Source organism: Burkholderia sp. NRF60-BP8 (assembly GCF_001522585.2).
GTDB lineage: Bacteria > Pseudomonadota > Gammaproteobacteria > Burkholderiales > Burkholderiaceae > Burkholderia.
The window spans coordinates 2,445,312-2,559,128 of record NZ_CP013373.1 but is presented as its reverse complement, the minus strand read 5'-3'; the positions used below and the strand labels follow the sequence as shown (position 1 = coordinate 2,559,128).

105 protein-coding genes (1 of these 105 cut by a window edge) are annotated in these 113,817 nt (G+C 68.3%); 50 read left to right on the top strand and 55 right to left on the bottom strand.

The window, feature by feature from the left end; translation table 11 throughout:
* Positions 1-44: the 3' end of a CopD family protein gene (locus tag WS54_RS25370; protein WP_059499163.1), read on the top strand. Its footprint begins 415 nt before the window's first position; 44 of the gene's 459 nt are visible here — the last part of the coding sequence; its start codon lies off the left edge, out of view; its stop codon occupies positions 42-44.
* Between the two features lie 51 nt (positions 45-95).
* On the opposite strand, the gene WS54_RS25365 is transcribed toward WS54_RS25370, so the two are convergent.
* On the bottom strand, positions 96-980 hold the full coding sequence (locus tag WS54_RS25365; protein WP_034208054.1) for a LysR family transcriptional regulator: 885 nt from the start codon (positions 978-980) through the stop codon (positions 96-98).
* Between the two features lie 111 nt (positions 981-1,091).
* Between WS54_RS25365 and WS54_RS25360 the strand changes: the two genes are divergently transcribed.
* A complete protein-coding gene (locus WS54_RS25360) occupies positions 1,092-1,538 on the top strand; it encodes a multidrug/biocide efflux PACE transporter (protein WP_059781241.1) in 447 nt (148 codons plus the stop codon).
* 46 nt (positions 1,539-1,584) lie between these two features.
* Here WS54_RS25360 and WS54_RS25355 read toward each other — a convergent pair whose 3' ends face one another.
* From WS54_RS25355 to WS54_RS25320, 7 genes are all read right to left on the bottom strand, one after another.
* Positions 1,585-2,793 carry a chromate transporter gene (locus WS54_RS25355; RefSeq protein WP_059781243.1) on the bottom strand — a complete coding sequence of 403 codons (1,209 nt, stop codon included), beginning with the start codon at positions 2,791-2,793 and terminating at the stop codon, positions 1,585-1,587.
* Between the two features lie 206 nt (positions 2,794-2,999).
* Positions 3,000-5,339, bottom strand: coding sequence for a bifunctional diguanylate cyclase/phosphodiesterase (locus tag WS54_RS25350; RefSeq protein ID WP_059781367.1), 2,340 nt, complete (start codon positions 5,337-5,339; stop codon positions 3,000-3,002).
* Between the two features lie 216 nt (positions 5,340-5,555).
* Positions 5,556-6,440 carry a PhzF family phenazine biosynthesis protein gene (locus tag WS54_RS25340; protein WP_059781245.1) on the bottom strand — a complete coding sequence of 295 codons (885 nt, stop codon included), beginning with the start codon at positions 6,438-6,440 and terminating at the stop codon, positions 5,556-5,558.
* 13 nt (positions 6,441-6,453) lie between these two features.
* The gene (locus WS54_RS25335) at positions 6,454-6,912 is read right to left on the bottom strand and encodes a RidA family protein (protein ID WP_034208050.1); all 459 of its coding nucleotides are present in this window, start codon (positions 6,910-6,912) and stop codon (positions 6,454-6,456) included.
* Positions 6,913-6,954: 42 nt separating this feature from the next.
* Entirely contained in the window at positions 6,955-8,136 is a 1,182-nt protein-coding gene (locus WS54_RS25330) for an aminotransferase-like domain-containing protein (protein WP_059781247.1), read from the bottom strand.
* Positions 8,137-8,288: 152 nt separating this feature from the next.
* The gene (locus WS54_RS25325; RefSeq protein WP_059781248.1) at positions 8,289-9,197 is read right to left on the bottom strand and encodes a DMT family transporter; all 909 of its coding nucleotides are present in this window, start codon (positions 9,195-9,197) and stop codon (positions 8,289-8,291) included.
* Between the two features lie 47 nt (positions 9,198-9,244).
* The gene (locus tag WS54_RS25320) at positions 9,245-9,937 is read right to left on the bottom strand and encodes a VOC family protein (RefSeq protein WP_059781249.1); all 693 of its coding nucleotides are present in this window, start codon (positions 9,935-9,937) and stop codon (positions 9,245-9,247) included.
* 229 nt (positions 9,938-10,166) lie between these two features.
* Between WS54_RS25320 and WS54_RS25315 the strand changes: the two genes are divergently transcribed.
* The 4 genes from WS54_RS25315 to WS54_RS25300 all read left to right on the top strand — a co-directional run bounded on the left by WS54_RS25315 (position 10,167) and on the right by WS54_RS25300 (position 14,765).
* Complete coding sequence (locus tag WS54_RS25315; protein ID WP_034208046.1) at positions 10,167-11,627, top strand: aminotransferase-like domain-containing protein; 1,461 nt, start codon at positions 10,167-10,169, stop codon at positions 11,625-11,627.
* Between the two features lie 158 nt (positions 11,628-11,785).
* Positions 11,786-13,684 carry a molecular chaperone HtpG gene (gene htpG / locus WS54_RS25310; RefSeq protein ID WP_059781251.1) on the top strand — a complete coding sequence of 633 codons (1,899 nt, stop codon included), beginning with the start codon at positions 11,786-11,788 and terminating at the stop codon, positions 13,682-13,684.
* A gap of 8 nt (positions 13,685-13,692) precedes the next feature.
* The gene (locus tag WS54_RS25305) at positions 13,693-14,289 is read left to right on the top strand and encodes a chorismate--pyruvate lyase family protein (protein WP_059781369.1); all 597 of its coding nucleotides are present in this window, start codon (positions 13,693-13,695) and stop codon (positions 14,287-14,289) included.
* Positions 14,289-14,765 carry a DNA-deoxyinosine glycosylase gene (locus WS54_RS25300; RefSeq protein WP_059781253.1) on the top strand — a complete coding sequence of 159 codons (477 nt, stop codon included), beginning with the start codon at positions 14,289-14,291 and terminating at the stop codon, positions 14,763-14,765. The genes WS54_RS25305 and WS54_RS25300 overlap by 1 nt, the downstream gene beginning before the upstream one ends.
* A gap of 64 nt (positions 14,766-14,829) precedes the next feature.
* On the opposite strand, the gene WS54_RS25295 is transcribed toward WS54_RS25300, so the two are convergent.
* The 3 genes from WS54_RS25295 to WS54_RS25285 form a co-directional block, all read right to left on the bottom strand.
* A complete protein-coding gene (locus WS54_RS25295) occupies positions 14,830-15,153 on the bottom strand; it encodes a helix-turn-helix domain-containing protein (protein WP_059781255.1) in 324 nt (107 codons plus the stop codon).
* The gene (locus WS54_RS25290) at positions 15,150-15,512 is read right to left on the bottom strand and encodes a type II toxin-antitoxin system RelE/ParE family toxin (RefSeq protein WP_059781257.1); all 363 of its coding nucleotides are present in this window, start codon (positions 15,510-15,512) and stop codon (positions 15,150-15,152) included. Before WS54_RS25290 ends, WS54_RS25295 begins: the two co-directional genes overlap by 4 nt.
* A gap of 315 nt (positions 15,513-15,827) precedes the next feature.
* Positions 15,828-16,082, bottom strand: coding sequence for a hypothetical protein (locus WS54_RS25285; protein ID WP_034208041.1), 255 nt, complete (start codon positions 16,080-16,082; stop codon positions 15,828-15,830).
* 146 nt (positions 16,083-16,228) lie between these two features.
* Here WS54_RS25285 and WS54_RS25280 point away from each other — a divergent pair, with 146 nt between their 5' ends.
* The 3 genes from WS54_RS25280 (at position 16,229) to mctP (ending at position 19,135) form a co-directional block, all read left to right on the top strand.
* The gene (locus tag WS54_RS25280) at positions 16,229-17,146 is read left to right on the top strand and encodes a hypothetical protein (protein ID WP_059781258.1); all 918 of its coding nucleotides are present in this window, start codon (positions 16,229-16,231) and stop codon (positions 17,144-17,146) included.
* 199 nt (positions 17,147-17,345) lie between these two features.
* Positions 17,346-17,588, top strand: coding sequence for a DUF3311 domain-containing protein (locus WS54_RS25275; protein ID WP_059781260.1), 243 nt, complete (start codon positions 17,346-17,348; stop codon positions 17,586-17,588).
* Positions 17,585-19,135, top strand: a complete 1,551-nt coding sequence (mctP, locus tag WS54_RS25270) for a monocarboxylate uptake permease MctP (RefSeq protein ID WP_059499177.1) — start codon at positions 17,585-17,587, stop codon at positions 19,133-19,135. The genes WS54_RS25275 and mctP overlap by 4 nt, the downstream gene beginning before the upstream one ends.
* 92 nt (positions 19,136-19,227) lie before the next feature.
* On the opposite strand, the gene WS54_RS25265 is transcribed toward mctP, so the two are convergent.
* From WS54_RS25265 to WS54_RS25245, 5 genes are all read right to left on the bottom strand, one after another.
* Complete coding sequence (locus WS54_RS25265) at positions 19,228-19,683, bottom strand: VOC family protein (RefSeq protein ID WP_034208039.1); 456 nt, start codon at positions 19,681-19,683, stop codon at positions 19,228-19,230.
* A gap of 240 nt (positions 19,684-19,923) precedes the next feature.
* Complete coding sequence (gene tal / locus WS54_RS25260) at positions 19,924-20,877, bottom strand: transaldolase (RefSeq protein ID WP_059781370.1); 954 nt, start codon at positions 20,875-20,877, stop codon at positions 19,924-19,926.
* Positions 20,878-21,045: 168 nt separating this feature from the next.
* On the bottom strand, positions 21,046-22,257 hold the full coding sequence (locus tag WS54_RS25255; protein ID WP_059781262.1) for a benzoate/H(+) symporter BenE family transporter: 1,212 nt from the start codon (positions 22,255-22,257) through the stop codon (positions 21,046-21,048).
* Between the two features lie 55 nt (positions 22,258-22,312).
* A complete protein-coding gene (locus tag WS54_RS25250) occupies positions 22,313-23,488 on the bottom strand; it encodes a vWA domain-containing protein (protein ID WP_059781264.1) in 1,176 nt (391 codons plus the stop codon).
* A gap of 26 nt (positions 23,489-23,514) precedes the next feature.
* Positions 23,515-24,357: an AAA family ATPase gene (locus WS54_RS25245; RefSeq protein ID WP_034208036.1), complete on the bottom strand. Its 843-nt coding sequence runs from the start codon at positions 24,355-24,357 to the stop codon at positions 23,515-23,517.
* A 246-nt stretch (positions 24,358-24,603) separates the two neighbouring features.
* Here WS54_RS25245 and WS54_RS25240 point away from each other — a divergent pair, with 246 nt between their 5' ends.
* Positions 24,604-24,963, top strand: coding sequence for a c-type cytochrome (locus tag WS54_RS25240; RefSeq protein ID WP_006478192.1), 360 nt, complete (start codon positions 24,604-24,606; stop codon positions 24,961-24,963).
* A 40-nt stretch (positions 24,964-25,003) separates the two neighbouring features.
* The gene (locus tag WS54_RS25235; RefSeq protein ID WP_006490657.1) at positions 25,004-25,363 is read left to right on the top strand and encodes a c-type cytochrome; all 360 of its coding nucleotides are present in this window, start codon (positions 25,004-25,006) and stop codon (positions 25,361-25,363) included.
* Between the two features lie 99 nt (positions 25,364-25,462).
* On the opposite strand, the gene WS54_RS25230 is transcribed toward WS54_RS25235, so the two are convergent.
* Positions 25,463-25,930 (bottom strand): DUF1841 family protein, encoded by a 468-nt coding sequence (locus tag WS54_RS25230; protein WP_373557157.1) that lies wholly within the window; start codon positions 25,928-25,930, stop codon positions 25,463-25,465.
* Positions 25,931-26,116: 186 nt separating this feature from the next.
* Between WS54_RS25230 and WS54_RS25225 the strand changes: the two genes are divergently transcribed.
* A complete protein-coding gene (locus tag WS54_RS25225) occupies positions 26,117-27,046 on the top strand; it encodes a DMT family transporter (RefSeq protein ID WP_059781267.1) in 930 nt (309 codons plus the stop codon).
* Between the two features lie 63 nt (positions 27,047-27,109).
* Here the strand turns inward: WS54_RS25225 and nth are convergent, their stop codons facing one another.
* Together nth and rsxB are read right to left on the bottom strand one after the other, a co-directional pair.
* Entirely contained in the window at positions 27,110-27,754 is a 645-nt protein-coding gene (gene nth / locus WS54_RS25220; RefSeq protein ID WP_059781269.1) for an endonuclease III, read from the bottom strand.
* Positions 27,751-28,644, bottom strand: coding sequence for an electron transport complex subunit RsxB (gene rsxB, locus WS54_RS25215; RefSeq protein WP_442861316.1), 894 nt, complete (start codon positions 28,642-28,644; stop codon positions 27,751-27,753). Before rsxB ends, nth begins: the two co-directional genes overlap by 4 nt.
* Before the next feature lie 252 nt (positions 28,645-28,896).
* Between rsxB and WS54_RS25210 the strand changes: the two genes are divergently transcribed.
* Positions 28,897-29,529: a TetR family transcriptional regulator gene (locus WS54_RS25210; RefSeq protein WP_034208032.1), complete on the top strand. Its 633-nt coding sequence runs from the start codon at positions 28,897-28,899 to the stop codon at positions 29,527-29,529.
* A gap of 105 nt (positions 29,530-29,634) precedes the next feature.
* Here WS54_RS25210 and WS54_RS25205 read toward each other — a convergent pair whose 3' ends face one another.
* On the bottom strand, positions 29,635-31,125 hold the full coding sequence (locus WS54_RS25205) for a polyhydroxyalkanoate depolymerase (RefSeq protein ID WP_059781273.1): 1,491 nt from the start codon (positions 31,123-31,125) through the stop codon (positions 29,635-29,637).
* Positions 31,126-31,339: 214 nt separating this feature from the next.
* Positions 31,340-33,169 (bottom strand): glycoside hydrolase family 15 protein, encoded by a 1,830-nt coding sequence (locus WS54_RS25200; protein WP_034208030.1) that lies wholly within the window; start codon positions 33,167-33,169, stop codon positions 31,340-31,342.
* 166 nt (positions 33,170-33,335) lie between these two features.
* On the opposite strand from WS54_RS25200, the gene WS54_RS25190 reads away from it, so the two are divergent.
* On the top strand, positions 33,336-34,580 hold the full coding sequence (locus WS54_RS25190) for a lactonase family protein (protein ID WP_108041964.1): 1,245 nt from the start codon (positions 33,336-33,338) through the stop codon (positions 34,578-34,580).
* Between the two features lie 96 nt (positions 34,581-34,676).
* Here WS54_RS25190 and WS54_RS25185 read toward each other — a convergent pair whose 3' ends face one another.
* Both WS54_RS25185 and WS54_RS25180 read right to left on the bottom strand, forming a co-directional pair.
* Complete coding sequence (locus tag WS54_RS25185) at positions 34,677-39,191, bottom strand: FtsK/SpoIIIE family DNA translocase (protein ID WP_059781277.1); 4,515 nt, start codon at positions 39,189-39,191, stop codon at positions 34,677-34,679.
* Positions 39,192-39,368: 177 nt separating this feature from the next.
* A complete protein-coding gene (locus WS54_RS25180) occupies positions 39,369-39,914 on the bottom strand; it encodes an META domain-containing protein (RefSeq protein ID WP_059781278.1) in 546 nt (181 codons plus the stop codon).
* Positions 39,915-40,130: 216 nt separating this feature from the next.
* Between WS54_RS25180 and purT the strand changes: the two genes are divergently transcribed.
* From purT to WS54_RS25155, 4 genes are all read left to right on the top strand, one after another.
* Positions 40,131-41,345 (top strand): formate-dependent phosphoribosylglycinamide formyltransferase, encoded by a 1,215-nt coding sequence (gene purT, locus WS54_RS25175; protein ID WP_059781281.1) that lies wholly within the window; start codon positions 40,131-40,133, stop codon positions 41,343-41,345.
* A gap of 18 nt (positions 41,346-41,363) precedes the next feature.
* The gene (locus WS54_RS25170; RefSeq protein ID WP_059781282.1) at positions 41,364-41,549 is read left to right on the top strand and encodes a DUF6726 family protein; all 186 of its coding nucleotides are present in this window, start codon (positions 41,364-41,366) and stop codon (positions 41,547-41,549) included.
* A 94-nt stretch (positions 41,550-41,643) separates the two neighbouring features.
* Complete coding sequence (locus tag WS54_RS25165; RefSeq protein ID WP_059781284.1) at positions 41,644-42,024, top strand: MliC family protein; 381 nt, start codon at positions 41,644-41,646, stop codon at positions 42,022-42,024.
* 386 nt (positions 42,025-42,410) lie between these two features.
* A complete protein-coding gene (locus WS54_RS25155; RefSeq protein WP_034208023.1) occupies positions 42,411-43,958 on the top strand; it encodes a DEAD/DEAH box helicase in 1,548 nt (515 codons plus the stop codon).
* 285 nt (positions 43,959-44,243) lie between these two features.
* On the opposite strand, the gene gluQRS is transcribed toward WS54_RS25155, so the two are convergent.
* Both gluQRS and WS54_RS25145 read right to left on the bottom strand, forming a co-directional pair.
* Positions 44,244-45,140: a tRNA glutamyl-Q(34) synthetase GluQRS gene (gene gluQRS / locus WS54_RS25150; RefSeq protein WP_059781286.1), complete on the bottom strand. Its 897-nt coding sequence runs from the start codon at positions 45,138-45,140 to the stop codon at positions 44,244-44,246.
* Positions 45,141-45,165: 25 nt separating this feature from the next.
* On the bottom strand, positions 45,166-46,020 hold the full coding sequence (locus WS54_RS25145) for a sulfurtransferase (protein WP_059781288.1): 855 nt from the start codon (positions 46,018-46,020) through the stop codon (positions 45,166-45,168).
* A gap of 216 nt (positions 46,021-46,236) precedes the next feature.
* Between WS54_RS25145 and dnaE the strand changes: the two genes are divergently transcribed.
* The 3 genes from dnaE (at position 46,237) to WS54_RS25130 (ending at position 52,500) form a co-directional block, all read left to right on the top strand.
* Positions 46,237-49,770 carry a DNA polymerase III subunit alpha gene (gene dnaE / locus WS54_RS25140; RefSeq protein ID WP_059781290.1) on the top strand — a complete coding sequence of 1,178 codons (3,534 nt, stop codon included), beginning with the start codon at positions 46,237-46,239 and terminating at the stop codon, positions 49,768-49,770.
* 312 nt (positions 49,771-50,082) lie between these two features.
* The gene (locus WS54_RS25135; RefSeq protein WP_059781292.1) at positions 50,083-51,171 is read left to right on the top strand and encodes a glycosyltransferase family 9 protein; all 1,089 of its coding nucleotides are present in this window, start codon (positions 50,083-50,085) and stop codon (positions 51,169-51,171) included.
* Positions 51,172-51,321: 150 nt separating this feature from the next.
* A complete protein-coding gene (locus WS54_RS25130; RefSeq protein WP_059781294.1) occupies positions 51,322-52,500 on the top strand; it encodes a glycosyltransferase family 9 protein in 1,179 nt (392 codons plus the stop codon).
* Between the two features lie 141 nt (positions 52,501-52,641).
* On the opposite strand, the gene WS54_RS25125 is transcribed toward WS54_RS25130, so the two are convergent.
* From WS54_RS25125 to WS54_RS25115, 3 genes are all read right to left on the bottom strand, one after another.
* Positions 52,642-53,922 (bottom strand): O-antigen ligase family protein, encoded by a 1,281-nt coding sequence (locus WS54_RS25125; RefSeq protein WP_034208018.1) that lies wholly within the window; start codon positions 53,920-53,922, stop codon positions 52,642-52,644.
* A gap of 137 nt (positions 53,923-54,059) precedes the next feature.
* A complete protein-coding gene (locus WS54_RS25120; RefSeq protein ID WP_059781295.1) occupies positions 54,060-54,902 on the bottom strand; it encodes a glycosyltransferase family 2 protein in 843 nt (280 codons plus the stop codon).
* 119 nt (positions 54,903-55,021) lie between these two features.
* Positions 55,022-55,774, bottom strand: coding sequence for a glycosyltransferase family 2 protein (locus WS54_RS25115; RefSeq protein WP_034208016.1), 753 nt, complete (start codon positions 55,772-55,774; stop codon positions 55,022-55,024).
* A 225-nt stretch (positions 55,775-55,999) separates the two neighbouring features.
* Between WS54_RS25115 and msbA the strand changes: the two genes are divergently transcribed.
* Together msbA and WS54_RS25105 are read left to right on the top strand one after the other, a co-directional pair.
* Complete coding sequence (gene msbA / locus WS54_RS25110) at positions 56,000-57,751, top strand: lipid A export permease/ATP-binding protein MsbA (RefSeq protein WP_034208015.1); 1,752 nt, start codon at positions 56,000-56,002, stop codon at positions 57,749-57,751.
* Positions 57,752-57,844: 93 nt separating this feature from the next.
* Positions 57,845-58,228, top strand: a complete 384-nt coding sequence (locus tag WS54_RS25105; RefSeq protein ID WP_034208014.1) for an RcnB family protein — start codon at positions 57,845-57,847, stop codon at positions 58,226-58,228.
* 64 nt (positions 58,229-58,292) lie between these two features.
* Here the strand turns inward: WS54_RS25105 and WS54_RS25100 are convergent, their stop codons facing one another.
* The 13 genes from WS54_RS25100 to upp all read right to left on the bottom strand — a co-directional run bounded on the left by WS54_RS25100 (position 58,293) and on the right by upp (position 69,812).
* Positions 58,293-58,859, bottom strand: coding sequence for an FUSC family protein (locus WS54_RS25100; RefSeq protein ID WP_034208013.1), 567 nt, complete (start codon positions 58,857-58,859; stop codon positions 58,293-58,295).
* A 41-nt stretch (positions 58,860-58,900) separates the two neighbouring features.
* On the bottom strand, positions 58,901-60,160 hold the full coding sequence (locus WS54_RS25095) for an MFS transporter (protein WP_059781297.1): 1,260 nt from the start codon (positions 60,158-60,160) through the stop codon (positions 58,901-58,903).
* Positions 60,157-61,122, bottom strand: a complete 966-nt coding sequence (locus WS54_RS25090) for a PRC-barrel domain-containing protein (RefSeq protein WP_059781299.1) — start codon at positions 61,120-61,122, stop codon at positions 60,157-60,159. The genes WS54_RS25095 and WS54_RS25090 overlap by 4 nt, the downstream gene beginning before the upstream one ends.
* Before the next feature lie 387 nt (positions 61,123-61,509).
* Entirely contained in the window at positions 61,510-61,845 is a 336-nt protein-coding gene (locus WS54_RS25085; RefSeq protein WP_059781300.1) for a YggL family protein, read from the bottom strand.
* A 126-nt stretch (positions 61,846-61,971) separates the two neighbouring features.
* Positions 61,972-63,441: a ribonuclease G gene (gene rng, locus WS54_RS25080; protein WP_034208009.1), complete on the bottom strand. Its 1,470-nt coding sequence runs from the start codon at positions 63,439-63,441 to the stop codon at positions 61,972-61,974.
* A gap of 8 nt (positions 63,442-63,449) precedes the next feature.
* Positions 63,450-64,082 carry a Maf family protein gene (locus tag WS54_RS25075; RefSeq protein ID WP_034208008.1) on the bottom strand — a complete coding sequence of 211 codons (633 nt, stop codon included), beginning with the start codon at positions 64,080-64,082 and terminating at the stop codon, positions 63,450-63,452.
* Positions 64,083-64,133: 51 nt separating this feature from the next.
* The gene (gene rlmH / locus WS54_RS25070) at positions 64,134-64,604 is read right to left on the bottom strand and encodes a 23S rRNA (pseudouridine(1915)-N(3))-methyltransferase RlmH (protein WP_059781302.1); all 471 of its coding nucleotides are present in this window, start codon (positions 64,602-64,604) and stop codon (positions 64,134-64,136) included.
* A gap of 18 nt (positions 64,605-64,622) precedes the next feature.
* A complete protein-coding gene (gene rsfS, locus WS54_RS25065) occupies positions 64,623-65,066 on the bottom strand; it encodes a ribosome silencing factor (protein WP_006484266.1) in 444 nt (147 codons plus the stop codon).
* A gap of 4 nt (positions 65,067-65,070) precedes the next feature.
* Positions 65,071-65,796, bottom strand: a complete 726-nt coding sequence (locus WS54_RS25060) for a nicotinate-nucleotide adenylyltransferase (RefSeq protein ID WP_179955227.1) — start codon at positions 65,794-65,796, stop codon at positions 65,071-65,073.
* A 14-nt stretch (positions 65,797-65,810) separates the two neighbouring features.
* Complete coding sequence (hemF, locus tag WS54_RS25055) at positions 65,811-66,734, bottom strand: oxygen-dependent coproporphyrinogen oxidase (protein ID WP_034208006.1); 924 nt, start codon at positions 66,732-66,734, stop codon at positions 65,811-65,813.
* Between the two features lie 118 nt (positions 66,735-66,852).
* Positions 66,853-68,133 carry a phosphoribosylamine--glycine ligase gene (gene purD, locus WS54_RS25050; protein WP_059781304.1) on the bottom strand — a complete coding sequence of 427 codons (1,281 nt, stop codon included), beginning with the start codon at positions 68,131-68,133 and terminating at the stop codon, positions 66,853-66,855.
* A 102-nt stretch (positions 68,134-68,235) separates the two neighbouring features.
* Positions 68,236-68,964, bottom strand: coding sequence for a YebC/PmpR family DNA-binding transcriptional regulator (locus tag WS54_RS25045; RefSeq protein WP_034208004.1), 729 nt, complete (start codon positions 68,962-68,964; stop codon positions 68,236-68,238).
* A gap of 197 nt (positions 68,965-69,161) precedes the next feature.
* Positions 69,162-69,812 carry a uracil phosphoribosyltransferase gene (gene upp, locus WS54_RS25040; RefSeq protein WP_006481871.1) on the bottom strand — a complete coding sequence of 217 codons (651 nt, stop codon included), beginning with the start codon at positions 69,810-69,812 and terminating at the stop codon, positions 69,162-69,164.
* 209 nt (positions 69,813-70,021) lie between these two features.
* Here upp and WS54_RS25035 point away from each other — a divergent pair, with 209 nt between their 5' ends.
* The 16 genes from WS54_RS25035 to WS54_RS24960 all read left to right on the top strand — a co-directional run bounded on the left by WS54_RS25035 (position 70,022) and on the right by WS54_RS24960 (position 87,301).
* A complete protein-coding gene (locus WS54_RS25035) occupies positions 70,022-70,801 on the top strand; it encodes an SDR family oxidoreductase (protein ID WP_034208003.1) in 780 nt (259 codons plus the stop codon).
* 65 nt (positions 70,802-70,866) lie between these two features.
* Positions 70,867-71,259 carry a methylglyoxal synthase gene (locus WS54_RS25030; RefSeq protein ID WP_059781305.1) on the top strand — a complete coding sequence of 131 codons (393 nt, stop codon included), beginning with the start codon at positions 70,867-70,869 and terminating at the stop codon, positions 71,257-71,259.
* Positions 71,260-71,431: 172 nt separating this feature from the next.
* A complete protein-coding gene (locus WS54_RS25025) occupies positions 71,432-72,406 on the top strand; it encodes a quinone oxidoreductase family protein (protein ID WP_059781308.1) in 975 nt (324 codons plus the stop codon).
* Positions 72,407-72,706: 300 nt separating this feature from the next.
* Entirely contained in the window at positions 72,707-72,799 is a 93-nt protein-coding gene (kdpF, locus tag WS54_RS25020) for a K(+)-transporting ATPase subunit F (protein WP_006752209.1), read from the top strand.
* On the top strand, positions 72,796-74,601 hold the full coding sequence (gene kdpA, locus WS54_RS25015; protein ID WP_059781310.1) for a potassium-transporting ATPase subunit KdpA: 1,806 nt from the start codon (positions 72,796-72,798) through the stop codon (positions 74,599-74,601). Before kdpF ends, kdpA begins: the two co-directional genes overlap by 4 nt.
* A 54-nt stretch (positions 74,602-74,655) precedes the next feature.
* The gene (gene kdpB, locus WS54_RS25010; protein ID WP_059781312.1) at positions 74,656-76,740 is read left to right on the top strand and encodes a potassium-transporting ATPase subunit KdpB; all 2,085 of its coding nucleotides are present in this window, start codon (positions 74,656-74,658) and stop codon (positions 76,738-76,740) included.
* A 39-nt stretch (positions 76,741-76,779) separates the two neighbouring features.
* On the top strand, positions 76,780-77,361 hold the full coding sequence (gene kdpC / locus WS54_RS25005; protein WP_059781314.1) for a potassium-transporting ATPase subunit KdpC: 582 nt from the start codon (positions 76,780-76,782) through the stop codon (positions 77,359-77,361).
* 151 nt (positions 77,362-77,512) lie between these two features.
* The gene (locus WS54_RS25000) at positions 77,513-80,356 is read left to right on the top strand and encodes a sensor histidine kinase (protein ID WP_059781316.1); all 2,844 of its coding nucleotides are present in this window, start codon (positions 77,513-77,515) and stop codon (positions 80,354-80,356) included.
* Positions 80,349-81,047, top strand: a complete 699-nt coding sequence (gene kdpE, locus WS54_RS24995) for a two-component system response regulator KdpE (RefSeq protein ID WP_034207996.1) — start codon at positions 80,349-80,351, stop codon at positions 81,045-81,047. Before WS54_RS25000 ends, kdpE begins: the two co-directional genes overlap by 8 nt.
* 151 nt (positions 81,048-81,198) lie before the next feature.
* On the top strand, positions 81,199-81,495 hold the full coding sequence (locus WS54_RS24990) for a putative hemolysin (RefSeq protein ID WP_059781319.1): 297 nt from the start codon (positions 81,199-81,201) through the stop codon (positions 81,493-81,495).
* Between the two features lie 153 nt (positions 81,496-81,648).
* Complete coding sequence (gene sugE, locus WS54_RS24985) at positions 81,649-81,969, top strand: quaternary ammonium compound efflux SMR transporter SugE (protein WP_034208737.1); 321 nt, start codon at positions 81,649-81,651, stop codon at positions 81,967-81,969.
* 199 nt (positions 81,970-82,168) lie between these two features.
* Positions 82,169-82,786, top strand: coding sequence for a DUF4126 domain-containing protein (locus WS54_RS24980; RefSeq protein ID WP_059781321.1), 618 nt, complete (start codon positions 82,169-82,171; stop codon positions 82,784-82,786).
* A complete protein-coding gene (locus WS54_RS24975; protein ID WP_059781323.1) occupies positions 82,783-85,398 on the top strand; it encodes an ABC transporter permease in 2,616 nt (871 codons plus the stop codon). The genes WS54_RS24980 and WS54_RS24975 overlap by 4 nt, the downstream gene beginning before the upstream one ends.
* A 42-nt stretch (positions 85,399-85,440) precedes the next feature.
* Entirely contained in the window at positions 85,441-85,851 is a 411-nt protein-coding gene (locus WS54_RS24970; protein ID WP_034207992.1) for a group II truncated hemoglobin, read from the top strand.
* A 104-nt stretch (positions 85,852-85,955) separates the two neighbouring features.
* Positions 85,956-86,687, top strand: a complete 732-nt coding sequence (locus WS54_RS24965; protein ID WP_059781325.1) for an alanyl-tRNA editing protein — start codon at positions 85,956-85,958, stop codon at positions 86,685-86,687.
* Positions 86,684-87,301 (top strand): DUF924 family protein, encoded by a 618-nt coding sequence (locus WS54_RS24960; RefSeq protein ID WP_034207990.1) that lies wholly within the window; start codon positions 86,684-86,686, stop codon positions 87,299-87,301. The genes WS54_RS24965 and WS54_RS24960 overlap by 4 nt, the downstream gene beginning before the upstream one ends.
* A 145-nt stretch (positions 87,302-87,446) precedes the next feature.
* On the opposite strand, the gene WS54_RS24955 is transcribed toward WS54_RS24960, so the two are convergent.
* The 11 genes from WS54_RS24955 to WS54_RS24905 all read right to left on the bottom strand — a co-directional run bounded on the left by WS54_RS24955 (position 87,447) and on the right by WS54_RS24905 (position 96,933).
* Complete coding sequence (locus WS54_RS24955; protein ID WP_059781327.1) at positions 87,447-89,339, bottom strand: ArnT family glycosyltransferase; 1,893 nt, start codon at positions 89,337-89,339, stop codon at positions 87,447-87,449.
* 226 nt (positions 89,340-89,565) lie between these two features.
* A complete protein-coding gene (locus WS54_RS24950; RefSeq protein ID WP_059781329.1) occupies positions 89,566-90,327 on the bottom strand; it encodes an SDR family oxidoreductase in 762 nt (253 codons plus the stop codon).
* A 22-nt stretch (positions 90,328-90,349) separates the two neighbouring features.
* Complete coding sequence (locus WS54_RS24945) at positions 90,350-90,931, bottom strand: TIGR00730 family Rossman fold protein (RefSeq protein ID WP_059781331.1); 582 nt, start codon at positions 90,929-90,931, stop codon at positions 90,350-90,352.
* Complete coding sequence (locus WS54_RS24940; RefSeq protein WP_034207986.1) at positions 90,928-91,686, bottom strand: TetR/AcrR family transcriptional regulator; 759 nt, start codon at positions 91,684-91,686, stop codon at positions 90,928-90,930. Before WS54_RS24940 ends, WS54_RS24945 begins: the two co-directional genes overlap by 4 nt.
* Positions 91,687-91,877: 191 nt before the next feature.
* The gene (locus tag WS54_RS24935; protein ID WP_034207985.1) at positions 91,878-92,414 is read right to left on the bottom strand and encodes a diacylglycerol kinase; all 537 of its coding nucleotides are present in this window, start codon (positions 92,412-92,414) and stop codon (positions 91,878-91,880) included.
* Positions 92,411-93,445, bottom strand: a complete 1,035-nt coding sequence (locus tag WS54_RS24930; protein ID WP_059781333.1) for a glycosyltransferase family 4 protein — start codon at positions 93,443-93,445, stop codon at positions 92,411-92,413. Before WS54_RS24930 ends, WS54_RS24935 begins: the two co-directional genes overlap by 4 nt.
* A 30-nt stretch (positions 93,446-93,475) precedes the next feature.
* A complete protein-coding gene (locus WS54_RS24925; RefSeq protein ID WP_034207983.1) occupies positions 93,476-94,414 on the bottom strand; it encodes a UDP-2,3-diacylglucosamine diphosphatase in 939 nt (312 codons plus the stop codon).
* 223 nt (positions 94,415-94,637) lie between these two features.
* The gene (locus tag WS54_RS24920) at positions 94,638-95,144 is read right to left on the bottom strand and encodes an RDD family protein (RefSeq protein WP_059781335.1); all 507 of its coding nucleotides are present in this window, start codon (positions 95,142-95,144) and stop codon (positions 94,638-94,640) included.
* Between the two features lie 6 nt (positions 95,145-95,150).
* Complete coding sequence (locus WS54_RS24915) at positions 95,151-95,912, bottom strand: DUF3106 domain-containing protein (RefSeq protein ID WP_059781337.1); 762 nt, start codon at positions 95,910-95,912, stop codon at positions 95,151-95,153.
* A gap of 26 nt (positions 95,913-95,938) precedes the next feature.
* Positions 95,939-96,373 (bottom strand): DUF3619 family protein, encoded by a 435-nt coding sequence (locus tag WS54_RS24910; RefSeq protein WP_034207980.1) that lies wholly within the window; start codon positions 96,371-96,373, stop codon positions 95,939-95,941.
* Positions 96,370-96,933, bottom strand: a complete 564-nt coding sequence (locus tag WS54_RS24905) for an RNA polymerase sigma factor (RefSeq protein WP_059781338.1) — start codon at positions 96,931-96,933, stop codon at positions 96,370-96,372. Before WS54_RS24905 ends, WS54_RS24910 begins: the two co-directional genes overlap by 4 nt.
* Before the next feature lie 355 nt (positions 96,934-97,288).
* Between WS54_RS24905 and WS54_RS24900 the strand changes: the two genes are divergently transcribed.
* The 6 genes from WS54_RS24900 (at position 97,289) to WS54_RS24870 (ending at position 104,301) form a co-directional block, all read left to right on the top strand.
* Positions 97,289-99,052 carry an acetolactate synthase 3 catalytic subunit gene (locus WS54_RS24900; protein ID WP_034207978.1) on the top strand — a complete coding sequence of 588 codons (1,764 nt, stop codon included), beginning with the start codon at positions 97,289-97,291 and terminating at the stop codon, positions 99,050-99,052.
* A gap of 111 nt (positions 99,053-99,163) precedes the next feature.
* Positions 99,164-99,655, top strand: a complete 492-nt coding sequence (ilvN, locus tag WS54_RS24895; protein ID WP_034207977.1) for an acetolactate synthase small subunit — start codon at positions 99,164-99,166, stop codon at positions 99,653-99,655.
* Positions 99,656-99,758: 103 nt separating this feature from the next.
* Positions 99,759-100,775, top strand: coding sequence for a ketol-acid reductoisomerase (ilvC, locus tag WS54_RS24890; protein WP_006478252.1), 1,017 nt, complete (start codon positions 99,759-99,761; stop codon positions 100,773-100,775).
* Positions 100,776-100,902: 127 nt separating this feature from the next.
* Complete coding sequence (locus WS54_RS24885) at positions 100,903-101,547, top strand: phosphatidylserine decarboxylase (protein ID WP_006491035.1); 645 nt, start codon at positions 100,903-100,905, stop codon at positions 101,545-101,547.
* 15 nt (positions 101,548-101,562) lie between these two features.
* Positions 101,563-102,435, top strand: coding sequence for a CDP-diacylglycerol--serine O-phosphatidyltransferase (pssA, locus tag WS54_RS24880; RefSeq protein WP_034207976.1), 873 nt, complete (start codon positions 101,563-101,565; stop codon positions 102,433-102,435).
* 321 nt (positions 102,436-102,756) lie between these two features.
* Positions 102,757-104,301 (top strand): 2-isopropylmalate synthase, encoded by a 1,545-nt coding sequence (locus WS54_RS24870; RefSeq protein WP_034207975.1) that lies wholly within the window; start codon positions 102,757-102,759, stop codon positions 104,299-104,301.
* A 72-nt stretch (positions 104,302-104,373) separates the two neighbouring features.
* Here the strand turns inward: WS54_RS24870 and WS54_RS24865 are convergent, their stop codons facing one another.
* The 3 genes from WS54_RS24865 to WS54_RS24855 all read right to left on the bottom strand — a co-directional run bounded on the left by WS54_RS24865 (position 104,374) and on the right by WS54_RS24855 (position 107,499).
* Positions 104,374-105,924, bottom strand: a complete 1,551-nt coding sequence (locus tag WS54_RS24865) for a SulP family inorganic anion transporter (protein ID WP_059781340.1) — start codon at positions 105,922-105,924, stop codon at positions 104,374-104,376.
* A 41-nt stretch (positions 105,925-105,965) separates the two neighbouring features.
* Complete coding sequence (locus WS54_RS34535; RefSeq protein WP_059781342.1) at positions 105,966-106,604, bottom strand: carbonic anhydrase; 639 nt, start codon at positions 106,602-106,604, stop codon at positions 105,966-105,968.
* 382 nt (positions 106,605-106,986) lie between these two features.
* Positions 106,987-107,499, bottom strand: coding sequence for a hypothetical protein (locus tag WS54_RS24855; protein ID WP_034207972.1), 513 nt, complete (start codon positions 107,497-107,499; stop codon positions 106,987-106,989).
* A gap of 166 nt (positions 107,500-107,665) precedes the next feature.
* Between WS54_RS24855 and WS54_RS24850 the strand changes: the two genes are divergently transcribed.
* From WS54_RS24850 to tpiA, 5 genes are all read left to right on the top strand, one after another.
* Positions 107,666-108,925, top strand: coding sequence for a branched-chain amino acid ABC transporter substrate-binding protein (locus WS54_RS24850; protein ID WP_059781343.1), 1,260 nt, complete (start codon positions 107,666-107,668; stop codon positions 108,923-108,925).
* A 107-nt stretch (positions 108,926-109,032) separates the two neighbouring features.
* A complete protein-coding gene (gene rpsO, locus WS54_RS24845; protein WP_006398792.1) occupies positions 109,033-109,302 on the top strand; it encodes a 30S ribosomal protein S15 in 270 nt (89 codons plus the stop codon).
* A 290-nt stretch (positions 109,303-109,592) separates the two neighbouring features.
* A complete protein-coding gene (gene pnp, locus WS54_RS24835; RefSeq protein ID WP_034207970.1) occupies positions 109,593-111,740 on the top strand; it encodes a polyribonucleotide nucleotidyltransferase in 2,148 nt (715 codons plus the stop codon).
* Positions 111,741-111,888: 148 nt separating this feature from the next.
* Complete coding sequence (locus WS54_RS24830) at positions 111,889-112,908, top strand: NAD(P)H-quinone oxidoreductase (RefSeq protein ID WP_059499240.1); 1,020 nt, start codon at positions 111,889-111,891, stop codon at positions 112,906-112,908.
* Positions 112,909-113,048: 140 nt separating this feature from the next.
* Positions 113,049-113,804: a triose-phosphate isomerase gene (gene tpiA / locus WS54_RS24825; RefSeq protein ID WP_034207968.1), complete on the top strand. Its 756-nt coding sequence runs from the start codon at positions 113,049-113,051 to the stop codon at positions 113,802-113,804.
* Positions 113,805-113,817 lie beyond the last annotated feature (13 nt).

Below are 113,817 nucleotides of genomic sequence, written 5' to 3'. Positions count from 1 at the left end.
GCGTCGTCACGATCGGCGCGGCCGTGCTGTCGCGCGGCTTCTGAGCAGCCGGCGCCCGCCGCGGCCGCAGGCCGCTGGCCTGGCCGCACGCGCCGCTACGCGGCCAGCATCGCGTCGAGCAGCCACGAACCGGCCGGCCCGAGCGGCCGGTTGCGCGACCAGACCGCGTCCACCCGCACGCGGCGCGGCCAGCCGCGCGAGCGTAGCTCGCACAGGCGGTCGCGCGCGAAGTGCTCGACCATCCAGCGCGGCAGTTCCGCCCAACCGAACCCCAGTACGGCCATCTCCAGCAGCATCAGGTAGCTCGGCGCCAGCCAGTGCTGCGTGCCGACGACGATCCGGTCGTCGGTGCCGCGGCCTTCCGCCTTCACGTACGTATTGAGGCGCAGTTCGCGCACGTCGCGCAGCGCCGCGTGCGGCACCTCGGCGTCGCCGTATTCGGCGAGCGCGTGCGTGCGGCCCACGAACAGCCCGATCTCCGATTCCTCCGCCACCGTCGCCGCGCCGATATCGGCCGGGTAAGCCGCGCGCGCGGCCATCAGCCCGAGTTGCGCGCGGCCCTGCTGGATCAGGTCGAGCACGTCGTCGTGCTCGGCGATCTGGCATTCGAGCTCGAGGGCCGGAAAGCGCCGCTCGAGCGCCATCAACGTCTCTTCGTAGCGCTTCGACTGGTACGTATCGGACACGACGAGCGTGAGCCGCGCTTCCTCGCCGTGCGCGAGCCGCGCGGCCGTGCGGTCGATCGCCGCGCTGGCTTCGAGCGCGCGCTGCACCTGCGGCAACAGGGCGCGCCCGGCGTCGGTGAGCGTCGGCGTGCGCGTCGAGCGATCGAACAACTGCACGCCGAGATCGATCTCGAGGTTCGCGATCGCCTCCGATACGGTCGACTGACGCTTGCCGAGCTTGCGTGCGGCGGCCGTAAACGAGCCGAGCAGCGCCGCTTCGGCGAAGGCGAGCAGGGCTTCCGGGGCGTGGTGCATGCAGTGCTCCTGGCATCGATATATCGGTGAAACCGATGATATCAAACTGGATTCGCCCGGTATCGCCGATCAAAATGGCCACCATGGATCAGGTCATGCCTTGGAGGACTCATGAAACAGACGAATAAAACGGTGACAGAACGCCTGCTGCACGCGCTGACGTTCGAACTGGTGGCGATCGCCTTGTGCGCGCCGATCGGCGCGTGGTTGCTCGACATGCCGGTGTCGCACGTCGGCGTGCTGACGGTGATGGTGTCGCTGATCGCGATGGCGTGGAACATGACCTTCAACGCGCTGTTCGACCGCTTCGAGCGGCGGGCCGGGTTGTCGCGCACGCTCGGCATGCGGATCGCGCACGCGGTGACGTTCGAGCTCGGCCTCGTCGCGATGGTGGTGCCGGTTGCCGCGTGGTGGCTGAACGTGAGCCTCGTCGAGGCGCTGCTGCTCGACCTCGGCATCGTGCTGTTCTTCCTGCCTTACACGTTCTGCTTCAACCTCGCCTACGACGCGCTGCGTGCGCGCTGGATGGCACGCCGGGTCGCGGTGCAGGCCGGTTGACGGCGCCGGGCACGCCGGGCGTCGGCGGGTTGGAGGCCGCTGCCGGTCAGTGCGCGGCGGCCCACAGCCACACGCTGCACGCGACGGCGACCGTGCCGTACACGGCATAGACGGGCACCTTGAAGCGCGTGAAGCACAGCGTCGCGAAGGCGCCCGTCAGCCAGTAGACCGGGTCGGCGGGCTCGCGATGCAGGATCTTCACGACGGCGACCACGAGAAAGCCCGTCGTCGCCGCGCGCAGCAGGCGCATCCCGTGCTCGAAGCGCGAATGGCGCTTGAGCCGGAACAGGTGGTTGTGCGCGAACACGACGAGGCATCCCGACGGGATGAACAGCGCGGCAGTGGCGAGCAGCGCGCCGACCCAGCCGTCGGTCAGATAGCCGAGAAACGGCACCACGTTCAGCAACGGCCCCGGCGCGACCGGCGACAGCGCGAACGCCAGCGTGAAGTCGTGATCGGAGATGCCCGTTGCCGGCGAGACGAACAGCGTCTTGAGCACCGGCAGCGCGGAGAAGCCGCCGCCGAACAGCGTCATGCCGGCGCCCGCGAGGCGCGGCCACAGCAGCTCCGCCTGGTAATCGCCGGGCAGCGGCACCGCGAACAGCAGGACGAGCACGCCGAGCAGCACGAGCAGGCCGCGGTCGCGCTTCGACAGCGTGAAATCGACCGCGTCGCGTTGCGGCGGCCCCGTCAGCCAGCCCGCTGCAAACGCGGCGAACAGAATCCCGACGAAAGCGGCCGGACTATGCGCGAAAGCGAGCAGAATCGTCGACAGCGCGGCGATCGATTGTTCGAGCCGCGTGCGCGCGAGCGAGCGCAACTGCTTGACCCACGTCACGCCGATCAACGCCGCGAGCACCATCCCGAAGTGATTGATCAGCATCGGCGCGGCGAGCGAGCGCACGAGCGGCGTCTGATAGAAGATCGCGAACAGCGTCATCAGGATCGAGAACGGCAGCACGCTCGCAATACCGGCGACCCATGCGCCGGCGCGGCCGTGCAGCGTTTGGCCGACCTGCACGGCGACGTTGCAGCCGACGGGGCCGGGGACGAGCCACGCGAGCGCGACGAGATCGCCGAAGACGTGCGGCTCGATCCGCTGCAGCCGCTCGACGTAATGGCGTTCGAGTTGCGCCATCATCGAAAGCCCGCCCCACGAGACGGCCGAAATGCCGGCGACGACCTTGAACAAGGCCCAGAGGGATGCCGGTGCCTCTTCGACACGAGCGGGCGCTTCGACTTCGACGGTTGTCATGATTGTGTAGTTGGCGCAGGGCCGGATCTCTCGCGTATGGCCACGCCGGCGGCCAGCCGACACGTAGGCCCTCCCGATTGTCCGCCGCGCATCATGACACTGCCATGCGCGAAAACGCTAGTTAATGAATTCGACGATCGGATCGGAAAGCGCAACAATTGCGAGGACGCGCCGCGCGTGCCTCGGCGGCGGCAGCGGTGCGGCGCTCAGGCGCCCGTGCTGCCGGTCGCGCGATGCGCGACGACGTTCGGATGATCGCCGCGCACGCCGAAGCGTGCGATCAGCGCGGGAATCGCATCGGCCGGCACCGGGCGCGAGAACAGGAAGCCCTGCGCCTCGATTTCGCCGAGCGTGGACAGCCACGTGATCTGCTCCTCGGTCTCCGTGCCCTCGACGACGACGGTCAGCCCGAGCGAGCGCGCGAGATGCACGATCGACGACACCATCACGCACACGCTGCGATCGGTCGGAATCGCCTGCACGAACGAGCGGTCGACCTTCAGCGTGTCGACGGAGAAGCGATGCAGGTACGACAGCGACGAATAGCCGGTGCCGAAATCGTCGAGCGCGATCCGGATGCCGAGCTTTTTCAGCGCGACGATCTTCTCGGATACGAGTTCCGGATATTCCATCATCGCGGTTTCGGTGATCTCGATCTCGAGCCGGTTCGCGTCGATGCCGGTGTCCTGCAGCGCCTGCGAGATCGTCTCGATCAGGTCGCCGCGCCAGAACTGCACCGGCGAGATGTTGACCGCGAGCGTCAGCGTGTCGTGGCCCTCGTCTCGCCAGCGCGCGATCTGCTCGCACGCGGTGCGGATCACGAAGTCGCCGATCGGCACGATCAGGCCGGTCGATTCGGCGATCGAGACGAACTCGTTCGCGGAGATGACGCCGTGTTCCGGATGATCCCAGCGCGCGAGCGCCTCGAAGCCGGTGATGTAGCGGTGCGTGAGGTCGATCTTCGGCTGGTACGCGAGGAACAGTTGCCCTTCGGCGAGCGCGACGCGCAACTGCTGTTCCCAGCGCATCAGATGGTCGGCACGGTGCGACAGATGCGGCGCATAGAACTGGTAGCAGTTCTTGCCGGCGTCCTTCGCGCTGTACATCGCGAGGTCCGCCTTTTTCAGCAGGTCGATCTCGCTTTCGTTCGCGACGGTGTGCAGCGCGATGCCGATGCTCGCATGCAGCACGAACGAACTGCCGCGTACGTCGAACGGCTCGCTGAACATCCGGATGATCGCTTCCGCGAGCCGCACCGCACGCCGCTCGACGTCGTCGCCCTTCATCACGACGACGAATTCGTCGCCGCCGATGCGGGCGAGCGAGCCTTCGTCGTCGACCGCATCGGCCAGGCGCGACGCGGTCATCTGCAGCACGATGTCGCCGGCGTTGTGGCCGAGCGTGTCGTTGACGGTCTTGAAGTTGTCGAGATCGATGAACAGCAGGCCGAGCCGCGACAGGCTCGCGGGCATCGACACGTCGTTGCGCAGCCCGCGCAGCGTCGCATAGCGGTTCGCGAGGCCGGTGAGCAGGTCGTATTCGGCGAGCTGCGTCATTTCGCGCTCGCGGCCGAGCAGCTTGCCGATCAGGCCCGTCGCGACGCCGAAGAACGCGAGCATCGCGAGCGTGATGAAGCTCGTCATCAGCAGGTAGACGTTGCGCGTGTGGTAGTAGTCCGCGAACTCTTCGGTCTGCGACAGCCCGACCATCACCGCGAGCGGGTAGCCGTCGAGGTGGCGGTACGACACGATGCGCGTCACGCCGTCGATCGGATCGATGATCGTGCCCGTCACGCGCTCCGCGATCGGGTAGACGCCCGACGCCGAAAACGCGCCTGGCGCGTTGCTCACCGAACCCGTGCGCCGCGCGAGCACCGCGCCCGTGTCGGATACGACCGCGATCACGCCTTCCTTGCCGATGGCCGCGTTGTTGTAGAAATCGTTCGTGAAGTAGCTCGGGTCTTCCGACACCACGACGATGCCCGCGAAGCTGCCGTCGGGGTTGTTCAGGCGCCGCGTCATCTGCAGCGTCCAGTGGCTCGACACGCGGCCGAGCACGGGCTTGCTGATGAAGAGGCGGTCGTCGTTGTGCGCGAGATGGACCTTGAAGTGCTCGCGATCGGACAAGTTGATCGGCTGCGGATGGAGCTCGGCGGTGTTCGCGAACAGGATGCCCTTCGCGTTGACGAGCGATACCTGGATCAGCGTGTCGCTCGGCACGACGCCTTTTTCGACGGCGCTCGCGAGATTGAAGCGCGCCGGCGATTTCTCGAATTCGAACTTGACGAAGCGGGTGATCTGGTCGACCTGGTGGATCGCCTTGACCGTATGCTGCTCGAGCGCGGACGACAGGATCGCAGCGGAGGCCGCCGCTTCCTTGTAGGCACTGTCCTTTTCGACGGACAGGCGCGCGATGATCACGGCCCACAGCAGCGCGAGCGCCAGCATCCCGAGCAGCGGGATGGCGAACAGCGCACGCCGGCGCGATTTGCGCGGCGCGCGCAGCGGCCGGTTCGGCGGCGTGTGGTTGGACCGGGCGGAGCTCATCGAAGAGGGCGGCGTCCTGCTCGCGTGCGCCATCCGTCTGGATGGCCGGCTATGGTTCGGATTGTCCCGACGTCTGTTCGTTCGCGGGACGCGCAACCATGGACAGACCTCCGAAACAACGGATTAGGCCCGATATTACTGGCTGGAACGTTTTTGCGATAGTTGGGCAAAGCGTAGGGCGCCGGACGAGCCGGCGCCATCGCACATCGCGAAATGTCAGGCGGGCGACCGGAACGTGCCGTCGACGACCGTGACGACGTGGCCGCCGATCCAGGTCGTGCCGTCTTCGTCGTAGCTGACGAAGATGCGGCCGTCGCGACCGATCGCCGTACCCTGGCGGGCCGTGTACGACGGGCCGGGGCGGCGTTCCTGCCGCGTCAGCAGCCCGGCCAGCGCGGCGTTCGCGCTGCCGGTGACGGGATCCTCGCCGGGCGTGCCGAACTGGCCGCCCGTCATCAGGCAGCGGATCTCGAACGTCGCGGGGCCGCCGTCGGCGTGCGGCGCGTACGCCGCCACGCCGTGTACGCCGTAGCGGTGGGTAAGCGCCGCGAGCGCGGCCGGATCGGGCGACAGGCCGATGCACGCGTCGGCCGACTTCAGCCGCACGACCAGCCACGGCGCGCCGTTGTCCACCGCGCACGGCTCGGCGTCCAGGTCGAGCGCGTCGCTGTGCAGCGCGGCGGCCAGTGCCGGGTAGTCCGAACGGTCGAGCGGCGTGACGCGTGCCGGCGGCGCGGCGAACGCCCAGCCGCCGGCCTGCTCGCGCAGCGCGACCCGGCCGACCCCGCATTGCTGGATCAGCCGGCCCGGCGTGCGCGGCCGCGCACCGCTTTCCAGGAACGCATGCGCGGTGCCGAGCGTCGGGTGGCCGGCGAACGGCAGTTCGCCGCCCGTCGTGAAGATCCGCACGCGATAGTCGGCTTGCGGATCGGTCGGCGTGCAGAGGAACGTCGTTTCCGACAGGTTCGTCCAGCGGGCGATCTCGAGCATGGCGTCGTCGCCGAGCGCATCGGCGTCGAACACCACGGCAAGCGGATTGCCCTTGAACGGCACCGACGTGAACACGTCGACCTGCTTGAAGCGAACGAGACGGGCAGGCATCGCGATGCGCCCGTTACGCGACTTCGGCGATCAGTTCGATCTCGACGCACGCGCCGAGCGGGATCTGCGCGACGCCGAACGCCGAGCGCGCATGCTTGCCCGCATCGCCGAACACTTCGGCGATCAGCTCCGACGCGCCATTCGTCACGATGTGCTGTTCGGTGAAGTCGAGCGTCGAGTTGACGAGGCTCATCAGCTTGACGATGCGCGTGACCTTGTTCAGGTCGCCGGTGTGCGCGTGCAGCGTCGCGAGCAGGTCGATCGCGATCGAGCGGGCGGCCGCCTTGCCGTCTTCCGTTTGCAGATCCGCACCGAGCTTGCCGGCCCAGACCTTGCCGTCCTTCTTCGCGATATGGCCCGACAGGTAGACCGTGTTGCCGCTTTGCGCGCTCATCACGTAGGCGGCGGCCGGTGCGCCGGCGGTCGGGAGCTCGATGCCGAGCGACTTCAGTTTGTCGTAGACGTTAGCCATGCGTTCGATTCCTCGTAGAGAGTCGTGACAGGGAAAAGGGGATCAGAGGCGCTCGCGCAGCAGCTTGCCGAGGCGCGCGACGCCTTCCTCGATCTTCTCGGGCGGCACCGTCACGAACGACAGGCGCAGCGTGTTCTGCTGCGCGTTCTCCGCGAAGAACGGCGCGCCCGGCACGAAGGCGACGTGGTTGTCGACGGCCGCGGCGAGCAGCTTCATGCTGTCGATCTGCGCGGGCAGGTTCACCCAGATGAACATCCCGCCTTCCGGACGGTTCCACGTGACGCCTTCCGGCATGTGGCGCGCGAGCGCGCCGAGCATCGCGTCGCACTGCGCGCTGTACAGCGCGCGGATCGTCGGGATGTGCTCGTCGAGGAAGCCGTCCTTGATCACTTCGTGCGCGATGCGCTGCGTGAGCGTCGGCGTGTGCAGGTCGGTGGCCTGCTTGGCCTGCACGAGCTTGAAGTGGAGCTCTTCGGGCGCAATGATGTAGCCGATCCGCAGGCCCGGCGCGAGCACCTTCGAGAACGTGCCGAGGTGCACGACGTGATCGGGCGCCATCGACAGCATCGTCGGCAGCGGCTCGCCCTGATAGTTCAGCGCGCCGTACGGATCGTCCTCCAGCACCGGGAACGGGCTCGACTGCGCGAACGCGGCGAGCGCGCGGCGGCGCTCGACGGGCAGGCGGCGGCCGGTCGGGTTCTGGAAGTTCGGCTGCGCGTACAGCAGCCGCGCGCCTTGCGTGAGTTCGGGCGTGAGACCTTCCGGCAGCAGGCCCTGCTCGTCGGTGGGCACCTGCACGTAGCGCGGCTCGTACAGCGAGAAGGACTGCAGCGCGCCGAGGTAGGTCGGCGTTTCGACGAGGATCGGGCTGCCCGGGTCGACCAGCGCCTTGCCGAGCAGGTCGAGCGCCTGCTGCGAGCCGGTCGTGATCAGCACCTGCGACACGCGCACGCTGTAGCGTTCGGCGATCCACTCGCGCAGCGGCAGGTAGCCTTCGGTCGCGCTGTACTGGAGCGCGGCGGCAGGCGCGTCGCGCAGCACGCGGTCGGCGGCGGCGCGCATGCGTTCCGCCGGGAACGTCGCGGGGGCGGGCAGGCCGCCGGCGAACGAGATGACCTCGGGGCGCTCCGTGACCTTCAGGATTTCGCGGATCGCAGAGCTCGTCAGCTTGCGGGCGCGTTCGGAAAGCAGCCAGTGCGGCGGATGCAGGTCGCTCGGATTCATAGTCTCCTCGTTCGGGTATCGTGGTCAGTCAAGAAAGGTCGCTCGGGCGGATCGTTTCGACGCTGCCGGGTGGGCGAACGCGAGCGCGATCGAGCCTTCGCGGCTGGGTGGGCAACACCGATCAGGCAAAGCAGCCATTATGGCGTACCTGTTCAGCCGGCGCGAGCGGGATGCGGCGCCGTGGCGACCGCCGAGCGGCGCCCGAGCACCACGGTCGCGATCACGGCGGCGGCGAACAGCCACGTCGACGACGTGACCGTTTCGCCGAACAGCAGTGCGGAAAACGCGATCGTGAAGAAAATCTGCAGCAGTTGCACCTGGCCGACGCGCGCGGTGCCGCCCATCGCGAGCCCCGCGTACCACGCGAAAAAGCCGATGAACTGCGAAAAAAGGGTCACGTAGCCGAACGCGAGCCACGTGCGTAGCGCGAGCGGGCCCGGATGCGCGGCGTGTTGCATCCACGCGAGCCAGCCGACCGGCAGCACGAGGAACGGCGCCGACACGACGAGCGCCCAGCAGATCACCTGCCAGCCGCCGATCTGGCGCGCGAGGCGCGCGCCTTCCGCATAGCCGAGCGCGCCGATGCCGACCGCGACGAGCATCAGCGCGTCGCCGGCCTGCACGGCGCCGCCGCCGTCGCGCAGCGCGAACGCGATCACGAGCGCGCTGCCGGCCACCGCGCTGGCCCAGAACGCCCTGGACGGCCGTTCGTGCGACAGCCATGCCGCGTACAGCGCGACGAACAACGGCTGCAACCCGTTGACCACCGCGCCGTGCGACGCCGGCACCGATTTCATCGCCCACGCCGAGAACACCGGATACGCGACGATCACGCCGGCCGACGTGATCGCGAGGCTCTTCAGTTGCGCGCGCGTCGGCAGCGGCTCGCGGCGCCACCACAGCAGCAGGCCGGCCGGCACGGCGGCGGCGAGCGCGCGGCCGAGCCCGTTGAGCAGCGGATGGAGTTCGGATACGACGATCCGCGTCATCGGCAGCGTCAGGCTGAAAATCATCACGCCGATGAGGCCGAGCAGCATGCCCCGGGTTTCGCGCGAATTCATGTCGTGGGTGTCTCCGTCTTGCAGGGTGATGACGATCGGGCGGGCGTTCAGCGCAGCGTGCGCGGGCCCTGCGGCGTGTCGAATTCGGCGACGAGCGCCGGCGGGCCGTCGGTCGATTCGATGTCGAGCAGGTGAGCGGCGCCGAGCCAGTCGAGCTGCGCGCGGATCGCATCCGCGCGCGGGTGGGCGCCCTTGAGCGCTTTCAGCGCGATGCCGTCGCCGGGCAGCGAATCGGACGGGTGGCGCGGGCTGTCCCACTGGATCAGCGACGGCACGAGGCCGTCGCCTGCGCCTTGCCAGGCGGGGAAGCTGCCGTCGTCGGGCACCGTGAGGCCCCAGCTCAGGTCGCCGCGCCGCATCGCCACGACGGGCGCGATACGGGCCGGATACTGGCGCTGCCACAGCGCAAGCTGGCGCGGGCGGTCGACGCGCGCGACCCAGTGTGCGAGAAACGGACCCTGCGCGAGCCGCGCGTGGAGCGCCGGATCGTCGAGGGCGAACAGCCGCGCGCGCGGCGGCTTCGCGTCGTCGTCCGGCGCGAGCGCGTCGGGGTCGATCGCGATCACTTCGAGGTAGAGCCCGCCCCATGCGCCGAACAGCGCATTGTGGGTCCGCATCAGCGGGTGGCGGCCGCCGCCGGCCGGTTCGATGCCGAGCGCGTCGGCGACGTGGCGCACGCCTTCGTCGAGGGTGCGCGCGGCAATCACGAGGTGGTCGAGTGTCAGGGAGCGAGCTGGCATGAGCGTCGGGCGGGAAGCGAAAGTGTCATGGTAAGCGGGCGAGGCGCCGGGCGGGGGCCGGACCGGCCGGTGCCTGGCCGCGATGCGGGCCGGCAGGCGCGGCGCCACGTGCGGCGGGGCCGAACCGGCGGCCGCACGATCGCCATTCCGGTCAACTGTAATCGTCGCTACCGGCACAGTAACGGTACAATCGGCGCGATAGCCTTCGGTACAGTTGGAGTCGCCGCCCATGTCCACCGTCCCACTCGCCCAGATTCCCGCGCCGCACGACACGGCCACGCTCACGCTCGTCGACCAGCTGGTCCAGTGGGCGCGGCGGCGCATCGACGAACGCGTGTTCCGTCCCGGCATGCGCATGCCGTCGATCCGCAAGCTCGCGCTCGACAAGAGCGTGTCGCGCTTCACCGTCGTCGAGGCCTACGAGCGCCTCGTCGCGCAGGGCTACCTCGATTCGCGGCGCGGCTCCGGCTTCTACGTGCGCGAGCGCACGGCCGCGGGCCCGCAGCCGGCCGACGGCGCCGCGCGCGTGGCCGAGGCCGCGCCCGTGCACAACACGATCGACGTCGTCTGGCTGCTGCGCAACATGCTGCACACCGTCAGCCCGGAGAAGGGCCCGGGCCTCGGCTACCTGCCGGGCCGCTGGCTCGACGGCGAGCTGATCACCGGCGCGCTGCGCGCGCTCGGGCGCCAGTCGGGCGCGCAGATGCTCGGCTTCGGCACCGCGCAGGGCTTCCTGCCGCTGCGCCAGCAACTGCAGACGCGCCTCGCCGAAGTCGAGATCGGCGCGAAACCCGAACAGATCGTGCTGGTTTCCGGCATCACGCAGGCCATCGACCTGATTGCGCGGATCTACGTGCGGCCGGGCGATGCGGTGATCGTCGGCGACCCCGCGTGGTTCCAGATGTTCGGCCGTTTCGCGGCGCAGGGCGCGCAACTCGTCGGGATGCCGTATACGCCCGACGGCCCCGACCTCGATGCGCTCGAAACCCTGGTGCAGATGTGGCGGCCGAAGATGCTCGTGATCAACTCGGTGCTGCAGAACCCGACCGGCACGTCGCTGTCGGCCGCGCAGGCGTTCCGGATTCTGAAGCTCGCGGAGGCCTACGACTTCCTCGTCGTCGAGGACGACGTGTACGGCGACCTGTGCCCGCCGAGCTATCCGGCCACGCGCCTCGCGAGCCTCGACCAGTTGAAGCGGGTGATCTACCTCGGCAGCTACTCGAAGACGCTCGCGGCGAACTTGCGGGTCGGGTACGTGGCCTGCGCGCCAGAGATCGCGAAGGCGGTCACCGACCAGAAGATGCTGGTCGGGATGACGACGCCCGAGCTCAACGAGCGCGTGCTGTACAAGATCCTGACCGAAGGGCATTACCGGCGCCATGTCGAGCGGCTGCGCGCGCGGCTCGACGGCGTGCGCGACAAGACCGCCCGGATGCTCGAGCGCACGGGGCTCGGGCTCTTCACGATGCCGGCGGCCGGGATGTTCCTGTGGGCCGACACGGGCGTCGATTCGGACGCGCTCGCGGCGGTCGCGCACGAGGCCGGCTTCCTGCTGACGCCGGGCAGCCTGTTCTCGCCGCAGCAGTCGCCGTCCACGTGGATGCGCTTCAACGTCGCGAACTGCGGCGATCCGGCGCTGCCGGGGCTGCTGGCGCGCTATATCGATTCGGCGGTACGGCGCGCGTCGTGACGCGGCGCGGCGGGCCGGCTCTTGAAATGCCGCGCACCGTCCCCAGATACGCGCGCAAACCGCCGGCGCCCGGCGGTCGTCCTTCGTGGGGCCGCCGGCATCGCGCGCCGGGCGCCGGCGTCACCCCTGTTCAGTTCAAGTAAGAGGAAACAGTATCCATGGCACACGAAACGATGAGCTTTCAGGCAGAGGTCAAGCAACTCCTCCACCTGATGATCCATTCGCTCTACAGCAACAAGGAAATCTTCCTGCGCGAACTGGTGTCGAATGCGTCCGACGCAGCCGACAAGCTGCGTTTCGAAGCGCTCGCGGACAACGCGCTGTACGAGAACGACCCGAACCTGCGCATCCGCATCGGCTACGACAAGGCCGCGCGCACGATCACGATCGACGACAACGGCATCGGCATGAGCCGCGACGAGGCGATCGCGAACCTCGGCACGATCGCGCGTTCGGGCACCAAGGAATTCTTCACGAAGCTGTCCGGCGACCAGCAGAAGGACGCGGCGCTGATCGGCCAGTTCGGCGTGGGCTTCTACTCTGGTTTCATCGTCGCGGACAAGATCACCGTCGAAACGCGCCGCGCGGGCCTGCCCGCGAACGAAGCCGTGCGCTGGGAAAGCGCCGGCGAGGGCGATTTCACGATCGACGCGATCGAGCGCGCGCAGCGCGGCACGACGATCACGCTGCACCTGCGCGAAGGCGAGGACGACCTGCTGTCGTCGCATCGCCTGAAATCGATCATCCAGAAGTACTCCGACCACATCGCGCTGCCGATCCTGATGAAGAAGGAAGAGTGGGATCAGGAGAAGGGCGAGATGGTCCTGAAGGACGAGGACGAGACCGTCAACCAGGCGAGCGCGCTGTGGACGCGTTCGAAGAGCGACATCACCGACGAGCAGTACACGCAGTTCTACCAGCACATCGCGCACGATCACCAGGATCCGCTCACGTGGACGCACAACCGCGTCGAGGGCCGCAGCGAATACACGCAGTTGCTGTTCGTGCCGGCGCGCGCGCCGTTCGACCTGTGGAACCGCGACTATCGCGGGGGCCTGAAGCTGTACGTGAAGCGCGTGTTCATCATGGACGACGCCGAGCAACTGCTGCCGCAATACCTGCGCTTCGTGAAGGGCGTCGTCGATTCGGTCGACCTGCCGCTGAACGTGTCGCGCGAGATCCTGCAGGAAAGCCGCGACGTGAAGGCGATCCGCGAAGGCGTGACGAAGCGCGCGCTGTCGATGCTCGAGGAACTCGCGAACGCGGAAGACGACGCCGGCAAGGAGAAGTACAAGACGTTCTGGAGCGCATTCGGCCAGGTGCTGAAGGAAGGCGTCGGCGAGGATCACGCGAACCGCGAGCGCATCGCGAAGCTGCTGCGCTTCGCGTCGACGCACGGCGACACCGACGCGCAGGACGTGTCGCTCGCCGACTACGTGTCGCGCATGAAGCCCGAGCAGAGCAAGATCTACTACGTGACCGCCGATACGTGGCAGGCCGCGAAGAACAGCCCGCATCTGGAAGTGTTCCGCAAGAAGGGTGTCGAGGTGCTGTTGCTGACCGACCGCGTCGACGAATGGATGCTGTCGTTCCTGCACGAATTCGACGGCAAGCCGCTCGCGAGCGTGGCCCGCGGCGATCTCGATCTCGGCGAGCTGAACGACGAGGAAAAGAAGGCGCAGGAGCAGGCGGGCGAGGCGATCAAGCCGATCGTCGAGAAGATGAAGGAAGCGCTCGGCGACAAGGTGAAGGAAGTGCGCGTCACGTTCCGCCTGACCGATTCGCCGTCGTGCCTCGTCGCGGACGACAACGACATGAGCGGCTACCTGCAGCGGATGCTGAAGGCGGCCGGCCAGAATGCGCCGGCGATGCAGCCGATCCTCGAGATCAATCCCGAGCACGCGCTCGTGAAGCAGCTGAAGGCCGACAGCGCCGATTTCGGCGACTGGTGCCATCTGCTGTTCGATCAGGCGCTGTTGGCCGAAGGCGGCATGCTCGACGATCCGGCGAGCTTCGTGAAGCGGACCAACGCGCTGCTGCTGTCGCGCGCCGCGTGAACGCGCGCATGCGATTCGACGGCGCTCGGGCCGGCTGGCGCGAGACGCCGCGGCCTGGCTGCACGCTCGACCAGCGCGACTGGCTGACGCGCGGCGGATCGCTGACCGCGCATCTCGCGCGGCTCGGCCGCGTGAACGTGCGCGTGACGCGCGAGGCCGTCGACTCGCCGTGGTTCGACGAGCCGGACGCGCTCGCCAGTTCGCCGCGCGCGCCGATGTGGGTGCGCGAGGTGATTTTGTCGGTCGACGGCACGCCGTACGTCGCCGCGCACAGCATTGCGCCGCTCGCCGCCAGCAAGGGCGTGTGGCAGGCGATGCGGCGGCTGCGCACGCGGCCGCTCGCCGAGCTGCTGTACACCGATCCGCAGGTCGAGCGCTCGGCGCTCGTGAGCCGGCGCGTGATCGCCGGTCATCCGCTGTATGCGCTCGCGAGCCATGCGTTGCAGGGCGTGCGAGCGCCGCATGCGTTTGCCGCGCGCCGCTCGGTGTTCCAGCGTCACGGCAAGCCGTTGATGGTCACCGAGTGCATGCTGCCGGCGCTGTGGCGCCATCTCGCCGAGCACGGCGACGGGCCGCGATCGGGCGGGCAGCACGGAGACGCGTGATGTTGCAAGGCTTTCCGCCGGTCGTCGCGCCGAATACGCACACGATGATTCTCGGCAGCTTTCCGGGCGAGGCGTCGCTCGACGCCGCGCAGTACTACGCGCATCCGCGCAACCAGTTCTGGCGGCTGCTCGGCGCGGTGCTCGGCGAGCCGATGCTGCACGAATTGTCGTACGACGCGCGGCTCGAGCGCGTGCTGTCGCACGGCATCGGCATCTGGGACGTCCTCGATGCGTGCCATCGTCAGGGCAGTCTCGATTCGGCGATCCGGAATGCGAAGCCGAACGACTTCGATTCGCTGCGCGCGCATGCGCCGTTGCTCAAGCGCGTGTGCTTCAACGGCAAGACGGCTGGGCGATTCGCCGACGTGATCGGCCAAGCCGGGTACGAGACACTCGTGCTGCCTTCGTCGAGCCCCGCGAATGCGATGCTGTCGTTCGAGCAGAAGCTCGAGCACTGGCGTCGAATCGTGCTTTGATCGACCGGGCGCTGCCGGCGGCATGTGCGGCCAGCGCATCGGTGCGATCGAAACGACGCTGCCGTCAGGCGGCGAAAACGACTTCGATGTGTCCTGCGGCTTCCGACCGGCGGTCCGGCCCGACGACGATCTGCACGTCGCGTCCGAGCTTGGCGAGACATTCGAGCATCTTTGTCTCGCTCACGCCGCGAAACTGACCGCGCAACATGTTCGACAGCTTCGGCTGAGGGATGCCGAGCAATCGTGCCGCGTGCTGCTGCGTCCATTTGCGCGCCTTGATGATTTCCGCGATCTTCGCGGCGAGCTGGGCCTTCACCCGCATTTCGTCGGCATCGCGCATGCCCAGGTCAGCGTAGACGTTCCCGCTGGCCGGTTCGATTTCGATCATCGCCTTTCTCCTGTTGCGTGTGCTTTGGCCGCTTTCAGACGTTCGCGGACGAGGTCGCTGTCCGGCCTGGGTGTCGCGACGCCGCTCGACGATTTCTTCTGGAAACAGTGCAGCACGTAGACGCTGCCGCCCAGCTTCACCGTGTAGATTGCGCGGTACGTGCCGTTGTCTTCCGATTCCACGATCTCCAGCACGCCTGCCGATCCGAATCCCCTCAAGGGCTTGGCCCGATCGTGCCTGCGTCCCGTCTGCGCCGGATACAGCGCATAACCGAACGTGTCCTGCACGGCTTCGGGCATCGCTTTCAAGTCCTTGCGCGCCGAGCCGAGCCAGTACAGCGGTTTGATGTATGGATCCATCGATTAATTTATCCCTATTTGGGTATAATTTCAAGGGCCGCGGATGCATTCGGCGCGGCCGTTCGAAAGCGGTGTCAGGAGCGATGCAGGCGGGCGATGGTGACCGACGGGCGGTGCCGGTTCGCGCTCAGGTGCCGCCAGCGGGAAACGCGATGTGAACTTCCGGCCAGGAGGCCGCTGCTTCACAGTGTTGCGTCGCGTGGAGAGTCGAGACAATTCAGCCGTTCGACAGAGTGCTGTCGCGGCGTATCGGTGACGAAAGGAGGGCGTTGCGGAGGAACCGCGACCGCATGGGTTGGCGTGTCGCGTCGAAGCTCAATCGTCGTTGCCCCATCGCCAGCGGGGCTTCTCGCCCTTGATCCAGCACACGGCAGTCAGCAGCGCGACCAGCACCACGATGCAGGCACCGTACGCCACCGGCGATCGTTGCGGCGGCACGAGCCACGCGCTCGCGACGATCCCGATCGCGAACAGCAGCAGCACGACCCAGCCCTGCCACGCTACCGGTAACCCCCATCCCCAGCCGTAGCGCTTCGCCGGGAACCAGATTTTCTTGTCGTTCGAGGTCATACGCGCTCCTGTGGATCCACGAGCGCAGCGTAGCGCCGACGGGGTCCGGCGTCACGCGTGATGGGGTGCGCGTCGCAGCCTCCGTCTTCCGCCAATGCTATCCTCTCGTCCGCTCATCCAGCGTCACCCAGCGAGATTCAACCATCATGACCCGACTGATCAAGCGCGCGTCCGCCGAGGCACGCGCGTTCAAGCAACGCAAGCCGTCCGCCTACAACGGCTCCGAAAAGCTCCAGCCGCCGCGCGTGAAGCGCCGCCCGGACATCGACGAACACGACGACGTGCCGGTGCTCGAAGCGCCGCGCAAGCCGCGCTTCGCGCCCGTTACGTTCTCCGAAGAAGGCGGCGTGCGCTTCCTGCACTTCGGCACCGAGTGGGTGCAGGGCGCGATGCGGATCTCGAAGCCGCTGCATATCGAGCTCGAATACGCGCAGCAGATGATGGCGTGGCTGCTGTTCCTCGAAACGCCCGCGCGGATCGTCCAGCTCGGGCTCGGCACCGGCGCGCTGACCAAGTTCGCGCATCGTTTCCTGCCGCACGCGAAGGTCGAGGCCGTCGAGCTGAACCCGGCCGTGATCGTCGCCGCGCGCACGATGTTCGCGCTGCCGCCCGACGACGCGCGCCTCGTCGTGCACGAAGCCGACGCGTGGGACTTCGTCAACGACCCGGCCAACCGCGGCACGACCGGCGCGATTCAGATCGACCTGTACGACGCGACCGCGCGCGGCCCCGTGCTCGACAGCGTCGCGTTCTACCGCGCGGTGCGCGGCTGCCTCGCCGACGCCGGCATCGCGACGATCAACCTGTTCGGCGATCATCCGAGCTTCGTGCGCAACATGAAGCACCTGAACGCGGCGTTCGATCACCGCGTGATCGCGCTGCCCGAAGTGCACGACGGCAACCGGATCGCGATCGCGTTCTCGGGGCCCGAGCTCGACGTGCCGTTCGCGCAGCTCGACGCCCGCGCGAAGCTGATCGAGGACACGCTGAAGCTGCCCGCGCGCAAGTGGGTGAAAGCTTTGAAAGAAACGACGGGCGCACGCGACACCGCGTTCGCGATCTGACGCCGGTTGCATCGGCGGCAGGCCGGTGCAACCGCGCGACAAGGGGCGGATCACCTCGGGTTCGCCCCTGCTTGACCGCGTGCTCGCGGCTCCTATACTGGCGCGAAGCCAGGGGAGCCGTAGCCTACCCGTTTTGCTGCTCCTCTCGGTGCCGTACCCGCTCAACAAGATCGATAACCGGGATAGAAGAGGAGACGTCATGGCTCACGATGCCGACGCCAACCGGGCCGCCAAGCGCTGGCTCTGGCTGCTGGTACTGCCGCTGATCGCGATGGTCTGGGTGCCGTCGTACAGCAAGATCGAACCGCAATGGCTCGGTTTTCCGTTTTTCTACTGGTACCAGTTGCTGTGGGTCTTCATCAGCGCGGTGATTACCGCGTTCGTGTATTTCAAGACCAAGAACGCATGGAAGGCGGGCGGCACGCAAGGAGGTGCGCAATGAATCTCGGCGCGACCTTCGTCTTCGTCCTGCTGTTCATCGGCGTCACGATCATCGGCTTCCTGGCGGCGAACTGGCGGCGCGGCGATCTTGCCCATCTCGACGAATGGGGCCTCGGCGGCCGCCGCTTCGGCACGATCGTCACGTGGTTCCTGCTCGGCGGCGATCTCTACACGGCCTACACGTTCGTCGCGGTGCCCGCGCTGGTGTTCGGCGCCGGCGCGATGGGCTTCTTCGCGCTGCCGTATACGATCCTGATCTATCCGTTCGCGTTCGTCGTGTTCCCGAAGCTGTGGAGCATCGCGAAGCGGCACGGCTACGTGACGGCCGCCGATTTCGTCAACGCACGCTACGGCAGCCGGATGCTCGCGCTGGCGATCGCGGTGACGGGCATCGTCGCGACGATGCCGTACATCGCGCTGCAGCTCGTCGGCATCGAGGTGGTGATCGGCGCGCTCGGCTTCGACACGACCGGCTTCGTCGGCGACTTGCCGCTGATCATCGCGTTCGCGATCCTGGCCGCGTATACGTACACGTCGGGGCTGCGCGCGCCGGCGATGATCGCGATCGTGAAGGACGTGCTGATCTACGTCACGATCGCCGCCGCGATCATCGTGATCCCCGCGAAGCTCGGCGGCTTCGGGCACATCTTCTCAGCGGTGCCGCCCGCGAAGCTGCTGCTGAAGGCGCCCGACGCGACGAGCCTGAACGGCTACAGCGCGTATGCGACGCTCGCGATCGGTTCGGCGCTCGCGCTGTTCCTGTATCCGCACTCGGTCACGGCGATCCTGTCGTCGTCGTCGGGCAACTCGATCCGCCGCAACATGGCGATGCTGCCCGCGTACTCGTTCGTGCTCGGCCTGCTGGCGCTGCTCGGCTACATGGCGCTCGCCTCCGGCGTGAAGGACATGCCGCAGTACGCGCCGTACTTCAAGGCGTTCGGCCCGAACTTCGCGGTGCCCGCGCTGTTCCTCGAGTATTTTCCGTCGTGGTTCGTCGGCGTCGCGTTCGCGGCGATCGGCATCGGTGCGCTGGTGCCGGCGGCGATCATGTCGATCGCGGCCGCGAACCTGTACACGCGCAACATCCACCGCGAGTTCGTGAACCGCAACATGTCGCACGACCAGGAGACGCACGTCGCGAAGCTCGTCTCGCTGATCGTGAAGGTCGGTGCGGTGGCGTTCATCCTCGGGTTGCCGCTGACCTACGCGATCCAGTTGCAACTGCTCGGCGGGATCTGGATCATCCAGACGCTGCCGGCGATCGTGCTCGGCCTGTACACGCGCGTGCTCGACCATCGCGGCTTGCTAGCCGGCTGGGCGGCCGGCATCGTCTGCGGCACGTGGATGGCGATCTCGCTGAAGCTGGCCAGCTCGATCTTCACGATCCACCTGTTCGGCCTCGCGATCCCCGGCTACGCGGCCGTGTGGTCGCTGGTCGTGAACCTGGTGGTGTCGGTGGCGGTGAGCGTGCTGGTGCGCGCGATGGGCATGGCGCATGCGGAAGATCGCACGCGGCCGGAGGATTATCTCGACGTCGTCGAGGGTTGAGACTGCGCCGTGCGCGGCACACGTCCGCGCACGGCGCTTTACTCAAGAGCGAAAACGCCCGCCACCGCAAGGTGGCGGGCGTTTCCTTGGCGTCAGCCCTGCGCGCGTTTCGCGAGCTCCTCGCGCTGCGACGGATCCTCGACGTTGACCATCCAGTGCACGCCGAAACGATCCTTCGCCATCCCGAAGCCGAGCGCCCAGAACGTCTTGCCGAACGGCATCGTCACTTCGCCGCCGTCGGCGAGCGCATTGAACAGCTTCTGGCCTTCGTCGACGGTCGCCGGGTTCAGCGACAGCGAATAGCCGGCATGCGCGGCGCCGGCCGGCTGGCTGCAATCGCCGTCCGAGCACATGATCATCGAGTCGCCGATCGTGAAGCTCGCGTGCATCACCTTGTCGCTCATTTCAGGGGACATCGGGTAATCGGGATTCGGCGGTGCGTCCTTGAAGTGCATCTTGAACATCGTCTTCGCGCCGAGTGCCTTTTCGTAGAACTGCAGGGCTTCGTCGGCACGACCGTAGAACGTCAGGTACGGTTGAACTTGCATCGTTGTCTCCTGGGATGAGCCGTACCGGCGCGTCGGCGCTGGCTTGGCGTCGTGCAAGATTGACTGGGAAAGGGCGCATCGGGAGGCGGCCGCCGCACCCGTGACGTGGATTGTAGTGCGCGCGCTTGACGATGGAATGAAAAATAAAAACGGCCGCGAACATCGCGTTCGCGGCCGTTGCAGCGCACGTACTGACGGCTGTTGTCAGTCTTGCTGACAGCCGCTGACGTGCAGCTCGGCTCAGCGCAGCGCGTCGATCAGCTTCTCGAGCTTGACCGCGTCGGCGGCGAACACGCGGATGCCTTCGGCGAGTTTTTCGGTCGCCATCGCTTCGTCGTTCAGCTGGAAGCGGAACGATGCCTCGTCGATCGCGACGCGCTCGGCCGGCTTGTCCTGCAGCGTGTCCGGGGACAGCTTGCGTGCGACCGGCTCGTTGCTCTCGTGCAGCTTCTGCAGCAAGTCGGGACTGATCGTCAGCAGGTCGCAGCCGGCGAGCTCGACGATCTGGCTCGTCGTGCGGAAGCTCGCGCCCATCACTTCGGTCTTGTAGCCGAACGTCTTGTAGTACGTATAGATGCGGCGCACCGATTGCACGCCCGGATCGTTCGCGCCGCCGTCGCGCGCTTCGTTCCATTCCGCGCCGGCCTGCTTCTTGTACCAGTCGTAGATGCGGCCGACGAACGGCGAGATCAGTTGCGCACCGGCTTCCGCGCACGCAGCCGCCTGCACGAGCGAGAAAAGCAGGGTCATGTTGCACTTGATCCCTTCCTTTTGCAGCACCTCGGCCGCGCGGATGCCTTCCCACGTCGACGCGAGCTTGATCAGGATGCGCTCGCGGCCGACGCCGGCGGCTTCGTACAGCTTGACGAGCTCGCGGCCCTTGTCGATCGAGCGCTGCGTGTCGAACGACAGGCGCGCGTCGACCTCGGTCGACACGCGGCCGGGGATCAGCTTCAGGATTTCGGTGCCGAATGCGATCAGCAGGCGGTCGATGATGAAATCGGTGCTTTCGTTGCGATGATCGCGGACGGTTTTCTCGAGGATCGGCTTGTACGCATCCTTCTGGACGGCCTTCAGGATCAGCGACGGGTTCGTGGTCGCGTCCTGCGGCTTGTATTGCGCAAGCTGCTGGAAGTCGCCCGTGTCGGCGACGACGGTCGTGTACTGCTTCAGCTGGTCGAGTGCGGTAGTCATGGCGATTCGGAAGAAGAGCGCGGGGCGCCGGGTTCTCACGGGCCGCGCGAGCGCGGCGGCGAAGCGAAGCGGCGCCGGGCGCCGCTTCCGATCCATCATTTTAGGCCCGATTCGTGTCCGGCACGTTCTGGCGTGCCGGGCGCGCGCCGCGGCGGGCGGCGAGCCCCGTCACGCGGGGCGCCGCGCGTTCAGGATCACCTGCGTGACGACGCCCGCGACGAGCCCCCAGAACGCCGAGCCGATCGACAGCAGCGTGAGGCCCGACGCGGTCACCATGAACGTGACGAGCGCCGCTTCGCGCTGCTTCACGTCCTGCATCGCGTTCGCGAGCCCGCTCATGATCGAGCCGAACAGCGCGAGCGCCGCGACCGACACGACGAGCGCCTTCGGCAGCGCCGCGAACAGCGCGGCGATCGTCGCGCCGAAGATGCCGGCGATCAGGTAGAACGTGCCGCACCACACGGCGGCCGTGTAGCGCTTCGCATGATCCTCGTGCGCTTCGGGGCCGGTGCAGATCGCGGCCGTGATCGCCGCGAGATTCACGCCGTGCGAGCCGAACGGCGCGAGCAGCAGCGACGCGAGGCCGGTCGTCGCGATCAGCGGCGACGACGGCGTCCGATAGCCGTCCGCGCGCAACACCGCGATGCCCGGCACGTTCTGCGACGCCATCGCGACGACGAACAGCGGAATGCCGATGCTGACGATCGACGCGATCGAGAACGCGGGCATCGTGAACACGGGCTGCGCGAGCGCGATGTGGAAGCGGCTGAAATCGAGCAGCCCGAGGCCGCCGGCCACCGCGGTGCCGACGATCAGCGTCGTGACGATCGCATAGCGCGGCGCAAGCCGCTTCACGATCAGGTAGGTGAAGAACATCGCGAGCACGAGCGCGGTCTGGAACTGCGCGGCGCGGAAGATCTCGATGCCGATCTCGAACAGGATGCCCGCGAGCAGCGCAGCCGCGATGCCGGCCGGAATGCGCTTCATCAGCGTGTCGAACAGCCCGCTCACGCCGACGGCCGTCAGCAGCAGCGCGCAGACGACGAACGCGCCGATCGCCTCGGGGTAGGGCACGCCGGGCAGCGACGCGATCAGCAGTGCGGCGCCGGGCGTCGACCATGCGACGACGACGGGCGCGCGAAAGCGCAGCGACAGGCCGATCGTCGTCAGCGCCATGCCGATCGACAGCGCCCAGATCCACGACGAGATCTGCGCGTCGGTGAGGTGGGCGGCGCGGCCGGCCTGGAACATCAGCACGAGCGAGCTCGTGTAGCCGGTCATCATCGCGACGAAGCCGGCGACGAGCGCGGACACGGACGTATCGGCGAAAAAGCGGCGGCCGCCGGCGCGGCCGGCGCTCGCGGTGGACGAAGGGTTCATGCGCTCTCCGGGGCGGCCGCTCGGACGCGGCCTGTGTATTTGCGGGTGGGTATCGTTACTTGCTGAGTGCGCGCATCGCGGTTTCGAGGCCGGCGAGCGTGAGCGGATACATGCGCTGGCCGAGCACGTCGCGAATGATCGCGATCGACTGCCGGTACTCCCATAGCCGTTCGGGCTCGGGGTTCAGCCATGCGTGATGCGGAAACTGGTCGGCGAGACGGCGCAGCCACACGGCGCCGGCTTCCGGGTTGTTGTATTCGACCGAGCCGCCGGGTTGCAGCACTTCGTACGGGCTCATCGTCGCGTCGCCGACGAAGATCAGCTTGTAGTCGGGCGTGAACTTGTGCAGCACGTCCCACGTCGCGGTGCGTTCCGAGTGGCGGCGGCGGTTGTTTTTCCACAGGTGGTCGTACACGCAGTTGTGGAAGTAGAAGAATTCGAGGTGCTTGAATTCGGCCTTCGCGGCCGAGAACAGCTCTTCGGTGCGCTTGATGTGGTCGTCCATCGAGCCGCCGACGTCGAGCAGCATCAGCACCTTCACGTTGTTGTGGCGCTCGGGCACCATCCGCAGGTCGAGCCAGCCGGCGTTGGCGGCCGTGCTGCGGATCGTGCCGGGCAGGTCGAGCTCCTCGGCCGCGCCTTCGCGCGCGAAGCGGCGCAGCCGCCGCAGCGCGACCTTGATGTTGCGCGTGCCGATCTCGACCGAATCGTCGTAGTCGCGATAGGCGCGCGCTTCCCACACCTTCACCGCGGTGCGGTTGCCGTTCGACGGGCCGCCGATGCGCACGCCTTCCGGGTTGTAGCCGCCGTGCCCGAACGGCGACGTGCCGCCGGTGCCGATCCATTTGTTGCCGCCTTCGTGGCGTTCCTTCTGTTCGTCGAGCAGCGCCTTCAGGCGCTCCATCAGCTTGTCGAGCCCGCCCAGCGCTTCGATCTGCGCTTTTTCCTCCGGCGACAGCTCGCGCTCGAGGCGCTTCTCGAGCCAGTCGAGCGGGATGTCGAACGCCTCGGACGGCAGCGCGGACACGCCGTGGAAATACGCGCCGAACGCCTGGTCGAACTTGTCGAAGTACTGCTCGTCCTTGACGAGCGTCATCCGCGCGAGGAAGTAGAACGCGTCGATCGACGGCGAGATCAGCCCGGCCTTCAGCGATTCGAGCAGCGTCAGGTATTCCTTCACCGAGACGGGCAGCTTGGCTGCGCGCAGCGCGTAGAAGAAATTGAGCAGCATGGCCGGGCCTTCGCGGATGAGGGAGATTACCGGTTGTGCCGGTTCATGTAGACGAGCCGTTCGAGCAGGCTCAGATCCTGCTCGTTCTTCAGCAGCGCACCCGCGAGCGGCGGCACGATCTGTTTCGCGTCCGCGCCGCGCAGCGCGTCGGCCGGAATGTTCTCGGCGAGCAGCAGCTTCAGCCAGTCGAGCAGTTCGGACGTCGACGGCTTCTTCTTCAGGCCCGACACGCCGCGCAATTCGAAGAAACTCTCGAGCGCCGCGCGCAGCAGCTCCTCGCGGATGTCGGGGAAGTGCACCGCGACGATCTTCTGCATCGTCGCCGGGTCCGGAAACTGGATGTAGTGGAAGAAGCAGCGGCGCAGGAACGCGTCGGGCAGCTCCTTCTCGTTGTTCGACGTGATGATGACGAGCGGGCGGTGCTTCGCGCGGACCGTCTCGCGCGTCTCGTACACGTGGAACTCCATCCGGTCGAGCTCGCGCAGCAGGTCGTTCGGGAATTCGATGTCGGCCTTGTCGATCTCGTCGATCAGCAGCACGCTCGGGCGCTCGGCGTCGAACGCCTGCCACAGCACGCCCTTGACGATGTAGTTCGCGATGTCCTTCACGCGCTCGTCGCCGAGCTGCGAGTCGCGCAGCCGCGACACCGCGTCGTATTCGTACAGACCCTGCTGCGCCTTGGTGGTCGACTTGATGTGCCACTGCAGCAGCGGCATGTCGAGCGCGGCGGCGACTTCCTCGGCGAGCATGGTCTTGCCGGTGCCGGGCTCGCCCTTGATCAGCAGCGGGCGTTGCAGCGTCAGCGCGGCGTTGACCGCGAGCTTCAGATCGTCGGTGGCGACGTAGTGCGAGGACCCTTCGAAACGCATGGCGGCGCTCTTCTTTCTCGGGGAAAAAAACCCAGTATAAGTCAGAAGGGCTGTGCGGTTGAGCCGCGCCCGCGTATCGTAGCGGGGCTGTGGCGGGGCGGACCGGGGCGCCTTATGGACGCGTTCCCCGCCGACGCGGTACAATCTGGCCGTTTTTTTTGGCCTGCGTGGCGATCCGATAAGCAAAACGGCGCGGGCCGTTGCCGCTTAGGCGCCAGTTTCCCCTCAAGCTAGGTTACAAGAGCTATGAACAAATTCGTCGGCAAACACGTCGTTGTCGCAGCGCTCGTGGCGCTCGCGGGCAGCGCGCAGGCGGCCGGTGTGGTCGGCAACCCGAAGGACGGGGCGAGCAAGGCCGCCATGTGCATCGGTTGCCACGGCATCCAGGACTACCGCGCGGCGTACCCGGAGGTCTACCGGGTGCCTGTCCTCGGCGGCCAGAACCAGCAATACCTCGAGAACGCGCTGAAGGCCTACCGCAAGAAGGATCGTCACTTCCCGTCGATGAATGCGATCGCCGGTTCGCTGACCGACCAGGACATCGCGGATCTGTCGGCGTACTACGCCGCCCAGAAGGCCGACACGAAGGACAACCCCTACAAGTAAAGCGCGCGCCGCCGATCTCCCCGGCGGGACAGGAGCATTCATGAACAACGCATTCAAGACGGCGGCGGTGGCACTGGCGGCCGGCCTCGCGATCGGTACCGCGCACGCCGCGGACATCTCGAAGGGCAAGGAACTGGTCGAATCGCACAACTGCGCGGCCTGCCACGGCGCGCAACTGAACAAGCCGATCAACGCCGAGTATCCGCGCCTCGCCGGCCAGCACGCCGACTACCTCGTGTGGGCGATGCGCCAGTACCAGATGGGGCTGACGAACCCACTGCTCGGCCGCAACAACGCGATCATGCAGGCGCAGGTACAGAACCTGTCGGTCAGCGACATGAAGGACATCGCGTCCTACATCGAGTCGCTGAAGGAAACCGACCTCGTGTTCAAGAAGTAAGCGCGACGGGCCTCACGGGCTCGCGCAGCAAGAATGCCCCGCCTCGGCGGGGTATTTTTTTGTCCGCGGCCCGGCGCAGGTCGACGTGCTGGTCCGCGCTCAGTCGCGCGACGCGCGGCGCAGGATGCGCTGCAGGTACGCGTCGGTATCGGGCGGCGTGTTCGTGCGCTGCGCTTCCCAGATCGTCTCGCCGAGGCATTCCATGATCGCGTGCTGCGCGTCGTGGGTCGAGTCGAGCTTCGCGGCCAGCTTGTCGTGCGCGGCGCGGATGCCGGGCGGCTGGTCGATCGACAACTGCTCGCTGATCGCCAGGTGCATCGACAGGTGCAGGAACGGGTTCGTGCGGCCTTCTTCGGGCGTGTAGTCGCGCGCGGCCGCGCCGTCGGCGTCGGCCAGTTCGTCGTGGTATTCGGGATGCTCGACGATCCAGTCGGCCGCGATCGCTTCCAGCGGCGTCAGGATTTCGCCCGCGCGCTGCTTGCGCCAGGTCTCGGTGAAAAAGCGACGGACGTCGTCGCGGCTTGGATTGAACATGGTGGGGAAACGTCGTGATTCGGGCGGCGTCATGCCGCGTCGCGCATTGTACGCCGGAGCGGCGCACGGCGCTGGCGGCGGCTCCGGGGCGGCTGGAGTCAGGCGTCGCAGGGCGTTGCGGCCGCCCGCTGCGCAACGGGTAAGCGCGGGCTAGGCTCGCCGCTGCCGCACCGCTACACTCCGACGACTCCGTCCCGACGCTGGTTCGCCCGTTTCATCATGACCGATACCGTTCGCCCTTCGCCCGCCGCCCTGCAGGGCGCGCTCTACGTCGCGTTGTCCGCCGCCGCGTTCGGCGCGATGGCGATTTTCGGCCGCTACGCGTATGCGGCCGGCGTCGACGTGCTCGGGTTGCTGATCGTGCGCTTCGCGATCGGCGGCGCGGTGCTCGCCGCGATCGCGCGGCACCGCCGCGTCGCATGGCCGCGCGGGCGAGCGCTCGCGCCGCTGGTGGCGATGGGCGCGCTCGGCTACGTCGGGCAGTCGTTCTGCTATTTCAGCGCGCTGCAGCACGCGCAGGCGAGCCTCGTCGCGCTGTTGCTGTACCTGTATCCGGCGTTCGTCACGCTGCTGGCCGCGTGGTGGCTCGGCGAGCGCCTGACGCGGGCGAAGGCCGTCGCGCTGGTGTTGTGCGTCGCGGGTTCGGCGCTGATGGTCGGCGGCGGGCACGGCGAGCCGCTCGGGATCGCGCTCGCGCTGGCCGCCGCGGTGATCTATTCGCTGTACATCGTCGGCGGCACCAGGGCGACGCGCGGCGTCGACCCGCTCGCGACCACCGCGATCATCTGCCTGTCGGCCACCGCGACGCTCGTCGCGATCGCCATCGCGCGCACGGCGGCGATCGGCGCGCCGCCGCGCTGGCCCGCGACGGCCGGCGGCTGGGCGTCGATGCTCGCGATCGCGCTCGTGTCGACGGTCGCGGCCATGCTCGCGTTCTTCGCCGGGCTCGAGCGGCTCGGGGCCGCACGCACGTCGATGCTGTCGACGCTCGAACCGGTCGTGACGGTCGCGCTCGCGGCGCTGCTGTTCGGGGAGGCGTTGTCGCCGCTGCAGTGGGCGGGCGGCGTCGCGATTCTGGCGGCCGTGCTGGCGCTCGTGCGCGCGGGCTGCGCGGCCGCCGACGACGCGACGGCGACGTCCAACGCGTAGCCGGGAAGGGGCGGAGCGGGCGTCGCGACGGCGCGTGCGGCGCTCGCCCATGCGGCGTGACGCCTATTCGTTGGGCGGCGGCGTCTTCGGCCGGAACTCGCACAGCGGTTCGATCGCGCAGTGCCAGCATTCGGGCCGCCGCGCCTTGCACACGTAGCGCCCGTGCAGGATCAGCCAGTGATGCGCGTCCTGCAGGAATTCCTTCGGCGTGAACTTTTCGAGCGCGGTTTCGACGGCCCGCACGTCCTTGCCCGGCGCGAGCCCGGTGCGATTCGCGACGCGGAAGATATGCGTGTCGACCGCGATCGTCGGCTGGCCGAACGCGGTGTTCAGCACGACGTTCGCGGTCTTGCGGCCGACGCCCGGCAGGCCTTCGAGCGCTTCGCGATCGGCCGGCACCTCGCCGTCGTAGCGCTCGAGCAGGATCCGGCACGTCGCGACCACGTTCTTCGCCTTGGTGCGATAGAGGCCGATCGTCTTGATGTACTCGGTGACGCCTTCCTCGCCAAGCGCGACGATTTGTCGCGGGGTGTTCGCGACCGGAAACATTTTCCGCATCGCCTTGTTGACCGACACGTCGGTGGCCTGCGCGGACAGCATCACGGCGATCAGCAGTTCGAACGGCGTCGAGTATTCGAGTTCGGTGGTCGGATGCGGATTGAGGCTCTGCAGCGTTTCGTAGATCGCGCGTCGTTTGCTGGCGTTCATGGAGCGTTCTGGTCGGGCGGCGCGGACGGGCCGTCCGGATCGTCGCTATCGGTGTCGTTGTCGTGGTCGCGGCCGCCCGATGCCGCTTCGGCATCGCGCTGCGCCTGCTGCTCGGCGAGTCGCTTGCGGCGGGCCTCGGCCGCGTCGATCTGCGCCTGGACGGCCGCGCTCACGCCTTCGGTGTTCTTCGGCCCGGCGCCTTGCCCGGACAGTTCTTCCTTCTTCTTGCGCGCGCGTTCGAGCGCGGCGGCGATGATCGCGCGTTTCTTCGCTTCGGCGTCGTCGGCGGCCGGCGCATCCGGCTGCGCCGCGGCGGGGCCCGCGGCCGGCTTTGCCGCACTGGCCGCGCGGCGGGCGGCGGCGCGCGCTTCGGCGGCCTCGCGCTCGTGGCGCTGGCGCGCGAGCCGCAGGTCGTGGCGTTCGCGCGCGGCGTCTGCCTGTTCCTGCGACCACGCATCCCAGCCCGTGCGATCGCCGGTCACCGGCAGCATCGCGATGCAGTCGACCGGGCACGGCGGCACGCACAGGTCGCAGCCCGTGCACAGCGACGCGACGATCGTGTGCATCTGCTTCGGTGCGCCGACGATCGCATCGACCGGACACGCCTGCATGCACAGCGTGCAGCCGATGCACAGGTTTTCGTCGATGAACGCGACCGCGCGCGGATGCTCGCTGCCGTTGACGGGGTTCAGCGGAATCACCGGCTTGCCGAGCAGGCTCGCGAGACGCGCGATGCCTTCGGCGCCGCCGGGCGGGCACTGGTTGTAGTTCGCGTCGCCGGCGGCGATCGCCTCGGCGTACGGACGGCAGCCGTTATAGCCGCACTTCGTGCATTGCGTCTGGGGAAGCAGATCTTCGATGCGATCCGCGAGTGTTTTGGAGTCGGTCACGGTGACAACGGGCGCAACGGCGCCGAATGGCTCTCGGCCGCGTCGGGCGCGGCCGGAAAGGTTTGCCAAAGCTCGATTATCGCCGATTTCCCGCATTGCGCTGGACGCCGTCTATGCGCATAATCGAACCGCTTTTTTGCAGGGGCTCAGCAGGAGGGCGGCCGCCCGCGGCGCGCCCGTTCCAGGGCGGCCGGCGCCGAGGCGGTGGGGGTGCCGGTCCGGATCAAGCGGCTCACGTAGCAAAACGCCACCATGAATCAGCCAAAAATCAAAAGAGATCCTGAAGGTACGCGCCGCCGCATCCTGATGGCGGCAGCCGAAGAGTTCGCGAATGGAGGGCTGTTCGGCGCGCGCGTCGATCAGATCGCGCGCCGGGCCGAAACGAACGAGCGCATGCTCTATTACTACTTCGGCAGCAAGGAGCAGCTCTTCACGGCGGTGCTCGAACACGCGTTCTCCGCGCTGACGGAGGCCGAGCGCGTGCTGGATCTCGACGGCGTCGCGCCGGTCGAGGCCGTCACACGGCTCGCGCATTTCGTTTGGGACTACTACCGCGATCATCCGGAGCTGCTCAGGCTCATCAACAACGAGAACCTGCACGAAGCGCGCTATCTGCACAAGTCGACGCGGATCCGCGAGATGATGTCGCCGATCGTCGCGAAGCTCGGCAACGTGCTGATGCGCGGCCAGAAGGCCGGGCTGTTCCGCGGCGACGTCGATCCGCTGCGTTTCTACGTGACGCTGTCGGGGCTCGGCTACTACATCGTCTCGAACCGCTTCACGCTCGCCGCGACGCTCGGCCGCGACTTCACCGACACCGACGAACGCGCGGAGATGGTCCGGATGAGCACCGAGGTGCTGCTCGCGTATCTGCTGCGGCGCTGACGCGACGAACGGACGAACTGACGAGCCGCCCGCTCGCGGCCGCCGCATAAAAAAACGCCGCCGTGCGCAAGCAACGGCGGCGTTTTTGCGTCGGAACGCGATGCGTCAGGCGGCCTTGCGGGCCCGCACGGGTTTTGCGCGCGGGCTGCTCGCCGCGCGTTTGGCGGCGGGCGCGGCCTTCGTGGCGGCCGCCTTGGCGGGCGCGACCGTCACGGCCGGCGTCTTCGCGCGCGCGCGTTTCGCGGCGGTGACGCGCGCTGTCGTTTCCGGCTGCGGCTTGGCGGCCGGCACGACGCCGATCGTGGTCGCGTCCTGCGCATCGGCGGGCAGCTTCGTCGCGCCGTGCTTCGGTTCCGGCGCATGCTCGCGGATGAAGTCGCGCAGTTGCGGATAGATGATCGTGCGCCAGCGGCGGCCCGAGAAGATCCCGTAGTGGCCGCACTTCTCGGCGGTCAGGCTGCGGCGATCGTCTTGCGGGATGCCGGTGCACAGCTCGTGCGCGACGTGCGTCTGGCCGCTGCCCGAGATGTCGTCGAGTTCGCCCTCGATCGTCATCAGCGCGGTGTGCTTGATGTCCTGCGGCCGCACGCGCTCGCCTTCGACGTCCCACGTGCCTTCCGCGAGCCGGAATTCCTGGAACACGACGCGGATCGTCTCAAGGTAATACTCGGCGGCCATGTCGAGCACCGCGTTGTACTCGTCGTAGAAGCGGCGGTGCGCTTCGGCGTCGTCCTCGTCGCCGCGCAGCAGGCTCTGGTAGAAATCCCAGTGCGATTGCGCGTGCCGCTCCGGGTTCATCGCGACGAAGCCCGTGTGCTGCAGGAAGCCCGGATACACCTGGCGGCCTTCGCCCGGATAGTTCGCCGGCACCGTGTGGATCACGTTGTTCTCGAACCACGCGGTCGAGTGCTGCGTCGCGAGCGAATTCACGGAAGTCGGGCTGCGGCGCGCGTCGATCGGGCCGCCCATCATCGTCATCGTGAGCGGCGTGTCCTCGCCGCGGCTCGCCATCAGCGAAATCGCCGCGAGCACCGGCACCGTCGGCTGGCATACCGAGATCACGTGCAGGTTGCGCGCGCCGATGTGACGGATGAATTCCTGGATGTACGCGATGTAGTCGTGCAGGTGGAACGGGCCGGTCTCGACCGGCACCATCCGCGCGTCGATCCAGTCGGTGATGTAGACCTTGTGATCCTGCAGCAGCGTGCGCACCGTGTCGCGCAGCAGCGTCGAGTGGTGGCCCGACAGCGGCGCGCAGACCAGCACGACCGGCTCGTCCTTCAGTTGCGTGACGGCGTCGGCGTCGTCCGAATAGCGCTTGAAGCGCAGCAGCCGGCAGAACGGCTTCTCGATGATCGTCTGCTCGACGATCGGGATGTTGTGGCCGTCCTTGACGATCTGATGGATGTTGAATTCCGGCTTTTCGTAATCCTTGCCGAGTCGATACATCAACTCATAGGCGGCGGCCATCCGCGGCGCGCCGGGGATTAGCGAGAACGGGCTGGACGGATTCGCGAACGACTTCGAGGCGGCCTGGGCCCAGGCCGTGAGCGGGCTCAGCATCGCCCGCTGGAATTCGTGCAGTTGGTAAAGCATGCAGGCTACTCCCGCGTGGGGGGACGGTGCGCAAGGGCGGCGTGGGGCGTCGCGGCGTGCCGTGTGGGTCAGCGGCCGGCCATGTTGCATTGCAGCCGGACAATCTCGTCGATCATATCGGACAACGATCGGTTGTGCAATGCAACATTTCCCGGTTTTTTCATCAAAATTTTGCGATTTGACGATCTATGAACAAGGGCGCGCGCCGCGCCGCTCAGCGCCCGGTCGCGACGGCCGGCGCGGGCTGGCCGGCCGCGCGCGCCATCGCGTCTTCGTGGTGCATCAGGTTCATCGCGGTATGCACGAGCGCCACGTGCGAGAACGCCTGCGGGAAGTTGCCGACGAGCCGCCCGGCCACCGGGTCGTACTCCTCCGCGAGCAGCCCCAGGTCGTTCGACAACGCGAGCAGGCGGCTGAAGAGCCGATGCGCGTCGTCGATCCGGCCGAGCAGCGCATAGCTGTCGACCAGCCAGAAGCTGCATGCGAGAAACGTGCCTTCGCCGGGCGGCAGGCCGTCGTCGTATTCGGTCGTGCGGTAGCGCATCACGAGCCCGTCGTGCAGCAATTCCCGCTCGATCGCGTCGACCGTGCCGACGATGCGCGGGTCTTCCGGCGGCAGGAAGCCGAGCTGCGGCAGCAGCAGCACGCTCGCGTCGAGTTCGTCGCTGCCGTAGCTCTGCGCGAACGCCTGCTTGCCTTCGTGCCACGCGTTGGCGCAGACGTCCGCATGGATCCGCTCGCGCAGCGCGCGCCAGCGGTCGAGCGAGCCGGGCAGCCGGAACATTTCCGCCGACTTGATCGCGCGGTCGAACGCGACCCACGCCATCACTTTCGAGAACGTGAAATGGCGGCGGCCGCCGCGCGTTTCCCAGATGCCTTCGTCGGGCTCCTGCCAGATCTTCTCGAGGTGGTCGAGCAGCGCGCACTGCACGGACCAGACCGTGTCGTCGGCCTGCAGGCCGCCCACGCGCGCGAGGTGCAGCGCGGCCATCACCTCGCCGAACACGTCGAGCTGGAGCTGGTTCGCGGCGCCGTTGCCGACGCGCACCGGCTTCGAATCCTGGTAGCCGGGCAGCCAGTCGAGCTCCATTTCCGGCAGCCGGCGCTCGCCGGCGATCCCGTACATGATCTGGATCTGCTCGGGCGAGCCGGCCATCACGCGGCCGAGCCACGTGCGCCATGCGCGCGCCTCGTCGTAGTAGCCGCCGCGCATCAGCGCAAGCAGCGTGATCGTCGCGTCGCGCAGCCAGCAGTAGCGGTAGTCCCAGTTGCGGTTGCCGCCGATCTTTTCGGGCAGCGACGTGGTCGGCGCGGCGACGATGCCGCCGGTCGGTTCGTACGCGAGCGCCTTCAGCGTGATCAGCGAGCGGCGCACGGCGGCCGCGTAGCGGCCCTGCACCTGGCAGCGGCCCGACCATTCGAGCCAGTAGTTCTCGGTGCGCGCGAGCATCGACAGCGGGTCGCGCGCCGGCGGCAGCCGCATGTGCGACGCCGCGTAGCCGAGCGAGAACGGCACGCGCTCGTCGGCGTTGACCGTGAATTCCGCGAGCGTATGGAGGTTCTTGCCGGTGAGCGGCACCGGCGTACGCAGCACGACGGTATCGGGGCCGGCGATGGCCTTCATGCCGTCCTCGCGGGTCAGTTGCGTGACCCACGGAATCGAGAAACCGTAGTCGAAGCGCAACACGAGCTCCATGCGCATCCTCATCGTGCCGTGGCGGCCGACGACGATCCGCACCAGTTCGGACCAGCCGTTGCCGGGCGGCATGAAGTCGATCACGGTGACGGCGCCGTCGGCGCTTTCGTAATCGGTTTCGAGAATCAGCGTGTCGCCGCGATAGCGGCGGGTCGTGTGCGTGATCGCGGCGTCGGCGGCCGGAGCAAGCAGCCAGCGTCCGTGCTCGGGCGTGCCGAGCAGCGCCGCGAAGCAGGCGCCCGAATCGAAGCGGGGCCAGCACAGCCAGTCGACGGAGCCGTCTTTTGCGATCAGCGCGGCCGTGTGGCCGTCGCCGACGAGGGCGTAGTCTTCGATCAGGGCGGGCATGGGCAGGCGATCCTTGGGTATTCGAGTTCACAATGCGGACGTCGGCGGCCCGGACTTCACGCCCGGGCGTCGCGCCCCGTATACTCGGCCGGGCGGCGGAGCGCATGAACGGCCGGCGTTTCGTCCTATCTCAACACTTGAAGCGACTCGATGCAAGGAGGATTCAATGCCCAACCGTTTACGCGAGCGTGACGCACGCGCTTCGACACGAGGGTTCCCGCTTAGGCTCGCTCACTGGATGAAAGGTTTCGCGATCGTGCTTTCTCTGTCCGCGACCCACGCATTCGCGCAGCAATCGTCCGCCCCGGCCGACGGCGTCTACAACCTGCTCGTCGGCACCTATACGGGCGGCGGCAGCGACGGGATCTACGTTTACCGCTTCGATACGAAGACGGGCAGCGTCGCGCCTGTGTCGTCGGCGAAGACCGAGAATCCGTCGTATCTGTTGCCGAGCCGCGACGGTCGCACCGTGTACGCGGTCAACGAGCTGCCCGGCGACAACGGGCCGGCGACGCAGCGCGGCGGCGTCAGCGCGTTCGGCTTCGACGCGAAGACGGGCGCCCTCACGTTCATCGACCGCGTGTCGTCGGAAGGGAACGATCCTTGCTATCTCGCGCTGTCGCCGGACGGCAAGTACCTCGTCACCGCCAACTACTCGGTGGCGGCCGATCCGGGCGGCAGCTTCGCGGTGTTCCCGATCCGCGACGGCGGCGCCGTCGGCCCGGCCGTGCTGACGGTCCATCACGAAGGCACGGGGCCCGTGAAGGGCCGCCAGGACGGCGCGCACGTGCATTCGACGGTATTTTCGCCGGACGGCCGCTACCTGTTCGTGCAGGATCTCGGCGCGGACAAGATCTACGGCTACCGCTACACGGTGGACGGCAGCCGCGGGCTGATCAGCCCGACCGACACGCGCTATACGCCGGTGAAGGCCGGCTCGGGCCCGCGTCACATGGTGTTCGGCGCCGACGGCCGCTTCGCGTACGTGACGAGCGAGCTCAACGCGTCGGTCGAGGTGTTCGGCTATCACGACGGCAAGCTGACGCCGATCGAGACGGTGCCGATGACGGCCCCGGGCTTCAAGGGCAAGGTCGGCGGCGGCGCGATCCACCTGTCGCCGGACGGGCGCTTCCTGTACGTGAGCAACCGCGGCGACGCGAACGACCTCGTGATCTACGCGGTGAACAAGGCGGACGGCCGGCTGAAGCTCGTCGGCCGCCAGTCGAGCCTCGGCAAGACGCCGCGCGAGTTCCTGATCGATCCGACCGGCAAGTGGCTGATCGTCGGCAACCAGGACAGCGACACGTTCTACGTGTTCAGTCGCGATGTGGAAACGGGGCAGCTCGACGCGAATCCGCAGAAGGTCGCGGTCGGCAAGCCGGTCGATTTCAAGCTGGTGCCGGTGCAGTAAACGAGAAAGGCGCTGCCGAGGCAGCGCCTTTTTTTGCGGACGGCCCGTTGCGCGGCGCGCCCGTCGCGATGAATCGCGGCCGGCGGGCCGCCCGCCTCACTCGGCCGCGGCCGGCACGAGCACCTCGCGGCTGCCGTTGATGCCCATCGCCGACACGAGGCCGGCCGCTTCCATCTGCTCGACGAGGCGTGCCGCACGGTTGTAGCCGATGCGCAACTGACGCTGCACCGACGAGATCGACGCGCGCCGCGTGCGCACGACGAACGCGACGGCTTCGTCGTACAGCGGATCGGCTTCCGCGTCCGGCGCATCGCCGAACAGGTCCTGCGTCGCGCCGTCGGTGGCAGGGCCGTCGAGAATCCCTTCCTCGTACTGCGGCTCGCCGAACTGCTTCAGATACTCGACGATCCGGTGCACTTCCTCGTCGGCGACGAACGCGCCGTGCACGCGCTGCGGATAACCGGTGCCCGGCGGCAGGAACAGCATGTCGCCCATCCCGAGCAGCGACTCCGCGCCCATCTGGTCGAGGATCGTGCGCGAATCGATCTTCGACGACACCTGGAACGCGACGCGCGTCGGAATGTTCGCCTTGATGAGGCCGGTGATCACGTCGACCGACGGCCGCTGGGTCGCGAGGATCAGGTGGATGCCGGCCGCGCGCGCCTTCTGCGCGAGGCGGGCGATCAGCTCCTCGATCTTCTTGCCGGCGACCATCATCAGGTCGGCCAGCTCGTCGATCACGACGACGATCAGCGGCAGCTTCGACAGCGGCTCCGGGTCGTCGGGCGTCAGCGAGAACGGGTTGCCGATCTTCTTTTCCTTCGCTTCCGCGTCGCGGATCTTCTGGTTGAAGCCCGCGAGGTTGCGTACGCCGACGGCCGACATCAGCCGGTAGCGCTTCTCCATTTCGCCGACGCACCAGTTCAGCGCGTTCGCCGCGAGCTTCATGTCGGTGACGACCGGCGCGAGCAGGTGCGGGATGCCTTCGTAGACCGACAGCTCCAGCATCTTCGGGTCGATCATGATGAGCCGCACGTCTTCCGGCGTCGCCTTGTACAGCAGCGACAGGATCATCGCGTTGATCGCGACCGACTTGCCCGAACCCGTCGTGCCTGCCACGAGCATGTGCGGGGCCTTCGCGAGATCGGTGACGACCGGGTGGCCGGTGATGTCCTTGCCCATCGCGATCGTCAGTTGCGACGGCGAATGCTGGTACGGGCGCGATTCGAGGATCTCCGACAGGCGGATCATCTGGCGCTTCGCGTTCGGCAGTTCGAGGCCCATGCAGGTCTTGCCGGGGATCGTCTCGACGACGCGGATCGACGTGAGACCGAGGCCGCGCGACAGGTCCTTCATCAGGCCGACGATCTGGCTGCCGCGCACGCCGAGCGCGGGTTCGATCTCGAAGCGCGTGATCACGGGGCCGGCCGACGCGCCGACCACCGTCACCGGCACCTTGAATTCCTGCAGCCGCTGTTCGATCACCTGCGCGGTTTGCGCGAGGTGTTCCTCGGTGATCGTTTCGACGTCGTCGGAGGCGGGCTCGAGCAGGTCGAGCGTCGGGAGTTCGACGCTGAACGACGCGGGGGCGTGGAATTCGAACGCGTTCGGGCGCGGCGGGCGGGCGGGGGCGACCGGGGCCGGTTCGGCTGCCTCGATGGCTTCGGCGGCTTCGGCGGCCGGTGCGCCGATCGACGGGGTCGCGGGCAATGTCGGCGCGGAAACTGCGGCTGCCGGCGTGGGCGAGAGGTTCGCGGCGGGGAGGGGCGTCGCTTGCGGTGTCGCGGTCGGCGTTGCGCCCGCGTCGTGCGACATCGACCAACTCGCCGACGATGCGGCAGGGGCGGGCTGTGTCGTCAACGTTTGGGCTGCGACTGCGGCGGGGACGAACGCGATCGACGGAGCCTGCGTCGCAGCGGTCGCGCCCATCGACGTCGGCGATCCGGCGTCAGCGGCAGGCGAATCCGCGATCGACTGGATCGGCGTGGCGGCGGCGGCCGTGGTCGTCGACGCGATCGTGCTGAAGGACGGCGACGCCGGCGCAGACACGGTAGGCGACGCGGGCAGGCCGCTTGCCGGCTGCGGAGCGACTGCGCTCGATGAGCCCGATGTCGCGAAAGTCGTGGTACCGGTCGACGGGGTTGCCGTGTCGACCGGAAGCGTCGATGCCGGCGCGTAAGACGGTGTGGCGACAGGCGCGGACGCGAAAGTCGCGGGTGTTGCGGGCGTCGCGGTGGCGGGCGCCGGCGTTGTAGGTGCCTGCGCAGTCGAACCGAACGGCGAACCCGATGCGCCGGCGGCCGATGGCGTCACGGCGGGCGCCTCGGTCGATGCGGGCGTCGAAGCGCGCGAAAGCGAACCGTAGGTCAGGCCCGTCACACCGGCCGGCGACGCCGACGCGGCGGAAGTAGCGGGTGGTGCCGATGCGGCAGGTTGCGATGGCGACGCGGACGCCGTGCCGGTTACGCCGACCGACGAAACTGCGGCGGCGACGGGCGCGATGCTCGATGTGGAGGCGAGTGCGGACGCGTGTGCCGTCGAACCGTCAGCCGTGCCGGCCAGCGGCGACGCAGCGGCGGTCGATGCCGTCGATGTTGCGGCAAACGGCTGAGCCGCCGGTGATTTCGGCAATTCGGCGGAGACGGTCGACGGGGCCGCGGTGGGCTGCACCGTCGAAGGTGTCCAATACGTGGCGGCGGGCGTCGCGCGTGGAGCGACAGCCGGCAACGACGCCGCAGGTTCCGTCTCGATCGGCTTGGCTGCGTCCGGTGCGGGATGCGATACGGCCGGTGCGGGCGTTGCCGCAATCGCCGAAGCGGGCAGGGCGGCGAACGACACGAGGCTGTCGGCCGGCGGCTTCACGTCGGCGTGCGGATCGGCATGCAAGTGGACCGGTGCCGCGCGATCGATTGCAGGCGCCGGTCGTGCGTCGTCCTCGTCGTCGACATCGACGGACGCGGTCGGCTTGCTGGCACCGAGGTCGCGAACCGCTGCATTGCCTGCTTGCGCGAACGCCGAATGAGCGGACTCCGATCCCGTGGCGTGTGCCAGCGGCTCGGCGATCGGGTGTTCGGTCGACACGTCGCGCGCGGAAACCGGCGGGCTGACGACATCGTCCCAAGGCGCGACGTCGAGGGGTGCGTCGAACGACGGCGCAGCGGCCGCATCGTCCACGCGACGGATTTCGTCGTCGGCGCGATGCGCGAACGCGCGATCGTCGATGCCGGTATCCGGTCGCGTGGACGGTGCAGCGTCGTCGAGCGCCGGGGTGGGCGAATCGACACGCGGGGCCTGCGCGATACCGGATTGCACCGGCATGAAGGCGTCGAGCACGATCGGCGCGCCGTCGTCGCGAGCAGGCGCGGCATCGTGTGCGGCCGGGACATCGCCGTCCTGGGCTGCGATGTCCTGCGCCGCGGGGACGAACGCGTTCGACGCGGCCGCGGATGCCGGCGCGGCCACGCTGCCTGCCGTCGCGGCGACGCCGGCCACGGCGGCGGCAGCGGTCGCCGCGCGCGTGGCATCGGCCGATTGCGCGCCGCCCAGCGACGCCCATTGCGCGGTGCTGGCCTCGATCGAACGCAGCGTGTCGTGAACGCTCGGCGCCGGCGTGATCGGCGCGGCCGGCTTCTCGTTCCATGCATAGAGCGGTGCGCGCGCCGGCGCGGGCGGCGCCGGGCGGCGTCGTGCCGCGTCCGACGGGCCGGCGGCCGCCGTGCCCGCGACCGGCCGCACCGGCGGACGCTGCGGCGGCGTACCGGCCGGGCGCGGGGTGACCGTCGCGCGCGGCGCCGTCTGCGTCAGCGCGGCGGTGGCCGGTCGCGCGGCGGTCGGACGCGGCCGGACGGGTTCGAATCCGACCGGAAGCGGGGCGGGCGCGGGGCGCGGCACCTGCGCGTTCGCCGCGGCGCGCGCGAGGCTGGCGGTGCTGCCGGTCGTCGGCGGCGGCATCGCGCTGGCCGGGATCGGCGCGGGCGGCGCCGGCGTGCGCGGCGGGGCGGTCGGCTTCAGCCAGCCCGACGGCGCGACGGGCTCCGCGAGCGGGCGGGGCGGCGTCTTGCTGCGCGGCTTCGGGCGCGCCTGCGGATCGGGTTTCCACACCGTCGGGCGCGAATACCGGCCGTTCTGGCGCGGCGCCATCGAGTTGACGGTGTGCGCGGTGGTCGGCTGCACGACGTCGTCGTCGCGATGCAGCGCGCTGCGCGGCAGGTCGGCGATCCCGCGCGCGTCGTCGTCGCCGCCGTCGCGCGACAGCTTGACGCCGAACGACGTGTCGACCCACGCGGCGAACTGCCGCCAGCCGATGCCGGTCAGCCATGGCAAGCCGGCGAACAACAGCACGACCATCGCGACCGGCGTGCCGATCGGGCCGAGCACGTGGGCGAAGCCGGCCGAGCACGCATGGCCGAGCGCGTTCGTGTCGGGGCCCGACAGCGGGCTCGTCAGCGTGCAGCTTGCGACGAACACCGCGGCGAAGCCGAGCCACAGGCGGATCGAGCCGCGGCCGGCGAGCCCGCCGCCGCCGGGCAGCATCGCCTGCACGAGACGCCAGAAGAGAAGGAGAAACCAGACGGCGGAGATGCCGAACCAGCCGAAGACAACCGTGTGCATGCTTTGAAACAGGAGTGGGGCGGGGCGCACGGGGCGCGACCCGCCGAGTTTAACCGGCCGGCGAACAAGACTCTGACGCGGCGTGATTCCGATTCATGCCGCGCGACGCACGTGGGTGGCACGTGCGCGTGGCGCGCCACGCGAAGGCGGTCGGTCGGCCTTCGCGTGCGCCGTTCATCAGGGGCTCCGCTGCGTGAACGTCAGCGTCGCGCCGGCTTGGGTCACGATCTGCAATTGCTGCGGCGCGCGCATCTGCACGCCGGTTTTCTCGATGTGGGCGAGCGCGTCGAGGTACGCGGATTCGAGCTGGCCGCCGAGCGTGTTCGGGCAGGCCATTCGCGTGCCGGCGAGCGGGCCGAAGCTCAGCAGGCCGTTCTTGATCGCGTAGGTGCCCATGTAGCGGTTGCAGCCCGAGAACCCGCTCGCGCGGCGGATGCCCGAGTCGGTCGACAGCGCGAGCTTGATCGGCTCGCCGTTGTCGCCGTGCGGGATCGCGCGCGGCGTGCCGTCGGCGTTCACCCAGCTGGTGAGCTCCCAGCTCGTGTCGTCGAGCAGCTGGACGGCGGCCGGGTTGTACGGGTCGGGTGCTGGGGCGGCGGAATCGGGATGGGTCGGCATCGCGCAGGCGGCGAGAAGCGTGGCAAGCGTCAACGCGCAAAGCGGCGCGCGCAACGGGCGAAGCAGGCCGGTGCGTGCGCGTGCGGCCGCGGACAGGTGGGACATGAGCCTCGTTCCTCTTCGGATTCTGATCAAGGCGTAAGAGTAACGCACCCGCCCCGCGGCAGGCGAGCCGACACTTCGCGCGCGAAAACGTTCGCGGCCCGCCCGCGGGCCTCGCGCGACCACGCGCGGGCGCGGCCAAACCGCCCAAACCGGCGCGGATGCCCGTGTTAACATCGAAGCCGTTTTCGTCCTCCAACAGAACCAGCGGGAAATCACATGCAGATCGGTCAGCGGCTCGGTACGCCGCTTTCACCCTCGGCCACGCGCGTCATGCTGCTCGGCGCCGGCGAACTCGGCAAGGAAGTCATCATCGCGTTGCAGCGTCTCGGCGTCGAAGTCGTCGCGGTCGATCGCTATCCGGACGCGCCGGGCCACCAGGTCGCGCATCGCGCGCACGTGATCGACATGACGGACCCGGCCGCGCTGCGGGCCGTCGTGGAAGCCGAACGGCCGCACCTGATCGTCCCCGAGATCGAGGCGATCGCCACCGACGCGCTCGCGGCGATCGAGGCGGCCGGCCTCGCCGAGGTGATCCCGACCGCGCGCGCGACGCAGCTCACGATGAATCGCGAAGGGATCCGCCGGCTCGCGGCCGAGGCGCTCGGCCTGCCGACTTCCCCGTATGCGTTCGCGGATTCGTTCGAGGCCTTCGGCGCGGCCGTCGCGAAGATCGGCATGCCGTGCGTCGTGAAGCCGGTGATGTCGTCGTCGGGCAAGGGGCAGTCGGTCGTGAAGACCGACGCCGACGTGAAACCCGCGTGGGACTACGCGATGGCGGGCGGGCGCGTGAACCACGGCCGCGTGATCGTCGAGGGCTTCGTCGATTTCGACTACGAGATCACGCAGCTGACCGTGCGCGCGATCGACCCGGCGACGCTCGACACGCGCACCTATTTCTGCGAACCGGTCGGCCACGTGCAGGTGGCGGGCGACTATGTCGAATCGTGGCAGCCGCAGCCGATGAGCGCGGCGGCGCTCGAGAAATCGCGCGAGATCGCGCACAAGGTGACCGAGGCGCTCGGCGGGCGCGGGCTGTTCGGCGTCGAGCTGTTCGTGCGCGGCGACGACGTATGGTTCTCCGAGGTGAGCCCGCGGCCGCACGATACGGGCCTCGTCACGCTCGCCTCGCAGCGCCAGTCGGAATTCGAGCTGCACGCACGCGCGATTCTCGGCCTGCCGGTCGATCCGGCGCTCGGCACGCCGGCCGCGTCGGCGGTGATCTACGGCGGGCTCGACGAGCGCGGGATCGCGTTCGAAGGCGTGCGCGACGCGCTCGCGGTGCCGGGCGCGGACCTGCGCCTGTTCGGCAAGCCGGAAAGTTTCGCGAAGCGGCGCATGGGCGTCGCGCTGGCGACCGGCGCGACCGTCGACGAAGCCCGCGAACGGGCGAAGCGCGCTGCCGCGGCCGTCCGGCCCGTGTCGGCGCGCTGACGGAACGAGGAGAGGACGATGGCGTCGCGATGGTTGCGTATCGGAAAGCTGGGCGCCGCGCTGGCGCTCGTTGCGGGTCTCGCCGGCTGCGGCGTCGCGGCAGCGCCGTGCCGGGTGGCGTCGGCCGGGCTCAAGATCGTGCCGCTCGTCGGCCATCTCGCCGCGGCGCCGACCGATGCGTGCGCGGACGTGATCGATCCCTGATTCTGGCGATCGGCGCGATTTCCCCGCCGATCCTGCAAACAATAACCGCGCGTCCCGCAAGGGCGCGTTTCCAACGTCTCGTGAGAGGACCTGCATGATTCGCTACACCCTCGCCGCGCTTGCGCTTGCCGGCACCGCCGTTTCGGTCGCGCACGCCGCGCAACTGACCGTCGAGGAGATCGACGCCGACGCGCGCCAGCAAACCCTCTACCAGTGCGCGAACCACAAGCAGCCGGTGCGCGTGTCGTACTGGCTCGCGGGCAACGGCCAGAGCTTCGCGCTCGTGCCGGTGGACGGCAAGCAGATGCTGTTCGTCGATACGGTGTCGGCGTCGGGCGCGCGCTACCAGGCCGGCCGCTATACCTGGTGGACGAAGGGCAAGGAAGCGACGCTGCGCGACGAGATCGCCGACCCGCAGTCGCCGCCGCTGCTGGGCGACTGCGTGCAGGTCGAGAAGAAAAAGAAGAAGGGCTGAGCGGCGGACGCGCGCGCAGCGCGTATTCGCCTGCGTGACCCGTTGCCGGGTTGACGGCCGGGCGCACGGGCGGGCTGGCGGGCATGCCCGTGTGGGATTCCAGGATCGAGCCCCTAATATGGTTCGCTGGCCGATACGGATAGTCCGATCGGCCAATCGCCCGGTCGCGCGGGGCGGACAGGCACGCCGCGCGAGCCGCGGTCGCGGCCGTTCGCGGCGTTGTCACGGACAGATGCGCGCACGGTGCTACAATACGGCCCTTTCCGCCGGCATTCGCGCCGAACGGAGTCCGCACGGCCTGGCGTCCGGCGTTCGCATCGAACCGGTCCCAAGCACCAGAGCGGCGCCGCGCGGCGCGCCGCGGCTCCGTCTATTTCCGAATTGTGATGAGCGCAGGCCCGGCCGGCCTGACGCACGATGTCCCCGCCGCGCCTTTTGAGCGAAACGCCACCATGTCCGATTCTGTCGCCAAGCCCGTCGACGCAACCTTCGACCAATTCGGCCTTGCCGCCGATATCCTGAAAGCCATTGCGGAGCAGGGCTATACGACGCCGACGCCGATTCAGGCTCAGGCCATTCCGGTCGTGCTCGCCGGCCGCGACGTCATGGGCGCCGCGCAAACGGGCACCGGCAAGACCGCGAGCTTCTCGCTGCCGATCATCCAGCGTCTGCTGCCGCAAGCCAATACGAGCGCGTCCCCGGCGCGCCATCCCGTGCGGGCGCTGATTCTCACGCCGACGCGTGAACTCGCCGACCAGGTCGCCGCGAACGTGCACGCGTATGCGAAGCACACGCCGCTGCGCAGCGCGGTGGTGTTCGGCGGCGTCGACATGAACCCGCAATCGGCCGAACTGCGCCGCGGCGTCGAGATCCTGATCGCGACGCCGGGCCGCCTGCTCGACCACGTGCAGCAAAAGACGGCGAACCTCGGCCAGGTGCAGATCCTCGTGCTCGACGAAGCCGACCGGATGCTCGACATGGGCTTCCTGCCCGATCTGCAGCGCATCCTGAACCTGCTGCCGAAGGAGCGTCAGACGCTGCTGTTCTCGGCCACGTTCTCGGGCGAAATCAAGAAGCTCGCGTCGACCTATCTGCGCAACCCGCAGACGATCGAAGTCGCACGCAGCAATTCGACGAACGCGAACGTCACGCAGATCGTCTACGACGTCGCCGAAGGCGACAAGCAGGCGGCCGTCGTGCAATTGCTGCGCGATCGCGGCCTCAAGCAGGTGATCGTGTTCTGCAACAGCAAGATCGGCGCGAGCCGCCTCGCGCGCAATCTCGAGCGCGACGGCGTGGTCGCGTCGGCGATTCACGGCGACAAGACGCAGATCGAGCGGATGCAGGCGCTCGACGCGTTCAAGCGCGGCGAAATCGAGGCGCTGGTCGCGACCGACGTGGCCGCGCGCGGTCTCGACATCGCCGAGCTGCCGGCCGTGATCAACTTCGACCTGCCGTTCAGCGCGGAAGACTACGTGCACCGGATCGGCCGTACCGGTCGCGCCGGGGCGACGGGTGACGCGCTGTCGCTGTGCAGCCCGAACGAGCGCAAGCAGCTCGCCGATATCGAGAAGCTGATCAAGCGTCCGCTCGAAGTGCAGACGCTCAAGCTCGACAAGCCCGCGCGCCAGCGTCACGACGAGCGCGGCGGCGAGCGCAGCAGCGAGCGCGGTGGCGAACGGGGCGGCCGGCGCGAGCGCGACGAGCATCGCGGTGCAGCGGGTCGCCGGTCGGGCAGTTCCGAGCGTGGCGGCCATCATCGCCGGCACGAAGCGCCCGTCGACGATTTCTTCCTGAAACCGTACGAGCCGTCGGCGCCGGCGAAGCAGCCGGACGACACGCAGGCCGCGCAGCAGCCCGAGAAGAAAGGGCCGAAGCGTCAGGTCGCCGCGCTGCTCGGCGGGTTCGGAATGCCGCGCAAACCGTCGGCGTAAGCCGGGCGAAGCGGCAGGGCGGCGCGGGAGCGCTGCCGGACAGGCGGGTACATGCGACGAGCATGTGCCCGTTTTTTCATTGGGCGATGCGATCGGGGCAGGGCGTGGGTGCGCGGGCGATTGCGTGCCGCGCGGGGGCGGATATTTCGATGCGATGCCGTTGCGCATTGCGCAACGACGGTAGCGGACGGAGCGCTCAGGCCTGCGTCACGCTCTCATGCGATCGGATTCGACGCCGACGGATGCACGAGCGTCGTCGGTACGGGCGGGTGCCCTGCGGGCGATTCAACCGGCGCGCGGCCCGAAGCGACGCGCCCACGCATCGGTGGCGGCCGCGTAGAACGCGTCGATCGTTTGGCTCGGCAGATCGCCATCGTTCGACAGTCCGAGATGCGCGGCCGCGGCCCGCAGCGCCGGCAGCGGATCGTTGCGTTCGAGCGCCGTCGCGCCGGTCTGCTTGCTGAGCTTTTCGCCGTTGGCGTCGACGACGACCGGCACGTGCAGGTACGCGGGAGTCGGCACGCCGATGCAGCGCTGCAGATGGATCTGGCGCGCGGTCGAATCGAGCAGGTCGGCGCCGCGCACGACGTGCGTGATGCCGGCGTCGGCATCGTCGACGACGACCGCGAGCTGATACGCCCATTGGCCGTCCGCGCGCTTGAGCACGAAATCGCCGACTTCGGTCGCGAGGTTCTGCGATTGCGTGTGCTGCCAGCGATCGTCGAACGCGATGAGCGCGTCGTCGCCGTCCGGCACGCGCAGCCGCCATGCGCGCGCGGGTTTGCCGTGCAGGCCAGTGCGGCAGGTGCCCGGATACGCGAGCGTCGTGTGGCGTTCGTGGGCGGCGCGCAGCGAATCGGCGATTTCCTTGCGCGTGCAGCCGCACGGATACACGAGCCCCGCCGCGACGAGCCGCTCGAGCGCGGCCGTGTAGGCCGCGTCGCGCGTACTCTGCCAGACGGGCCGCTCGTCGGGCGTCATGCCGAAATGCGCGAGCGTCGCGAGGATGTCGTCGGCCGCGCCGGGCACCGTGCGCGGGCCGTCGAGATCCTCGATGCGCACGAGCCAGGTGCCGCCGTGCGCGCGTGCGTCGAGCCAGCTCGCGAGCGCGCCGACCAGCGAGCCGAAGTGCAGCGGGCCGGTGGGCGATGGCGCGAAGCGGCCGCGATAGCCGTGGTTCATCGGCGGGGCGCGGTGCGACGCGCGGTTACGCGGCGCTGGCCGCCGTTGCGCAGGCCGGGCACGACTTGCCGGGCACGTAGTGCGGCGATTGTTGCGCTTCCGGCGTGACGACCGCGCGGCACGCGAAGCACGTGACCTTGTCGGTGGGCTGGAGCTGCGGGTTCAGCGCGGTGCGGTAGTCGAACACGAAGCAGTCGCCGTGATAGTGCGCGCCGCCGACTTCCTCGAAGTACTTCAGGATCCCGCCTTCGAGCTGGTACACGTTCTCGATGCCGATTTCCTTCATGTGGATCGCGGCCTTCTCGCAGCGGATGCCGCCGGTGCAGAACGACACGACCGTCTTGCCCTCGAGGTCGGCGCGATGCGCGTCGATCACTTCCGGGAATTCGCTGAACTTGTCGATCCGGTAGTCGAGCGCGTTGTCGAACGTGCCGACGTCGACTTCGAACGCGTTACGCGTGTCGAGCATCACGACCGGGCGGCCCGTATCGTCGTGACCGCGGTCGAGCCACGTCTTCAGCGTGCGGGCGTCGACGAACGGCGCGCGACCGAGTTCCGGCTTGATCGCGGGCTTTTTCATCGTGATGATCTCGCGCTTCAGGCGCACGAGCATGCGGCGAAACGGCTGCGAGTCGGACAGGCTTTCCTTGAACTGCAGCGTCGCGAACTTGCCTTCGAACAGCGGATCGTGGCGGATGTACGCGATGAACGCGTCGGTGGCTTCGCGCGTGCCGGCGATGAACAGGTTGATGCCTTCCGGCGCAAGCAGGATCGTGCCGCGCAGCCCGAGTTCGTTGCAGCGGGCGGTGACGAGCGGGCGCCATTGTTCGTTCGCGTCGAGCGAGACGAAGTGGTAGGCGGCGAGGTTGACGATGGTCATGATGGTCCGACGGGAAAACGGCCGCACGGCGGCCCGCAAAAAAGGGTGCGAAGCCGGGGCGTTGATTCGAAAAACCGTATTATCCCGCAAACGGCGCGGGCATCGGTACCCGGCCGATCGGCCAACCGCGCGACGCGTCGCCGCGTGCATCGGCCGAACGGCCGAAGCGGGCATTTTTTGGGCAGCCTGCGCGGCGACGCGGCTACAATAGCGCCCATGTCAGATCCTCGCTTCGTCCATCTTCGCGTTCACTCCGAATTCTCGATCGCCGACGGCATCGTGCGCATTGACGACATCGTCAAGGCGGCGGCCGCGGACGGTCAGGGTGCGCTCGCGCTCACCGATCTCGGCAACGCATTCGGTCTCGTCCGTTTCTACCAGGAAGCCCGCGGCAAGGGCATCAAGCCGATCGCCGGCTGCGACGTCTGGATCGCCAATCCCGACGACCGCGACAAGCCGTCGCGGTTGCTGCTGCTGGTCAAGGACAAGGTCGGTTACCTGAATCTCTGCGAGCTGCTGTCGAAGGCGTGGCTCACGAACCAGTACCGCGGCCGCGCGGAACTCGACGCGAGCTGGCTCGACGGCGACCGCGCGCAGGGGCTGCTCGCGCTGTCGGGCGCGCAGCAGGGCGATATCGGGCTCGCGCTGGCCGCGGGCAACGAAGACGCTGCGCGCCGTCACGCCGAGCGCTGGGCGCGGGTGTTTCCGGGTGGCTTCTACATCGAGCTGCAGCGTTACGGCCAGCCGGGCGCCGAGGCGTACATCCAGCAGGCCGCGACGCTCGCCGCGTCGCTGAAGCTGCCGGTCGTCGCGACGCACCCGACGCAGTTCATGACGGACGACGATTTCACCGCGCACGAGGCGCGCGTGTGCATCTCGGAAGGCGACATCCTCGCGAACCCGCGGCGCCAGAAGCGTTTCACGACCGACCAGTATTTCCGCACGCAGGACGACATGGTCGCGCTGTTCGCCGATCTGCCGTCGGCGGTCGCGAACACGGTCGAGATCGCGAAGCGCTGCAATCTGAAGCTCGAACTCGGCAAGCCGAAACTGCCGCTGTTTCCGACGCCGGACGGCATGTCGCTCGACGACTACCTCGTCCAACTGTCGAAGGAAGGGCTCGAGACTCGCCTTGCGCAGTTGTATCCGGTCGAAGCCGAGCGCGACGCGCAGCGCGACACGTACTACAAGCGCCTCGAATTCGAGTGCGGGACCATCACGAAGATGGGCTTCCCCGGCTACTTCCTGATCGTCGCGGACTTCATCAACTGGGCGAAGAACAACGGCGTGCCGGTCGGCCCGGGCCGCGGCTCGGGCGCCGGCTCGCTGGTCGCGTACGCGCTCGGCATTACCGACCTCGATCCGCTGCGCTACAACCTGCTGTTCGAGCGCTTCCTGAACCCGGAACGCGTGTCGATGCCCGACTTCGACATCGACTTCTGCCAGCACGGCCGCGATCGCGTGATCCAGTACGTGAAGGAGAAATACGGCGCGGACGCGGTATCGCAGATCGCCACGTTCGGCACGATGGCCGCGAAGGCGGCCGTGCGCGACATCGGCCGCGTGCTCGACCTCGGCTACATGTTCACCGACGGCGTCGCGAAGCTGATCCCGTTCAAGCCCGGCAAGCACGTGACGATTGCCGACGCGATGAAGGAAGAGCCGCAGTTGCAGGAGCGCTACGACCACGAGGACGAAGTGCACCAGCTGCTCGATCTCGCGCAGCGCGTCGAGGGCCTCACGCGTAACGTCGGGATGCACGCGGGCGGCGTGCTGATCGCGCCCGGCAAGCTGACCGATTTCTGCCCGCTGTACACGCAGGGCGACGACGGCGGCGTGGTCAGCCAGTACGACAAGGACGACGTCGAAGCCGTCGGCCTCGTGAAGTTCGACTTTCTGGGTCTCACGACGCTGACGATCCTCGACTGGGCCGAGCGCTACATCCGCCGTCTCGATCCGTCGAAGGCCGACTGGTCGCTCGCGCAGGTGCCGCTCGACGATCCGGCCTCGTTCCAGATCCTGAAGAAGGCCAACACGGTCGCGGTGTTCCAGCTGGAAAGCCGCGGGATGCAGGGCATGCTGAAGGATGCGCAGCCCGACCGCTTCGAGGACATCATCGCGCTCGTGTCGTTGTACCGTCCGGGCCCGATGGACCTGATTCCGAGCTTCTGCGCACGCAAGCACGGGCGCGAGAAGGTCGACTATCCGGATCCGCGCGTCGAACCCGTCCTGAAAGAGACCTACGGCATCATGGTCTATCAGGAGCAGGTGATGCAGATGGCGCAGATCATCGGCGGCTACTCGCTCGGCGGGGCGGACTTGCTGCGTCGCGCGATGGGCAAGAAGAAGCCCGAGGAGATGGCCAAGCATCGCGAGATCTTCGCCGAGGGTGCGGCGAAGAACGGCCTCACGCGCGAGAAGTCCGACGAGATCTTCGACTTGATGGAGAAGTTCGCGGGCTACGGCTTCAACAAGTCGCACGCGGCCGCGTATGCGCTGCTCGCGTATTACACCGCGTGGCTGAAGGCGCACCATCCGGCCGAGTTCATGGCGGCCAACATGACGCTCGCGATGGACGACACCGACAAGGTGAAGATCCTGTTCGACGACTGCGTCGTGAACAACCTCGTCGTGCTGCCGCCGGACATCAACCAGTCGCATTACCGGTTCGAGCCGGTCGCGCAAGCCGACGGCAAGCGCTCGCGCACGATCCGCTACGGCCTCGGCGCGGTGAAGGGCAGCGGCCAGAACGCGATCGAGGAAATCCTGCGCGCGCGCGAGGAAAAGGCGTTCACCGACCTGTTCGACTTCTGCGAGCGGATCGACCGGCGCATCGTCAACCGCCGCACGGTCGAGGCGCTGATTCGCGCCGGCGCGTTCGATTCGTTGAACCCGAACCGTGCGCAGTTGATCGCGTCGGTGCCGCTCGCGATGGAAGCGGCCGAGCAGGCCGAAGCGAATGCGATGCAGGCGGGCCTGTTCGACATGGGCGCCGAGTCGCCGCATGCGCATGCGCTCGTCGACGAACCCGCGTGGGACGACAAGCGTCGCCTGCAGGAAGAAAAGGCCGCGCTCGGTTTCTACCTGTCCGGCCACCTGTTCGACGCGTATCGCGACGAAGTGCGCCGCTTCGTGCGGCAGAAGATCGGTGACCTGAAGGAAGGGCGCGACAAGCTCGTCGCCGGCATCATCGCGTCGCTGCGCACGCAGATGACCCAGCGCGGCAAGATGCTGATCGCGCTGCTCGACGACGGCACGGGCCAGTGCGAGATCACGATCTTCAACGAACAGTTCGAGGCGAACAAGGCGCTGTTCAAGGAGGACGAGCTGCTGATCGTGCAGGGGCAGGCGCGCAACGACGCGTTCACCGGCGGCATTCGCTTCACGGCCGATACCGTGATGGATCTTGAACGCGCGCGCAGCCGCTATGCGCAGGCCGTGCGGCTGACGATGAACGGCAACGCCGACGCGCTCGCGCTGCGCCGCGTGCTCGAGCCGCACGTGTCGAAGGACGATCCGGCCGCGGCGAACGCGGTCGACGCGCCCGCGCCGCGCGGCGGCGGCCGCGATGGCGGTCGGCGTCCGCCGCCGCCGCTGCCGAACGGGCTTGCAGTCCAGATCCACTACAGCAACGCACGCGCGCAGGGCGAAATGCGTCTGGGCGACGCATGGCGCGTGAAGCCGAGCGACGTGCTGCTGGCGGAGCTGCGCGCGGCGTTCGACGGCAGCGTCGTCGAAATCACGTACTGACTGCGCCCGCTTCGGCGGGTGTCGCGTCCAGGCGGCCCGTCGCATCGCCATCGTGCGGTGCGGCGGGCCGTTTTTACGTGCGACGGTAATCGGACTTGGGCTGGCCATCCGGACGCTATACAATCCCGCGCTGACCGTCCGAACGCCGCGCCTGCCGCGGGTTCGCACGGCGAGCGACGCCGCGCCGGTGGCGCGCGAATAAACAGGGGCGGATCCATGCGGGGTGCGGCAACGCGCGGCGGTGTAGCCCCCGAACGGGATGCCGTGGAACGGCCCGTCTCGACGATAAAAACGGATTGTCACCACATGACCATGGCCAATGGGAACCCGACGCAGCGGATCCTCGTGATCCGGATTGATTTTCTGGGCGACATGCTGTGCACGACGGCGTTTCTCCGCGCGCTGAAGGCGCGTTGGCCGGGCGCGGAGCTGCATGTGGTCGCGAACCGCTACAACGCGGCCGCGCTGGCCGGAAACCCGAACGTGCACGCGATCCACACCTACGTGTACAGCCGTCAGTGCGAGCGCAACGACCGTCCGGGGCGGATGCGCGCATTCTTCGACCGGTTGCGGCTCGTGCGCCGTCTGCGCCGCTTGCGGTTCGACCTCGTGATCGTGCCGAACGGCGGCATGCATCGCAGCAGCATGCAGTTCGCGCGCCAGCTTCGCGCGAAGGATTGCCGCTGGCACGATGCCAGGACCGAATTCGACGATCGCAAGCCCGAGCATGTCGCGCAGCGGCCGATGTGCCATGAAGCGTTGTCGGGCTTCCGGCTCGTGCCCGAACTCGGCGATGCCGATCTCGACGGTCTCGAGCTGTCGGTGCATCCCGATCCCACGCTGCAGGAGGCGTGGCATCGCCTGCTCGGCCCGCGGACGAAGCCGCGCATCGGGCTGTTCGTGTCGAACAAGGCGGTCGAGCGCCGCTGGCCGGCCGACCGCTGGCGCGATCTCGGCGAGCGGCTCGCACCGATCGCCGACGTGATCGTGTTTCGCGATCCTGCCGTCGGCCGGGCTGTCGAAGACGAAGTATGGCGCGACGTGAATGCACGGCATGTCGCGCCTGCGTCGATCGCCGAACTGGTGGCGGCCGCAAGCCTGCTCGATATGATCGTCTCGGCCGACAGCGCACCCGTCCATCTTGCGTCGGCGCTCGGCGTACCGGTGGCCGCGCTGTTCGAGGACCGTCCCGAGAAATACCTGCGCTGGCATCCGCTTGGCGTGCCGCACGTGATCCTGCGCGCGGGCCCGACCGTCGAAGCGATCGGCGTCGATGCGGTCGAGCGCGCGGTGCGTCACCTGCTGCCGCAGGCCGGCCATCGCGACGACGCTGCGGCCGATGCGACGCGTGAGCCGCCGGCCGCCGCCACGGCGGCCGCGATCGTGACGACCGCTTCGTAGTGCCGGGCGCGCCGTGCGGCCGCGTACCGCACGACGCCCCCGCGGGCGGGGTCGCATCGCGGCTGCCGGCGCGGCCGGTGCGCGACGCCGCGCCGGCTGCTGCAAAATCCTGTACATTGCCAGCCTTGTTCAGCCAGCCAGACGATCGCCGTGGCCCTGTTTTCTTCCGCCCGTCCGCCCCGAACCATCCTCGTTGCCGCGCCGCGCCGTATCGGCGACGTGCTGCTGACGACGCCGCTCGTCCGATCGCTGAAGGCCCGCTGGCCGGACGCGCAGATCGACATGCTGGTGTTTCGCGGCACCGAGGGCGTGCTCGAGCACAATCCGGACGTGCGACGCGTGATCGTGGTCGCGCAGCGCGCGGGGTTTCGCGAGCGGTTGCGCGACGCGCTGTCGATGTGGCGCCGCTACGATCTCGCGTGCGCGGCGCTGAGTTCCGACCGGCCGCGTTTCTATAGCTGGTTCGCCGGCCGCAAGCGGGTCGGTCTCGTCGACCCGAACCGCGTCACGTGGCTCGCGCGGATGATGCTGAACGGGATCGCGATCAATCACCACGAATCCGCGCATACGGTCGTCAGTACGCTCGCACTCGCGCCGGTGATCGGCATCGAGCCGGTATCCGAGGTCGTCGCACCCGGCATCGGCGACGATCCCGCGCGACGCGCGCGTTTCGACGCGTGGCTCGCCGAGTCGCCCGCGATCCGCGCCGGCAAGCCGCTGGTCGTGCTGCATCCGTATCCGATGTTCCGTTACAAGCAATGGCGGCTCGACGGCTGGGTCGACATGATCGGCTGGCTGCGCGAGCAAGGCTTCGCGGTCGCGCTGTCGGGCGGCCCGGCCGACCGCGAGCGCGAGTATGCGGAGCAGGTCGCGACCGAGGCGGGCGGCGACGTGCTGAACCTGGTCGGGCGCCTGACGTTCGGCGAGAGCGCGGAGCTCGTGCGGCGCGCGCGGCTCTTCATCGGGCCCGACACCGGCGCGACGCACGTCGCGGCCGCGACCGGCACCGACACGATTGCACTGTTCGGGCCGTCCGACCCCGTGCGCTGGGGGCCGTGGCCGCAGCACTGGCCCGCGACCGAGAATCCGTGGCCGCTGCGCGGCTCGGGCCGGCACGGGAACGTGTGGCTGCTGCAAGGGGAGGGGGATTGCGTACCGTGCCGGCACGAAGGCTGCGAGCGTCATGTCGACAGCCGCAGCGACTGCCTCGTCCATCTTGGGGCGCAGCGCGTGAAGGCCGCGGCTGCCGAGATGCTCGGGCTGAATCAGCCGGGTCCGGCCGACGTCGTCGTCGACACGTCGCGGCTGGGCCGCGCCGGACCCGATTGACGCCCGGCGAACGCGCGTTTTTCTTCGTTGGCCTGGGGCTTCGTTCCGCGGAGAACCACGCGGCTCGCCCGCATCGACTGTGCGGAGGTCCGCTGCCGCCGAACCGGTCGGCGTGGGCAGCGGAACGTAGGCCGGCGGGTGTTACACGCTGCGTCGGATTGCCGACGTTTCGCGCGGCAGCGCTTCGCTGCGCTCGCCGCAGCCGAGCAGGATGCCGGCCAGCAGCACGATCAGGTGCCCTTCGGCGAAATCCAGCAACAGCGAATTCGCGAGACTGCCGATCGCGAAGATCGCGAGCCATGCGAGCAGCAAGTGTCGCGAGCGCGGATCGAGCGCCCGGCTGCCGCGCGCGATCTGCACGATCAGGTTGACGAACAGCAGCACGCCGAGCGAGCCGAGTTGCACGGCCATCAGCAAATATTCGTTGTGCGGGTTCGACGTGAGCTGGCCTTCGGCCGCCGTCTTGCCGGCCGTGAGCTTTTCGAATTCGGATTCGAGGCCGCCTGCGCCGTAGCCGAGCACGGGGCGCTGGCGATACAGTTCGAGCCCCTTCTTGTACCACTCGAGGCGCAGCCCGGTCGACGTGGCCGCATCGCTCTGCCGGTATTGCTGCACTTCCGTCACGACCTTCGTCAGCCGGCCGTTGTGAACCGTGCAGGCGGCGACCACGAGCGCGGCGCCCGCGAGGACGAGCACGCCGGCGGCGAGCCCCGCGCGCAACGCGGACCGCCGGCGCAGCAGCAGCACGAAACGCACGGCGACGACGAGGATCAGCAACAGCGCGATGACCTGCCCCGTGCGCCCTTGCAGCATCACGAACACGTTGACGAGCGACCACGCGGCGACGCCCGCGTACGCGGCGCGGGACAGCATCGTGCGGGCCGCCAGCGCGAGATCGGCTGCCTGGTAAAAGAGCAACGCCCCGAACATGCCGGCGGCGATATGGTTCTTGAACACCCACGCGCGCGACAGCGGCAACTGGGTCGCATGCGCCGGCCCGATCGCGGTCAGGCCGAGGTAGTTGGTCGTCGACAGCAGCAGGATCGCGCACAGCGTGGCGAACCAGCAGCGCCGCACGATCGGCGCCCAGTTCGAATGACGGAACGCGAGCACGGCGAACGGCAGCAGCAGCAGCTTGTCGTACTTCGCGACCCAGTTCCACGCCTTGTTGTGCGGCGCGACCGTATAGGCGACGCTCACGGCCAGCGCGGCCAGGATCAGCAGCGCCGCGAGCGAAGCCGGGTCGGCGACGAGCGAGCGCAGGTTGCGCCAGAATTCGGGGGAGATCACGAGCGCGACGGCGAACAGCCCGCAGAACACGTTGGTCAGCGCGGTCGAGACGGGCACCATGCAGAGCGCGGCGACGGCGAATGCACGGGCGGCGGTCAGGCGCCGCGTGGCGGGAGTGGAAAACGAAAGCATCGGAACCTGGCGTATGGACGAATGCGGCGCGCGAACGGCGTGCACCGCGCCGCGTCGCGCCCCCGGCGAGAGACCCGGGACGAACGGCGCAGTATACGCGAAGCAGGACAGGTTTCCGTGCGGTTTTCGGGGCCCGATCAGCTGAACGCGCGCTTGATCCGCGAACGCAGCAGCGCGCGCTTGAGGCGGCCTTCCACGGCCGGCGTATCGAGCGCGATCCGGGTGCCTGCCGGCTCGCCGCGATGCAGGTAGTAGCGGTCGAACGTCGCCTGGGTCATGCCCCATTTGTTCAGGAACTGACGGCGGCCGTCGTTCTTGACGATCTTGCCGGTGCTCTTTTGCTGGAAGTGATACACGAGGCTGTCGCCGACGCCGATGAAGATCCGGCAACCGGCGTCCCAGAATTTCATCGAGAAGTCGTTGTCGCTGCTCATGCCCGGCGACAGCTCGCTGCTGTAGCCGCCGATGCGGTTCCACCAGTCGCGGTGGACGAGCGTCGGCGGCCAGGTCGAGCCGAGCCAGTCCGCGCGCGCCAGCTTCGGCGTCGCGGCGACGAGGCCCGTCGCATCGAATTGCTCGGCGTCGCGGCCGAAATCGCTGACGACCACGCACGGATTGCGCGTGTCGACCGGCTCGATCATCGTGCCGGACAGCATGAACAGGTCGGTCGGCATCCGTTCGATGCGGCGCACGAGCGCCGTGTCCCAGCCCGGGCAGCAGAACATGTCGTCGTTCATGTAGACGACGTAGTCGCGCACGGCGCGCGCGGCGGCCAGGTTGACCGCATGGCAGATGCCGATGTTGGTCGGCGACGCGGTGTGTTCGATCCCTTCGCTGCGCACCCAGTCGAGCGTGCCGTCCGAGCCGTCGTTTACGTGCACGACGATCTGGTGGTCGTACGCGGAATGCCGGCGCAGGCTGTCGACGACGAGCTTGAGGTACGGCAGGTTGTTCCAGGTCGGGATGATGATGGAGAACATGGCGGTCGGATTCGGTGGTCGTCGTGGCGGGCGGCGCGCGGCGCAGCCGTTCGGGCGGGCACGCGCGGTGCGCGCAACCCGGCATTGTAACGCCGGGCCGGCCGCGCGCCGGCGGGTGCCTAGCGGGCCGGTTCGTGACCGAGCTTCAGGAAGCGGTAATACACGGTTTCCGCGTTGAACACGGCGATCATGAAGCCCGCGCGGCCGTCGAGGAACCCGCGCCGCAGCACGTAGGTGCGCACGAACGCCCAGGCGCCGCGGCCGAGCGCCTTGCCGAAGCCGCCGCGCTGGCCGGCCGCGCGGCGCTGGCGCGCGCCGGCCGTCGAATACGCGTCGAGCTTGCGCACGACCGTTTCGAAATCCTCGTACGAGTAGTGCATCAGCTTGCCGGGCAGGCGCTGCGCGGCGGTCTCGAACACGAGGCGTTCGTGCACGAGATCGTCCGAGAACCGCGCGGCGCCGCGCCGGAACAGCCGCGGCACCCAGTCCGGATACCAGCCGCTGTGATGGATCCACTGGCCGCAGAAGCTCGACAGCCGGTCGAGCGCATAGACCTGCGCGGCCGGCGCGCGGATCGCGTCGCGGATCGATTGCGCGAGTTCCGGCGTGACCACTTCGTCGGTGTCGAGCGACAGGATCCAGTCGGTGCCGAGCGCGTCGAGCGCGCGGTTCTTCTGCGGCCCGAAACCCGGCCAGTCGCGCTCGACGATCACGCGCGCGCCGTGCGCCTGCGCGATCGCGACGGTATCGTCGGTGCTGCCGCCGTCGATGACGACGATATCGTCGGCGAACGACAGCGCATCGAGACACTGCGCGAGCCGCGCGGATGCGTTGAGGGCGATGAGGGCGACGCCGAGGGAGGGTTCAGCCATGAAATCGTCGGAAAGGCGGAGAAAACGGTGAGCGGCAGTATACCTTCGGGGCGGCCGCGGGCAGCATCGGCGCCGACCGTGCCGGCGGGGGCGGTGCAGCTATAATGTTGAGCCCTTTTCGGCACTCGCCCGACCAGGGCGCACACCCGGGCGGCCACGCGCCGGGCGCCGCATCGCGGCTCAAGAAGGATTGCCTTGGAAACCCAGAACACTCTTCGCAAACCGATGGACGGCAGCGGCACTTCGCCGGTGACGGTCCTCAAGCGCCTGTGGCCGTATATCCGGCCGCTCATCGGCATCGTCGTGCTCGCCGTGGTGACGATGGGCGTCGTCGCGGCCACCGAAGCCGGTATCCCGGCGCTGCTCAAGCCGCTCCTCGACCACGGCTTCGGCTCGCACGGCAGCGACCGCGCGAAATGGTACGTGCCGATCGCGGTGATCGGCCTCGCGCTCGTGCGCGGCGTGTCGCAGTACGCGTCGAATTACCTGCTCAACTACGTATCGAACCGCATCCTGCTGCAACTGCGGCTCGAGATGTTCCGGCGGATGATCCATACCGGCGCGTCGTTCTTCCAGCGCGAAACCGCGAGCACGGTGATCAACGCGATCGTGTTCGAGGTCAACCAGATCCTGTCGGTGCTGACGGGCGTGATGGTCACGCTCGTGCGCGACTCGCTGACCGTGATCTTCCTGCTCGGCTACCTGTTCTACCTGAACTGGCGGCTCACGCTGATCGTCGCGGTGATCCTGCCGGGCATCGGCTGGCTCGTCAGCAAGATCAACCGCCGGCTGCGTCGCCTGAACCGCGAGCACCAGACGCTGACCAACGAGCTGTCGTACATCGTCGAGGAGACGGTCGGCGGCTACAAGGTCGTCAAGGTGCACAACGGCGAAGCGTACGAGACGGACCGCTTCACGACGATGAGCAAGCGCCTGCGCGGCTACGCGATGCGCATGACGATCTCGGGCGGCCTCGCGCAGCCGCTCACGCAGTTCCTTGCGTCGATCGCGCTCGCGGTCGTGATCACGATCGCGGTCGTGCAGTCGTCGAACGACCAGACGACGGTCGGCGGGTTCGTCGCGTTCGTCACGTCGATGCTGCTGGTGATCTCGCCGCTCAAGCACCTGATCGACGTCAACCAGCCGCTGCAGCGCGGGATGACGGCCGCCGAGCTGATCTTCGGGCTGATCGACGAGCCGGCCGAGCCGCAGGGCGGCGGCCGGCCGCTGCCGCATGCGCGCGGCGAGATCGAGTTCCGCGCGGTGTCGTTCGACTACGGCGCGGCCGAACGGCCGACGCTCGACCGCATCTCGTTCAAGGTCGCGCCGGGCGAAATGATCGCGCTGGCCGGCCCGTCCGGAAGCGGCAAGACGACGCTCGTGAACCTGCTGCCGCGTTTCTTCGACCCGACGGACGGCACGATCCTGGTCGACGGCGTGCCGGTGTCCGACTACGATCTCCACGCGCTACGCAGCCAGATGGCGATGGTCAGCCAGGACGTCGTGCTGTTCAACGACACGATCGCCGCGAACGTCGCTTACGGGCAGACACCCGACCGCGCGCGCGTGCAGGCCGCGCTCGAGGCCGCGAACCTAGCCGATGCGGTCGCCGCGATGCCCGACGGGCTCGATACGCTGGTCGGCGGCAACGGGATGCGCTTGTCCGGCGGCCAGCGCCAGCGGCTCGCGATTGCGCGCGCGATCTACAAGGACGCGCCGATCCTGATCCTCGACGAAGCGACGTCGGCGCTCGATTCGGAGTCGGAGCGCCACGTGCAGGCCGCGCTCGAGCGGCTGATGGAAGGCCGCACGACGCTGGTGATCGCGCACCGGCTGTCGACGATCGAGCGCGCGGACCGCATCCTCGTGCTCGAGGCCGGCAAGATCGTCGAAGAGGGCAGCCACGACGAGCTGCTGCGCCACGGCGGCCTCTACGCGCACCTGCACCGGATCCAGTATCAGCAGCAAGCGGCGTAACGCGCGGTGAGGCGGCCGCGATGCCGTGTGCTAGTCTTCGTCGGGCAGTCCCGGTCGTTTCTTGTTCGACGTGATACCACGGAGGGAAGGACAATGAAGAGGATGCACGGCATGATGCTGGCCGCACTGATCGCCGCAGGCTGCGCGGCTACCGCGGCAATGGCGCAGGACCACGACAATCGCGATGACCGCGGCGGCCACGGGATGCAGCACGGCCATGGCCCGAAACACGTGCCGCCCGGCCACGCGATGCATCGCGACGACGACGTACCGCCGCGCTGGGCCGACCAGCCGCGCCGCGAGTGGCACAAGGGCGACCGGCTTCCTCCCGAGTTCCGCGATCGCCAATACGTGATCGACGACTGGCGTGGCTATCATCTGAGCCCACCACCGCGCGGCTATCAATGGGTCGGCGTCGGCGGGGATCACCTGCTGGTGCAGATCGGTTCCGGCATCGTGCTGCGGATCGGCGACTGATCCGGCCCGCGGCCCGGCATGGATCGCGATGCCGCGATGCGCGCCGGGCCGCCGGCTCCCAGCGTCACTTTGCCGCCGCGCGGCGGAACCAGCGCCGCTCGATTCTCGACATCAGCCAGCACACGCCCAGCGCGCACACCGTGCCGAGCGTCACTTCGCCGAGCCGGATCAGCGGAACGTCCCACAGCGGGCCGTTGCCCGGGAACAGCAGCACGATCGTCGCGGTCACGCCGCCGAGCCGTGCGGCGCTGCCGACGTTCAGGCACCAGCAGCAGACGATCGCGACCGCGACCGTGATCGCATACGCGACGAGGCGATCGCCGCCCAACGCCGCACCGGCGAAGCCGAGGATGCCGCCGACCATCGCGCCGATGAACTGGTCGCGCGACAGCGACATCGTGTCCGAGTAGTTGTGCTGCGTGACGGCGATCGCGGTGATCGCCGCCCACACGGCCTGCTCGGTATGCATCGCGCGGCCGATCGCATACGCGAGGCACGCGCCGCAGACGGCCTGCAGCGCCATCAGCGCGCCTTGCGCGAGCCGCTCGCCGAATGACAACCCCTTGAACAGATCGAAGATCGACTGCTGGATCTGCTGGCGGGCTTCGTTGAGTGTCCTGATCGTATCCATCGTGCGTCGGCCAAGAAGCGGGTAGCGGCGGCGCGCCGCCGTCAATGCGCCTGTTCGGGCGAGGCGGCCGCCGGTTCGGCGGCCGTCGCGTCGCCGTTCTCGACGCGGGTTTCGGGCATCACGAGCCAGACCAGCAGCACCGCGAGCGCGCCGGCGGCCGCGAGCCCGAAGAAGCTGACCGCGTTGCCGAAGTGATCGGCGACGTAGCCGGCCACGGCCGTGCTGAGCGTGGCGCCAATCCCGGCCGCGAGCCCGAACAGCCCGATACAGAGGTTGTAGCGGCCCTTGCCGCCCGCGACGTCGGCCGCGATCAGCGGCAGCATCACGCCGAACACGGCCGCGCTGATGCCGTCGAGCATCTGCATCGGCACGAGCAGGTACGGGCTGCTGACGCCGGCGAACAGCAGCGCGCGCACCGGCAGCGCGGAGAAGCCGAGCAGCAGGATCGGCCGGCGCCCCCAGCGCTGCGCGGAGCGGCCGACCCACGGCGACAGCATCGCGACGATCGCCTGCGGCACGATGATGCACGCGGCGATCACGAGCTGCACGTTCTCGCCCATCCCGGCAGTGACTTCGCCGGCCGCGAGGTTCAGCATCGCGGCGTTCGACAGGTGGAACAGCACGACGCAGGCCGCGAAGATCAGCATCCGGCGGTCGCGCAGCAGCTCGAGCAGCGTTTCGCGTTCCTCGCCTTCGTCGGCGTCGTCGTGCTTCGACGATTGCGGAATCACCTCGTGCGTCGGCTGGATCATCGCGAGCGCGAACAGCGCGGGCAGCGCCAGCACGGCGGTCAGCCAGAACACCGCGCGCGCGGAGAAATATTCGCCGGTCAGCCCCATCAGGCCCGCCGCGACCGCACTGCCGATCGACGCCCAGCGCGCGTTGCGGCCGAGCCGGTCGCCGAGATCGGCGCGGCCGACGAGCGAGAACGAGATCGCGGCCATCGCCGGCACCAGCATGCAGCTCGCGAAGCCGTGGAACACCTCGGCGGCGATCACCGGCACGATCGTCGGGCTCGACGCGAGCAGGACCGCGGACAGGATGATGGCCGCGATCGCCCACGCGGCCGCGCCTTTCTTGTTCTTCAGCGCGTCGACGGCCGCGCCGCCCGGCACCTGGCTGACCATCGCGCTGATCGTGCCGATCGACAGCACCATGCCGATCTCGCCCTGCGTCCACTTGTGCGACGCGAGATAGGACGCGATGAACGGACCGAACCCGGTTTGAACGTTTGCAACGAAAAAGTTGAGCCAGTCGAGGGAGCGCAGACTGCGAACGCTGACGGAATGCTTGATCGTCATCGGATGGCACTCGCAGACGAAGCCGGCGCGGCCGGGGCGACAGGCGGGAAGACGGCGACGATCGGCTTGTCGGCCGCGTACGGCGGCGATGCCTTGATCTGGGCGTCGTTCAGGTCGAGCTGCGGGTGCAGCGCCTTGTCGCGCGTGACGAAGCGCAGCGCGCCCCAGCTCGCGGCGATCGAACGGCGGTCGGTATTGACGAGCCCCCCGAGATCGAGCACGACGGCCTGCGGCTGGGCGCCGCGGTCGATCAGCACGTCGACGATGCGGCCGATCTTCGTGCCGTTCGGACGCTCGACGTCGCTGTCGAGCATCGGCAGCCGCGTCGCCGGCGACGCCGCGGCCGACCCCGACAGCGGCGCCGCCTTCGGCCGCGCGGCGGGCGGCAGGTCGCCCGACGGCACGTCGAGCACGATCGGCTCCTGTTTGCCGCCCGGCGTGAAGCGGAACACGTTCCACGGGAAGATGACCTTGCGGTCGCCGATCCCCATGAAGCCCTGCAGGTTGACGATCATCTCGCGCGGCTTGCCGCTCGCGTCGACCACCATGTCGACCGCGCGGCCGACCACCTTGCCGTTACGGCGCGCGACCTCGCTGTCGAGCAGCGCATGGATCTGGGTGCGGTCGAGCGCGCGCGTCGCGACGAGCGGCGCGGGCGGCGGCGGCGGCGGGGTCGGCGATTCGGGGCGTTGCACGGGCTTCGGCCGTGCCACCTCGCGGTGCGGCTTCTTCGGCGCTTCCGGTTCCTCCGGTTGCGTCGGCGCGGGCACGGGCGGCATCGTCAGCGGCTCGCCGGCGGTCTCCTCGACGGGCTCGACGAGCGCCTCGCTGATCGGCGCGGGCGGGTTCTGGACCGGCAGCAGCCCGCAGCCGGACAGCAACGCGGCGACGGCGAGAATCAGGAAGACCGTCGAGGACGGCAACGACTTGCGGGATGCGGGAAACGGGAGTCCGCCGCTCATTGACACTCACTCCATGGGTCGGGGGCGGCCCGAGGGCACGCGGCTGGCGATGGATGGCGGGTGCGGGCGGCGCACCACGCGAGGTGAGAGTTTAACGTGTCTTGCTTTCAGGACCGATTTCGATGGCCGGTTGCAAGCGGATCGTGGGGGAAAGGAAGGGAGCGGAGCGGGTGGCGGTCCGGCTGCGGCGCCCGGGCCACGACGACGCGGTGCAGGCGCTGCAGCCGGTGCCCTGGCTCGCGGGCCTGAGCCGCCATACGCGGACGGCGACAGCGGCCCGGCGACGCGAGCGGCCGTCACGATCGTCCGGAAGAAGCGGCGCCGGCCTGGCTCGCCGTGACGGCGGGCAGGCTCGGGCACCGTTCGACGCAACGCGAAACCGGGAAATCAGGCGTCCGGATACCACGCGTCGGTGAATTCGCTGACCTTGACGTCGGTCAGCTCCGGACGGTCGGCCAGCCATCCGCGCACGAGTTCGCGGTCGGCGTCGGTCGTCGTGCCGCGCGGCGCGCCGGAGATCACGTATGCGCCGATGCCTTCGTCCGCGGACGCGACGGTCAGCAGCCCGTTCGCTTCGACGAAGTCGATGAACGCATCGATCAACTGGCCGCGCTCGAGGTCGGTCATGTCGTTGCGGTAATGCGCGGTGGCGTTGAACGCGAGTTCCTGGAATTCGCCGATGTGGAGTTTCTTGCGCTGGCGGCGGTTGTGGCGTTGGCTCATGGTCTGGGGGTGAATGCGAAAAGGATCGATGAAAGGGCGGCGGCGGTGCTGGCGCGGCATACGCGAACGGCCCGGCCGCCGCATCGGGGCGCCGCGCGGCGCTGCCGGCGGCGGATGGACGCAACGTTACATCAGCACGATGTCGTACTGCTCCTGGCTCAGGTTCGACTCGACCTGAAGCGACACCGGCTTGCCGATGAAGTCGATCAGCATCGCGAGATGCTGCGACTCCTCGTCGAGGAACAGGTCGATCACCTGCTGCGCGGCGATCACGCGAAACTCGCGCGGGTTGAACTGCCGCGATTCGCGCAGGATCTCGCGCAGGATGTCGTAGCACACGGTGCGCGACGTCTTCACCTGGCCCTTGCCCTGGCAGGTCGGGCACGGTTCGCACAGCACGTGCGCGAGCGATTCGCGCGTGCGCTTGCGTGTCATCTCGACGAGCCCGAGCTGCGAGAAGCCGTTGACCGTCACGCGCGTGCGGTCGCGCGACAGCGCCTTCTTCAGCTCGGACAGCACCGCGTCGCGATGCTCGGCGTTCTCCATGTCGATGAAGTCGATGATGATGATCCCGCCGAGGTTGCGCAGCCGCAACTGTCGCGCGATCGTGTGCGCGGCCTCGAGGTTGGTCTTGAAGATCGTGTCGTCGAAATTGCGCGCGCCGACGTAGCCGCCGGTGTTCACGTCGATCGTCGTCATCGCCTCGGTCTGGTCGATCATCAGATAGCCGCCCGACTTCAGGTCGACGCGGCGCGACAGCGCGCGCTGGATCTCCGTCTCGATGTTGTACAGGTCGAACAGCGGCCGCTCGCCCGTGTAGTGATGCAGCTTCGGGCTCACGGCCGGCGTGAACTCGCCCGCGAATTCAGCGAGGCGCTGGTACGTCTCGCGCGAATCGACCTGGATGCGCGTCGTGTCGTCGTTCGCGAAATCGCGCAGCACGCGCTGCGCGAGATCGAGGTCCTGGTACAGCAGGCTCGTCGCCGGCAGCCGCTGCGCTTGCGCGACGATCGTCGCCCAGGTCTTGCGCAGGTAGGTGACGTCGCCGGCCAGCTCGTCGGAGGTGGCGTCCTCGGCGATCGTGCGCACGATGTAGCCGCCTTTCTCGTCCGGCGGGATCACGGCCGTCAGGCGCGCGCGCACGGCCTCGCGCTCGGCCTCGCTTTCGATCTTCTGCGAGATGCCGATATGCGGCTCCTGCGGCAGATAGACGAGCGTGCGTCCCGCGATGCTGACCTGCGTCGACAGCCGCGCGCCTTTGGTGCCGATCGGATCCTTGATCACCTGCACCATCAGCGTCTGCCCCTCGAACACGATCTTCTCGATCGGCTGGTGCGGCGCGCCCGACTGCGGCTCGCCCGCGAGGCGCGGATGCCAGATGTCGGCGACGTGCAGGAACGCCGCGCGCTCGAGGCCGATGTCGATGAACGCCGACTGCATGCCGGGCAGCACGCGCACGACCTTGCCGAGATAGATGTTGCCGACCCGCCCGCGCGACAGCGTGCGCTCGACGTGAAGCTCCTGCACCGCGCCTTGCTGGACGAGTGCGACGCGCGTTTCCTGCGGCGTGAGGTTGATCAGGATTTCTTCGTTCATGGTGCGGTTCAGAAGGCGACGCGTGCGGTACGCAGCAGCGCGGCAGTCTCAAAAAGGGGCAGACCCATGATACCTGAATGGGATCCGTCGATTCGCTCGATGAATTCGGCCGCGCGGCCCTGGATCGCGTACGCGCCGGCCTTGCCGAACGGCTCGCCGGTTTCGACGTAGCGCGCGTACGCATCGCGCGACGCGGCCGCGAAGCGCACCGACGAGCGCGACAGCGCGGGCGGCAGCAGTGCGCCGCCGGCGTCGATCACGGCGACGGCGGTCAGCACCGCGTGCTCGCGGCCGGCGAGGCGGGTGAGCATCGCGAGCGCATCGTCGGCGTCGGCCGGCTTGCCGAGGATCGCGCCGTCGATCGTCACCGTGGTATCGGCCACCAGCACCGGCGCGGCCGGCTTGCCGCTCGCGACGAGGCGCGAGCGCGCGGCCTCGGCCTTCGCGATGGTCACGCGTCGCACGTACGCGTCGGCGGTTTCGCCGGGCAGTTCGGCCTCGAGCGCCTCGGCGTCCTCGTCGGGGCGCGGCAGCAGCAGCTCGAAGCGCACGCCGATCTGCTGCAGCAGCTCCTGGCGGCGCGGGCTTTGCGAAGCGAGGTAAAGGATCGGGAAAAGCGCGGGGGACGTGCTGGACGGCATGGTGTCGTTATCTCGTTGAGCGCGCGCGGCGCGCGTCTCGAGGACGACGCGTCATGCGCGGTGGTAGGGATGATTCTGCGTGATGCTCCACGCCCGGTAAAGCTGTTCGGCGAGCAGCACGCGCACCATGCCGTGCGGCAGCGTCATGCTCGAGATGCGCAGCAGCACGTCGGCGCGCGCTTTCAGGTCCGGATCGAGCCCGTCGGCCCCGCCGATCACGAACGCGACGTCGCGGCCGTCCTGCTGCCAGCCGGGCAGCGCCTGCGCGAGCTGCATCGTGGTCCAGTCGCGGCCGCGCTCGTCGAGCGCGACGATGCGCGCGCCCTTCGGCAGCGCGGCCTCGATTTTCTGCCGCTCGGCCGCCATCACGCTGTCGGCGCTGCGGCCGCCCGAGCGCAGTTCAGGCTTGATTTCGCGCAACTCGATGCGCAGTTCGGGCGGCATCCGCTTCGTGTATTCGTCGAAGCCGGATGCGATCCAGCCCGGCATCTTGTGGCCGACCGCGAGGATGAAAAGCTTCATCGGGAGACGCGTGACGGCTTAGCGGCGCCGGGCGGCCGTCTTGCGCGCCGGGCGTGCGGGCGCTTCTTCCTCTTCTTCGTCGTCTTCGCTCGCCGTGGCGAAGCCGTTGCCCTTGCCGCCGCCGAGCTTCATCCGCACGGGCTTGTCGCCCCAGATTTCCTCGAGGTTGTAGTACTGGCGCAGCGCCGGTTGCAGGATGTGCACGACCGCGTCGCCGCAGTCGACCAGCACCCATTCGCCGGTGTCCTCGCCTTCGGAGCTGACGACGTCGCCGCCGGCTTCCTTGACCTTGTCGCGCACGTTCGACGCGAGGGCCTTGGTCTGGCGGTTGGAGGTGCCCGAGGCGACGACCACGCGGTCGAACAGTTCGGTCAGGTGGCTGGTGTTGAACACCTTGATGTCTTGCGCCTTGACGTCTTCGAGTGCGTCGACGATCACGCGCTGCAGTTTGCGAATATCCATGGATTCAGGAATGGTAGAGGCGATGTTGAAGAATATAGGCCCATACGGCGGCCGGCACATGTTCGGCCGACGCGTCGGGCATTTGCGCATGGCGTGCGATGCATTCGCGCAGGTGCGCGCGGATGTCGGTCGCGGCGATGTCGAACGAAAGGGTCGTATCGATCAGCAGGCGGCCCGCCGGCGTGGCCTTGAGCACGTCGGCGCCGGCCTGCCGCGCGGCGATTTCGCGCGCGACGTCCGGCGGCGCCGCGTCGAGCTCGAAGCCCGGGCGCGTCGACACGCCGATGTGCGCGTAGTCGAACAGCGTGCGCCAGTCGCGCCACGTATCGAGGCGCACGAGCTGGTCGGCGCCGATCAGCAGCGACAGCGACGCATCCGGGCCGATCCGCTCGCGCCAGCGCGCGAGCGTCTCGACCGTGTAGGTCGGGCCGGCGTGCTCGATCTCGTCGGTTGCGACGGTCACGGTCACGCCCGGCATCGACAGCGTGCCGGCGGCGGCGCGCGTCATCGCGAGCCGGTGCTCGGCGGCCGATACGTCGCGCTTCTGGTACGGCTGCCCGGCGGGCAGCAACACGAGTTCGGTCAGGTCGAGCAGCGCGGCGAACCGGCGCGCGAGCGCGAGATGGCCGTCGTGGATCGGGTCGAAAGTACCGCCCAGCAAGCCGATACGGCGCGGCAGCGGGGCGGGGCGGGCGATGGTGTCCAGAAACGCGTCCTTTCGTTGGGGCAGCGGGGCGCGCGGGCTCAAACCCAGTCGCGCGGCACGAGGAAATCGCTAGTCAGGCGCGCTTCGGGCGAACCCGGCTCGGGCTGCCAGTTGTAGCGCCAGTTCGCGACCGGCGGCATCGACATCAGGATCGACTCGGTCCGGCCGCCGCTTTGCAGGCCGAACAGCGTGCCGCGGTCGAACACGAGGTTGAATTCGACGTAGCGGCCGCGGCGGTATGCCTGGAAGTCGCGTTCGCGCTCGCCGTACGGCAGCCCGGCGCGGCGCTCGACGATCGGCAGATAAGCGTGCAGGAACGCATCGCCGACGCTTTGCATCATGTCAAACGAGCGTTCAAAACCGGGTTCCGAGAAATCGTCGAAGAAGATCCCGCCGATGCCGCGCATCTCGTTGCGGTGCTTCAGGAAGAAATATTCGTCGCACCATTGCTTGAAGCGCGGGTAGAGCTCGATGCCGAACGGGTCGAGCGCATCCTTGCAGGTCTGGTGGAAATGGCGCGCGTCGTCCTCGAAACCGTAAACCGGTGTCAGATCCATGCCGCCGCCGAACCAGAACACGGGCGCCTCGCCCGGTTTCGTCGCGATCAGCATCCGCACGTTCATGTGCACGGTCGGGCAGTACGGATTGCGCGGGTGCAGCACGAGCGACACGCCGAGCGCCTCGAAGCCGCGGCCCGCGAGCTGCGGGCGCGCCGCGCTCGCCGACGGCGGCAGCGCGTCGCCCGCGACGTCGGAAAAGCCGATTCCCGCGCGTTCGAACACGCGGCCGCCTTCGAGAATCCGCGTGCAACCGCCGCCGCGCAGGCGTTCGGCCGGCCCGCGCTGCCACGTGTCGGTCGCGAGCGGCGTGCCGTCGAGCGCGCCGAGCGCGTCGGCGATACGTGTCTGCAGGCCCTGGAGGTACGTGCGCACACGCGCCACGTCGTAGGTCGAATCGGTCATGTCTGGACTGGCTGCCCCCGCGCTGAGCGAGGGCCGTAAAAAAAGCGTCTGCCGGGCATTCTATCGAACCCCGGCAGACGGGCCGCCGCCGCGCGGGCGCGGGGCGGCGATGGCGACGTCACGCGCTCTTGCGGTTGAGCGCGCGAAAGCCGATGTCGCGGCGGTACTGCATGCCTTCGAAATTGATCTGGTTGATCGTGTCGTACGCATGCTGCTGCGCTTCGCGCACCGAATCGGCAAGGCCGACCACGCACAGCACGCGGCCGCCGGACGTCACGAGCTTGTCGCCGTCGGCGAGCGTCGTGCCTGCATGGAACGTCACGGCCTGTTCGGTCTCGGCCGGGATCCCGTTGATGCGGTCGCCCTTGCGCGGCGCGTCCGGGTAGCCGTGCGCGGCCAGCACGACGCCGAGCGCGGTGCGGCGATCCCAGTCGAGCTCGACCGTATCGAGCGTGCCCGCGATCGCCTGTTCGACGACCTTCGAGAAATCGCTCTTCAGGCGCGCCATGATCGGCTGCGTTTCCGGGTCGCCCATCCGGCAGTTGAACTCGAGGGTGCGCGGATTGCCGTCCTTGTCGATCATCAGGCCGGCGTACAGGAAGCCCGTGAAGCGGATGCCGTCCTTCTCCATCCCGCGCACGGTCGGCATGATGATTTCGCGCATCACGCGTGCGTGCATCTGCGGCGTGACGATCGGCGCGGGCGAATACGCGCCCATGCCGCCGGTGTTCGGGCCGCGATCCTCGTCGAGCAGGCGCTTGTGGTCCTGGCTGGATGCCAGCGCCAGCGCGTGCTTGCCGTCGACCATCACGATGAAGCTCGCTTCCTCGCCGTCGAGGAATTCCTCGATCACGACGCGCGCGCCGGCGTCTCCCAGCTTGTTGCCCGACAGCATCATGTCGACGGCCGCATGCGCTTCTTCGAGCGTCATCGCGACGACGACGCCCTTGCCGGCCGCGAGGCCGTCGGCCTTCACGACGATCGGCGCACCCTTCGCGTCGATGTACGCGTGGGCAGCGGCCGCGTCGGCGAAGGTTTCGTAGTCGGCGGTCGGGATGCCGTGGCGCTTCATGAACGCCTTCGCGAAATCCTTCGAGCTTTCGAGCTGCGCGGCTTCGCGGGTCGGGCCGAAGACCTTCAGGCCGCGTGCGCGGAACAGGTTGACGATGCCGGCCGCGAGCGGTGCTTCCGGCCCGACGAGCGTGAACGCGACGCCTTCGCGTTCCGCGAAATCGGCGAGTTCGTCGAGCGACGTGATGTCGACGTTCTTCAGACGCTCGTCCTGCGCCGTACCGCCATTGCCGGGCGCGACGTAGACCATCTGGACGCGCGGCGACTGCGCGAGCTTCCACGCCAGCGCATGTTCGCGGCCGCCGGAACCGACGACGAGTAGTTTCATGGGATTCCCCGCAGACTAGAAAACAGGGCGGCCGGCACGCTCAGGCGCGCCGGCCGCGGAATCGGTCGGGCCGCCGCCGCGACAGGTGCGGCGGCCGGCATTTCATTCCTCGACGATGACGGCGTTCGTATACACCTCCTGCACGTCGTCGAGGTTCTCGAGCGCGTCCAGGAGCTTCTGCATCTTCGCCGCGTCGTCGCCGGTGAATTCGACTTCGTTCTGCGGCTTCATCGTCACTTCGGCGAGTTCGGCCTTGAAGCCCGCGGCTTCGAGCGCGTCCTTCACCGCCGAGAACGCCTGCCAGTCGCACAGCACTTCGATCGAGCCGTCGTCGTTCGGGGTCACGTCGTTCGCGCCGGCTTCGAGCGCCGCTTCCATCAACGCTTCTTCCGACGTGCCGGGCGCGAACAGGAACTGGCCGACGTGATCGAACATGAACGCGACCGAGCCGTCGGTGCCCATGTTGCCGCCGAACTTCGAGAATGCGTGACGGACTTCCGCGACCGTGCGGGTGCGGTTGTCGGTCAGCGTGTCGACGATGATCGCCGCGCCGCCGATGCCGTAGCCTTCGTAACGGATCTCTTCGTAGTTCGCGCCGTCCGCGCCGCCGACGCCGCGGTCGATCGCGCGCTTGACGTTGTCCTTCGGCATGTTCGCGTCGGCTGCCTTGTCGACCGCGAGACGCAGGCGCGGGTTCGAGTTGACGTCGCCGCCGCCGAGGCGCGCTGCGACCTGGATTTCCTTGATCAGGCGGGTCCAGATCTTGCCGCGCTTCGCGTCGGCTGCCGCTTTCTTATGCTTGATGTTGGCCCATTTCGAATGACCAGCCATACCTTTCTCCGTGCCCGGGCGCGCAGCGCGGGCGATTGTTGCAGTGTGTCGTTGAATCGGCGGCCGTGTCGGCGGGCATGAAGCCGCGGGGCCGCGCGTGTCGAGTGGAGCGTGATTTTATCACGCGGCGACCGCCGGTTCGGGGCCGCCGCGCATGGCCGAACGACCAGGGCGGCCGTCGCGGCCGCTCGCTTCGGTCAGTTCTTGGTGCCGAACAGGCGGTCGCCGGCGTCGCCCAGGCCCGGCACGATGTACGCGTGCTCGTTCAGGTGCGAATCGAGCGACGCGACGAACAGCTTCACGTCGGGGTGCGCGTCCTGGAACACCTGCACGCCCTCGGGCGCGGCGACCAGCGCGACGAACATGATGTTCGCGGCCGGCACGTTGCGGCGCTTGAGCACGTCGACCGCGTGCACGGCCGAATAGCCGGTCGCGACCATCGGGTCGCACAGGATGAAGATGCGGTCTTCCAGGTCCGGCAGGCGCACCAGGTATTCGACCGGACGGTGGTCGTCGGCGCGGTACACGCCGATGTGGCCGACGCGGGCGGACGGCACGAGATCGAGCAGGCCGTCCGACATCCCGATGCCCGCGCGCAGCACGGGCACGATCGCGAGCTTCTTGCCCGCGATCACCGGCGCGTCGACCGCCACCAGCGGGGTTTCGACCCGCTTGGTCGTGATCGGCAGGTTGCGGGTGATCTCGTAGCCCATCAGCAGCGTGATCTCGCGCAGCAGTTCGCGGAACGTGCGCGTGGACGTGTCCTTGTCGCGCATGTGCGTGAGCTTGTGCTGGATCAGTGGGTGATCGGTGATGAAGAGGTTCGGGAAACGGCTGTCCTGTTTCATGACGGGGTGCCTTGGCGGCGAAAGGGGATCGGGGGCGGCGGCGGGCACGTGCCGGCCGTCGCCGATGGCCGCAATTTTACCAAGGCGCGCCACGCGATCCGGATATTATCGACGTCTCACGACAATCCGCGTGCCGCGCACGCCCGTTCGCCCGCCCGCCGGCGGCAACGCGGGGCCGCGCCGGCACGCGCGCCACCAGGGAAGCGACGATGGATCTCGGCATTGAAGGAAAGACCGCGCTCGTGTGCGCGGCGAGCAAGGGCCTCGGGCGCGGCTGCGCGGAAGCGCTGGCCGCGGAGGGCGTGAACCTCGTGATCGTCGCGCGCACGCGCGACACGCTGGAGGAAACCGCGGAAGAGATCCGCGCCGGCGCGAACGTGTCGGTCACGGCGGTCGCCTGCGACATCACGACGCCGGACGGCCGCGCGGCCGCGCTCGCCGCGTGCCCGCAGCCGGACATTCTCGTGACGAATGCCGGCGGCCCGCCACCCGGCGATTTCCGCGATTTCTCCCACGACGACTGGATCCGCGCGCTCGAGTCGAACATGCTGACGCCGATCGAGCTGATCCGGGCAACCGTCGACGGGATGATCGGCCGCGGCTTCGGCCGGATCGTCAACATCACGAGTTCGGCCGTGAAGGCGCCGATCGACGTGCTGGCGCTGTCGAACGGCGCGCGCTCGGGGCTGACCGGCTTCGTCGCGGGGCTGTCGCGCAAGGTCGCGGGGCAGGGCGTGACGATCAACAACCTGCTGCCGGGGCTGTTCGACACCGACCGGATCGCGACGACGCTCGCCGCATCGGCGAAGGCGCAGGGCGTGACGGTCGACGAGATGCGTGCGCGGCGCACCCGGGACATCCCGGCCGGGCGCCTCGGCACGCGCGCCGAATTCGGCGCGGCCTGCGCATTTCTGTGCAGCGTGCACGCCGGCTACATCACCGGGCAGAACTGGCTGCTCGACGGCGGCGCGTATCCGGGCACGTTCTGACCCGCGCTTTGCGATTCACGACCACGACACAACGACCGAACAACCGAACGACGAAGGAAACGGAGATGAGCAAACCCCGCATCGCATTGATTGCGCACGACGCGAAGAAGGACGAGATCGTCGCGCTCGCGGGCCAGTATCGCGACACGCTCGCGCAATGCCGGCTGGTCGCGACGGGCACGACGGGCGGCCGTATCGCCGCCGCGCACGGGCTCGACGTCGAGCGCAAGCTGTCGGGGCCGCTCGGCGGCGACCTGCAGATCGGCGCGGAACTGGCCGACGGCCGCGTCGACATCGTCGTGTTCCTGCGCGATCCGATGACCGCGCAGCCGCACGACCCCGACATCACCGCGCTCGTGCGCGCCTGCGACGTGCACGACGTGCCGGTCGCGACCAACGTCGCGACCGCGCGGATGCTGCTCGACGATCTGGCGCGGAACATGCAGGACGTTTGCTAGGCGCGGGCGTCGGCCGATTGTCCCTGCCGGCGGCAGGGCCATGCACGGACGGCGGCGACGCGCGAGAATCGTGCGTCGCCATGCGCGCCTGCCGGCTTCCGTACGAATCGGTGCGGCGCGCGCATCGGCGATCCGGATTTCCCTGACCGACAGACAGACGAGGAGCAAAACGATGCCGAAAGCAATCCGATACGACCAGCCGGGCGGCCCGGACGTGATGAAGTGGGTCGATGTCGACGTCGACGCGCCGAAGGCCGGCGAGGTACGTATCCGCCAGCACGCGGTCGGGCTCAACTACATCGACGTGTATTTCCGCACGGGCCTGTATCCGCAGCCGCTGCCGGCGGGCCTCGGGATGGAGGCGGCCGGCGAAGTGACGGCCGTCGGCGACGGCGTGAGCGCGCTGAAGGTCGGCGATCGCGTCGCCTACGTCGCGCAGCCGCCGGGCGCGTATGCGCAGGAGCGCGTGCTGCCGGCCGAGAAACTCGTGAAGCTGCCCGACGGCATCGGCTACGACGATGCGGCGTCGGTGATGCTGCAGGGGCTGACCGCGCATTATCTGCTGCGTCGCACGTACCCGGTGAAGGCCGGCGACACGATCCTGATCCATGCGGCGGCCGGCGGCGTCGGGCTGCTCGTGTGCCAGTGGGCGAAGGCGCTCGGCGCGACCGTGATCGGCACGGTCGGCTCCGACGAAAAGGCCGAACTCGCGAAGGCGCACGGCTGCGATCACCCGGTCGTCTACACGCGCGAAAACTTCACGCAGCGCGTGAAGGAGATCACCCACGGCGCGGGCGTGCCGGTCGTCTACGATTCGATCGGCAAGGACACCTATGTCGGCTCGCTCGACAGCCTCGCGCCGCTCGGCTACTTCGTCAGCTTCGGCAACGCGTCCGGCCCGCTGCCGCCGATCGACTCGAAGGAGTTCTCGTCGCGCGGCTCGCTGTTCTTCACGCGGCCGACGCTGTTCTCGTACATCGCGAAGCGCGCCGATCTCGAAGCGGCGGCCGCCGAGCTGTTCGACGTGATCCTGTCGGGCAAGGTGAAGACGAGCATCAACCAGCGCTATCCGCTCGCGGAAGTCGGCCGCGCGCATGCGGATCTGGAAGCGCGCAAGACCACCGGCTCGACGATTCTCGTTCCCTGACCGTTCCTTTCCGTGCCGGCGCCATGCCGGCACGCGCCTTCGCGGGCGGCGCTGCGGTGCCGCCCGTCCCGCCTCAGTTTTTCTCCCGCCTCGCGTTTACACGTTTTTTATATCCGCCCCGATACCTTTGACCCGCCCTTTACGTGCGTTCCCATAACGTTCCAGTCGTCTGATTTCGACGACGGAGAACACAAAAATGGATGGGGTATTCATCGGCGCCCTGGTGCTTTTCACCGTGCTGATCCTCGGTCTGGTTGCCGGTTGCGAGAAGCTCGTGCAATACGGTCGCGGGGGGCGAGCATGACCTGGATGCTTTGGCTGGCGGGCGCGTCCACCGCGCTGCTGTTCGCGTATCTCGTCTTTGCGCTGCTGCGCGCGGAGGACATCGAATGAACGCGAACAACCTGTTGCAGACGCTGCTGTTCATCGTCGTGCTGCTGGCGGCGGCCGTGCCGGTCGCGCGCTATCTGACCGCGGTGCTGGACGGCAGCGCGCGCGTCGTGCGCGTGTTCGGGCCGCTCGAACGTGTGCTGTACCGCGTCGCGGGCGTCGACGCCGGCACCGAGATGAACTGGAAGCAATACGCGGTCGCGACGATCGCGTTCAACGCGCTCGGCGTGCTGTTCCTCTACGGGCTGCTGCGCCTGCAGGGCTTGCTGCCCGGCAACCCGCAGCAGTTCGGCGCGATGACGGCCGACGGCGCGTTCAACACGGCCGTCAGCTTCGTCACCAACACGAACTGGCAGGACTACACGCCCGAGCAGACCGTCAGCTACCTGACGCAGATGCTCGGCCTGACCGTGCAGAACTTCCTGTCGGCGGCGACCGGCATCGTCGTCGTGATCGCGCTGATCCGCGGCTTCGCGCGCCACACCGCGCAGACCATCGGCAACTTCTGGGTCGACCTGACGCGCGTGACGCTGTACGTGCTCGTGCCGATGGCCGCGCTCGTCGCCGCGCTGCTGATGAGCCAGGGCGTGCTGCAGAACCTGAAGGCGTACCAGGACGTGCCGGTGCTGCAGGCGAGCACCTATGCGGCGCCGAAGCTCGACGCGCAGGGCAACCCGGTGAAGGACGACAAGGGCAACGCGGTCACGGTGCCGACCCCGTTGACGAAGCAGACGCTCGCGATGGGCCCCGTCGCGTCGCAGGAAGCGATCAAGATGCTCGGCACCAACGGCGGCGGCTTCTTCAACGCGAACTCCGCGCATCCGTACGAGAACCCGACGCCGTTCGCGAACTTCGTGCAGATCTTCGCGATCCTGATCATCCCGGCCGCGCTGTGCCTCGTGTTCGGCCGGATGATCGGCGACCGGCGGCAGGGTATCGCGGTGCTCGCGGCGATGACGGTCGCGTTCGCGGTCGCGACCGGCGTCGAGGTGAGCGCCGAGCAGGCCGGCAACCCGACGCTCGTCGCGCTGCACGTCGACCAGTCGGCGAGCGCGCTGCAGCCGGGCGGCAACATGGAAGGCAAGGAAACGCGCTTCGGGATCGCGCAGACCGGCATCTTCACGGTCGCGACGACGGCCGCGTCGTGCGGCGCGGTCGACGCGATGCACGATTCGCTGACGCCGGTCGGCGGCCTCGTGCCGATGCTGCTGATGCAACTGGGCGAGGTGATCTACGGCGGGGTCGGCTCCGGCCTCTACGGGATGCTCGTGTTCGCGCTGCTCGCGGTGTTCGTCGCCGGCCTGATGATCGGCCGCACGCCGGAATACGTGGGCAAGAAGATCGAGTCGTACGAGATGAAGATGGTGTCGATCGTCGTGCTGCTCACGCCGCTGCTCGTGCTGGTCGGTACGTCGATCGCGGTGCTGGCGGACGCGGGCAAGGCCGGCATCGCGAACCCCGGCCCGCACGGCTTCTCGGAAATCCTCTATGCGTTCAGCTCGGCCGCGAACAACAACGGCAGCGCGTTCGCGGGCCTGACGGTCGGCACGCCGTTCTACAACTGGATGACCGCGATCGCGATGTGGTTCGGCCGCTTCGGCACGATCGTGCCGGTGCTGGCGATCGCCGGCTCGCTCGCCGCGAAGAAACGCATCGCGGCGACGAGCGGCACGCTGCCGACCCACGGCCCGCTGTTCGTCGTGCTGCTGCTCGGCACCGTGCTGCTGGTGGGTGCGCTGACCTACGTGCCGGCGCTCGCGCTGGGCCCGGGCGTCGAGCACCTGATGATGTGGCTGGGCGCGTGACGCGCGCCCGCATGGCGACACATTGAAAAGACTGAAGAGCTTGAAGAGATCGCAATGACTCAACATTCCGCAACACGGTCCATGTTCGATCCGGCGCTGCTGCGCCCGGCGATCGTGGATTCGTTCAAGAAACTCACGCCGCGCACGCAGTTGCGCAACCCGGTGATGTTCTGCGTGTACGTCGGCAGCATCCTGACCACGATCCTGTGGATCGCGGCGCTCGCCGGCCAGGCCGAGGCGCCCGCGGGCTTCATCCTCGCGGTCGCGCTGTGGCTATGGTTCACGGTGCTGTTCGCGAACTTCGCCGAAGCGCTCGCGGAAGGGCGCTCGAAGGCGCAGGCCGCGTCGCTGCGCAGCGCGAAGAAGGACGTGATGGCGAAGAAGCTCAACGAGCCGCATCCGAAGTCGCCGATCCGCATCACGACCGCGTCCGACCTGCGTAAAGGCGACGTCGTGCTCGTCGAGACCGGCGACGTGATCCCGGCCGACGGCGAGGTGCTCGACGGCGTCGCGTCGGTCGACGAATCGGCGATCACCGGCGAATCCGCGCCGGTGATCCGCGAATCGGGCGGCGACTTCTCGTCGGTGACGGGCGGCACGCGCGTGCTGTCGGACTGGATCGTCGTGAAGGTCACCGCGAATCCGGGCGAGGCGTTCCTCGACCGGATGATCGCGATGGTCGAAGGCGCGAAGCGCAAGAAGACGCCGAACGAAGTCGCGCTGACGATCCTGCTCGTCGCGCTGACGATCGTGATGCTGCTCGCGACCGCGACGCTGCTGCCGTTCTCGATGTTCTCGGTCGAGGCGATGAAGGCCGGCCACGTGGTGACGATCACCGCGCTCGTCGCGCTGCTCGTGTGCCTGATCCCGACGACGATCGGCGGCCTGCTGTCCGCGATCGGCGTGGCCGGGATGAGCCGGATGATGCAGGCGAACGTGATCGCGACGTCGGGGCGCGCGGTGGAGGCGGCCGGCGACGTCGACGTGCTGCTGCTCGACAAGACCGGCACGATCACGCTCGGCAACCGCCAGGCGTCGACGTTCGTGCCGGCGCCCGGCGTGACCGAGGAAGCGCTGGCCGATGCCGCCCAACTGTCGTCGCTCGCCGACGAAACGCCGGAAGGCCGCAGCATCGTCGTGCTCGCGAAGGCGCGCTTCGACATTCGCCAGCGCGACATGGCGCAACTGCACGCGACGTTCCTCGGCTTTTCCGCGCAGACGCGGATGAGCGGCGTCGATCTGCCGGGCCGCGAAATCCGCAAGGGCGCGGCCGATGCGATTCGCCGCTACGTCGAGACGCACGGCAGCCGCTTTCCGGAAGACGTGCGCCGCGCGGTGGACGACGTCGCGCGCCGCGGCAGCACGCCGCTCGTCGTGGCCGACCTGCAGGAAGGGGCGGCGCGCGTGCTCGGCGTGATCGAGCTGAAGGACATCGTGAAGGGCGGCATCAAGGAGCGCTTCGCGGAGCTGCGCAAGATGGGCATCAAGACCGTGATGGTGACGGGCGACAACCGGCTGACGGCCGCGGCGATCGCGGCGGAAGCGGGCGTCGACGATTTCCTCGCGGAAGCGACGCCGGAAACCAAGCTCGCGACGATTCGCGAGCACCAGGCGGCCGGGCGCCTCGTCGCGATGACGGGCGACGGTACCAACGACGCGCCGGCGCTCGCCCAGGCGGACGTCGCGGTCGCGATGAACACCGGCACGCAGGCGGCGAAGGAGGCCGGCAACATGGTCGACCTCGACTCGAACCCGACGAAGCTGATCGAGATCGTCGAGATCGGCAAGCAGATGCTGATGACGCGCGGGTCGCTGACCACGTTCTCGATCGCGAACGACATCGCGAAGTACTTCGCGATCATTCCGGCCGCGTTCGTGACGACGTACCCGCAATTGCGCGTGCTCGACATCATGCACCTGAGCTCGCCGGCGTCCGCGATCCTGTCGGCGGTGATCTTCAACGCATTGATCATCGTCGCGCTGATTCCGCTCGCGCTGAAAGGCGTGACCTACCGGCCGCTCGGCGCCGCGTCGCTGCTGCGCCGCAACCTGCTGGTCTACGGGCTCGGCGGCGTGCTGCTGCCGTTCCCGTTCATCAAGCTGATCGACATGACGCTCGCCGCGCTCGGCTGGGCCTGAGCCGGCCGCACCTAGCCGGCCGCACCTGAAGGAACCATCATGAAATCGTTGATTCGCCCGCTCGTCGTACTGTTCGTCATCCTGACCGCCGTGACGGGGCTCGCTTACCCGGCCGCGATGACCGTGTTCGGTCAGGCCGTGTTCCCGTCGCAGGCCAACGGCAGCCTGATCGAACAGGACGGCAAGGTCGTCGGCTCCGCGCTGATCGGCCAGCCGTTCGACGCGCCGAAGTATTTCTGGGGCCGGCTGTCGGCCACCGCGCCGATGCCGTACAACGCGGCCGGCTCCGGCGGCTCGAACCTCGGCCCGCTGAACCCGTCGCTCGCCGACCAGGTGAAGGCGCGCCTCGCCGCGCTGCGCGACGCCGGCACCGACCTGTCGAAGCCGGTGCCGGTCGATCTCGTGACGGCGTCGGCGAGCGGCCTCGATCCGGAGATCACGCCGGCCGCCGCCGCGTACCAGGTCGAGCGCGTCGCGAAGGTCCGCAACATGGCGCCGGACGCGGTCGCGCAACTCGTTGCCGCGAACACGACGGGCCGCCAGTTCGGCGTGCTCGGCGAGCCGCGCGTGAACGTGCTGAAGCTGAACCTGGCGCTCGACGCGGCGCAGGCTGCGCACTGACCGATCGCGCGTACCGACCGGCATCCGGCGCGCCCGAACCGCGCCGGATGCGCTTTTCCCGACGGCGCGCGCGCCGTCTTTGCCTTTTGCGGCGATTTGGAACCACAATGCTCGTACCCGCGCGCATCCGGGCGCTCCGCCTTCCTCACGCATGAACCGTCCCGATCCAGACCAACTTCTCGACAAGCTGCAGCGAGACGAAGAAAAGCAGCGGCGCGGCCAGCTCAAGATCTTCTTCGGCGCGTCCGCCGGCGTCGGCAAGACCTATGCGATGCTGCAGGCCGCGCGGCAGCGCCGGCAGGAAGGCGTCGACGTCGTCGTCGGCATCGTCGAGACCCACGGCCGCGGCGAGACCGCCGCGCTGCTCGACGGCCTCGACGTGCTGCCGCCCGCGCGCCTCGACTATCGCGGCCGCACGCTCGCCGAATTCGATCTGGACGGCGCGCTCGCGCGTGCGCCGCAACTGATCCTCGTCGACGAGCTCGCGCATTCGAACGTGCAGGGCGCCCGGCACCTGAAGCGCTGGCAGGACGTCTACGAGCTGCTCGACGCGGGCATCGACGTGTATACGACCGTCAACGTCCAGCACCTCGAAAGCCTGAACGACGTGGTCGGCGCGATCACGGGCATCCGCGTGTGGGAGACCGTGCCCGATCGCGTGTTCGACGCGGCCGACGAAGTCACGCTCGTCGACCTGCCGGCCGAGGAGTTGCTCGAGCGCATGCGCGACGGCAAGGTCTATCTCGCGCAGCAGGCCGAGCGCGCGGTGCGCAACTTCTTCCGCAAGGGCAACCTGATCGCGCTGCGCGAGCTGGCGCTGCGGCGCACGGCCGATCGCGTCGACGCGCAGATGCGCGAATACCGCGCCGACCGGTCGATCCAGCGCATCTGGCAGGCGCGCGAGCGGCTGCTCGTGTGCGTCGGCCCGGGCGCCGAAGCGCCGACGCTCGTGCGCGCGGCGGCGCGCCTGGCCGCGAGCCTGAAGGCCGACTGGATCGCCGTGTACGTCGAGACGCCGCGCCTGCAGCGGCTGCCCGACGCGCGGCGGCAGCGCACGCTCGACGCGCTGAAGCTCGCGGCCGAGCTCGGCGCGGAGACGGCCACGCTCGCCGGCGCCGACGCGGTCGCCGCGCTGATCGGCTATGCGAAGGTGCGCAACGTATCGAAGCTGGTCGCGGGCGGCTCGCCGAAGGTCGGGCTCGCGCGCCGCTTCGCGCGGCCGTTCGGCGAGCAACTGGCGGAACGCGCGGGCGACGTCGACCTGATGCTGATTCGCGCGTCCGCGAGCGACGAGGCGCGCGCCGCGCCGCTCGACGCGCGGGCGCGCGACTGGCGCGATGCGTTCGCGAAGTTCGGCACGCATCGTTCGCCGCCGCGCCATTACGCGTATGCGGCCGCGATCTGTGCGGCGATCACCGTCGTCGCGAGCGTCGTATCCGGGCGGCTGGACCTCACGAATCTCGTGATGCTGTACCTGCTCGGCGTGGTGTTTTCGGCCGTGCGGCTCGGGCGCGGCCCGGGCGTGCTGCAGTCGTTCCTGTCGGTGGCCGCGTTCGATTTCTTCTTCGTGCCGCCGCGCATGTCGTTCTCGGTCAGCGACACGCAATACCTGCTGACCTTCTTCGGGATGCTGCTGACGTCGCTCGTGATCAGCCACCTGACGTCGACGCTCACGCGCCAGGCGAGCGTCGCGCAGCGCCGCGAGCGCCGCACCGGCGCGATCTACGCGATGGCGCGCGAGCTTGGCGCGGCGCTGACGACCGAGCAGATCGTCGAGATCGGCAGCCGCCACGTGGGCGAGGTGTTCCGCGCCCGCGTCGCGTTCCTGCTGCCCGACAGCGCGGACCAGGTACGGCAGAAGATCGAGGAGCCCGATGCGGCCGTCACGCTGACGGGCGCGGAGCTCGACCGCGACGTCGGCCAGTGGGTGTACGACCAGCAGAAGCCGGCCGGGCGCGGCACCGATACGCTGCCGGCGACGGCCGCGCTGTACCTGCCGCTGAAAGCGCCGATGCGCACGCGCGGCGTGCTCGCGGTCGCATCGCGCGAGCCGCGCGAACTCGAGGTGCCCGAGCAGCAGCGGATGCTCGACGCATTCGCCGCGCAAATCGCGCTTGCGCTCGAGCGCGTCCATTACGTCGAGATCGCGCGCGACGCGCTCGTCAACATGGAGTCCGAGCGGCTGCGCAACTCGCTGCTGTCGGCGATCTCGCACGACCTGCGCACGCCGCTCACGACGATCGTCGGCTTTTCGTCGATGCTCGCGAACGGGCGCGCGGCCGCCGACGCGGGCGACGCCGCGGCGGCCGCGCGGCTCGCGCAGCGCGAGGGCGAACTCGTCGACGCGATTCACGACGAGGCGCTGCGCATGACGGGCATCGTCACGAACTTGCTCGACATGGCGCGGCTGCAGGGCGGCAGCCTGCAGCTCAAGCGCCAGTGGTCGCTGCTCGAGGAAACCGTCGGCGCGGCGCTCGCCGCCTGCCGGCGGGTGCTCGCGCGTCATCCCGTGCGCGTCGCGCTGCCGGCCGACCTGCCGTTGCTGCAGATGGACGCGGTGCTGATGGAGCGGCTGTTCACCAACCTGTTCGAGAACGCGGCGAAGTACACGCCGCCCGATACGTCGCTCGACATCGGCGCTGAGCGCGTGACCGACGACGGGACCCCGTTCGTGCGCGTGCACGTCGACGATCACGGCCCCGGCTTGCCGGCCGGCATGGAGACGCGGATCTTCGACAAGTTCACGCGCGGCGAGAAGGAGTCGGCGACGCCCGGCATCGGGCTCGGGCTCGCGATCTGCCGCGCGATCGTCGAGGCGCACGGCGGTAAAATCGGCGCGCTCAACCGCACCGCGCCCGACGGCCGCGTGACGGGCGCGCGCTTCTGGTTCACGCTGCCGGTCGACACGCCGCCGGCCGCGCCGGCCGCGCCCGACGACGAATCCGACCTGCCGGGCGCATCGCCCCCATCCGAGCCATTGCCAGACCATGAGTGAACCCAGCCTGACCGTCGTCCTGATCGAGGACGAAAAGCAGATCCGCCGCTTCGTGCGCGCCGCGCTCGAGGAGGAGGACATCGCGGTGTTCGAGGCCGAGACGGGCAAGCAGGGGCTGATCGACGCGGCGACGCGCAAGCCCGACCTCGTGATCGTGGACCTCGGCCTGCCCGACACCGACGGCCTCGACGTGATCCGCGAGCTGCGCGGCTGGTCCGAGGTGCCGGTGATCGTGCTGTCCGCCCGCACGCAGGAGGAGGAGAAGGTCGCGGCGCTCGACGCGGGCGCCGACGACTACCTGACCAAGCCGTTCGGCGTGTCCGAACTGCGCGCGCGGATGCGCGCGCAACTGCGCCGGCGCAACCAGGGCGGCGCGAACGAGTCGCCGAAGGTGACCTTCGGCGCCGTGACCGTCGATCTCGCGCTGCGCCAGGTGTGGCGCGACGACGCGATCGTGCACCTGACGCCGCTCGAGTACCGGCTGCTCGCGACGCTCGTGCGTCACGCGGGGCGCGTGCTCACGCACCGCCAGCTGCTGCGCGACGTGTGGGGGCCGTCGCACGTCGAGAGCCATCATTACCTGCGCATCTACATGGCGCACCTGCGCCAGAAGCTCGAGGCCGATCCCGCGCAGCCCGAGCACATCGTCACCGAGACGGGCGTCGGCTATCGGCTCGTCGGCGCGGTGTGACGGGCGGTGCGCGGCGGGGCATGCGGTCGGAAGCCGCGCACCGGCAGGGTTGTGCCGGCGCGACAGTTTCGCGACCGCGGCCGCCCTTGCACACCGGCTGCGCAATCCCCGCTATCCTGACCGTTCCCCGAACGAAAACGAGGAGCGTGCAATGTCCGTCCGTCTGGTCGTCAGCTGTGCGCTGGCGCTGGCTGCGCCCGGCGCGTTCGCCCAGCCGCTGCCGCCCGGGCAGCAGCCGCCCGGGCAGCAGCCGCCCGCGCAGGTGGCGCTGGCCAATCCCGCATCGGTCAACTGCGAGAAGCTCGGCGGTCGCCACGTGATCCGCAGCCTGCCGCGCGGGCAGGTCGGCATGTGCGTGTTCAAGGACGGCCGCGTGTGCGAGGAGTGGGCGCTGTACCGCGACGACCGCTGCGTCGGCGGCGTCGCGCCCAAGCGCGTGACGAATTGACCGCGTCAGGCCGATCGCGCCCCGCATCGGCCGCCGCGGCGGCCCACAGCCGGCAGGTCCGTAAGCCTCTTGTTATACTCGGCGCCGCCCGGGGACGACCCCGGGTCATTCGCTTCAACGGGGACGGCCCCATCCGATACGGAGTACGTCGAGATGGCGTGGGTATGGTTGTTGATCGCCGGTTTGCTGGAAGTGGCCTGGGCGGCCGGCTTGAAATCGTCGGACGGCTTCACGAAGCTCGGTCCGTCGCTGTTTACGATCGTGACGGCGCTGGCCAGCTTCGGGCTGCTCGCGGTCGCGATGCGCCAGTTGCCGCTCGGCACCGCGTACGCGGTGTGGACGGGCATCGGCGCGGTCGGCGCGTTCGTGTTCGGGATCGTGATGATGGGCGAGGCGCTGACCGTCGCGCGCGTCGCGAGTGCGGCGCTGATCGTCGCGGGGTTGGTCGGCCTGAAACTGTCGTCGGCCGCCTGACGACGGCCTGCCGGGCGCCGCGCCGCCGCGGAATTGCGGCGGTCGGTCGCCCGGCCTGTCTATAATGGAACGCATTCGGGCCTGAATACCGCCGTGCTGCTCGCGGCACGCGGTGCCGGTCGCCACGCGCCGCGCGGCCGGTCTGTCCGACCCGATCCGATCAATCGGCAAAACGCACGGAAAGTGCAAGGAGAGGGCCATGATCGAAGCCATTTCGCTCGGCGCGGGACTCGCGTGGGCGAGCGGCCTGCGCCTGTACCTGGCGGTGCTGATCGCCGGCGTGCTGGCGCGGTTCGGCTGGCTCCACCTGCCCGACACGCTGGCCGTGCTGACGTCGCCGTGGGTCATCGGCGCCGCGGCCGTGCTCGCCGTGACCGAATTCCTTGCCGACAAGATCCCCGCATTCGACTCGCTGTGGGATGCCGTGCACACCTTCATCCGCATTCCGGCCGGCGCCGTGCTCGCGGCCGGCGCGCTCGGCCATGCCGATCCGACCATGCTGGCGGTCGCGGGGCTCGCCGGCGGCTCGCTCGCCGGCGCCGCGCACGTGGCGAAGGCCGGCACGCGCGCGCTGATCAACCTGTCTCCCGAACCGATTTCGAACTGGGTCGCGTCATCGACCGAGGACGGTCTCGTGGTCGGCGGCCTGGTCCTCGCGTTCTTCGTTCCGCTCGCCTTCCTCGTGCTGCTCGCCGCGTTCGTCGCGGCGTCGGCATGGGCGCTGCCGCGCCTGTGGCGCGGCGTGTCGGGCGGTTTTCGCGGGATGGCGAACCACATGGTGTCGCGGCTCAACTCGATCGGAGGAAAACGCGATTGAAGGGGCCGCAACACGCGGGGCAGCCGCCGGCCGGGCAACCCGGCCATGACGGGCGCGCGCATGCGGGCCGCTTCGGCCTGCGCGACCTGATCCATCAGGCCGCCCGGATGACCGCGCGCGACTGGCGCGCGGGTGAGTTGACGCTGCTGGTCCTCGCGCTGGTGCTCGCGGTCGCGGCGCTGACGAGCGTCGGCTTTCTTGCCGATCGGCTGCGCCAGGGGCTCGAGCGCGACGCGCGCCAGATGCTCGGCGCCGATTTCGTCGTGCGCGCCGATCGCCCCGTCGATCCATCGTTCGACCGGCAGGCTCGCGCGCTCGGTCTGCGTACCGCGACGACGGCCATCTTCCCGAGCATGATCGCGTCCGCCGCGGGCGGGCAGGCCGCCGACGCGGCGCCGTCGCGCCTCGCGGCCGTGAAGGCCGTGTCGCCCGGCTATCCGCTGCGCGGCGCGGTCGAGATCCTGCCGGCCGGCGCGACCGTCGCGCAAAAGGCGACCGCGATTCCCGCGCCCGGCACCGTGTGGGCCGACCCGGCGCTGCTCGATGCGCTGCACCTCAAGGCGGGCGATACGGTGCGCGTCGGGCTGCGCACGTTTACGGTCGCCGCCGCGATTGCCCGCGAACTCGATCGCGGCTTTTCGTTCGTCAATTTTTCCCCGCGGCTGATGATGCGCGCGGACGAGCTCGCCGCGACCGGGCTCACGGGCTACGGCAGCCGCGTCACGTACCGGCTGCTGGTCGCGGGCGACGCACCGGCCGTCGCGCGCTTCGAAGCGTATGCACACGCGCGCGTCGACGGCGGGAAGCTGCGCGGCGTCGGGCTCGAGTCGTTGCAGGAAGGGCAGCCGCAGGTGCGGCAGACACTGGATCGCGCGCGCCATTTCCTGACGCTCGTCGCCTTGCTGACCGCGCTGCTCGCGGCGGTCGCGATTGCGATGGCCGCGCAGCGCTACATGCGGCGCCATCTCGACGGCTGTGCGACGATGCGCTGCCTCGGCGTGAGCCGCCGCACGCTCGGCGCGCTGTTCGCGCTCGAATTCGCCGGCGTCGGCATCGTGTCGGGCGCCGCGGGCGCGGTGCTCGGCTATGGCGGCCACTGGGCGTTGCTGGCCGCGCTCGGCAGCCTGATCGACGTCGTGCTGCCGCCGCCGACGCCGTGGCCGGCGCTGATCGGCATGGGCGCGGCGCTCGTGCTGCTGCTCGGTTTCGCGCTGCCGCCCCTCGTGCCGCTCACGCGCGTGCCGCCGGTGCGCGTGTTGCGGCGCGAGTGGGGCGACGCGTCGCGCACCGCGTGGGCCGCGTATGCGATCGGTGTCGTGCTGTTCGCGGGGCTGCTGATCGCGGCCGCCGGCAACCTGAAGCTCGGCCTCATCGTCGCGGGCGGCTTTGCCGGCGCGTTGGTCGGTTTCGCGCTGATCGCCCGGCTCGTGCTGTTCGCCGCCGCGCGCGCGGTGCGCGATGCGCGCGTGGCCGCGGGCGTCGGCTGGCGCTACGCGCTGGCGTCGCTGCATCGGCGCGGCACGGCCAGCGCGCTGCAGATCACTGCGCTCGCGCTCGGCCTGATGTGCCTGCTGCTGATCGCGATCACGCGCAACGACCTCGTGGCGGGCTGGCGGCAGTCGACGCCGCCGGACGCGCCGAACCAGTTCCTGATCGACATCCAGCCCGACCAGCGCGCCGATGTCGCCGCCTATCTGGCTGCGCACGGCGTGCGCGACGCCGTACCGGCGCCGATGGTGCGCGGCCGCCTCGTCGCGATCAACGGCAAGCCGGTGAATCCGGACGCGTACCCGTCCGAAGAGGCGCGCCGGCTCGTCGATCGCGAATTCAACCTGTCGTACACGACCGAACTGCCGTCGGACAACCGGATCGTCGAAGGCGACTGGTTCGGTACCGCGGCCACGCCGCAGATCTCGATCGAAGCCGGCCTGGCGAAGACGCTGAACGTGAAGCCGGGCGACACGCTGCGCTTCGACGTGACGGGGCTGACGGTCGACGCGCCCGTCACGAGCGTGCGCAAGCTCGATTGGGGCTCGTTCCGCGTCAACTTCTTCGTGCTGATGCCGCCGCCGGTGCTGAAGGATTTTCCGGCCGTCTATCTGACGAGCTTCCATCTGCCGGCATCGGACGCCGCGCTGCTCGATCCGTTGATCGCGCGCTACCCGAACCTGACCGCGATCGACGTCGCGCCGATCCTCGCGCAGTTGCAGCGGATGATGCTGCAGGTGGTCGGGGCGGTGCAGTTCCTGTTTGCGTTCACGCTCGCGGCCGGCGTGCTCGTGCTGTACACGGCGCTCGCCGGCTCGCGCGACGAGCGTGTGCGCGAGGCCGCGCTGCTGCGCGCGCTCGGTGCGTCGCGCGCGCAGGTCAATGCGGTGCAGCGCGCGGAATTCATCGTGGTCGGCGCGCTGGCCGGCGCGCTGGCGTCGGCGGGCGCGATCGCGGTCGGCTGGGTGCTCGCGTCGCGCGTGTTCGATTTCCGGCTCGCCGTCGATCCGTGGCTCGTGCCGGCCGGCATCGCGGCCGGCGTCGTCTGCGCCGGTGCGGCCGGCTGGCTGAGCCTGCATAATGTGTTGCGGCGCCCCGCGCTGCAGTCGCTGCGCGACGCCTGAGCGTCGCCCGCAGCCCGAAGATCCCGTTTTCCGACTATCCGTATGACCGATGTGAATGACGATGCGCCGTCGCAGCCGACGGCGTTCGAGCTCGTGGGCGGCGAAGCCCGCGTGCGCGACATGGTGGACCGCTTCTACGACCTGATGGACCTCGAACCCGAGTTCGCGCAGATTCGCGCGCTGCATCCGCCTTCGCTCGACGGGTCGCGCGACAAGCTGTTCTGGTTCCTGTGCGGCTGGCTCGGCGGCCCCGACCACTACATCAGCCGGTTCGGCCATCCGCGGCTGCGCGCGCGGCACCTGCCGTTCCCGATCGCGTCGGTCGAGCGCGACCAGTGGCTGCGCTGCATGGCGTGGGCGATGGAAGACGTCGGGTTGCCGGAGCCGCTGCGCGAGCGGCTCATGCATTCGTTCTACGACACGGCCGACTGGATGCGCAACCGGCCCGGTTGATCCACCGGTACGCCGCCGCCCGCGCGCGGGACGATCTGCGTCTGGGCGCACGTGCAGCGCGGCGCGACACTGGCCGTTTCCCCCATCGACACGAGGCTCCCCCGATGACGACACAAGCGCTGTTTCGCGAAGACGCGTACCTCACGCAATGCGAGGCGACCGTCCAGGCCGTCGGCGACGATGGCATCCGGCTCGATCGCACGGTGTTCTATCCGCTCGGCGGCGGCCAGGCCGGCGACGCCGGCACGCTGACGCTGCCCGACGGCAGCACGATCGCGATTGCCGATACGCGCAAGGCGAAGTTCGACGGCGCGACGCCCGACGACGCGGTGCACGTGCCCGCGCCGGGCCAGGAGGCGCGCGTCGCGACGCTTGCGCCCGGCACGCGCGTGGTCGCCGCGATCGACTGGGTGCGCCGCTACCGGCACATGCGCCTGCACACGGCCGCGCACCTGATGTGCGCGGTGCTGCCGTACTCGGTCGACGGCTGCAGCGTGACGGCCGACTACGTGCGGCTTGATTTCGCGACGTCCGACGCGATCGACCGCGACGACGTCGAGCGGCGCCTCGCGGGCCTCGTCGTCGGCGCGCATCCGGTCACGACCGAATGGATCACCGACGACGAGATGGCCGAGCGGCCCGAGCTCGTGCGCACGATGAGCGTGAAGCCGCCGATGGGCCTCGGCCGCGTGCGGCTGCTGCGCATCGAAAACGTCGACCTGCAGCCGTGCGGCGGCACGCATGTGCGCAACACGTCCGAAATCGGCGGGCTGCGGGTCGCGAAACTGGAAAAGAAGAGCGCGCGCACACGGCGCCTCGTACTGGAGTTTGCATGACGATCGATACCGGGAAAGCGGCCGCGGCGGCGCTCGATCCGCAGGCACGGGAGATTCTCGATTTCTGGTTCGGCGAGCCGGGCTCGGCCGAATTCGGGCAGGAACGCAAGATCTGGTTCAACGGCGGCGCGGCGTTCGACGACGTGCTGCGCACGCGTTACGGCGCGCTGCTCGACGCCGCATGCGACGGCGCCTGCGATCACTGGGCCGGTTCGCCGGAGGGGGCGCTGGCGTTGATCGTCGTGCTCGACCAGTTCTCGCGCAACATCCATCGCGGCACGCCGCGCGCGTTTGCCGCCGATCCGAAGGCGCTCGCGCTTGCCCGTCGCGTCGTCGCGGCCGGCTGGGACGCGCAGTTGCCGAGCGGACATCATCGTGCGTTCGCGTATCTGCCGTTCGAGCACGACGAATCGGTCGAGAGCCAGCGCGAGGCCGTGCGCCTGTGCGCGGGCATCCGCGACGAGGCCGGGTGCGAGAGTTATCACCGCTTCGCGTTGCTGCATGCGGCGGTCGTCGAACGCTTCGGCCGCTTTCCGCACCGGAACGCGATTCTCGGTCGCGTGTCGACCGATGAGGAAACGGCGTTTCTGCGGGAGCCCGGCTCGTCGTTCTGACGATCGGGCCTGGGCGCGACGAGGAAACGGGCGGCGAGCCCGCGCACGCTGGCGGGTTCGTGGCGGCCGGCGTCGCGCAAAGCGCGCGGCCGGTGCCGAAGAGGACAGTCAAGGCGGGCAGGACGGCGCATCGCGCCGCCCCGTGTCACTGCAGGTGCTGTTCGGGCGTGCGTACGTAGACGCGCAGCAGTTCCGCGTTGTCGCCCGGGCGGGCGCCGGTCCAGAACAGCTTCCATTCGTTGCCCGGCGCCGGATCGACGGCCCGTACGCCCTGCACGATCATCCACGTGCAGCGCGTCGTCTTCGCGTCGTCGATCGGCGTGTGCTGGATGCCGGAGAAGTAGTACAGCATCGGCGCTTCCGATTCGCCGAGCCCGTGCAGGCTCGCCATGCAGTCGCCGTCGTTCCATTCGAGCGCGAGATGCGCGTTCAGGTCGTCGAACACCGAGCGATAGCTCTTCGCGACGTCGAGCCACGGCAGCAGCAGCGTATAGATCAGCCCCCACGCGACGAGCGCGCCGGCGCCCCACGACAGCGCGCCGCGCCACAGGCCCGTCGTGCGCAGCTTCGGCAGCAGCGTCAGCCAGCCGACCGTCAGCGCGAGCGCGCCGGTCACGAGCGCGGGCTGGATCGGCATCGTCCAGTCGAGCGGCAGCCAGCGGCCGAGCAGCGCGAGATCGGCATGCGACGCGGCCGGATCGGCCATCACCGCCCAGATCGCCCATGCGAGCACGACGACCGTGCCGAACAGGATGCGGCTCAAGTAATCCCACGCGAGATGCAGCCGGCGCGGCAGGCGGTCGATCGCCTGCGCGGCGACCAGCGCGAGCGGCGCGAAGAACGGCAGGATGTAGAGCTGGCGCGACGTCGCGGACACCTGCAGCACCGCGAGCCCGATGCCGGCGAACAGCACGGGCAGCGCGATGCGCGGCGCGCGCCAGTCGCGCCATGCGCCGCGGGCGAGCGCGACGATCGCGAGCGGCGCGACCGGGAAGCCGACGAGCAGGAACGCGCGCAGGATGAAGAGCGGCTTGTCGTTTTCGGCGCCCAGTTCGGGAACGGAGAAGCCGAAGAAGCGGCCGACGTTGTTGTCCCAGAACCACGTCATGAACAGCGTTTCCGAGCGCAGGAACAGGGCGGTCGGCCAGATCAGCGCGAACGGCGCGAACACGAGCGCGGCAATGCCGAGCGCGCGTGCGAACGAGCGGGTGCGGCAGGCCGGATAGAGCGCCAGCGTGCAGACGAGCGTAGCCGCGAACACGAGCGGCACGAACAGCCCCTTCGCCATCAATGCGACGCCGACGCCCGCGCCGAAGATCGGCGCGGCCCAGCGGCTCGCCGGATGCGCCGGCAGCCCGTGCAGCATCGGCTGCGCACGCGCGACGTGCTGCATCACGAGTTCGAGCAGCCCGCAGAACCCCATTGCCGTGCCGGCAAACAGCGCGACGTCCGTCATCATGTCGTGCACGTGCTTGATGACGACGAGCGTGCCCGCGCTCAGTACGACCGGGCCGAGCACGCGCAGGTCGAACCAGTCGTCCGCCCGACTGGCCACGCGGGCCGCGCGCGCGATGAAGCCGAACGCGAGCGCGGCGAACAGCGCGCTCGCCAGGCGCGCCGCGTCGTGCAGCGGCATCACGCGCTGCAGCAGCCACGCGAGGCTGGTCGCGACCCACGCGTAAAGCGGCGGCTTTTCCATGAACGGCAGGCCGGCATTGGTCGGCACGACGAAGTCGCCGGTCTCGAGCATGTGCTGGATGATGCCGAACGTGTAGGTTTCGTCCTGTTTCCACGGATCGTGCCCGAGCACGCCGGGCAGCGTGTACGCACACACCAGTGCGGCGACGAACAGCCATGCGCGCCAGCCGAACAGCAGCGAGCGCTCGCGTGGGGGGCTGGTGACGGCGATCGAGGCGGCGACGGGCGTGCCGGCGACGTCCAGCGTCGCGATGACGTGGGTATCGGCGGTCGAGCGGGTGTGCGCGGCCGGGGCGGGCACGGGCGTGCGTCGCCGGCTGGGCGCTGCGGTTCCAGGCATGGAAAAGATCTCGGGTCGAGCGAGCCGGTCCGGCGACATGGGCAGGACCGATAAGGGGCTATATCCGGGTAACGGACAGCGTGTTCAAGACACCTGTCTGAATGTCCGCTAGTAGAACACGAAATTGTTACGGACGTTTACTGAAACTGTCACGGAATTGTGGAGATTTGTGGCGCCGTGACCACGGCGCGGTTTCGACCGCCGTATTGTTGCGCCGCGCGTCAGCTTAGCGGCCGCCGCCGACGTCGAGCAGGGCGCCCGTCGTGTAGGACGCCGTATCGCCGAGCAGCCAGACGATCGCCTCGGCGATCTCCTGCGCTTCGCCCGCGCGGCCGAGCGGTGTCTGCGCGCCGAGACGGGCCGCACGGTCCGGCTGGCCGCCGCTTGCATGAATGTCGGTCTCGATCAGGCCGGGGCGCACCGCGTTCACGCGCACGCCGTGCGGGCCGAGTTCCTTTGCCAGGCCGATCGTCAGCGAATCGACCGCGCCTTTCGAGCCCGCGTAGTCGACGTACTCGTTCGGCGAGCCGAGCCGCGACGCGATCGACGACACGTTGACGATCGCGCCGCCGCGGCCGCCGCGGTCGGTGGACAGCCGGCGCGCGGCTTCGCGCGCACACAGGTAGGCGCCGAGCACGTTGGTGTCGAACATCCGTCGCAGCCGGTCGATCGGCATGTCGGCGAGCGGCATCGACGGCGCGACGATGCCTGCGTTGTTGACCAGCGCGTCGAGCCGCCCGAATTCGGCGGCAACGGTGTCGAACATCGCGACGACGTCCGCCTCGTTCGCGACATCGCCCGCGACGATGCACGCGCGGCCGCCCGCGTCGCGCACCGCCTGTGCGGTCCGTTCGGCCGCCGCCGCGTCGCGCGCGTAGTTGATGCCCACGTCCCAGCCGCGCTCGGCCGCGAGCACGGCGGTCGCGCGGCCGATGCCGCGGCTCGCGCCGGTGATGAGGACGGCCTTGCGGTAGGATGGTGCGGTCATCGCGTGCGGGCTCCGGTGAGGGTTACTTCGCTGCGTCGGGCGCCCACTTGTCGCGGGCGGGCGGCTGGTAGCGGCGCAGCCGCTCGATCAGCGCGGCGGGTTCCGATTCGACGCACAGCGCGTCGAAATAGGCCGGCCGCATGAAGCCTTCGTCGACCGTATGGCGCAACAGCGCGATCAGCGGATCGTAGAACGCATCGATGTTGTAGAGCGCGACGGGCTTGCGGTGATAGCCGAGCTGCGCCCACGTGTAGACCTCGAAGAGCTCCTCGAGCGTGCCGGCGCCGCCGGGCATCGCGACGAACGCGTCGGAGAGGTCGGCCATCATCTTCTTGCGATGGTGCATGTCGGGCACCACGTGCAGTTCCGACAGCCCCGTATGGCCGACTTCCTTGTCGACGAGCAACTCGGGGATCACGCCGACCGCACGGCCGCCTGCCGCCATCACTTCGTCGGCGATCACACCCATCAGGCCGACGCGGCCGCCGCCGTACACGAGCGTGAGGCCCGCGTCGACCAGCGCGCGGCCGAACGCGCGCGCGGCATCGGCATAGACGGGCCGCACGCCGGACGACGAGCCGCAGTAAACGCAGACTGCCTTCATTGCTTGGCGTCCTTGGCGGCGGCTTGACCGGTGGCGACGGGCCCGCCGGCCGGGCGCGGCGAACCGTCGCGCGGCGGCAGGTAGTCGGAGAACTGGCGCTTGGGCAGCTTGCCGGAGACCAGATCGTCGAACAGCTGGCGCGAGCGGCCGCGCAGGTACGGGGCCATGATCGAGATCACGTGCATGCTCACCTGGTGCAGCTCTTCGCGGATCGCGTCCTGGTCGTTGTATTTGCGCGGATGCATCACGTACTGATACGACAGCCAGTATGTCGAGATCACCGCCATGTTGGTCGCGATGACTTCGATCTCGGCGGGCGTCGCGACCATTTCGGCGTCGGAGACGAGCAGCTCGCACATGTCGTGCGCGAAGCGCACCTTGTGGCTGATGATCTGCTTGAAGTGCGTCTCGAGCGTGCGGTTGCGTGCGAGCAGGTCGTTGAGGTCGCGATACAGGAACCGGTAGGTCCACATGAAATCGGCCATGTACTGCAGGTACGACCAGGTTTCGTCGATCGTCGGACGATGATCCTCGGGGAAGCGCAGCCGCCGTTCGATCTGCTGCTCGAACTGCGCGAAGATGCTGTTGATGATGTCGTCCTTGTTGCGGAAATGGTAGTACAGGTTGCCTGGACTGATTTCCATTTCCTCGGCGATCGTCGTGGTGGTGACGTTCGGCTCGCCGATCTCGTTGAAGAGTTTCAACGACAACTCGAGAATCCGTTCGCGGGTGCGGCGGGGAGGTTTCGCTTCCATGTCGTCCGGCCCTGTGTATGCCGGACTGGCGGGCGCTGCAATCGATGCTGCGTGATTCGTCCGGCGCGGGTTGCTGTTCTATGTCTAGCGGACGATTATAAACCGGGGTTTCGCCACATCGGGGCATTTCGTGATCGCGGCCCCGCGCGGCGCATGGTGCAGCGCCGCACGCGGGGGGCGGGGCAGGCGCCCTAGAAGCCGAGCCAGCGTGCGACGACCGGACCGAGCACGAAGCCCCAGGTCGTCACGCACGCGAACAGCGCGACCGTCACGGCCGCGCTGCCGAGGTCCTTCGCGCGCTTCGAGAGTTCGTGGCGCTCGAGCGAGATGCGGTCGATCGCGGCTTCGACGCTCGAGTTCAGCAGCTCGACGATCAGCACCAGCAGCACCGAGGCGATCAGCAGCGCGCGCGACGCGGCCGGCACCGGCGCGAACGCGCCGATCGGCAGCATCAGCGCGGCGAGCGTGAGTTCCTGGCGAAACGCGCTTTCCTCGCGGATCGCGACGCGAAAGCCGTTCAGCGAATGCTTGAGCGCGAACCACGCACGCGTGATGCCGCGGTGGCGCTTGTACGGGTTCGGCGGCAGCGGCGTCAGTTGATCGTCCGGGCCGAGCGGCTCGTGCGGATGCGCGTCCGTTTCGGCGTGCGGCTCTTCCTCGTCGAACGGCCGGTGCCGTTGCGGCGTTGCGTTAAAGGGCGGGGTCTTGTCGTTCAGGTCTCGTTTCAAACGGCGGCACCTTCGGCGGGCGAGTACGCGGTCTTCGGCAGTGGCTTCAGATGCGACGCGAACTGCTCGGACGCCGCGCGCCACGAGAAGCGTTCGGCCCACGCGCGCGCAGTCGTGCGTTCGATCTTCAGCGCCTCGAGGCAGGCTTCCTGCAGGTCCTCGTGCATCGCGCCGGCGTCGCCTCCGCTGAGCACGTCGATCGGGCCCGTGACGGGATACGCGGCCACCGGCGTGCCGCAGGCGAGCGCCTCGAGCAGGACGAGGCCGAACGTGTCGGTGCGACTCGGGAACACGAACACGTCGGCCGCAGCATACACCTTCGCGAGCTCGGCCTGCGACAGCACGCCGAGATAGTTCGCCTCCGGGTAGCGCGACTTCAGTTCCGCGAGCGCGGGGCCTTCGCCCGCGACCCATTTCGAGCCGGGCAGATCGAGGCGCAGGAACGCCTCGACGTTCTTCTCGATCGCGACGCGCCCCACGTACAGGAAGATCGGCCGCGCGGTGTTGAGCACCTTCGACTCCATCGGCCGGAAGATGTCGAGATCGACGCCGCGCGTCCACAGCACCACGTTCGTGAAGCCGTATTTCTCGAGATCCTGCTTGACGACCGGCGTCGGCGCCATCACCGCGAGCGACGGGCCGTGGAACCAGTGCAGGAAGCGGTAGGTCGCGGCGAGCGGAATGCCGAAGCGCGCCTGCACGTATTCCGGAAAGCGCGTGTGGTAGGCGGTCGTGTACGGCAGCTTGCGGGTGCGCGCATAGCGCCGGGCGGCCAACCCGAGCGGGCCTTCGGTCGCGATGTGCAGCGCGTCGGGCGCGAACGCATCGATCCGCGCGCGCAGCTTGCGGTACGGCAGGATCGACAGGCGGATCTCGGGGTAGGTCGGGCACGGTACCGTGCGGAATTCCAGCGGCGTCAGCAGTTCGACGCGGTGGCCGAGCGCCGTGAGTTCGCGCGACGTGCTCTTCAGCGTGCGCACGACGCCGTTGACCTGCGGTTCCCACGCGTCGGTGACGATCATGATCTTCATCGCGGCATCTGTCCTGTAAGTAAGGGGGTGTCAGGCAGTGGCCTTGGCCTTGCGCGACGTGGTCTCCGACGGCGCGGCGCGCATCACCGTCCAGTAGACGATCTTCAGTTCGCCTTCCATCGTTTCGACGAGCGCGGACAGGCTTTCGACCCAGTCGCCGTCGTTGCAGTACAGCACGCCGTCGATGTCGCGGATCTCGGCCTTGTGGATATGGCCGCACACGACGCCGTCGCAGCCGCGGCGGCGCGCCTCGTCGGTCATCACGGTCTCGAACTGCGAGATGAAGTTGACCGCGTTCTTCACCTGGTGCTTCAGGTACTGCGACAGCGACCAGTACTGGAAGCCCAGCCGGCTGCGGATCCGGTTGAACCAGCGGTTCAGCACGAGGATCAGCGTGTAGAGCGTGTCGCCGAGGTACGCGAGCCATTTCGCGTGCTGGATCACGCCGTCGAACAGGTCGCCGTGCACGATCCACAAACGTTTGCCTGCGAGCGTCGTGTGGAATGCCTCGCCGCGCACCTGGATGTCGCCGAACGCGAGATCGCAGAACTGCCGCGCGCCTTCGTCGTGGTTGCCGGGGATGTAGACCACCTGCGTGCCCTTGCGCGCCTTGCGCAGGATCTTCTGCACGACGTCGTTGTGCGCCTGTGGCCAGTACCAGCCTTTCTTCAACTGCCAGCCGTCGATGATGTCGCCGACGAGGTACAGGTATTCCGAGTCGTTGTGACGCAGGAAGTCCAGCAGGTAAGGCGCCTGGCAGCCGCTCGAGCCGAGGTGGATGTCGGACAGCCAGATGGTGCGGTAGCGATGGGCGGACGGCTCGGGGTCCTCGTGCTGCGTGGTGTGCGCGACGGGCGGCTTGTGCGACACCACGCCGTCGGTTGCCCCCGAGCCGGACAGGAACGCAGTGGCGGCGCGAGCGCCGATGGGGTGACGAAACAGTGAGGTCGCGGACGTTTTCTGGCCCATGCATGACTCGCGCCGGTTGACATTACCGGCATTCCGCCATGCGGGCGTGACTGTGCCGTGACAGTCACGAGACGTTCTTATTACGGCCGTCGAAGGATGTTTAGCAGTGAACGGATGGGCGTTGCGTAACCTGTCGCACCGAACGATCGTCGCTTGTTTGGTAAGGGCGTCCGGCTCGGCGAGCGCGCCGGACGAGCGGCTTTCGTCTGGCGAATGCGGCGCGTCAGCGCGGGATCGCGACGACGCGCGTGCGCGCGATCCGGTCGTGCGGGAACTGGCGGCCGGCGTGCAGTCGGGCCGCGCCGGCCCACACGACGATCCATGCGGCGGTGAGCGCGAGCGTGACGGGTACCGACAGGCCGAGGAGCGGGTGCAGCGCGAGCGGCGGCAGGAACCACAGCCAGCCGAGCACGTAGCGGACGAGCGCGTGGCCGGCGCTCAGCGGCCGGCCGCTCGACGATTCGAGCCGGAGCCGCCAGGTTTTCATCGGCAGCGTCTGGCCGCCGTGCGTCCAGAACCACACGAAATACGCGCCGACGACGAGCGCGATCCATGCGGCAAGCAGGTTGTGATGGACAAGGCCGTTGCGTTGCTGTGTCGCGAGGCTGAACGCGAGCCCGGCGAAGAACACGACGCCGAACAGCAGCACGCCTTCGTAGAGCAGGGCGGCGAGGCGTCGCCGTACGGACGGCGCGACGGCCGGGGTTTCGGGTGCGCCGGTGCTCGCCACGGCCGCTCAGGAGCCCTTGAACAGCGAAGGCGCGTCGGCGGGCGACACCGGCGCCACGGCGGCCGGCGCGGATGCGGTGCCGGAGGTCGACGACGCGGGCGCCGGCTGCGCGGCGGCACCGGCCGACGCGGGCGCCGCGGCCGCCGCCGCGCCGCTCGCCGGGTGTTCGTGCGCGTTGACGAGGCGGCGGACGTCACGGTCGGCGGCGGTCGGCGGCGCGCTGACGACACTCGGCTTGCGACGGCGCTCGGCGGCGGCAAGCCGTTCCTTCTGCTCCTCGGGCAGTTGCTGGTAGGCCTTCCACGCGCGCTCGCGCGCCTGGGCGGACAGCTCCTTCGCACTCTGGTAGTTCTCGCGCGCGACGCGGCGCTGCTCGGGCGTCATCTTCGCCCATTCGGTCATCCGCTCCTGCAGGCGCTTCTGATCATCCGGCGACAACTTCGCGAAACGCGATGCGATCTTCAGCCATTTGCGCTTGCGGGCGTCGCTGAAGCCGTCCCACTGGTCGGCGAACGGGGCGAGGGCCGCGTGCTGCGCCGGCGTGAGGCGCGCCCACGACAGCGGGCCGGCGGCGGCCGGCAGCGGCAGGGGCAGCGGGGGGAGTTCGGCGGTCAGGCCGGTCGCGGTCGACGCGGGCGCGGCGGGGCTGGTGGTCGCGACGGGCGCCGTCGCGGGGGCCGGGTGGAATCGGGGATACGTGGCGACGTAGGAAACGGCGATCGCGATCACGCATCCGAAAAATACGGCCAGGCCGCGCTTCTGACTCACCCGTACGATCCCCTCGTTATTGTCTGTTAGTGAGCGCGCGAAAGATACGCGTTGAACCCGTGGTCGAGATACGCATTGAGCGGCAGGTCGTCGCTGAGCATCGCCGCGTCGATATCGGCGAGTTCGGCGGTGCGCTGCATGTCTTCCCAGTACGCGATGCCGACGAGCCCCGCGAGCAGCAACGCGAGCGGCCATGCGCGCAGCAGCCGGCGCGCGAACGACGGGCGGCCGGCCGGCGGGCGGTTCGCGGGCGTCGGGCCATAGGCGCCGGCCGCGCCGGCGAAGGCCGGCACGAACACCGGCGCGCTCGCGGCTTCGGGCTTCTTGCGCGCGAGCGCGGCCCGGCGGGCGACGGCCAGCCGATCGGTGGTCGCGGCAGGCAGGGCGGCTGCGCGCTCATCCAGCGCGCGGCGCACCTTCAGCGCGAATTCGAGTTCTCGGTTTGCGGGAGCGGAGCTCATAGCGTGATTCCTTTGGCCTTGAGCGCTTGCGCCAGCGTGTGAGTGGCTCGCGAGCAGTGCGTCTTGACGCTGCCCTCGGAGCACCCCATCGCGGCGGCAGTCTCGGCGACATCCATATCTTCCCAATAACGCATCAGGAACGCTTCCCGTTGACGCGCCGGAAGTTTCTGGATTTCCTCGTCGATCAGGGCCAGAACCTGCTCTCTTTCGAGGCGGTGCTCGCTGCTCTCGACGCCCGCGTTGTCGTCCGCGGATTCGAGCGTTTCGAGCGGGTCGAAGTCGTCGTCGTCGGTGCTGTTCAGCGACGAGAACAGCGTCACCCAGGTGTTGCGGACCTTCTGCCGGCGGAACCAGTCGTGGATCGCGTTCTGCAGGATCCGCTGAAAAAGCAGCGGCAGCTCGGCCGCCGGCCGGTCGCCGTACTTTTCAGCGAGCTTGATCATCGCGTCCTGCACGATGTCGAGTGATGCATCGTCGTCACGCACGGCGTACGCGGCCTGCTTGAACGCGCGCCTTTCGACGCCCGCCAGAAAGTCGGCGAGTTCCTTGTCTGATGCCATTCCGTGAAGGTATGCGCTGCGGCCCGCTGCGTGGTGTAAAAGGTCGAAAAATTTCGTAAAACCCGCGGATGCTATCAAATTTTCGCGCGGCTTGGCACCGGGTCGGGCGCCGCACGTTGCGCGCGAACCGCGCCGGCGGGGCGCCGGGCGGCGCGCATGATGCGCTGCGGGATATTTTGCTTGACGGCTCAATCGCTACCCGCTATCGTCGGCGATTCGCAACATGAAGTGATGGTCTCATTTGAGGCTGGCCCAAGAAGCCCGCCCTTCAAACTAGACGCGCCGCTTGAACCCGAGCCACAAGCCCGGCAGAGAGCACCCGATCAATTTTTTGCCGAAAATTCGAAAGGTCAACATGAACATGCCCAGCGCGGAATTCTCCACGTCGGAACCCCTTTCCCCTCCCGATAGCGACTCCATCGGCGGCACCGTGCTCATGAAGGCACTGGCCGACGAAAACGTCGAATTCATCTGGGGCTATCCCGGCGGCTCGGTTCTCTACATTTACGACGAGCTGTACAAGCAGGACAAGATTCAGCACGTGCTGGTGCGCCATGAACAGGCGGCCGTGCACGCAGCCGATGCGTATGCGCGCTCCACCGGCAATGTCGGCGTCTGCCTCGTGACGTCGGGCCCCGGTGTCACCAACGCGGTGACCGGCATCGCAACGGCGTACATGGATTCGATCCCGATGGTCGTGATCAGCGGCCAGGTGCCGACGGCCGCGATCGGTCAGGACGCCTTCCAGGAATGCGACACCGTCGGCATCACGCGTCCCTGCGTGAAGCACAACTTCCTCGTGAAGGACGTGCGCGACCTCGCGGAAACCGTCAAGAAGGCGTTCTACATCGCCCGCACGGGCCGTCCGGGCCCGGTGCTGATCGACATCCCGAAGGACATCTCGAAGACGCCGTGCCAGTACGAGCCGATCAAGAGCGTGTCGCTGCGTTCGTACAATCCCGTCACGAAAGGTCATTCGGGCCAGATCCGCAAGGCCGTGTCGCTGCTGCTGACGGCGAAGCGCCCGTACATCTACACGGGTGGCGGCATCATCCTCGCCGACGCGTCGCGCGAACTGAACCAGTTCGCGGACCTGCTCGGCTACCCGGTCACGAACACGCTGATGGGCCTCGGCGGCTATCGCGCGTCGGACAAGAAATTCCTCGGCATGCTCGGCATGCACGGCACCTACGAAGCGAACATGGCGATGCAGCACTGCGACGTGCTGATCGCGATCGGCGCGCGCTTCGACGACCGCGTGATCGGCGATCCTGCCCACTTCGCGTCGCGTCCGCGCAAGATCATCCATATCGACATCGACCCGTCGTCGATCTCGAAGCGCGTGAAGGTCGACATCCCGATCGTCGGCGACGTGAAGGAAGTGCTGAAGGAGCTGATCGAACAACTGCAGACGGCCGAGCATGGCCCCGACACCGAGGCGCTTGCGCAATGGTGGAAGGACATCGAGAGCTGGCGTGCGAAGGACTGCCTGAAGTACGACCGCGAAAGCGAGATCATCAAGCCGCAGTACGTGGTCGAGAAGGCGTGGGAGCTGACGGACGGCAACGCATTCGTGTGCTCGGACGTCGGCCAGCACCAGATGTGGGCCGCGCAGTTCTACCGTTTCAACAAGCCGCGTCGCTGGATCAACTCCGGCGGTCTCGGCACGATGGGCTTCGGCCTGCCGGCGGCGATGGGCGTCAAGATGGCCCATCCGGACGACGACGTGCTGTGCATCACGGGCGAAGGCTCGATCCAGATGTGCATCCAGGAACTGTCGACCTGCCTGCAGTACGACACGCCCGTGAAGATCATTTCGCTGAACAACCGCTACCTCGGCATGGTCCGCCAGTGGCAGCAGATCGAATACAGCAAGCGCTATTCGCATTCGTACATGGATGCGCTGCCCGATTTCGTGAAGCTCGCCGAAGCGTACGGCCATGTCGGCATGCGGATCGAAAAGACCTCGGATGTGGAGCCGGCGCTGAAGGAAGCGCTGCGCCTGAAGGACCGCACCGTGTTTCTCGACTTCCAGACCGATCCGACCGAAAACGTCTGGCCGATGGTACAGGCCGGCAAGGGCATCACCGAGATGCTGCTCGGATCGGAAGATCTGTAACGGCGCGACGCGCGCAGCGCGCGATGCGGCCGCCTTCACGAAGGGCGGCGCGGCACGCGGCGGCGCGCGGCGCGAGCGAATCGACACGGACACATTCTGGAAGAAGCGAACATGAGACACATCATTTCCGTCCTGCTGGAAAACGAACCGGGCGCGCTGTCGCGCGTGGTCGGTCTCTTTTCCGCACGCGGCTACAACATCGAAACCTTGACGGTGGCGCCGACCGAAGACCAATCGCTGTCGCGGCTGACCATCGTTTCCATTGGCTCGGACGACGTGATCGAACAGATCACGAAGCATCTGAACCGCCTGATCGAGGTGGTGAAAGTGGTGGACCTGACCGACGGTGCACACATCGAACGCGAGCTGATGCTGATCAAGGTCCGTGCAGTGGGCAAGGAGCGCGAAGAAATGAAGCGGATGTCGGACATTTTCCGCGGCCGCATCATCGACGTGACCGAGAAGACCTACACGATCGAATTGACGGGCGCGAGCGACAAGCTCGACGCATTCATCCAGGGGCTGGACGCCACCGCGATCCTCGAGACCGTGCGGACCGGCAGCTCCGGCATCGGACGCGGCGAGCGCATCCTGAAGGTGTGATGCCGATATTGCAAGAAGGCACGCCGGGTGCGCCGTCATGTCCCGGCTCGCAGTACCCCATCCGAACGAATTGTTGAATTTTTGAATTAGCGAAGGAACCATCATGAACGTTTTCTACGACAAAGACGCCGACCTCTCCCTCATCAAGGGCAAGCAAGTCACGATCATCGGCTACGGCTCGCAAGGCCATGCGCACGCACTGAACCTGAAGGACAGCGGCGTGAACGTGACGGTCGGCCTTCGCAAGGGCGGCGCGTCGTGGAGCAAGGCCGAGAACGCCGGCCTGTCGGTCAAGGAAGTCGCGGAAGCGGTGAAGGGCGCGGACGTCGTCATGATGCTGCTGCCGGACGAGCAGATCGCCGACGTGTACGCGAAGGAAGTGCACGCGAACATCAAGCAGGGCGCGGCGCTGGCATTCGCGCACGGCTTCAACGTCCACTACGGGCAGGTGATCCCGCGCGCCGACCTCGACGTGATCATGATCGCGCCGAAGGCCCCGGGCCACACCGTGCGCGGCACGTACTCGCAAGGTGGCGGCGTGCCGCACCTGATCGCGGTTGCGCAGAACAAGTCGGGCGCGGCACGCGACATCGCGCTGTCGTACGCGGCGGCGAACGGCGGCGGCCGTGCCGGCATCATCGAGACGAACTTCCGCGAAGAAACCGAAACCGACCTGTTCGGCGAGCAGGCCGTGCTGTGCGGCGGTACCGTCGAGCTGATCAAGGCGGGTTTCGAGACGCTGGTCGAAGCCGGCTACGCGCCGGAAATGGCGTACTTCGAGTGCCTGCACGAACTGAAGCTGATCGTCGACCTGATCTACGAAGGCGGCATCGCGAACATGAACTACTCGATCTCGAACAACGCCGAGTACGGCGAGTACGTGACCGGCCCGCGCGTCGTCACGGAAGAGACGAAGAAGGCGATGAAGCAGTGCCTGACCGACATCCAGACGGGCGAGTACGCGAAGAGCTTCATTCTCGAGAACAAGGCGGGCGCCCCGACGCTGCAGTCGCGCCGCCGCCTGACGGCCGAGCACCAGATCGAGCAGGTCGGCGCGAAGCTGCGTGCGATGATGCCGTGGATCGCGAAGAACAAGCTCGTCGACCAGACGAAGAACTAAGCACCCCGTGCTGTTCCGGCCCTTCGAGCGAAGGGCCGGCATCAAAAAGCCGTCCGAAGGCAGCAGTGCCCCGGGCGGCTTTTGTTATGCTACGGGCTTTGCAATTCACCGAACACAGAACGAATCCATGAACTATCCTCATCCGATCATCGCGCGCGAAGGCTGGCCGTTCATCGCGATTGCAGCCGTCATCGCGCTGTTGATCCATGCCGTCGGGGGCTTCGGCTTCGCGTGGCCGTTCTGGCTGCTGCTCGTCTTCGTCGTCCAGTTCTTCCGCGATCCGCAGCGCCCGATCCCGGCGCAGCCGAACGCGGTGCTCTGCCCGGCAGACGGCCGCATCGTCGCGGTCGAGACCGCGCAGGATCCGTACGCGAACCGCGAAGCGCTGAAGATCAGCGTGTTCATGAATGTCTTCAATGTCCATTCGCAGCGTTCGCCGGTCGATGGCGCGATCAGCAAGGTCGAATATTTCCCGGGCGCGTTCCTGAACGCGGCGATCGACAAGGCGTCGACCGAGAACGAGCGCAATGCGGTGGTGATCCAGACGGCGAGCGGCAAGACGGTCACGTCCGTGCAGATCGCCGGCCTGATCGCGCGCCGGATCCTCTGCTACGTCCGTGCCGGCGAGCCGCTGTCGCGCGGCCAGCGCTACGGTTTCATCCGCTTCGGTTCGCGCGTCGACGTGTACCTGCCGCTCGGCAGCCGCGCGAAGGTGTCGATCGGCGAGAAGGTCTACGCGTCGTCGACGATCCTCGCCGAGCTCGAGCAGTAAGGGGCGGGGCGCACGATGGCCGCATTCAAACCGCGTCGGCCGCGCAACGGCTCCAGCCAGACGCCACGCCCGTTCCGCCGCAACAAGGTGATGGCGCCCGATCAGGCGCCGCTCGAAAGCCGCCGCGCCGCGCGCCAGCGGTTCCTGAAGACGCGCGGCATCTATCTGCTGCCGAACGCATTCACGACCGCCGCGCTGTTCTGCGGCTTCTTCGCGGTCGTGCAGGCGATGAACGTGCGCTTCGAGATCGCCGCGATCGCGATTTTCGTCGCGATGGTGCTCGACGGAATGGACGGGCGCGTGGCGCGCATGACGCATACGCAGAGCGCGTTCGGCGAGCAGTTCGACAGCCTGTCGGACATGGTGTCGTTCGGCGTGGCGCCCGCGCTCGTGATGTACGAGTGGGTGCTGAAGGATCTCGGTCGCTGGGGCTGGCTCGCCGCGTTCGTCTATTGCTCGGGCGCCGCACTGCGTCTCGCGCGCTTCAACACGAACATCGGCGTGGTCGACAAGCGCTTTTTCCAGGGGCTGCCGAGCCCGGCCGCGGCCGCGCTGATCGCGGGCTTCGTGTGGCTCGCGACCGACAACCGCGTGCCGATGAAGCTCGGCTGGCTGCCGTGGGTCGCCTTCGTGCTGACGATCTACGCGGGCGTGACGATGGTGTCGAACGCGCCGTTCTACAGCGGCAAGGCGCTCGACGTGCGGCACCGCGTGCCGTTCGCGGCCATCCTGCTCGTCGTCGTCGCGTTCGTGCTCGTGTCGTCCGATCCGCCGCTGATGCTGTTCTGCCTGTTCGTGCTGTACGGGCTGTCCGGCTACGTGTTCTGGGCCTACATGGCCGTGCGCGGGCGCGCGAATCCGGCGCGTTCGTCGCAGCGCGATCACTGACGCCGACGCTGCGCGTGCCGGAAGCGGCGGCCTCGGGGCCGCCGTTTTCATTTGGCCCTTTTTCGAGCCGGGCTGCGTCGATTCCCGGGTGCCGTCCGATTGCGCGGCCAACGGAATGTCGCTATAGTCTTCGGCATGACTGCATTTCCCCACCTCTCCCTCCTTCTAGCCGGTGCGCCGCTACGCGCGCTAGCTTTGGCGCGCCTGCCGCGCTGACCGTTCTCGCCCTCCGTCTCAAGCCTCGTCTGTTGTTGAACGTCGCCAGCGGTGGCGCGATCTCGTTACGTTTGACTTCCGTATAAAAGAGCCCTGGAGCCCCCCATGACAGACAAGCTGATCATTTTCGATACGACGTTGCGTGACGGCGAGCAATCGCCCGGCGCGTCGATGACGAAGGAAGAGAAAATCCGCATCGCGAAGCACCTCGAGCGGATGAAGGTCGACGTGATCGAGGCCGGCTTCGCGGCCAGCTCGAACGGCGATTTCGACGCGATCCACACGATCGCCGGTCTCGTGAAGGACAGCACGATCTGCTCGCTGGCGCGGGCCAACGACAAGGACATCCAGCGCGCGGCCGACGCACTGAAGCCGGCCAACAGCTTCCGGATCCACACGTTCATCGCGACGTCGCCGTTGCACATGGAAAAGAAGCTGCGGATGACGCCCGACCAGGTGTTCGAGCAGGCCCGCCTCGCGGTGCGTTTCGCGCGCAAGTTCACCGACAACGTCGAGTTCTCGCCGGAAGACGGCAGCCGTTCGGACATGGATTTCCTGTGCCGCGTGCTGGAAGCCGTGATCGCCGAAGGCGCGACGACGATCAACATCGCCGACACGGTCGGCTACGGCGTGCCGGAACTCTACGGCAACCTCGTGAAGACGCTGCGCGAGCGCATTCCGAACTCGGACAAGGCGATCTTCTCGGTGCACTGCCATAACGACCTCGGGATGGCGGTCGCGAACTCGCTCGCCGGCGTGAAGATCGGCGGCGCGCGTCAGGTCGAGTGCACGATCAACGGTCTCGGCGAGCGCGCGGGCAACACGTCGCTCGAAGAAATCGTGATGGCGGTGAAGACGCGCAAGGACTACTTCGGTCTCGACGTCGGCATCGACACGTCGCAGATCGTGCCGACGTCGAAGCTCGTGTCGCAGATCACCGGCTTCGTCGTGCAGCCGAACAAGGCGGTGGTCGGCGCGAATGCATTCGCGCACGCGTCGGGCATTCACCAGGACGGCGTGCTCAAGGCGCGCGACACCTACGAGATCATGCGCGCGGAAGACGTGGGCTGGACCGCGAACAAGATCGTGCTCGGCAAGCTGTCGGGCCGCAACGCGTTCAAGCAGCGCCTGCAGGAGCTCGGCGTATCGCTCGACAGCGAAGCCGAGTTGAATGCCGCGTTCATGCGCTTCAAGGATCTGGCCGACCGCAAGGCGGAGATCTTCGACGAGGACATCATCGCGATCGTGTCCGAGGAATCGGCGCTCGCGCAGGAGCAGGAGCACTTCAAGTTCGTGTCGCTGTCGCAGCGTTCGGAAACGGGCGAGCAGCCGCAGGCGAAGGTCGTATTCGCGGTCGAAGGCAAGGAAGTGACCGGCGAGGCGCGCGGCAACGGTCCGGTCGATGCGACGTTCAATGCGATCGAAGGCGAAGTCGGTAGCGGATCCGAGCTGCTGCTGTACTCGGTGAACGCGATCACGACCGGCACGCAGGCGCAGGGCGAAGTGACCGTCCGGTTGTCGAAGAGCGGGCGGATCGTCAACGGCGTCGGTACCGATCCGGATATTGTCGCCGCGTCCGCGAAGGCATACATTTCCGCGCTGAACAAGCTGCATTCGAAGGACGACAAGGTCAACCCGCAGCGCTCGTAAGCGCCGCGCGCGACGCGACCCCGAAACGCCCCGTGCGGCCCTGCGCCGCCGGGGCGTTTTTTCATCGGCCGCTCATTCGGCGGCCGGCGCACGGAACAGCCAGCGGCGCGCGGCCGCGCGTGGCGCCGGATGGCGCCGGCGGAACTCGACCGCGATCCCGCGCCGCGGCGCATCGGCGACGAACGCATCGAGCAGTTCGAGCACGTCGTGATCGATGTAGTCGGCGCGCGTCGCGTCGATGATCACCGCCGCCCGGTCCGGAATGTGCCGCAGGTGGTGCTTGACCTGCACCTTGCCGAGAAACGACACGTCCTTGCGGAACGACAGCAGGAAGTGATCGTCGTGCTGCGCGAGCGTGACGGGGCTCTTCAGGTTCGCGACGGCGACCGCGAGCACGCTGCATGCGAGGCCCATTGCGATGCCGAACAGCAGGTCGACCGCGAGCACGCCCGCGATCGTCGCCGCGAACGGCACGAACGCGGCCGGGCCTTGCTTCATCACCGAGCGGAACAGCGCGGGTTTCGCCAGCTTCAGACCGGTATGGATCAGGATCGCGGCGAGGCTCGCGAGCGGGATCAGGTTGATCAGGCCGGTGAGCGCGAACACGCTCGCGAGCAGCAGGATCCCGTGCACGATCGCCGACATCCGGCTTTGCGCGCCGGCGTTGACGTTGGCCGAGCTGCGCACGATCACCGACGTGATCGGCAGGCCGCCGACGGCGCCCGCGACGAGGTTGCCGACACCCTGTGCCTTCAGCTCGCGATCGGGTTGCGTCGGCCGGCGCTTCGGATCGATCTGTTCGACCGCTTCGAGGCACAGCAGCGTCTCGAGGCTCGCGACGACCGCCAGCGTGATCGCCACGCGCCATACGTCCGGATTGACGAGCTGCGCGAAGTTCTGGCCGAGCTCCGCGTGCTTGAGCGACGCGGCGAAGGCGGCGAACGATCCGAGTTCGGGCAGGGTGACGCGATGAGCGGCGCCCGGCGCGACCGCGGGCGCGACGACGCCCAGCGCGAGCGTCGCGCCGATACCGAGCACGACCACCGCGAGCGGCGCGGGCACCGAGCGCACCAGCGCGAAGCGGCGCAGCGCGGGGGTGTCCCACGCCACGAGCAGCGCGAGCGAAACGAACGCGATGGCCGTGGCGGCCCATGCGACGGGCAGGCCCGGCCAGTTCGCAAACGATTGCGCAGCCTGGCCGCCGATGCCGAACGCGAACGGAATCTGCTTCACGATCAGCAGCAGGCCGATCGCGGCGAGCATGCCCTTGATGACGGGCGACGGCACATAGGCGGCGAAGCGGCCCGCGCGCAGCATGCCGAGGCCGAACTGCAGCACGCCGGACAGCAGCACCGCGAGCAGGAACGCGGAGAAGCTGCCGAGTTGCGCGATCCCTTCGACGACGATCACGACGAGGCCGGCGGCCGGCCCGCTGACGGACAGCGACGAGCCGCTCAGCAGCGCGACGACGATGCCGCCGACGATGCCCGACACGAGCCCGGCGAACGGCTCGACGCCGGAGGCGTTGGCGATGCCGAGGCAGAGCGGCAGCGCGACGAGGAAAACGACGATGCCGGCGACGATGTCGCGCGGCAGGGTGGACAGACGCTCGTTCAGTTTCATGGTTGGGGGTGGTTTCGTTGGCATGGAGGGCGGGGCGCGGATCAGCCGAGCGCGGCGGCCGCAGCAGGCTCGGGCTCGGGTTCGGCCGGCGGCACCGTGTAGCCGGAATCGAGCTCCTTCAGAAGCCCGTCGGCGAGCGAAAAGATCCAGCCGTGCACGAGCGGCGGCCGTTCGCGGCCGCGTACGATCGGCGACGCGCGCAGCAGCCGCACCTGTTCGAGCACGTTCAACTCGGCGAGGCGGTCGGCGGCGGCCAGGTCGTCGAGCCCGTCGAGCGTGTCGCGATGACGCCGCGCGAGCGCGCAGAGCGGCGCGATGCGGCGCGCGACGTGCGGCAGGTCGGCGGGCGGCGGCAGCAGCGACGCGCGGACCCCGCCGCATCCGTAGTGGCCGCACACGATCACGTGATCGACCTTCAGCACCCGCACCGCGTACTCGAGCACGCTGGCGGAATTGTCGTCGTCGGGGTGGAACAGGTTCGCGATGTTGCGATGGACGAACAGCTCGCCCGGTGCGCAGTGCGTGATGGTTTCGGCCGGCACGCGGCTGTCGGCGCAGCCGATCCACAGGACGCGCGGGTTCTGGCCGCGCGCGAGCGCGTCGAAGAAGCCGGGCGTGTGTTCGCGCGTCTCGCGGGCCCAGGCAATGTTGGCAACCAGCATGCTCTTGGGGCGATTCATGAGGACTCCTTTCCGATAAAGGCAAATAAATACCGAACGAAATGACGTAATGGCATTCTTTCTAAATTGAAAGGTTTGGTTTCGCTGATATTAGGGGTATGCCCTAGCAGTCCGGGTGGATTGAAACAAATTGTTTCAAATTGATTGGGCGTAGTGCATTGCATGCACCAACGCGACGCATGAGATGCACTGCCCATGCCTGTTTGCGCGCAACGGCCCGCATGACGGGGCGTTCAGCGGATCGCCATCGTAATGTCATTGATTCGGAAAAGTTTTCCGTCTTATTCGTTGAATCAAATAAGGCGACGGAAAAAATGAAATGGCCATTCAGCAATAATTCGCGAATGGCCATTGCGATAATTGCGCGTAAATGCGCAATCGGTCAGAACAGGTTGCGGCGATCGGGGTCGTGCAGCGGGTCCGGCGTTTTCTGCGTGGTGCGCAGGATGCCCTGCGGATCGAAATAAAAGCTGTACATCATGTACCAGACGTTGTCCTCCAGATACCGGTACGTCCAGACCTCGCGCTTCATCAACGGGAAGTAGGAGGTCTCGACCGGGCGTCCGAAATTGACGAGGACGTCGGTTTTCGTCCACTTGCCGATCTCCGCGCGATAGAACTCGCTCGGCTGCAGCACCTGGCGCACGTTGACGATCCGGTGGGCTGCATCGACGTCGGCCGCGATCGTGATCTCGCCCATCGGCTGGGTCGGCCACATCAGGCGCTTGCCGCCGCCGGGCAGGTCGTAGATCTCGCGCGGCGGCCCCATGCGCGCGACGATCGCCGATTCGTCCTGGCCGGCCTGGTATTGCTGCCACGGTTGCGCGCAACCGGCCAGCAGCGCGGCGGCGCAGGCGGCCAGCACCGGCAGGCGCGCGGGAATGCGAATGCGCATCGGATTCTCCAGAACACGGAAACAAGCCCCGTTTTATCACGGACGGCGCGCGATCGCGCATCGCGCGGAAAAAATCGGTGCGGATCGCGCACCGCCGCGCTTGCGGGCGGCGGGTGCGGGGGCCTATGATCCGCGCTTCTCGGGCAGATTGAAGGGCAGGTGGCCGATGCTGGGGTGGAAGCGATGCGCGCTCGCGTGGAGCGCGGGGTGGATGCTGGTGTCGTCCGCATTCGCCGGCGGCGAGCCGGTGCGGATCGCGCTGATCGAAGGGATGTCGGGCCCGTTCGCGAACGCGGGCGCGGCAGTCGAGCGCAACTTGCGCTTCGGCGTCGAGCAGGTCAATGCGGCGGGCGGCGTGAAGCTGCGCGACGGCGCACATCCGCTCGAACTCGTGGTGCTCGACAGCAAGGGCAGCCCGGAGGAGGCGCTCGTGCAGTTGCGCGCGGCCGCCGACCGCCATATCGGCTTCGTCGCGCAGGGCAACAGCTCGGCCGTCGCGGCCGCGCTCGTCGCGGCGCTCGACAAGCTGAACGCGCGCGATCCGGACCGCCGGATGCTGTTCCTGAACTATTCGGCCGACGATCCGGCGCTGACCGGCGCGCGCTGCAGCTTCTGGCATTTCCGCTTCGACGCGCATGCCGGCATGCGGATGGCCGCGCTCGCGGACGTGATGGCGCGCGATCGCGCGCTGCGCAAGGTCTATCTGTTGAACCAGGACTACAGCTTCGGCCACGACGTCAGCGCCCTCGCGCGGCAGGCGCTGGCCGCACGGCGTCCGGACGTGGCGATCGCCGGCGACGAATTCCACCCGATCGGCCGGATCAAGGATTTCTCGCCGTATATCGCGAAGATCCGCGCGAGCGGTGCGGACGCCGTCGTGACCGGCAACTGGGGCAACGACCTCACGTTGCTCGTGAAGGCGGCGCGCGAACAGGGGCTCGACGCGAAGTTCTACACGTTCTACGGCAACAGCCTCGGCGCGCCGGCGGCCTTGGGCGACGCGGGCGTAGGCCGTGTCGTGGCGGTCGCCGACTGGCACCCGAACGCGGGCGGCGCCCGATCCGACGCGTTCTACCGCGCGTTCCGGGCCCGTTTTCCGGTCGCGCAGGACGACTATCCGGTGCGGCGGATGAGCCAGATGATCGACATGCTGGCCGCCGCGATGACCCGCGCGGGGTCGGCCGACCCGGTCGCGGTCGCGCGTGCGCTCGAGGGCCTGTCGTTCGACGACGGCTTCCACGCGTCGCGGATGCGCGCGCAGGATCACCAATTGATCCAACCCCTTTACGTGATGGAAATGGACAAGGCCGGTACGCCGGGCGTGCGCTTCGACAACGAAGGGTCGGGCTACGGCTTCCGGACGGTGCTCGCGGTGCCGGCGCCGCGTACGGAGATGCCGTCGACGTGCTCGATGACGCGCCCGTGACGGGAAGCGGTAAGAACGGCACCGAGTTGTGCTACAATGCGCGCCGGTTGTAAATCACGGCACGGCCATTCTTCCGTGTCCGCCTGTTCAGTTAGAAAGGAAATCACATGTCTGTTGCAGATATCAAGAAGTCGGAAGTCGTTGCTCAGTTCGCCCGCGGTACCAACGACACGGGGTCGCCCGAAGTCCAGGTCGCACTGCTGACCGCACGTATCGTCGAACTGACGGGTCACTTCAAGACCCACGCGAAGGATCACCACAGCCGCCGCGGCCTGCTGCGCATGGTGAGCCGCCGCCGCAAGCTGCTCGACTACCTCAAGGGCAAGGATGCCGACCGTTACCGCGCACTGATCGAGAAGCTGGGTCTGCGTAAGTAATCGAGGCGATTGCCGCCAGCAAGATGCCTGTGTCAGTCCGCTGATACAGGCATTTTGTTTTTGCGCGGTGCGTAGCGTCACGCGCATCGCAGGCTGTCCGGCACGTTCGTGCGGGGCCGCCGCCACGACCGATACCGGGGCGGGATTTGTGTCATTCCAGCGCGTCGCTGCATGAGCGCCGCGCTGGAATGGCATAAAAAACACACCTTGCTCCGGGTGATTCGGTCGGGACGCCGCCGCGCAGGATTGCCGGCGCGGCGAACGAAATGCATGAATACAAAGGAGCAACCATGTCCATGTTCAACAAGGTCGTGAAGGAATTCCAATGGGGCCAGCACAAGGTGCGCCTCGAAACCGGTGAAGTCGCCCGCCAGGCGAGCGGTGCCGTGATCGTCGACGTCGAAGACACCGTCGTGCTGGCAACCGTCGTCGGCGCGAAGTCGGCGAAGCCGGGCCAGGATTTCTTCCCGTTGACCGTCGACTACCTCGAGAAGACCTACTCGGCCGGCAAGATCCCGGGCGGCTTCTTCCGCCGCGAAGGCCGTCCGTCGGAGCACGAGACGCTGACGTCGCGCCTGATCGACCGTCCGCTGCGCCCGCTGTTCCCGGAAGGCTTCTACAACGAAGTCCAGGTCGTGATCCACGTGCTGTCCGTGAACCCGGAAATCCCGGCGGACATCCCCGCGCTGATCGGCGCATCGGCTGCGCTCGCCGTGTCGGGCCTGCCGTTCAACGGCCCGGTCGGCGCCGCGCGCGTGGCGTACATCGACAACGCGTACGTGCTGAACCCGACGCGTGAGCAGCTCAAGGCATCGCGCCTCGACCTCGTCGTCGCGGGTACGGAGCGCGCCGTGCTGATGGTCGAGTCGGAAGCCGATCAGCTGTCGGAAGACGTGATGCTGGGCGCCGTGGTGTTCGGCCACGAGCAGATGCAGGTCGCGATCGACGCGATCCACGATCTGGTCCGCGACGGCGGCAAGCCCGAGTGGGACTGGCAGCCGGCGCCGAAGAACGAGGCGCTGATCGCACGCGTGACCGAGCTGGCGCAGAACGATCTGCTCGCCGCTTACCAACTCCGCGACAAGCAGGCGCGTTCGGCGAAGTTGAAGGAAGTCTACGCGGCGACGTCGGCGAAGCTCGAGGAAGAGGCGCTGGCGGCCGGTACGGTCGCGGCCGACAAGGCCACCGTCGGCAACATCCTGTTCGACATCGAAGCGAAGATCGTCCGTTCGCAGATCCTGAACGGCGAGCCGCGCATCGACGGTCGCGACACGCGCACCGTGCGCCCGATCGAGATCCGCACCGGCGTGCTGCCGCGCACCCACGGCTCGGCGCTGTTCACGCGCGGCGAGACGCAGGCGCTGGTCGTCGCGACGCTCGGCACCAAGGGTGACGAGCAGATCATCGACGCGCTCGAAGGCGAATACCGCGAGCGCTTCATGCTCCACTACAACATGCCCCCGTTCGCGACCGGCGAAACGGGCCGCGTCGGCTCGCCGAAGCGCCGCGAAATCGGCCACGGCCGGCTGGCTAAGCGCGCGCTGGTCAAGTGCCTGCCGAGCGCCGACGAGTTCGGCTACTCGATCCGCGTCGTGTCGGAAATCACCGAGTCGAACGGTTCGTCGTCGATGGCGTCGGTATGCGGCGGCTGCCTCGCGCTGATGGACGCCGGCGTGCCGATGAAGGCGCACGTCGCGGGTATCGCGATGGGCCTGATCCTCGAAGGCAACAAGTTCGCGGTGCTGACCGACATCCTCGGCGACGAAGATCACCTCGGCGACATGGACTTCAAGGTGGCCGGCACGGAGCAGGGCGTGACGGCGCTGCAGATGGACATCAAGATCCAGGGCATCACGAAGGAAATCATGCAGGTCGCGCTCGCGCAGGCGAAGGAAGGCCGCATGCACATCCTCGGCAAGATGACCTCGGCGGTGTCGGGTGCGAACACGCAACTGTCGGAATTCGCGCCGCGCATGATCACGATCAAGATCAACCCGGAAAAAATTCGCGACGTGATCGGCAAGGGCGGTTCGGTGATCCGCGCGCTGACGGAGGAAACGGGCACGACCATCGACATCTCGGACGACGGCGTCGTGACGATCGCGAGCACGAACAGCGACGGCATGGCCGAAGCGAAGAAGCGCATCGAGCAAATCACGGCTGAAATCGAAGTCGGCCAGGTGTACGAAGGCACGGTGCTCAAGCTGCTCGATTTCGGCGCGATCGTGAACCTGCTGCCGGGCAAGGACGGCTTGCTGCACATCTCGGAAATCGTCAACGAGCGCGTGAAGGACATCAACGACTACCTGAAGGAAGGCCAGCAGGTGAAGGTCAAGGTGATCCAGACGGACGAGAAGGGTCGCGTGCGTCTGTCGGCCAAGGCGCTGCTGAATGAAGCAGCGGCGGCAGCGCAGTCGGATACGCCGCCGCAGCAGTAAGCGGACAGGCGGATCAACGGCCGGCAGTGCGAAAGCGTGCCGGCCGTTTTTTCTGTAGCATCGTTGTGCGGCGCAGCAGCGCCGGCCAGGCGCCCGCGCCGTGCGCACGGGCGTGCCATCCGATTCCGATCCTGGAGCGACTCTCACCATGAAAGCCATCGAAATCACCGAATTCGGCGCCCCCGACGTGCTGAAGCTCGCGGAGCGTCCGCGGCCCGAACCGAAGCGCGGCGAGGTGTTGATCAAGGTGGCGGCTTCCGGCGTGAACCGGCCCGACGTGTTCCAGCGCAAGGGCGCCTATGCGCCGCCGCCGGGTGCGTCGGATCTGCCGGGCCTCGAGGTCGCGGGCGAGATCGTCGGCGGCGATTTGTCCGATGCGGCGCTGAATCCGTTCGGCCTGAAGCTCGGCGATCGCGTGTGCGCGCTGCTCGCGGGCGGCGGCTATGCCGAATACGCGGTCGCGCCGCTGCCGCAATGCCTGCCGGTGCCCGACGGCCTCACCGACATCGAGGCCGCATCGTTGCCCGAAACGTTCTTCACCGTGTGGAGCAACGTGTTCGACCGTGCGCAGCTCGGCGCGGGCGAGGGCGGCGAGCAGGAGACGCTGCTCGTGCAGGGCGGTTCGAGCGGCATTGGCGTCACGGCGATCCAGATCGCGCATGCGCTCGGCTTTCGCGTGTTCGCGACGGCAGGCACCGCCGACAAGTGCCGTGCGTGCGAGGCGCTCGGCGCCGAGCGCGCGATCGACTACAAGACGGAAGACTTCGTCGAAGTCGTGAAGTCGCTGACGCACGATCGCGGCGTCGACGTGATCCTCGACATGGTGGCGGGCTCGTACGTGCCGCGCGAGCTGTCCGCGCTCGCGGACGGCGGCCGTCTCGTGCTGATCGCGCTGCTCGGCGGCGCGAAGGCCGAGGTCAACCTGAACGAGATCCTGCGGCGCCGGCTGACGGTGACGGGCTCGACGTTGCGCCCGCGCCCGGTCGAGTTCAAGGCGCGCATCGCCGCGCAGCTGAAGGCGCGCGTGTGGCCGCTGCTGGCCGACGGCCGCATCAAGCCCGTGATCTATCGTGTGCTGCCGGCCGGCGAGGCCGCGCAGGCGCATGCGCTGATGGAGAGCGGCGAGCACATCGGCAAGATCGTGCTCGATTGGGGTGCGAACGCATGACGGCCCGCGCGGCGGGCTTGACATACGCGGTTTGACCGGTTCAAGCCGCGCGCAGTAAAATCGCGGGTTTGCTTCGCCAGATCCAACCTGACGGCCGGGTTCCGGCACGTTAATGACAAGATAGTGACGAGACAGACACGATGTCGAAACAACGAACAAAGCGAGTGATCGGCAACTGGAAGATGCACGGCCGGCTGGCCGGCAACCAGGCGCTGCTGAACGAAGTGGTGCAGGGTGCGGGCGCGGTGGCGGCTGAAACGTCGATCGGCGTGTGCGTGCCGTTCCCGTATCTCGCGCAGGTTCAGGCGCAGCTCGGCGGCGGCCGTGTCGCGTTCGGTGCGCAGGACGTGTCCGCGCACGAGCAAGGCGCGTTCACCGGCGAGGTCGCGGCTGCGATGGTGGCGGAGTTCGGCGCGCAATATGCGATCGTCGGCCATTCGGAGCGCCGCGCGTATCACGGCGAAAGCAGCGAGACGGTCGCGGCGAAGACGCAACGCGCGCTCGCGGCCGGCCTCACGCCCGTCGTGTGTGTCGGCGAGACGCTCGACGAGCGCGAGTCGGGTGCGACCGAGCGGGTCGTCGGTGCGCAGCTCGACGCGGTGCTGGCCGTGCTGACGGCCGACGAAGCCGCCCGCATCGTCGTCGCGTACGAGCCGGTGTGGGCGATCGGCACGGGCAAGAGCGCGAGCTCGGCGCAGGCGCAGGACGTGCACGCGTTCCTGCGTACGCGTCTCGCGGCAAAGGGTGCGGCGGACGTGTCCGTGCTGTACGGCGGCAGCGTGAAGCCGGACAACGCGGAAGAGCTGTTCGCGCAACCGGACATCGACGGCGGCCTGATCGGCGGCGCGTCGCTGAAGGCGGAAGATTTTCTGGCGATCTGCCGGGCCGCGCGTTGAGCGGTCCGAGATC

Bases quoted from the DNA above. Each gene is read 5' to 3' on its own strand.
- WS54_RS24865 (WP_059781340.1), bottom strand. From the start codon at position 105,924: ATGAAACTGAACGAGCGTCTGTCCACCCTGCCGCGCGACATCGTCGCC.
- rpsO (WP_006398792.1), top strand. From the start codon at position 109,033: ATGTCTGTTGCAGATATCAAGAAGTCGGAAGTCGTTGCTCAGTTCGCC.
- kdpE (WP_034207996.1), top strand. From the start codon at position 80,349: ATGAGTGAACCCAGCCTGACCGTCGTCCTGATCGAGGACGAAAAGCAG.
- tpiA (WP_034207968.1), top strand. From the start codon at position 113,049: ATGTCGAAACAACGAACAAAGCGAGTGATCGGCAACTGGAAGATGCAC.
- purD (WP_059781304.1), bottom strand. From the start codon at position 68,133: ATGAAACTACTCGTCGTCGGTTCCGGCGGCCGCGAACATGCGCTGGCG.
- WS54_RS25185 (WP_059781277.1), bottom strand. From the start codon at position 39,191: ATGCACACGGTTGTCTTCGGCTGGTTCGGCATCTCCGCCGTCTGGTTT.
- hemF (WP_034208006.1), bottom strand. From the start codon at position 66,734: ATGACCGATTCGACCTACGACGTGGCGCGTGTGCGCACGTACCTCCAG.
- WS54_RS25340 (WP_059781245.1), bottom strand. From the start codon at position 6,440: ATGCCTGCCCGTCTCGTTCGCTTCAAGCAGGTCGACGTGTTCACGTCG.
- WS54_RS25105 (WP_034208014.1), top strand. From the start codon at position 57,845: ATGAAGAGGATGCACGGCATGATGCTGGCCGCACTGATCGCCGCAGGC.
- WS54_RS25225 (WP_059781267.1), top strand. From the start codon at position 26,117: ATGACCGATACCGTTCGCCCTTCGCCCGCCGCCCTGCAGGGCGCGCTC.
- WS54_RS25350 (WP_059781367.1), bottom strand. From the start codon at position 5,339: ATGAGCTCCGCCCGGTCCAACCACACGCCGCCGAACCGGCCGCTGCGC.
- WS54_RS25205 (WP_059781273.1), bottom strand. From the start codon at position 31,125: ATGCTTTACCAACTGCACGAATTCCAGCGGGCGATGCTGAGCCCGCTC.
- WS54_RS24945 (WP_059781331.1), bottom strand. From the start codon at position 90,931: ATGAAGGCAGTCTGCGTTTACTGCGGCTCGTCGTCCGGCGTGCGGCCC.
- rsfS (WP_006484266.1), bottom strand. From the start codon at position 65,066: ATGGATATTCGCAAACTGCAGCGCGTGATCGTCGACGCACTCGAAGAC.
- WS54_RS25305 (WP_059781369.1), top strand. From the start codon at position 13,693: ATGCGATTCGACGGCGCTCGGGCCGGCTGGCGCGAGACGCCGCGGCCT.
- kdpC (WP_059781314.1), top strand. From the start codon at position 76,780: ATGAAATCGTTGATTCGCCCGCTCGTCGTACTGTTCGTCATCCTGACC.
- pssA (WP_034207976.1), top strand. From the start codon at position 101,563: ATGGCCGCATTCAAACCGCGTCGGCCGCGCAACGGCTCCAGCCAGACG.
- WS54_RS25235 (WP_006490657.1), top strand. From the start codon at position 25,004: ATGAACAACGCATTCAAGACGGCGGCGGTGGCACTGGCGGCCGGCCTC.
- WS54_RS25125 (WP_034208018.1), bottom strand. From the start codon at position 53,922: ATGCTTTCGTTTTCCACTCCCGCCACGCGGCGCCTGACCGCCGCCCGT.
- nth (WP_059781269.1), bottom strand. From the start codon at position 27,754: ATGAACGCCAGCAAACGACGCGCGATCTACGAAACGCTGCAGAGCCTC.
- WS54_RS24850 (WP_059781343.1), top strand. From the start codon at position 107,666: ATGCTGGGGTGGAAGCGATGCGCGCTCGCGTGGAGCGCGGGGTGGATG.
- htpG (WP_059781251.1), top strand. From the start codon at position 11,786: ATGGCACACGAAACGATGAGCTTTCAGGCAGAGGTCAAGCAACTCCTC.
- WS54_RS25290 (WP_059781257.1), bottom strand. From the start codon at position 15,512: ATGGATCCATACATCAAACCGCTGTACTGGCTCGGCTCGGCGCGCAAG.
- WS54_RS25025 (WP_059781308.1), top strand. From the start codon at position 71,432: ATGCCGAAAGCAATCCGATACGACCAGCCGGGCGGCCCGGACGTGATG.
- WS54_RS25315 (WP_034208046.1), top strand. From the start codon at position 10,167: ATGTCCACCGTCCCACTCGCCCAGATTCCCGCGCCGCACGACACGGCC.
- WS54_RS25135 (WP_059781292.1), top strand. From the start codon at position 50,083: ATGGCCAATGGGAACCCGACGCAGCGGATCCTCGTGATCCGGATTGAT.
- WS54_RS25030 (WP_059781305.1), top strand. From the start codon at position 70,867: ATGAGCAAACCCCGCATCGCATTGATTGCGCACGACGCGAAGAAGGAC.
- rng (WP_034208009.1), bottom strand. From the start codon at position 63,441: ATGAACGAAGAAATCCTGATCAACCTCACGCCGCAGGAAACGCGCGTC.
- WS54_RS25325 (WP_059781248.1), bottom strand. From the start codon at position 9,197: ATGAATTCGCGCGAAACCCGGGGCATGCTGCTCGGCCTCATCGGCGTG.
- WS54_RS24870 (WP_034207975.1), top strand. From the start codon at position 102,757: ATGACAGACAAGCTGATCATTTTCGATACGACGTTGCGTGACGGCGAG.
- WS54_RS24910 (WP_034207980.1), bottom strand. From the start codon at position 96,373: ATGAGCTCCGCTCCCGCAAACCGAGAACTCGAATTCGCGCTGAAGGTG.
- WS54_RS24950 (WP_059781329.1), bottom strand. From the start codon at position 90,327: ATGACCGCACCATCCTACCGCAAGGCCGTCCTCATCACCGGCGCGAGC.
- WS54_RS25265 (WP_034208039.1), bottom strand. From the start codon at position 19,683: ATGCAAGTTCAACCGTACCTGACGTTCTACGGTCGTGCCGACGAAGCC.
- WS54_RS25115 (WP_034208016.1), bottom strand. From the start codon at position 55,774: ATGGCTGAACCCTCCCTCGGCGTCGCCCTCATCGCCCTCAACGCATCC.
- WS54_RS25330 (WP_059781247.1), bottom strand. From the start codon at position 8,136: ATGAATCCGAGCGACCTGCATCCGCCGCACTGGCTGCTTTCCGAACGC.
- WS54_RS25365 (WP_034208054.1), bottom strand. From the start codon at position 980: ATGCACCACGCCCCGGAAGCCCTGCTCGCCTTCGCCGAAGCGGCGCTG.
- WS54_RS25285 (WP_034208041.1), bottom strand. From the start codon at position 16,082: ATGACCTCGAACGACAAGAAAATCTGGTTCCCGGCGAAGCGCTACGGC.
- WS54_RS25095 (WP_059781297.1), bottom strand. From the start codon at position 60,160: ATGACGATCAAGCATTCCGTCAGCGTTCGCAGTCTGCGCTCCCTCGAC.
- WS54_RS25045 (WP_034208004.1), bottom strand. From the start codon at position 68,964: ATGGCTGGTCATTCGAAATGGGCCAACATCAAGCATAAGAAAGCGGCA.
- WS54_RS25280 (WP_059781258.1), top strand. From the start codon at position 16,229: ATGACCCGACTGATCAAGCGCGCGTCCGCCGAGGCACGCGCGTTCAAG.
- WS54_RS25255 (WP_059781262.1), bottom strand. From the start codon at position 22,257: ATGAACCCTTCGTCCACCGCGAGCGCCGGCCGCGCCGGCGGCCGCCGC.
- kdpA (WP_059781310.1), top strand. From the start codon at position 72,796: ATGAACGCGAACAACCTGTTGCAGACGCTGCTGTTCATCGTCGTGCTG.
- dnaE (WP_059781290.1), top strand. From the start codon at position 46,237: ATGTCAGATCCTCGCTTCGTCCATCTTCGCGTTCACTCCGAATTCTCG.
- WS54_RS25100 (WP_034208013.1), bottom strand. From the start codon at position 58,859: ATGGATACGATCAGGACACTCAACGAAGCCCGCCAGCAGATCCAGCAG.
- WS54_RS25320 (WP_059781249.1), bottom strand. From the start codon at position 9,937: ATGCCAGCTCGCTCCCTGACACTCGACCACCTCGTGATTGCCGCGCGC.
- WS54_RS24965 (WP_059781325.1), top strand. From the start codon at position 85,956: ATGACGACACAAGCGCTGTTTCGCGAAGACGCGTACCTCACGCAATGC.
- purT (WP_059781281.1), top strand. From the start codon at position 40,131: ATGCAGATCGGTCAGCGGCTCGGTACGCCGCTTTCACCCTCGGCCACG.
- mctP (WP_059499177.1), top strand. From the start codon at position 17,585: ATGAATCTCGGCGCGACCTTCGTCTTCGTCCTGCTGTTCATCGGCGTC.
- WS54_RS24830 (WP_059499240.1), top strand. From the start codon at position 111,889: ATGAAAGCCATCGAAATCACCGAATTCGGCGCCCCCGACGTGCTGAAG.
- WS54_RS25165 (WP_059781284.1), top strand. From the start codon at position 41,644: ATGATTCGCTACACCCTCGCCGCGCTTGCGCTTGCCGGCACCGCCGTT.
- WS54_RS25230 (WP_373557157.1), bottom strand. From the start codon at position 25,930: ATGACGCCGCCCGAATCACGACGTTTCCCCACCATGTTCAATCCAAGC.
- WS54_RS25200 (WP_034208030.1), bottom strand. From the start codon at position 33,169: ATGCCCGCCCTGATCGAAGACTACGCCCTCGTCGGCGACGGCCACACG.
- WS54_RS25300 (WP_059781253.1), top strand. From the start codon at position 14,289: ATGTTGCAAGGCTTTCCGCCGGTCGTCGCGCCGAATACGCACACGATG.
- WS54_RS25360 (WP_059781241.1), top strand. From the start codon at position 1,092: ATGAAACAGACGAATAAAACGGTGACAGAACGCCTGCTGCACGCGCTG.
- ilvC (WP_006478252.1), top strand. From the start codon at position 99,759: ATGAACGTTTTCTACGACAAAGACGCCGACCTCTCCCTCATCAAGGGC.
- WS54_RS25250 (WP_059781264.1), bottom strand. From the start codon at position 23,488: ATGCTGCTCAATTTCTTCTACGCGCTGCGCGCAGCCAAGCTGCCCGTC.
- kdpF (WP_006752209.1), top strand. From the start codon at position 72,707: ATGACCTGGATGCTTTGGCTGGCGGGCGCGTCCACCGCGCTGCTGTTC.
- WS54_RS25075 (WP_034208008.1), bottom strand. From the start codon at position 64,082: ATGCCGTCCAGCACGTCCCCCGCGCTTTTCCCGATCCTTTACCTCGCT.
- WS54_RS25355 (WP_059781243.1), bottom strand. From the start codon at position 2,793: ATGACAACCGTCGAAGTCGAAGCGCCCGCTCGTGTCGAAGAGGCACCG.
- WS54_RS24960 (WP_034207990.1), top strand. From the start codon at position 86,684: ATGACGATCGATACCGGGAAAGCGGCCGCGGCGGCGCTCGATCCGCAG.
- WS54_RS24930 (WP_059781333.1), bottom strand. From the start codon at position 93,445: ATGAAGATCATGATCGTCACCGACGCGTGGGAACCGCAGGTCAACGGC.
- WS54_RS25155 (WP_034208023.1), top strand. From the start codon at position 42,411: ATGAGCGCAGGCCCGGCCGGCCTGACGCACGATGTCCCCGCCGCGCCT.
- WS54_RS25145 (WP_059781288.1), bottom strand. From the start codon at position 46,020: ATGACCATCGTCAACCTCGCCGCCTACCACTTCGTCTCGCTCGACGCG.
- WS54_RS25170 (WP_059781282.1), top strand. From the start codon at position 41,364: ATGGCGTCGCGATGGTTGCGTATCGGAAAGCTGGGCGCCGCGCTGGCG.
- sugE (WP_034208737.1), top strand. From the start codon at position 81,649: ATGGCGTGGGTATGGTTGTTGATCGCCGGTTTGCTGGAAGTGGCCTGG.
- WS54_RS24940 (WP_034207986.1), bottom strand. From the start codon at position 91,686: ATGGAAGCGAAACCTCCCCGCCGCACCCGCGAACGGATTCTCGAGTTG.
- WS54_RS25275 (WP_059781260.1), top strand. From the start codon at position 17,346: ATGGCTCACGATGCCGACGCCAACCGGGCCGCCAAGCGCTGGCTCTGG.
- WS54_RS24885 (WP_006491035.1), top strand. From the start codon at position 100,903: ATGAACTATCCTCATCCGATCATCGCGCGCGAAGGCTGGCCGTTCATC.
- ilvN (WP_034207977.1), top strand. From the start codon at position 99,164: ATGAGACACATCATTTCCGTCCTGCTGGAAAACGAACCGGGCGCGCTG.
- WS54_RS24955 (WP_059781327.1), bottom strand. From the start codon at position 89,339: ATGCCTGGAACCGCAGCGCCCAGCCGGCGACGCACGCCCGTGCCCGCC.
- WS54_RS25090 (WP_059781299.1), bottom strand. From the start codon at position 61,122: ATGAGCGGCGGACTCCCGTTTCCCGCATCCCGCAAGTCGTTGCCGTCC.
- pnp (WP_034207970.1), top strand. From the start codon at position 109,593: ATGTCCATGTTCAACAAGGTCGTGAAGGAATTCCAATGGGGCCAGCAC.
- kdpB (WP_059781312.1), top strand. From the start codon at position 74,656: ATGACTCAACATTCCGCAACACGGTCCATGTTCGATCCGGCGCTGCTG.
- upp (WP_006481871.1), bottom strand. From the start codon at position 69,812: ATGAAACAGGACAGCCGTTTCCCGAACCTCTTCATCACCGATCACCCA.
- WS54_RS24980 (WP_059781321.1), top strand. From the start codon at position 82,169: ATGATCGAAGCCATTTCGCTCGGCGCGGGACTCGCGTGGGCGAGCGGC.
- WS54_RS25000 (WP_059781316.1), top strand. From the start codon at position 77,513: ATGAACCGTCCCGATCCAGACCAACTTCTCGACAAGCTGCAGCGAGAC.
- WS54_RS24970 (WP_034207992.1), top strand. From the start codon at position 85,441: ATGACCGATGTGAATGACGATGCGCCGTCGCAGCCGACGGCGTTCGAG.
- WS54_RS24925 (WP_034207983.1), bottom strand. From the start codon at position 94,414: ATGGGCCAGAAAACGTCCGCGACCTCACTGTTTCGTCACCCCATCGGC.
- WS54_RS25035 (WP_034208003.1), top strand. From the start codon at position 70,022: ATGGATCTCGGCATTGAAGGAAAGACCGCGCTCGTGTGCGCGGCGAGC.
- rlmH (WP_059781302.1), bottom strand. From the start codon at position 64,604: ATGAAGCTTTTCATCCTCGCGGTCGGCCACAAGATGCCGGGCTGGATC.
- WS54_RS25190 (WP_108041964.1), top strand. From the start codon at position 33,336: ATGCCCAACCGTTTACGCGAGCGTGACGCACGCGCTTCGACACGAGGG.
- WS54_RS25120 (WP_059781295.1), bottom strand. From the start codon at position 54,902: ATGTTCTCCATCATCATCCCGACCTGGAACAACCTGCCGTACCTCAAG.
- WS54_RS25240 (WP_006478192.1), top strand. From the start codon at position 24,604: ATGAACAAATTCGTCGGCAAACACGTCGTTGTCGCAGCGCTCGTGGCG.
- WS54_RS25210 (WP_034208032.1), top strand. From the start codon at position 28,897: ATGAATCAGCCAAAAATCAAAAGAGATCCTGAAGGTACGCGCCGCCGC.
- tal (WP_059781370.1), bottom strand. From the start codon at position 20,877: ATGACTACCGCACTCGACCAGCTGAAGCAGTACACGACCGTCGTCGCC.
- WS54_RS24905 (WP_059781338.1), bottom strand. From the start codon at position 96,933: ATGGCATCAGACAAGGAACTCGCCGACTTTCTGGCGGGCGTCGAAAGG.
- WS54_RS25335 (WP_034208050.1), bottom strand. From the start codon at position 6,912: ATGGCTAACGTCTACGACAAACTGAAGTCGCTCGGCATCGAGCTCCCG.
- WS54_RS25180 (WP_059781278.1), bottom strand. From the start codon at position 39,914: ATGTCCCACCTGTCCGCGGCCGCACGCGCACGCACCGGCCTGCTTCGC.
- WS54_RS25085 (WP_059781300.1), bottom strand. From the start codon at position 61,845: ATGAGCCAACGCCACAACCGCCGCCAGCGCAAGAAACTCCACATCGGC.
- WS54_RS25245 (WP_034208036.1), bottom strand. From the start codon at position 24,357: ATGCGTTTCGAAGGGTCCTCGCACTACGTCGCCACCGACGATCTGAAG.
- WS54_RS24990 (WP_059781319.1), top strand. From the start codon at position 81,199: ATGTCCGTCCGTCTGGTCGTCAGCTGTGCGCTGGCGCTGGCTGCGCCC.
- msbA (WP_034208015.1), top strand. From the start codon at position 56,000: ATGGACGGCAGCGGCACTTCGCCGGTGACGGTCCTCAAGCGCCTGTGG.
- WS54_RS25295 (WP_059781255.1), bottom strand. From the start codon at position 15,153: ATGATCGAAATCGAACCGGCCAGCGGGAACGTCTACGCTGACCTGGGC.
- gluQRS (WP_059781286.1), bottom strand. From the start codon at position 45,140: ATGAACCACGGCTATCGCGGCCGCTTCGCGCCATCGCCCACCGGCCCG.
- WS54_RS24900 (WP_034207978.1), top strand. From the start codon at position 97,289: ATGAACATGCCCAGCGCGGAATTCTCCACGTCGGAACCCCTTTCCCCT.
- WS54_RS24855 (WP_034207972.1), bottom strand. From the start codon at position 107,499: ATGCGCATTCGCATTCCCGCGCGCCTGCCGGTGCTGGCCGCCTGCGCC.
- WS54_RS34535 (WP_059781342.1), bottom strand. From the start codon at position 106,604: ATGAATCGCCCCAAGAGCATGCTGGTTGCCAACATTGCCTGGGCCCGC.